The sequence below is a fragment of the Mesorhizobium sp. M0011 genome (genome assembly GCF_040324155.1).
Classification (GTDB): Bacteria; Pseudomonadota; Alphaproteobacteria; order Rhizobiales; family Rhizobiaceae; genus Mesorhizobium.
Window position 1 is genome coordinate 112936 of record NZ_JAMYVQ010000001.1, and the last position, 113932, is coordinate 226867.

A 113932-nucleotide genomic window follows, 5' to 3' on the forward strand; every position below is an offset into this window, starting at 1 on the left:
CGCCGGCGGCTACCGCAGGTATTCGCTGACCTCGACCAGATTGCCGTCTGGGTCACGGAAATAGACCGACATCATAGGACCTCTAGCCCCGACACGTTCGACCGGGCCGAGTTCCACCGCCACACCATTGGCCGCGAGGCGGGCACGGACCTCATCCAGTGGCCGGTCGGTGATCAGGCAGAAATCACCTGATCCTGATGTCGGCGACTTCGCCTTGGGCTCGAAAGTGCGGCCGACGTCATGCACATTGATCTTATGGGTACCGAAAGCCAGCGCCGTCGGCCGATCCGCCGCGTCGATGCGCTCAAAACCCAGCACGCGCTGGTAAAACTCACAGGTCGCTTCCAGCGAAGCGACCGTCAGCACGAAATGATCGATGCCGGCGATCATTTCCAATCTGTCTTCACGCATGTCGCTTTCCCCAAAACCGCCGCACACTGTTGGGCGAAAAAAATGCCCCGTCAGATGTTGCGGCTGCCGGGCTTGATCGCCGGGATGGCGGCAAGCTCCGGCGGCAGCCGGTCGACCGGATAGGCCGGGACCTCATACTCGGCAAGCGCGATGAGCGGCACACCGACATCGGTCTTGCCGGCCGAACGGTCGATGATGCAGGCCGCGGCCGCCACCTCGGCGCCAAGATCGCGCAGGCACTCGATGGTCTCGCGGATCGACAGGCCGGTGGTGACGATGTCCTCGACGATGACGACACGCGAACCCTTGGCGATCTCGAAGCGGCGCAGGCGGAACTCGCCGCCTTCCCGCTCGACCCAGATCGCCGGCACGCGGAGATGACGCGAGGTCTCATAGGCCGGGATCAGCCCTCCGATCGCCGGGCCTACGACATAGTCGATCTTGCCTGGCACGCCAGCGCGGATCTTCTCGGCCAACGCCTTGCACAGAAGCTCGGTCTTGTCGGCATGCATGAACACGCGCGCCTTCTGCAGGAAGACCGGACTGCGCAGGCCCGAGGTCAAAATGAAATGCCCTTCCAGAACAGCACCCGCCTCGCGGAAAATGCCCAGCACTTCATCGGTGTTCATGTCTGCCTCTTTTTGATTGACCATGACTTTGTCCGAAACCGGAGCATGGTCTAGCCATTGACGCGTCTTGCGTCGCTGACGCTCGAATTGTCCTTCAGCTGCGACAGCAGCCGGTTGAGGTGCTTGAGATCCCAGACTTCGAGATCGATCAGCATTTCGGTGAAGTCGGGAGCAGTGCGCACCATCGACAGCGTATGGATGTTCGCGTCGTTCGAGGCAATCACCTGCGCTATATCGGCGAGTGACCCCGGCGCGTTGATGGCGGTGACCGATACGCGCGCCGGAAAGCGTTCCTTGGTGCGCTCGTCGATGTCCCAGCGCACGTCGATCCAGCGTTCGGGCTGATCGTCGAACGCCTGCAGCGCCGGCGACTGGATCGGATAGATGGTGATGCCGGTGCCCGGCTGGACGATGCCGACGATGCGATCGCCAGGCACCGCCCCTTCCGGCGCGAAGCGCACCGGCAGATCGCCGCGCACGCCGCGGATCGGCACGGCGCCATCGCGTGGCTGGTCCTTGTCCTTGCGCGCGGCACGACCCGGAATCTGGAACAGCATGCCGGCGGCATTGCGGATCTTCGACCAGCCCTCCTCGCGCGGCTTGGGGACGGCCGTGGTGACGCGCTCATCCTTGTAGTCGGGGAATACCGCCTTCATGACGTCGGTGGAGGCGAGCTCGCCGCGCCCGACGGAGGCCAGCACATCCTCGATGTCCTTGCGCGCCAGCCTGTGCAGCACCTGCTTCAGGCTCTCCTTGGTGAAGGTCTTGCCGGCACGCTCGAAGGCGCGTTCCAGGATGCGGATGCCGAGACCCGAATATTGCTTGCGGATGGCATTCTTGGTGGCACGGCGGATGGCCGAGCGCGCCTTGCCGGTGACGACGACCGATTCCCACGCCGCCGGCGGAACCTGTGCCTTGGAGCGGATGATCTCGACCTCATCGCCGTTCTTCAGCTCCGTCATCAGCGGCATGATGCGGCCGTTGACCTTGGCACCGACGCAGGTGTCACCGACATCGGTGTGCACCGCGTAGGCGAAGTCGATCGGTGTCGCGCCGCGCGGCAGCGCAATCAGCATGCCTTTCGGGGTGAAGCAGAACACCTGGTCCTGAAACAGTTCCAGCTTGGTATTTTCGAGGAAATCCTCGGGATTGTCGCCTTCGGCAAGCTGCTCGATGGTGCGCCGCAGCCAGGCGTAGGCGTTGGTTTCCTTTGAAATCGCGTGGGCGGCGCCATTCGTCTTGCCGCCTGTGTCCTTGTAGATCGAATGCGCGGCGACGCCGTATTCGGCGATCTTGTTCATCTCTCGGGTGCGGATCTGCAGCTCGACACGCTGGCGCGACGGGCCGACGATGGTGGTGTGGATCGACCGATAATCGTTCTGCTTCGGCGTCGAGATGTAGTCCTTGAAGCGGCCCGGCACCATCGACCACGCGGTGTGGATGGCGCCAAGCGCGCGATAGCAATCCTCGACCGTGTCGACGACGACGCGGAAGCCGAAGATGTCGGACAGCTGCTCGAAGGACAGCGCCTTGGCCTCCATCTTGCGGAACACCGACCACGGCTTCTTCTGCCGGCTCTTCACGCCGGCGTTGATCGCATGCTTCTCGAACAGCGTGGACAGAGCCTTTTCAATGTCCGTCAGCACGCCCTTGTTGCGCTCGAAGATTTCGGCAAGCCGTGCGGTGACGGCGCGATAGGCTTCCGGATTGATGAAGCGGAAGGCGATCTCCTCCAGTTCCTCGCGCATGCCTTGCATGCCCATGCGCCCGGCCAGCGGCGCGTAGATATCCATCGTCTCCTCGGCGATGCGCAGGCGCTTGGCCTCCGGCATATGGTCGAGGGTGCGCATATTGTGCAAACGGTCGGCGAGCTTGACCAGCAGCACGCGGACATCTTCCGAAATCGCCAGCAGAAGCTTTCTCAGGTTTTCCGCCTGCTCGGCCTTCTTCGAGACGAGATCGAGCTTCTTCAGCTTGGTCAGGCCCTCGACCAGCTTGCCCATTTCGGGGCCGAACAGATCGTCGATCTCGGCCCGTGTGGCGGTCGTGTCCTCGATCGTGTCGTGCAGCAGGGCGACCGCGATCGTCGCCTCGTCCATATGCATCTCGGTGAGGATGGCGGCGACTTCGAGCGGGTGCGAGAAATACGGGTCGCCGGAAGCGCGCTTCTGGTGGCCATGCTTCTGCATGGCATAGACATAGGCCTTGTTGAGCAACGCCTCGTTGACGTCAGGCTTGTAGCGCTGGACGCGCTCGACAAGCTCATACTGACGCATCATGGGCGGGATCTCGCAGCGGTGAAATGAATCATGCGCCGCACGGCTGTACGGCGCATGTCATAGATAGCCACGAAACTGCCGATGCGGAAGTGCGGAAGATTGTTCCAGCGACCTTCGCAACCGTGGCTGGCTTAGTAGTCGTCGCTCTTTTCCGGCGGCACCAGGCCCTCGATGCCGGCCAGGAGGTCTTCCTCGGTCATCCGGTCGAAGGTGACGTTCTCCTCGGTGTCATCGGCGTCGGTGGCCGCAACGGCGGCGCCGGTCTGATCGGCAATCGCCTCGCCGTCGGCTTCGGGCTCGTCGACCTCGACATGCTTCTGCAGCGAATGGATCAGATCTTCCTTGAGGTCGTCGGGCGAAAGCGTCTCATCGGCGATCTCGCGCAGCGCCACGACCGGGTTCTTGTCGTTGTCACGCGGCACGGTGATCGGCGCGCCCTGGCTGATCTGGCGGGCGCGGTGGCCGGCCAAGAGCACCAGCTCGAAGCGGTTGTCGACCTTGTCGATGCAATCTTCAACGGTTACGCGGGCCATGGATTGCCCCTTTCATGCGATGGATTTGATGGAAAACAGGCGCGGTCCATAACCCGAACGCCGCCAAAATACAAGCATCATGGCAATGGCCGGGCTGCATGGCGCCCAAACCTTGGTTCAAACACCCGATTTGGCAAAACCTGTCTGTGGTTATGTGTTCGGTGTCCCGATCACAATTGCTTGCAGTACCGCACGCACCCTTGGATTGCCGCGAAACTGGCGCTATCTCGGATGGCATGGAGGTCAGCCGGTTTATTATGAGCCTGACCGAACGCTATCGCATTTCGTTTAGACGGCCGTTTATTTCGAGAAGGAATATTTTCCATGTTCGACCCTCGTGAAAAAATCGCCCTATTCATCGACGGCGCCAATCTTTACGCGACGTCACGTGCACTCGGCTTCGACATCGACTATCGCAAGCTCCTGTCGAGCTTTCAGAAGCGCGGCTATCTGTTGCGCGCCTATTATTACACGGCGCTGGTCGAGGATCAGGAATACTCCTCGATCCGTCCGTTGATCGACTGGCTCGACTATAATGGCTTCAAGGTGGTCACCAAGCCGGCCAAGGAGTTCACCGACTCGACCGGTCGCCGCAAGATCAAGGGCAATATGGACATCGAGCTTGCGGTCGATGCGCTGCAGCTCGCCGATGTCGTCGACCACTACGTCATCTTTTCCGGCGACGGCGACTTCCGCACGCTGGTCGAGGCGTTGCAGCGGCGCGGTCGCAAGGTGTCGATCGTCTCGACCATGGCCTCGCAGCCGCCGATGATCTCCGACGACCTGCGCCGCCAGGCCGACCATTTCATCGACCTGATGACATTGAAGAACGAGGTCGGCCGTGATCCCTCCGAGCGGTCGGTGCGGCGGCCCGAGCCGGCCGAAGTCGACGAGGACGATTACTGAGGCCAGTCGCCTTGACCGCCCTTTCCGCCTCCGAACCCGGCCGCGATTGCCCGCTCTGCCCGCGGCTGCATGACTTCATCGCCGAATGGCGGCAGCGCGAGCCGTCCTGGTTCAATGCGCCGGTGCCGACTTTTTTGCCGCCGGAGGGCGACGCCGGGGTTCAATTGCTGATCGTCGGGCTGGCGCCTGGCCTTCGCGGTGCCAATCGAACGGGCCGCCCGTTCACCGGCGACTATGCCGGCGACCTGCTCTACTCGACGATGATTTCGCACGGTTTTGCGCGCGGAGAGTTCAAGGCCCGGCCAGACGACGGATTGGAGTTGGTCGGCACCGCGATCACCAACGCGGTGCGCTGCGTGCCGCCGGAGAACAAGCCGGTGGGCGCCGAGATTGCCACCTGCCGGACATTCCTGGTGCCGACGATCGCGCGGTTCCCCAATTTGCGCGCCGTGCTGGCACTGGGATCGATCGCGCACCAGTCGACCGTGCGGGCACTGGGTGGGCGCGTCGCCGCCTACCCGTTCAAGCATGGCGGGCAGCTGCCGGCCGGTGGCGTCACGCTGTTTTCGAGCTATCACTGCTCACGCTACAACACCAATACCGGCGTGCTGACCGAGGCAATGTTCGTCAGCGTTTTCAGCCAGATAGCGGCGTTCTTGGGCAAGTAGGCACGATAAGCAATCAGCTTCTCCCCTTGACAATAGTCAACCATGGTTTACAGTTACCATGATGCAGGTTTCGAAACCGATACATTCAAACGCTGGCTCGAAGACCTCCGCGACGCGCAAGCAAAAGCCCGCATTGTTCGGCGCATCGACCGACTGACTGTAGGCAATCCGGGAGACGTCAAGCCCGTTGGCGAGGGCATAAGCGAAATGCGGATCGACGATGGTCCTGGCTATCGCATCTATTTCCTCCAAGCAGGCAACTTGTGCGTGCTGCTCCTTTGCGGTGGCGACAAAGGAACGCAAAGCAGAGACATCGCAGCCGCAAAAAAACTCGCCAAGGAATGGAAGGACAAGGCAATATGGCAATGAAAGTCACAGCCTTTGACGGGGCCGAATATCTCGACACTCCAGAGGCAATCGAAGCATATCTGGCAGCGACGTGCGAAGATGGCACCGCAGCGGAGATTGCTCATGCGCTTGGCGTCATTGCGCGTGCGCAGAACATGACGAGACTTGCCGAGAAAGCCGGTATGACGCGACAGGCTCTCTACAAGGCCCTGAGCGGCGAAGGGAATCCCGAATTCGCAACGATCATGAAAGTGGCCGAGGCGCTTGGTCTGAAACTGACCTTCGTGAGCGCGCAGGCAGGACGGAACGCTGCGTAACACGGATCAGCGCGCCGACATTTGGTTCTCCATCTCGCCAGCGGAATTCGTCTGATCAAGGTGCAGCGAACAGCTCGGCCAATTTCTTCGGCCCACCCTGCAGCACATTCAGGTCGACATCGCCGTTGATGCCGTCGACGCGACCCCTGTTGTGGTACTGCCAGTAGACCCAGTCGTCGCGATCCGGCTCCAGGAGCAATGAGCGGAGCCAGAGCGGACGGGCAGCAATGCGCCCTGCATACGCTTCCGCTGCGTCGTCGGTCAGATAGACCACCGCCGGCTTGCCGAACGCCGCCTCGACTGGAGCGAGGAACGCGGCCAGTTCGGCGTTCAATTGTTCGGGCGTCGGCCGCTGCGGGCAGTTGCCGCCGAATTCGATATCGACCACGGGTGGCAGCAGGGACTGATCGTGCGGCACCACCGAGATGAAATTCTTCGCCTGGTCCGCACCCGGCCGGCAAAAGGTGAAAAAGTGATAGGCACCGACGGCGAGACCGGCGGCCCGGGCCTCTTCCAAATTCCGTGCGAAAGCATCATCGACATGATCGCCGCCTTCGGTCGCCTTGATGACGGCAAAGGCGACATCGTCGGCGGCTACGCGCCGCCAATCGATCTGGCCCTGATGATGGGAGACGTCAATGCCCCTGACCGGATATTTATCGCGATCCGGCGAGAATGTGCGGAAGTAGAGATAGCCGCCTGCCGTGATGAGGCACACCGAGACCAGGCTCGCTAGACCGAAAAGAACAATCCGGTTCGTCAAGCGAATGGCCCCAGCCTACCCACGCTCTTTTAAGAGCCGGCCCTTCTCGCGCGACCAGTCGCGCTGCTTCTCGGATTCGCGCTTGTCGTGCAGTTTCTTGCCGCGGCCGACGGCGAGCAACAGCTTGGCGCGACCCTGGTCGTTGAAATAGATTTTCAGCGGCACCAGCGTCATGCCTTCGCGGTCGACACTCTGCGACAGTTTCGCCATCTCGCGCTTGTTGAGCAGCAGCTTGCGGCGCCGGCGCGGCTCATGGTTGAAGCGGTTGGCCTGCAGATATTCCGGCAGATAAGAGTTGATCAGCCAGATCTCGCCGCCTTCGACCGAGGCATAGCTGTCCTGGATGTTGGCTTGGCCCTGGCGCAGCGACTTGACCTCGGTGCCGGTCAGCACCAGACCGGCCTCGACCGTGTCGAGCACCTCATAGGAAAACCGCGCCTTGCGGTTTTCCGAAACGGTCTTGTTGTTGGGATCGGCTTTTCTGACTTGATTCATGATGCGGAGAGGTGGCGCCTCATCCCTAATTAATCAAGCCGGCGTGCTTCATCGCCGCATCGATCTTGTCGGCGGTCGACTGTTCGACCGTCATTAGCGGCGAACGCAGCACATTTTCGACCTTGCCCAGCTTCGACAGCGCATATTTCGCCCCGGAAACGCCAGGTTCGATAAAGATCGCCTTGTGCAGCGGCAGCAGACGATCTTGCAATTCCAGTGCCTTGGCGCTGTCGCCGGACAGCGTCGCCTCCTGAAATTCCGCGCACAGCCGCGGCGCGACATTCGAGGTCACCGAGATGCAGCCGACGCCGCCATGCGCGTTGAAACCAAGCGCCGAAGCATCCTCGCCCGAAAGCTGGATAAAATCCATGCCGCACGTGGCGCGCTGCTCGGAGACCCGTTCGACCTTGCCGGTGGCATCCTTGACGCCGACAATGTTCTTGAAGTCGTGCGCGAGCCGCCCCATCGTCTCCGGCATCATGTCGATGACCGAGCGCGGCGGGATGTTGTAGATGATGATCGGCAGCTTGGTCGCCCTGGCGACCGCCGCGAAGTGCTCGTACAGGCCGCGTTGTGTCGGCCTGTTGTAATAGGGCGTGACAACGAGTGCAGCGTCCGCACCGGCCTTCTCGGCATACTGCACGAGGCCGACCGCTTCCTCGGTGTTGTTGGAGCCGGCGCCGGCGACGACCGGAACGCGGCCCTTGGCCACCTCGATACACACCTTGACGACCTGGCGGTGCTCGTCATGCGACAGCGTCGGCGACTCGCCGGTGGTGCCGACCGGCACCAGGCCCGTCGTGCCCTCCGCGAGTTGCCATTCGACGAACGCGCGAAAGGCTTTCTCGTCGAAACGCCCGCTCTTTTCGAACGGCGTCACGAGCGCAGTAAGCGAGCCTCTCAGCATATCGTCCAACTCCTTGGGACTTGTTTGTTCATGCATGCCGTTGCCCCAAAACTGGTGTCCACTTTTGGGCGACATGCATCTTTAGTTCATGCATGCCGTTGCCCCAAAACCGGTGTCCACTTTTGGGCGACATGCATCGGTGTTTATCGTGCGCGCCTTCTAGCCGAAAGCGAAGCGGCGCACCATAGTCTCGACATGGTTGCGCGGCAAGCATTGCCATGGTGCCAGCAAACGCAATTCGAACGGCCTCGCTAACTCTTTGTTTACGAGCTCTTCACGACCTAAGTTTAGGCTTCGAGGCATCTTCGCCTGCTTGTGGAATGCCAGACAAGGAAAGACTTAAGAATCATGCCGGGCGGTCGGCCTCACATTCTCGCGCTGCTTGGCGCCACGCTCGCGCTGATGCCGGGCATGGCGATCAGTGGTAGCGTGGACGTACGGGTCACCTCAGCCATTCCGATGCCAGGCGCGGCAATTGCGCTGCCTGACCTGCAGGGCAGGACCCCACAGCCGCCCTTGCCCGACGTCGCCCCCTTGAAAAGCGGGCTGGATGCGTTGGCGGCGGGCGATAGTCCCCGCGCTCGTGGTGTGCGCGATGGCCTTCCCGCTCAGTCGCTCGACCAGCATATCCTTGCCTGGGCGATTGCGCTTTATGGCGGCGACAAGATTCCGAGCGGCGATATCACTGCTGCGGCCAAGATGCTGCCCAATTGGCCGGGCACCGTCGTCCTACGCAAAAACAGCGAACGCGCACTCTATCGCGAAAATCCCGCCCCCGACATCGTTATCAGGGCGTTCGATGGCAGCCAGCCGCAGACGTTCGAAGGCGTGATGGTTCTTGCCCGCGCCTATGTGGCGTCAGCCAATATCAAGGCGGCACGTTCGGTGCTGTCGCCCTTCTGGCGAACCGCGATCCTGGAGGCCAGGGACGAGGCGGCGCTGATCAAGGAATTCGGCAGCCTGATCCCGGCCACCGACCACCGCTTTCGCATGGAGCGCATGTTCTATGCCGACCGCGCGAATTCCGCCTTGCGCGTCGCCGGCCTGGCCGGTGCCCAGCAGCTCGCCGAGGCCTGGGCGGCGGCCGACAAAGGCGACAAGAATGCCGCCAAACTGCTGAAGGCCGTGCCGGCGGCGCAACGTTCGGCCGGCTACTTCTTCGCGCAGGCCGAATATCTGCGCAAGCAGGAGGATTTTGCCGGGGCCGCCGCCATTGTGATGCAGGCGCCGACCGATCGCGATGCTCTCGTCGATCCGGATGCCTGGTGGGTCGAGCGCCGGGTGCTGTCGCGCGAATTGGTCGACCAGGGCGATATGAAGGCCGCGTACAAGATCGTCGCCACACACGCCGCCGAAAGTGCCGCCAATGCGGCAGACGCCGAATTCCATGCTGGCTGGTACGCGCTGCGCGGCCTGAACGACCCAAAAACCGCGGCCAGTCATTTCGCTCGCATCGCGGACCTCGCCCAGGGGCCGATGACGCTGTCGCGCGCCTATTACTGGCTCGGCCGTGCCGCGGAAGTCGGCGGTCCGGGCAATGCCAAGGACTATTTTGCGCGCGCCGCTGCCTACGGCACGACATTCTACGGCCAGCTTGCCGCCGAACGCGTGGGCCGGCAGGCGCTGAACATCGTCTATCCCTCGCCAAGTGCAGCCGACCGGCAGAATTTTGCCGGCCGCGAGGCCGTCAGCGCCATCAAGCGGCTGCAGGAGGCGGGCTACGACCGCTATGCCGAGACGCTCTATCGTGACCTTGCCGGGCAGTTGACCAGTCCAGGCGAACTGGCGCTGCTCGCTGTCCTTGCCGAAAAGCAAGGCAACCATTTCATGGCACTGAAAATCGGCAAGATCGCCGGGGCACGCGGCATCGATGTCGGCGCATTGTCGCATCCGCTCGGCGTCATTCCCGATTCGGCTGACATTTCCGGCTCGGGCAAGGCGCTGGCCTATGCGATCGCCCGCCAGGAAAGCGAATTCAACATCGGCGCCGTGTCGAGCGCCGGCGCGCGCGGGCTGTTGCAGCTGATGCCGGGAACCGCAAGGCAACTGGCGAAGAAGGCCGGGCTGCAGTTTTCGCAAACACGGCTGACCACTGATGCCGGCTATAACGCGACGCTTGGTTCGGCCTTCCTCGGCGAACAGCTCGACCGCTTCAACGGCTCCTACGTGCTGACCTTCGCCGGCTACAATGCCGGCCCCAACCGGGCCAGCCAGTGGGTGGCCAGATATGGCGACCCGCGCGGCAAGGACATCGACGCGGTCGTCGACTGGATCGAGCGAATTCCCTACACGGAAACAAGAAGTTACGTTCAGCGCGTGATGGAGAATTACGAGGTCTACAAGATGCGTATTTCGGGCAAATACGACATCGTGGGAGATCTGGTGAACGGGCGGAGTTGAGGCTTTTCCTTCCCCCGTGGGAGAAGGAAAAAGAGCCTTTCATTTGACCATCTCTGCCCTCGCCTGTAGCTGTCCAGATCGGTACAGCGAGATTGAACATTCCGATGGCAAGCGGGCAAAGTTTCTCCGACTTCTTCTTCAGCGCACCGGATGAGCTGAAGCTTCATGCGCGCATCTACGGTGAGGCCAATACCGGATCCTGGCCGGTTGTCTGCCTGCCTGGCCTGACCCGCAATGCCAGGGATTTTCACGAGCTGGCGCTCTATCTGTCGACGGATGCGGCAACTCCGCGAAAGGTCATCGCCTTCGACTACCGTGGGCGCGGGCAGTCAGCCTATGATCCCGACGTCAAAAATTACAATGTCGGCGTGGAGGCTGGCGACATCCTGGCCGGGCTGAGGGCGCTGAACATCGGAGGAGAAGCGGCCTTCATCGGCACCTCGCGCGGCGGGCTGATCATCCATGTGCTCGGGATGATGCGGCCATCCATCCTGAAAGCCATTGTTTTCAACGACATCGGACCGGTGATCGAGACGGCCGGACTTGCCCATATCCAGTCTTATCTCGAGCGCGACCCGGCACCGAAAACCCGCACACAGGCGGCGGCCGCCCAGCGCAGCGTGCATGGCGAAGACTTCCCCGCCCTTGCCGGCGCCGATTGGGATCGGATGGTATGGGCTCTCTACCGCGAAACGGATGGTGGGCTGGTGCCGGATTTCGATCCGAAGCTGGTGGATACCGTAGCGAGCCTCGATCTGACGCAGAAGCTGCCTGATCTATGGCCTCAATTCGAGGCGTTGGCCGCCATCCCGTTGCTCGCCATACGTGGTGCCAATTCGAGATTGCTGTCCATGGACACGCTCAACCAGATGAGAGAGCGCCATTCCATGATGGAGACGATCACTGTCGAGGGCCAGGGCCATGCGCCATTCCTGGAGACCGGCAGCCTGCCGGGGGACATAGCCGCTTTTCTCGACCAAGCCGAGCGGAAGAATATCCCGAAGTAAATCCCATGACCAAACAAGGTCACGGGATAGCTACAATAGTATAGACAGGATTCCAGCCTACTTGGCTTTTGACTTTTTCCGGGCCGCTTTCGGCGACTCCTTTGCGGCGGCGGCTGCCTCATCCCTCTTTTTTCGCCCTGCCGTCGGCGACGAAGGCGTCGTCACGGGCGAAGAAAACATGGAGCCTTCAGCGCGATTGCCGCCCGGCTGAGTCGATCGAGGCGTTTCCAGCACGATGACACAGCCATCGAGATCGTTGGTGGCCAGATGCGCGTAGCGCATGGTCATCGACAACGTCTGATGGCCGAGCCACATCTGCACGCGCCGGATGTCGATGCCGCCCTGGACAAGACGCGAGGCGCAGGTATGGCGCAGTATGTGCGGCACCACCTGATCGTCGGCGCCGAGACCGACTTCGGCCTTCGCGTCGTTCCAGATGGCACGAAACTGTGCCTGGCTGAGCTTGGTGAACGGTCCTTTGGGCCGGCGACCCTCAGTGGGAGGCAGCTTGATGACCTCCTTGACCCGCTCGGTCATCGGGATGGTGCGGCTGCGGCCGGATTTGGTGATCCAGAAACTGACGCGATGCTCCTGGATATCGTTCCAGATCAGCCCAAGCGCCTCGCCGAGACGGCATCCGGTGTCGACCAGGAAGACGGAAAGCCTGTAGGCATCCTCGCTGCGGCTCTTGATGGCGGCGAACAGCCGCGCCTCTTCGTCCCTTTCGAGGAAGCGAATCCGACCCGCCCGCTCCTTCTGGCGGCGGAACTCGGGCAGGCTGTGGATATCTCCCATCTTGTGAGCCTTGCGCAGCAGTTTGCTCAGGGCAGCCATCTTTCGATTGATGGTTGCGTTGCTGTTGCCGCGCTGGCGCAAGGTGCCGATAAGGTTGTCCAGGGTACTTTGGTCAAAGGCGCTGAAACGCTCCCCAAGGAGAATCTCGTCTATTTCGCCGATGAACGAGCTGACATTATACTTATGCCGCCCATCATCCCATAATATGTCCCGATACGCTGAAAAAAGATCTCCGACCCGATGCGACTTTACTTCTCTAATCTTGTTGTAGGTATATCGAATCTTCGGACTTTGAGAAGAAAACATCGAAAAATGATCAGAGGACTCGCCCTCTTGAATCGCTTCGTTCGTCATCATTTGCCACACCCCCGAGTGGGATAGGTCAGCCCTACCCGCTTGGAAGCGTCCTTTCAAGAGATTTTAATCACGCAGTTGTGATTTCATCCGCCCATCAGCAGATCCCACGAAATCACCCCACGGATTTATTCAGCTACCGTTACCCCCATCCTTCCGTTTGCCTTGATCCAGTCACGAAACAAAACAGCCCGGGCGTTGTGCGCCCGGGCTGGATTTTATTTGTAAGGAACCAGCCCTTAGAACGAGCGCTGGAAGCGGAGCATGCCGCCAATGTTGCTCTTCTTGTCGGCATTGGTCCAGTTGGAGAAGTCGGCCTCATCGAAATTGCCTGCGTTGAGGTAGTCAACTTCGGCCGTCACGGTGAAGCCCGGGACAACGTCATAGGCGATATTCGCAGCGATGCCGAGATTCTTCCAGTCATCATACGAAATCTGGGCGTTGAACGAGGTCTTCTCGTTGAACTTGTAGGTGCCACCGCCCCAAACTGCCCAGTTGCCGCCCCACTGCTTGTAGAAGCCGCGACCGCCAGCCGCAAGGGTATAGGTCGGGTCGTTGAGGTTGTCGTCGGTACCATAGCCACCAATGATGAACAACGACAACTCATTGGAAACGTTCACATCCAAGCGAACTTTGCCAGCGACTTCTTCGTAGTTGCTGTCATACGCAACGACACCGGTGATCGCGCCCCAGCCCTGTGTCCACTTCACACCACCGACGACGTGCGGAACGTAGCTGTCGATCGTGCCCTTGCCGTAGAAGCCATCTGTGCCGCCGCCCGCGCCTTCTTCGAGCGAGAGAACGGCGGAGAAGCCGTTGCCCGCGTCGAAGTAGTACTGGACGACGTTGGTGTCGAAATCGCCGTAGGGAACCAGCGTATCCTGGATGACGTTGCCGGCGTAGCCGATGAACGTGTTGAAGGCCGATTCGTCCTTACCGACGCGCAGGCCACCGAGCTGAATCCAGGCGAAGTTCAGCGAGACGCCCGAGTTGCCAGCAGTATTGTCAGTGTCGGTGGCATTGGTGGCATAGTCGTTGCGGTTGCCGAAATTCCAGCGGGTCTCGGTGTAGGTCTTCAAGGTACCGAGCTCGGTCTCCTGGCCGGTCCAGGTCTTCAGCGTGAAGCGGGCCTTCTTGCGCCAGGTATCGTTCTCGGAGCCATCCTGCACGTCGAGGGTCCTCGCACCATCGAACGAGCCGACATCGCCACCGCTGATGTCGTAACGCACATAGCCGCCGATGCGCAGGCAGGTTTCGGTGCCGGGGATGTAGAAGTAGCCAGCGCCATAGACGTCGCAAATCTTGACGTATTCAGCGGGTTCCGGCTCGGCGACGACGACGGCGTCGGCGGCGCGCGCACCGGAAACTGCGATCAGGGCCGCAGCGGAGCCGAGGAGAAGGCTCTTGATGTTCATTTTCTGACCTCCAGTCAAAAGTTAAAAAACGGGTCTGGGTATTCTTTGCTGAAGGACAGCGTTCCCTGCCCCATCCCCACTACCGAAAAAGATGCGCACCGCGCCGCTCCTTCGAAATCGACATTACCCATGAGCCGGCGGCGTTCAACCACGATCGTACCGGCGAAAGGGCTGTTCGGATGCTATCCCCTGGCGTTGTTGCACAAATGACACGATTTGGCCTCACTCAGAAAGCTCTCGTTAACCATCAGGCCCGCCGCACCCCCTTGTTTGCCGCCGAATCCGGCGAAGGGCCGTCGGAATCATGGCAAGCTCCCGAGTCGCTAGCCAGGAAACAACCGCAGAACCGCCACATCCATGGAAGGTCGCGGTTCGGCGCCTTCTTATTTTTGCATATAATGATGCGGGCTTGTTGATTGTGCCGGCGCTTTTCTTTATCCACCGGCGCAACGGAGAGGTGGCCGAGTGGTCGAAGGCGCTCCCCTGCTAAGGGAGTAGAGGTCAAAAGCTTCTCGTGGGTTCGAATCCCATCCTCTCCGCCATCCTGCTTCGCTCTTCGAGCTTCGCAGGACAAGTCCAGACCTCTGCGCGAAGCAGGATGCCCTCCGAAGCCTCGGCGAAGGAGGGCTAAAACCCTAGCAAAACAAGGTTTTCTGCTTGCACTGTGCGCTTCGCAGGACAAGTCCAGACCTCTGTGCGATCCCAGCAAAAGCAGGGGTTGGCGGGCCGCCTTCCCCGAGCCAGGATACTCGCTTGGTTAAGGGGGTGGCTCGTGTGGTACGTATACCTGCTGGAAAGCAAGGCTACGGAAGGTGAGCGCTACATCGGCGTGACTTCAGACCTGAAGCGCCGACTTGCCGAACATAACGCCGGAAAATCCAGCCATACATCCAAGTTCATGCCATGGCGGATCGTCACCTATATCGCCTTCTCGAATCGAGCCAAGGCGACCTCGTTCGAACGTTATCTCAAATCCGGCTCCGGACACGCTTTCGCCAGCAAACGTCTTTGGTGATTGTTCGCGCGACGGCGGAAAATCCAGTATATTTTCGAAAAACCCTGGAGCCTCAATCACTTAACGCATAAAAGCGGTTTGCCGGTTCCGCTGTTTCGTTCGATTCTGACTGGAGGTCAGAAAATGAACATCAAGAGCCTTCTCCTCGGCTCCGCTGCGGCCCTGATCGCAGTTTCCGGTGCGCGCGCCGCCGACGCCGTCGTCGTCGTCGAGCCGGAACCCGCTGAATACGTCAAGATCTGCGACGTCTACGGCGCTGGCTACTTCTACATCCCCGGCACCGAAACCTGCCTGCGCATCGGCGGCTATGTCCGTTATGACATCGGCGCCGGCGACGTCGGCTCGTTCGATGGTGCTCGCAGCAACGACGTGCAGGACGGCAAGAACCAGGGAGCCTGGTACAAGAACACCCGCTTCACGCTCAAAACCTGGACCGGCCAGGAGACCGAGCTCGGTACCTTGAAGACCTACACCGAGACCCGCTTCAATTTCGGCAACAGCAACGGTGATCCCGACTTTGGCCCGAACGATGCGCACAACAAGGACGTATCGCTGAACTTCGCCTGGATCCAACTCGGCGGTCTGCGCGTCGGTAAAGACGAATCGGCCTTCGATACGTTCATCGGCTACGCCGGCAACGTCATCCAGGATACGCTGGTTCCCTACGGCGACTTCGACACCAACGTCGTCCAGTACTATTTCGACGCAGGCAATGGTTTCTCGGCCGTGCTCTCGCTCGAAGAAGGCTCGGGCGCTGGCTCTGTCGACGATCTCGGCAACGGCAAGTATGGCGTTGGCACGATCGACAGCTATGTTCCCCATGTCGTCGGCGGCGTGAAGTGGACCCAGGGCTGGGGCGCGATCACCGGTGTCGTTGCGTATGACAGCAACTACGAAGAAGTCGCTGGCAAGGTTCGCTTGGATGTGAACGTTTCCAACGAGTTGTCGTTGTTCATCATTGGTGGCTATGGCACCGACGATAACCTCAACGACCCGACCTACGATCAGCCCGCGGGCGGTCGAGGCTTCTACAAGCAGTGGGGCGGCAACTGGGCAGTTTGGGGCGGTGGCACCTACAAGTTCAACGAGAAGACCTCGTTCAACCTTCAGGCGTCTGCTGATGACTGGAAGAACGTCGGCGTCGCAGCGAACGTTGCCTATGACATCGTCCCCGGCTTCACCGTCACGGCCGAAGTTGACTATCTTCACGCCGGCAAGTTCGATGAGGGCAGCACGGATAACGTCGCCTGGACTCCGGCCGACAAGAAGAACAGCGTCGGCGGCCTCCTCCGCTTCCAGCGCTCGTTCTAACGGCCCGAGTCTGACTGAAATCTAACCCGGCGGGCAACCGCCGGGTTTTTCGTCTGTCGCGCCTTTTCAGATCTTGCAGGTGTCGACCTGCCCAATGGCTGGACTGCCCAGATTGCCGGAGCAGGCGACGCGGTGTCGACTGACGATGCTTGAATTTCCAGATTCAGATCAGATATGGGCCAGATCGCCCAGGGCATCGATCAAGGGCTGGATCTCGCTTTCGTAATTCTTCCACTGCTTGACGGAAGACTTATAGATCGGCTGGCGGACCTGCCAATTGCTATAGGTGTTTACGGAGCCGCCCCTGTCAAAAAAGCGCAAGCAGATATCGTTCCAAGGTAGTCCGAGATAATCTATGAGACAGCGCGACTGCTTTTCTTGATTTTCAATCAATGTCTCGTACCGGTTTTCGAAGATACGGCCCGGGAAAATCTTGTCCCAATGCCGCATCAGACGATCATACTCCCTGTAGTAAAGCCCCAGTGTCTCCAGATCGGCGCTGTAGCTATGCGCTTCATTGAATTGAAGGACAAAGCAAGAGATACAGTTATCAATGGCGTCGCGGCGACAATGAATGATGCGGGAGTTGGGGAAAAGGATGCCAATCAGGCCGACCAGCTCGAAATTGTGAGGCATCTTGTCGATAATTCGAAGCGCATCGGGGGCCCGCTCGCGCAGATAGGCAAGATGTTCCGCAGCAAGCGCCCTGGACAGCTGTGGAGTCATCGATGCGATCGCCTCACCTGGGCTTATTCCGGATCCATACCTAAGATCGAGTCCATTCGATGTGCGTCTAAGCTTTGTTAACTCGCCAGCGCCATGAACATAGGGGTGGCTGGCGCAGATCTGCTCAGTCAGTGTTGTGCCCGAGCGAGGCATCCCGACTACGAACACGGGCACCTCCGAGACATTGCCACAAGCAGCCCTTGAAGCCACCAAATCCGGTGTAAATGTTTCGATCAGGGCGTCGATCCAACGACGATAGGATTGAAGATCGAACCTGCTGCCGCCGGCTTGATTTCCTCTTCTGAAGTGTCTCATCGCCTCCTTGTAGCGACCGAGGTCGTTGAGCAACTTTCCGGCCGCGTGATGCAGCGCCGTCGCTCCCTTGGACCCGTGGTCGGGGTCTTGAAGCTCCGTCAGGATCGCAGCGAGTTCTGGTGGCTCTTCAGTGAATTTGTGCGTGCGTACAAGTGCGTTGTAGGCAGCAGGTATCGCGATGCGCCGATCTATTGCCTCTTTGAGATGAACCGCGGCTTCGTCCATACGGCCGAGGCTTGCCAGCGCACGAGGCAGCCCCAACCGGGCCATGGGATGATCTCGATCGACCCTGAGCGCCTTCTCAAAGAGCGGCAGCGCCATTTCCCCCTTATCAAACGAATTGTATGCATCGCCCAAGGCGCAAAGCGCTTCCACCAGATCCGGCTTCAACGTCAGTGCGTGCTGAATGTGTTTGATCGCCGGTGTAAACTCGCTGAGCCTCAAATAGGCTTGACCGAGGCTTAGGTGATAGTAGGGATTTAAAGGCTCCTGCGCGATCGCCCGAGCAAAATACCGTAGGACCTTTTCGTCATCGTACCCGATCCCCAGCGTTCCCAGTATATAAAGGGCCAGCGGATGTTCGGGCGTTCTCGCCAGGACGCGATGACAGAGTTCTTCCGCATCAGGCAGTCGATTCTCTTGCTGGAATTCGAGCGCCTGCCTCAACATCATGTCGTTGGCCTGAGCGCGAGACGGAGCTGCTTTTGCAGGCTTAGGATTCGGTTGCCCAATCTTCGGCGGTGCGCCCTTCGGCGCTGGTTGGGTATTAAGGTGCTTAGCCCAAGCTGGCGGCAATCGGTTGCTCATTCTATTCTGCTAACAAAATGGATCGGCGAAATCCAGTGCGGCATTGTTATCTTGTGCGGCATTGTCGGCTTGCACCGAACATGCCTCCACGCTAGCAAGAAGACCGTTTTGCAAGCGAGCTTCCACCATGCACCAGCGCCCTCCCCTCATGCCGCTCATCGCAGCGCTTCCCTCGACGGTGCCGTTTGTCGGCCCCGAAGCGCAGGAGCGCGAGAGTGGCCGCGCTTTTCGCGCCCGCGTTGGCGCCAATGAGAGCAGTTTTGGTCCCTCGCCGCGCGTCATCGCCCGCATGGCCGAGATCGCCGGCGACATGTGGATGTATTGCGATCCCGACAATCACGATCTGAAGGCGGCGGTGGCCGCGCATCACGGCGTAAAGGCCGAGAACGTCGTTGTCGGCGAAGGCATAGATGGCCTGCTCAGCCTGGTGGCACGCATGTATGTCGCGCCCGGCGATGCTGTGGTCACGTCGCTCGGCGCTTATCCGACTTTCAACTTCCACATTGCCGGTGTCGGCGGGCGGCTGGTGACAGTCCCTTACGAGAACGACAGAGAAAGCCTGGATGGCCTGCTGGCGGCGGTGCGCAAGGACAGGGCCCCGCTGGTCTATCTCTCCAACCCCGACAATCCGATGGGCAGCTGGTGGGAGGCGAGCGAGATCATCCGCTTCATCGAGGCGCTGCCGCAAACCACCATGCTGGTGCTCGACGAGGCCTATGGCGAACTCGGACCGGCCTCGGCGCTGCCGCCGATCGATACCTCCAGGCCAAACGTCATCCGCATGCGCACCTTCTCGAAGGCTTACGGGCTGGCGGGCATACGTTGCGGCTATGCGATCGCCGAGGCTCAGGTGATCCGCGACTTCGAGAAGATCCGCAACCATTATGGCGTCAGCCGCATGGCGCAGATCGCCGGCGTCGAGGCGCTCGCCGATCAGGACTATCTCAGAAGCGTGGTGGCGCGGGTCGCGGCCGGCCGCCGACGCATCGCCGGCATTGCCGAAGCGAACGGGTTGAAGCCACTGGCGTCGGCGACCAATTTCGTCACCATCGATTGCTGCGGCGATGGCGCCTTCGCGCTGAAAGTTCTGCAAGGCCTGCTGTCGCGCGACGTGTTCATCCGCAAACCGATGGTGCCACGGCTCGACCGCTGTATCCGCGTCAGCGTCGGTCTCGATCACGAACTCGATATTCTTGCCGAGGAGTTGCCTGGCGCGCTGGCAACGGCGCGGGGGAACTAGAATCGCGTCTGCAAGCAGCCCAGCAGCAAAAGCTGCCTACAAATCCATTTCCCAGGTCTGGCCGGTCAGATCCTTGCCGAAGCTGTGGTGGTGCTCCTGCGAGACCAGCGTGAAGCCGGCACGTTCGTAGATTGCACGCGCCGCAACGAGGATGTCGTTGGTCCACAGCACCAGCTTGGTGTAGCCGCAAGCTCGAGCCCGGTTCACGCATTCCGCGACCAGTCGTTTGCCGATGCCGAGGCCGCGCGCCGACGCCTCGACATGCAGCATTCTCAGCTTGGCCACCTTGTCGTCCTGATGAACAAGGAACACCGCGCCGACCGGCTGACCACCGCGCTCGGCGATCCAGCAGAAATCGCGGCCGGGCACGAAATTGCGAATGAAATCGGCGCCGATCTCGGCGAGCATGGCCTCGAACTCGATCGTCCAGCCATATTCCTCGGCATAGAGTTGGGCCTGGCGCTGCACGACCCAGCCGACATCGCCGACGCGATGCGGCCGCAACGTCACCTCGCTGCTTTCACGGGTGGGGTCGCCCAGCAATTCCCCCGCCTTGCGCAAGGCGCTGCGCAGTTCATGCAACCTGTCGTCGGGGACGCTTTCGATCAGCCGCGCCGTGTCCCGATCGGCCGCCGCTTGCAGTCTGGCAAGCGCTGCCTCGCCTCGTGAGGTCAGCGAGAGGACCCTTCGGCGCCGGTCAGCCGGGTCCGTTCTGGCCTCGGTCAGCCCCTGGCCCGCGAACTTGCGCAGGATCCGCGTCAGATAGGCGGCATCGACACGCAACTGTCTTGATATTTCGGAGGCCGCCGGGCCATTCTCCAGCCGAAAAGCCCCAGCCAGGAAACCTCGCTCGCCCGCGATTTCGGCGGAAGCCGGGTTGCTGCGGTGACCCAGTTCGAACAGCACGCGCGCCTCGGTCAAAGTGAATGCACTTTGTGTCAGCGTCTCGTCGAGAAGGCCGACGGTGCGCGTGTAGAAGCGATTGAAGCGCCTGACATCGGCCACCAATGCGTTGCGTTCGTCCAACATCCGCAGCCAACTCCCAATAAGGCAGCTCCATTTTTCAAAATTAATGGACTGAGTCAATGAAATTTAAAGCCAGAGGGCCCAGCTATTGCGTCGTGCGCGCAACTCTCATGTTGCATTCCCTGAGCCATGCACCAGATTTTAACGAGACAGGCTTGGAGAGATTCATGACTGGTCATCGCAGGAAAGTGCAGGCGCGCATCTACGGCAATGTGCAAGGCGTCGGCTTCAGAGCATGGGCCCGGGATGAGGCCGCAGGCCTTGGTCTTGCGGGCTGGGTTTGCAATGAAGCGGATGGGTCCGTAGCGACGCAAATTGCAGGCCTTGATGAAGCGGTCTCGACAATGATCAAGCGCCTCTGGGAAGGGCCGGCCGGAGCTTCGGTTTCCAAGGTCGACATCGAGGAGCTGGTGGCAGAAAACGCCTCTGTTGGGTTCAGGATCGTTGCATGAAGGTGAATTTGGATCGGGCGCCTTGAATTAATTGAACGTTCGTTTTATTATTGCTCCGCAGAGGAGCTGACATGGCACGCACCACGGGGTCCGATGGCGAAAAGACCGAAGCGACTATCCGTGAGGCAGCGGTCAACCTCATCGCGCGCCTTGGTTACGAGGCGATGTCGATGCGCCAGTTGGCCAGCGAAGTCGGCGTCCAGGCAGCTGCGCTCTACCGCTACTTTCCAACCAAGGAAGAGCTTCTGTTCACGCTGATGCGCGAGCACATGGAAGGTCTTACCGATGCGTGGGAAGCCGCCCGCCCCGTCAGCGCAGATCCCGCGCAACGGCTCTCGGCCTATGTGCGCAATCACATCGCCTTTCACATCGAGCGACGGCACGCCACGCATGTGTCGAACATGGAATTGCGCAGCCTGTCGCCCGAACGGCTGACGCAGATTCTGCGCATGCGCACAGCTTACGAGAAGGAACTGCGCGCCATCCTGCGCGATGGCGACGAGACGGGCGCCTTCAGCATCGACGACACCGGGCTGACGGCCATGGCGCTGATCCAGATGATGACCGGCGTCATCGTCTGGTTTCGGCCGGGCGAACGGCTGTCGATCGCTGAAGTAACGGCGACATATCTTTCAATGACAATGCGGCTCGTCGGCGCGAAGATCGACGCCTACAGCGCCGCGCGTCCCTTCGGACGCGCAAAGGACGCTGCAGCATTTTGATTTCGCGCATGATCCCTTTCCGAAAATCAAAGGCGATTTTCGGGGTCATGCGCAGGGAGGACAAGCATGTACACGAACACACTCAGCTTCGGGCATGACGAGGAGATCGAGGCGCTGCGCGACTTGGTGCGGCGCTTCGCCCAGGACCGGATCGCTCCGGTCGCCGCCGACATCGATCGCTCGAACGAATTTCCGGCGCATCTGTGGGGTGAACTCGGTGCGCTCGGCCTGCTTGGGATCACGGCCGATCCCGATTTCGGCGGCAGCGGCATGGGCTATCTCGCGCATGTGATCGCCGTCGAGGAAATCTCGCGCGCTTCGGCCTCCGTCGGCCTCTCCTACGGCGCTCACTCCAATCTCTGCGTCAACCAGATCAACCGCTGGGCGACGACGGCGCAGAAGGAAAAATTCCTGCCGCCACTGTGCTCGGGCGAGCGGGTCGGCGCGCTGGCGATGTCGGAATCCGGCGCCGGCTCGGACGTCGTCTCGCTCAAGCTGCGCGCCGAAAAGCGCAATGATCGCTATGTGCTGAACGGCACCAAGATGTGGATCACCAACGGGCCGGATGCCGAGACCCTGGTCGTCTATGCCAAGACCGATCCGGAGCAAAACTCGCGCGGCATCACCGCCTTCATCGTCGAGAAGGCGATGGCCGGGTTTTCCGTGGCGCAAAAGCTCGACAAGCTCGGCATGCGCGGCTCCAACACCGGCGAACTGGTGTTCAGGGATGTCGAGGTGCCCTTCGACAATGTGCTGCATGAGGAAGGGCGCGGCGTCGAGGTGCTGATGTCTGGCCTCGACTATGAGCGCACGGTGCTTGCCGGCGGCCCGATCGGCCTGATGGCGGCGTGCCTTGACGTGGCAATCCCCTATGTGCACGAGCGCAAGCAGTTCGGCCAGGCGATCGGCGAGTTCCAGCTGGTGCAAGGCAAGCTGGCCGACATGTACACGGTGATGAACGCCGCGCGCGCCTATGTCTATGCCGTTGCCGCCGCCTGCGACCGCGGCCAGACGACGCGCAAGGATGCCGCCGGCTGCGTGCTGTTTGCCGCCGAGAAGGCGACGCTGATGGCGCTCGACGCCATCCAGCTGCTTGGCGGCAACGGCTACATCAACGACTATCCGACCGGCCGCCTGCTGCGCGATGCCAAGCTCTATGAGATCGGCGCCGGCACCAGCGAAATCCGCCGCTGGCTGATCGGCCGCGAGATCATGGCGGAGGGGGTATAGCATGGCTACGCTGCAAACCCAGATATCCCCCTCCTCCGAAACCTTCCGTGCCAATGCCGAGCGCATGCGGGCGCTGGTCGCCGACATTGCGGAGAAGGCGGCCACCGTCGAGCGCGGCGGCTCGGAGGAAGCGCGCGAGCGGCATGTTTCGCGCGGCAAGCTCCTGCCGCGCGAGCGCCTCGCGCAATTGCTGGATGTCGGTTCACCCTTCCTCGAGATCGGCCAGTTCGCCGCTTGGTCGATGTATGGCGAGGAGATTTCGTCGGCCGGCATGATCGCCGGCGTCGGCCGCGTCGAGGGCACCGAGGTGATGGTCGTCGTCAACGACGCCACGGTGAAGGGCGGCACCTATTACCCGCTGACGGTGAAGAAGCATCTGCGGGCGCAGGAGATCGCGCTGCAGAACAATTTGCCTTGCATCTACCTCGTCGATAGCGGCGGTGCCAACCTGCCCAATCAGGACGAGGTGTTTCCCGACCGGGAGCATTTCGGCCGCATCTTCTACAACCAGGCCAACATGTCGGCAGCCGGCATTCCGCAGATCGCCTGCGTCATGGGTTCCTGCACGGCGGGCGGCGCCTATGTGCCGGCGATGTCCGACGAGACGATCATGGTGGGCAACCAGGCGACCATCTTCCTCGGCGGTCCGCCGCTGGTGAAAGCAGCGACCGGCGAGGATGTCAGCGCCGAGGATCTCGGCGGCGCCGATGTGCACACCAGGCTCTCCGGTGTTGCCGACCACTATGCGCTGGACGACGACCATGCGCTCGCCATCTGCCGCCGCATCGTCAAAAACCTGAATCGGAACAAGACTGTAAGCCTAAACTTACAGAGATCGATTCCGCCGCTTCATCCGGCGGATGAACTCTACGGCATCGTGCCGACCGACCCGCGCCAGCCCTATGACGCACGCGAGGTGATTGCGCGCATCGTCGACGGTTCCGAATTCGACGAGTTCAAGCAGAATTACGGCACCACGCTGATCACCGGCTTTGCCCATCTCCATGGCATGCCGGTCGGCATCATCGCCAACAACGGCGTGCTGTTTTCCGAAAGTGCTGTGAAGGGCGCGCACTTCATCGAACTGTGCTGCCAGCGCAAGATCCCATTGGTCTTCCTGCAAAACATCACCGGCTTCATGGTCGGTCGAAAATATGAAGCAGGCGGCATCGCCAAGGACGGCGCCAAGCTGGTGATGGCCGTTGCCACCGCCCGCGTGCCAAAGGTGACGATCATCATCGGCGGTTCGTTCGGCGCCGGCAATTACGGCATGTGCGGCCGCGCCTATTCGCCGCGCTTCCTGTGGATGTGGCCGAACGCCCGCATCTCGGTGATGGGCGGCGAGCAAGCAGCAACGGTGCTTGCCATGGTCAAGCGCGAAGGCATCGAGCGCAAGGGCGGGGAATGGAGCGCCGAGGAAGAGGCGAAATTCAAGAAGCCGATCCTGATGAAATACGAGCATGAGGGCCATCCGCTCTATTCGTCCGCACGCCTCTGGGACGACGGCATCATCGACCCTGCGAAGACCCGCGACGTGCTGGCGCTCAGCCTGTCCGCTGCGCTCAACGCCGAAATCGAGGACACGCGCTTCGGCGTGTTTCGGATGTGAGAATGGACGGTCAACTTCGACGGACAAACGGCGGAACTATACCAGCAGGCCGTTGCTGCCGTGCGAAAAGGCTGAACTGTATGGACCAACCGATTCATCAGCATAGGCGGCTTCGAATCTCAAACAGTGAACTGGCGGCGAGGCAAAATATTCGATACTGCTTATCCAGCATGGGGCAATGGGGACGGGCTGGAAATGAAACTGAAATATTGCCAGGGAACGGCTGCTTCGATACTTTCTGTATTTCTAATATTAACATCGACCGGCATCGGCTCGGCGGAATCGCTCGCGGGACGCAAGGGAGACGTGCGTTTTCCGCCGACCTTGGGTTCGGGCGAATGCAACGTTGCCTACAAGGGCTCCGTCGCGGCGAGCGGCCATTCGGCCTACGCCACAACCTTTTATTCGCGTGTCGTCGACCTCTACATTGTCTGCGGGACGAAGCTCAACGCGCCGTCCCAGAAGGCGGCGGAAGAGACGGCGCTGCGCAATTGCCAGGCCGGCTTGACACGGTGGAAGCTCAAGACCGCGAGTGGCGGCTGCGCAATTTCGTCATCGAAATAGATACTACCGACCGCAAGGTAGAGCACTCCCTTGGTAAGGGAGAGGTCTACGCCGAGGGCTGGAATGGCTCGCTGGACAGTACCCCCCTCTGTCCTGCCGGACATCTCCCCCGCATGGGGGGAGATCGACTGTCGCTATCGCTTTCGCCAAATTCCAACATTGAAAGTTCGCAGCGAGGGCAAAGCTGCCAATCTCCCTCCTTGCGGGGGCCGGCAGGACAGAGAGGGGTGTTCAAGCGCCCTGCTTCCCATGGACTCCGAGCCTTACATGCGGAGGCTCCATGTTTGCCAAGATCCTGATTGCCAATCGCGGCGAGATCGCCTGTCGTGTCATCCGCACGGCTCGGGAACTGGGTGTGCGCACTGTCGCCGTCTATTCGGATGCCGACGCGAGATCCCTGCATGTCGAGATGGCCGACGAGGCGGTGCATATCGGCCCCTCGCCCGTCGGCGAAAGCTATCTGCGCGGTGACAAGATCATCGCCGCGGCCTTGGCTACCGGCGCACAAGCCATTCATCCCGGCTACGGCTTCCTGTCGGAAAATCCCGATTTCGTCGACCAGGTGACGGCGGCGGGGCTCATTTTCATCGGCCCGTCGGCGGCCTCGATCCGTGCCATGGGGCTGAAGGACGCGGCCAAGCGTCTGATGGAAAAAGCCGGCGTTCCGGTCGTTCCGGGCTACCATGGCGAGGCGCAGGAGATCGTGCTACTTGCCTCCAAGGCACGCGAGATCGGCTATCCCGTGCTGATCAAGGCACGCGCTGGCGGCGGCGGCAAGGGTATGCGCCGGGTCGAGCATCCCGATGAGTTTTCCGAGGCGTTGTCCAGCGCGCGGCGCGAGGCGAAAGCTGCGTTCGGCGACGACCGTGTGCTGGTCGAAAAATATGTCGACAAGCCGCGCCATATCGAAGTGCAGGTGTTCGGCGACAATTTCGGCAACGCCGTGCACCTCTACGAGCGCGACTGCTCGGCGCAGCGCCGCCACCAGAAGGTGATCGAGGAATCGCCCGCGCCCGGCATGACCGAGGCTTTGCGCAAGGCGATGACGGATGCGGCGGTGAAGGCCGCCAAGGAGATCAATTATTCAGGCGCCGGCACCATCGAGTTCATCGTCGATGCCTCGCAGGGCCTGAAAGCCGACCGCTTCTGGTTCATGGAGATGAACACCCGCCTGCAGGTCGAACATCCGGTCACCGAAATGGTGACCGGCACCGATCTGGTCGAGTGGCAGTTGCGGGTCGCCAGCGGCGAAAAGCTGCCCAAGACGCAAAGCGAGATCGCGCTTACCGGCCATGCCTTCGAGGCGCGCATCTATGCCGAGGACGCGGCAAAAGGTTTTCTGCCGGCAACGGGCACGCTGCATCATCTGAGATTTCCAGACGCGGCCCCGCAAGGCGCCACGATGCGCATCGAGACCGGCGTGCGGGCGGGTGACGCCATCTCGCCGTACTACGATCCGATGATCGCCAAGCTGGTCGTCCACGCCACGGACCGCCAGGCGGCTCTGGAAGCGCTTGGCGCGGCGCTATCCCGGACCGAGATCGCCGGCTCGACCGTCAACACCGCCTTTCTTGCCGCTCTCGCCGCCGATCCGGATTTCGCCGCAGGCGACGTCGACACCAGCCTGATCGCCAGGTACCAGACGGCGCTGACCGAGGTCGCGCCGCCAAGCGGAGAAACCATAGCCGCGGCCGCAGTCGCGGCCTCCGGCGCCGGGGCAACGCCGCTATCCGACGACCCGTGGGCGGCGCTTGCCGGTTATGCCCATTTCCACAGCGTGGCGCGACGCACATGGCTGAAGTTCGGTGAAGACGATATCGCGGCGAAGGTTTCGGTGCGGCCGGATGGGCGCTTCCAGGTCGCGCTGGACAAGCCCTATGACGATACCAATTCGCATGATTTTCGCGCCGCGCCACGCCTCGCCCGCTGGCCAGGCCACATCACCGTGTTCGAAGGCGCCGTTGGCTACACCTTCGCCGTGCCGGACCCGTTGGCACGGGCCGATGAGGCGGCGGCAAGCACCGGCAGCCTGCGTGCGCCGATGCCGGGACTGGTCAAGCTGGTGCGCGTGGGAAAGGGCGATGCCGTGATCAAGGGCCAGCCGCTGCTGATCCTGGAGGCGATGAAGATGGAGCACACCATCTCCGCGCCGCATGACGGCGTGATCGCCGAGATCGCCACCGAGGGCGCGCAGGTGACCGACGGGACTGTGCTGGTGCGGTTCGTCGAGGAGCACAACGCCGCGACCACAGCAGTGAGCTGACGGTTCGGAAGGCCAACGACAGGGCAAACAAGAAAATGGCCGGGACGAACCCGGCCATTTCTCTATGCTATCCAGTCGCCAGGGCGGCGATTACTGCGCAATCGGCGCGTATTTGCCGTCATGCCACTGGTTGATGTCGTAGCTGGCATTCTTGAGGTCGCCCTTCTCGTCGAAGGTGACATCACCGACAACGGTGCTGATCGGCGTGCCGTTCTTCAACGCTTCGGCAACCTTGGCCGGGTCGTCGCTGCCGGCACGCTTGATGCCTTCGGCGAATGCCTGGATGGTGGCGTAAGAGAACAGCGTGAAGCCCTCCGGCACGAAACCGCCGGCCTTGATCTTCTCGACGGCAGCCTTGGCTTCCGGCTTTGCCTGCGGATCCGACGGGAAGACGAACATGGTGCCCTCGCCGGCCGGGCCGGCGACCTGCCAGAATTCCGGCGAGGCGATGGAGTCCGGCATGATCAGCTGGAACTTCAGGTTCTGTTCCGCCGACTGACGCAGGATCAGGCCAGCTTCAGGATGGTAGCCGCCGAAATAGACGACGTCGGCTTTCAAGTCCTTGAGCTTGGTGACGAGAGCCGAATAGTCCTTCTCGCCAGCGTTGATGCCGTCATAGTAGACCTCCTTGAGGCCGCCGGCATTCATCGTTGCCCTGACGGCGTCAGCCACGCCCTGTCCGTAGGCGCTCTTGTCGTGCAGGACGACGACATTCTTGCCGGCAAACTTCTTGGCGATCCATGGGCCGATGAAGGCGCCCTGCGCATCGTCACGCGTGTAAAGGCGCATGATCGTCGGCCAGCCGGCCTTGGCGGCCGCGTCGGTCAGCACCGGGTTGGAAGAAGCCGGGCTCATCATCAGCGCGCCGGCTTCGGCATAGACGGCCGAGGCCGGAATGCTCGAACCGGAGCAGGCATGGCCGTCGATGAACTTGACGCCATCGGCGACGACGCGGTTGGCAACCGACACGGCCTGCTTGGGATCGCACTGGTCGTCTTCGATATCGAGCTTGATCATCGACCCGTTGACGCCGCCAGCGGCGTTGATCGCGTCGGCAGCGGCCTGTGCGCCCTGCTTGAACTGATCGCCGATGGTGGCGAGCTGTCCGGTCATCGGGCCGATCACCGCAAAGGTGATGTCATCGGCGAATGCAACCAGCGTGCTCATCATCAGGCCGAATATGGCCGCGTTCAAAATACTCAATTTTTTCATGATGGTAGAACTCCTCCACTCACGCGCGGCCGCCCCGGCCCCGCTTCTTCCAGAGAGGCCGGACAATTTCATCCTTCATTCGGCCTGTCTAGGCGCATTGGCGCCGCTCGATTGGGCCTGCGAGACGTCATCCACGCAAAAAGCCACGCCAGCCTTGTTCCGGCTGGTCGTGGCTTTTTTGCCCGTCGAGCAATCTCCAGGCGCCCCCCGCCTAAAAATCCCGCTCAGCTTCCCTGTGTCGCGCACGACTGGGCCTTGCGGCCTGCCGCGTTCTCTTTCTTGACACCGTGACCGTCTTGCGCGGCCTTCGTTCCGCCGGGTCTGGCCGTCTGTGCGGTCTTGATCCCGGAGCTTCCCTGTCGTCGATAGCCTGTCTGCGATCGGCAGATTTCAGTGCATGGTCATCCATTCGCGGGCTTCGCGCAGCGCCGTGGCGATCTCGACCTTCGACATGGCGGCCGACATTTCCGAGCGCAGTTCGGCAGCGCGGGCCGAGCCCTTGATTGCGGCGATGTTGAACCATTTGTGGGCGGCAACGACATCGGTCTCGCAATCGCGGCCGGTCGCATACATCATGCCCAGTTCGAAAAGGATGTCGGCCTGGGCAGTTGCTCCCATGGCGCCGAAACCTGCTTCAAGCATTTCAAAACGTGCCATTTCAATCCCCTGTTTTCCGGCCCCTGTCAGGCTCCCGAGAGCTGCCTTCTTTCGTCTTGCCGGCTGCTCTTCCGATGCTTTCGAGAATGCCGTGCAGGCTTGAATCCGTCGTTAAATGGCGTGCTTAATTTGAGGAAAACAAAGCTAAAACAAGAGGTAAACGCCGAAAATCGTTAAGGATACAAACCCAGCAATTCAGCCTGCTTGCGTCAAATTTGACGAGAGTTTTCTCACGCGGAGGCAAGACTTCGCTAACCACGGCAGACAAAGGCGATGCGCCGAACGTTTCATTTCGTCGTCGAGGAGGCGCTTTCAGGCGGCTTCAAAATCCCAAAGTCTTCCGCTACGGCACCGCTTTTGTTTTGCCGGGAGCTGGATTAGCTTACGTTTGCGTAAGCGGCAGACCGGCGAGGCGGAGCATCCGGCCGGACATCCACAGGGAGGAAGACATGTTTCGAAAACTGAGCCTGGCCCTTGCGGCCACATTGATCGTGGCGGGTGCGGCATGGGCCGATCCGATCGAAGGCAATTGGAAGACGCAGGCCGGCGAAACCGCGGCCATCGCCGGCGGCGGCTCGTTTTCCATCACCCTCAGGTCCGGGAAATATGCCGGCAAGACCATCGGCTCGCTCAAGGCGACGGGCGACAACAAATATGCCGGCAACATCACCGATCCGGCAAACGACAGGACCTATTCGGGCAAGGCGACATTGTCGGGCAGCTCTCTCAAGATGAGCGGCTGCGTGCTGGGCGGACTGATCTGCAAGAGCCAGACCTGGCATAAGCTCTGATCGACCGCACCCTTACGACATGATGACGGGGCGTCGACGGGCCCCGTTTTCGTTTTGTCGACACATGCTGCGCCGGTGATGCTCGATACCCGCCGGCGGCTATCCAAACCGACGCCGGCGCCGTCGAAACCCCGTCAACCATCTTGAACCGCAGATGAACGCCGGCATCAGAGCCGGTTCAGTTGCATCAGGGCATTCTCCGGCGTGTTGAAGGAGACCGACCCAATGCTTGCTCGCCGCTTCACCATCGTCTGCCTGCTGGTGAGCCTGTTTGGAATGTTCTTCGCCATCCTCGTCGCCGAAGCGGGCCGTCCGGCCCGCGCCTGGGACGAAGCCAGTTCCGGAACCTGCCGCCTCGCCTGCCCCACCCATCTTCGCAACTGAACAAAGAACCAAGACCTCGAAAAGAAAAGCTGAAACACCATGAACCGCATCGCCGCCAACGCTCTCAAGACCATTCGGCTTCTGCCGCGGGCGGCGCTTATCCTGGCGGTTCTGGCCGCTCCGGTTCTGGCCGTGCCGATGATGCGCTCCGATGCCGGCTCGACGATCGACGCACCTGCCCTGAAGAAGTCCGGCGTCGGCTTTGTGCTCCTGGTCAGCCTGCAGCGCGGTTGAAGAAAAACGGCGCTTTGGCCGCCTTCGGTCGCGACACCCCTCCCAAGTGCCGATCCAAGTCTCTATATTGAGCCATGGAAAAGCGAATCTACCCACAAGCCATCGAATCTGTCGTCATGCCGGAGCCTTTTGGCCGGCAAAGCTTTGATAGCGCCGAAAAAGCCGTCAAGGCACTGCAGGCGCTTTACGACCGCAACACCAAATTCCTGCGCGACTCCTTCGCAGAGCTGGCGGCAGCAGGCGGCGACAATGGCAAGCGCTACCGGGCCTTCTATCCGGAGATCGGCGTCACCACCAACTCATTCACCCAGATCGACTCGCGCCAGGCCTATGGCCATATGCCGACGCCTGGGCATTTTTCCACCACCATCACCCAGCCGGGCCTGTTCGAAAGCTACCTCGTCGAGCAGTTGCGCCTGATCATGCGCAATCATGGGGTTGCGGTCACGGTGTCGGAATCGACCACGCCGATCCCGCTGCATTTCGCCTTCCTTGAAGGCACCCATGTCGACGGCGCGACGGCGGAGCGCATCAAGCGGCCGATCCGCGACCTGTTCGACGTGCCGGATCTCGACGGCACCGACGACCAGATCGCCAACGGCACCTTCGAAGTGGCCTTTGGCGAGCCGAGGCCGTTGGCGCCCTTCACTGCGCAGCGCATCGACTATTCGCTGCACCGGCTGTCGCACTATACGGCGACCACACCGCAGCAGTTCCAGAACTTCGTACTGTTCACCAATTATCAGTTCTACATCGACGAGTTCGTCGCCCGCGCCCGCGACCTGATGGCCAATGGCGGCGGCGGATACACGGAGTTCGTCGAGCCGGGCAATGTCATCACCAAGAGCGGGCAAAGCGCGCCCAGCGAAGGCGTTGCACCGCCGCGCCTGCCACAGATGCCGGCCTATCACCTGAAGAAGTCGGGACATGGCGGCATCACCATGGTGAATATCGGCGTCGGGCCTTCCAACGCCAAGACCATCACCGACCATATTGCGGTGCTGAGGCCGCATGCCTGGGTGATGCTCGGCCACTGTGCCGGCCTGCGCAACACCCAAGCGCTGGGCGACTATGTGCTGGCGCATGCCTATGTGCGCGAGGACCATGTGCTGGACGACGATCTTCCGGTCTGGGTGCCGATCCCGCCGCTGGCCGAGATCCAGGTGGCGTTGCAGGAAGCCGTCGCCGAAGTCACCGGCCTTACCGGCTACGACCTGAAGCGCATCATGCGCACGGGCACCGTCGCCACCATCGACAATCGCAACTGGGAACTGCGCGACCAGCGTGGCCCGGTCCAGCGTCTGTCGCAATCTCGCGCCATCGCACTCGACATGGAATCGGCGACGATTGCCGCCAATGGCTTCCGCTTCCGCGTTCCCTACGGCACGCTGCTGTGCGTTTCGGACAAACCGCTGCATGGCGAGTTGAAGCTGCCCGGCATGGCGACCGAATTCTACAAGCGCCAGGTGGCGCAGCACCTGACCATCGGCATCAGGGCGATGGAGAAGCTCGCGGAAATGCCGATGGAGCGGTTGCATTCGCGCAAGCTCAGAAGTTTTTCGGAAACGGCGTTCCAGTAGGCCGATACCACGCATCGCGTAGGCATTTCTCATCTTGATTGGGCCGCATTTCTGCCGATAAGCAGGCGGCATGGAGAGAGCGAGCTTCGGGACATTGCTGATTTCGGTTGCATTCCTGGCAATGCTGGCCTGTTCGATCGCGCTGGTGGCCGGGTTTTTCGGAACGCTGCATCCCGCCTTCGATTCCTTCTCGCATTTCCGCGTCCACCTTGCCGTGCTGATGGCGCTTTGCGCACTGCCGCTGCTGGCCACGACATTTCGCCTGCAGGCGGCCGTGGCACTGCTTTTTGCCGTGGCGGCCTTCGCCACCACTTCCGGGTCGCTGTCCTTCTCCCGCCTGTGGCCGGTTCAGGCCGCCTATGAAGCCAAGAACGAAGACCGCGCGATCTACAAGCTGCTGCAGATGAACCTGCGCTACGACAATCCGACGCCGAAGAAGGTGCTGTCGCTGATCGGCCGGACCAATCCCGACGTGATCACCCTGGACGAGGTATCGGCGATGTGGGCGACCGAGCTTGGCTATATCAGCAGCGCCTATCCATACCGGATCCTCTGTCCTTATCCCAACGGCATATTCGGCGTCGCGCTGCTCTCGCGGCGGCCCTTTGCCGCCGACACCGAGGCGCGTTGCGAAAGGCGCGGCGCCATGGCGACAGCGACCGTCGACTTCGGCGGCATCGACGTCGATGTCGCCGCGATCCATCTCAGTTGGCCGTGGCCACGCGAGCAGTACTGGCAGATCGGCGAGTTGACGGAGCCGCTTTCCGCGCTCGGCGAGACGGCCATCATGGCGGGCGACTGCAATGCCGCGCCGTGGAGTGCCGCCGTGCGGCGGGTCGCGGCGCTTGGCGGGCTGACCGTGATGCCGTCCGCCGGCCCGACCTGGATCCACATCAAGCTGCCGGACTTGCTGCGGCGCTTCGCCGGCCTGCCGATCGACCAGGTTTTCAGCAAGGGCGGCGTGACCATCCATTCCGCGACACGGCTGGAGGACACGGGCTCGGATCACCTCCCGGTCATGGTGGAGTTCTCACTCAGGCTGAACCAGCAAAAGCCGCTCGACGAACATGAAACCGCGACCGCGGCCATAAGCCAGACCGGCAAGACGCCAGGCTGAAGGATCAGGGCCTGACCAAAGCGATGACGAGATGCTGGACATGGCCGCCATCGCGATGCTCGCGCGCATCGAAAGCGAGCTGCTTGGCCTCATATGCGGCATTGGTGGCCTTGATACGTCGCTGTGCCTCGCGACGTGTCTTGTAGCAGAACCGGTCGTCGGCAATCCTGAGGCCGGAGATCGATCTTTCCGTGGCCCGCATCATCTCCCTGGCGATGCGGCCATGGGTTTCCTCATGGGCGCGGACGCCGGCGAAGAACCGCGTCCAGCGCTTCCGGAGCGTCGGAGTGGTGGCCGAGGCGACACGCGGAAACGTATAGAAGAGATTGAGCGTGCCGTTGGCACGCCGCAAGCGGCAAACGCCATTGTCCTGGCTGGTGTCAAGGTCCCAGTCCACTGCGTAGCCGGTCAGCGCGATGGCATGCGTCATGAAGCCGTGCTTCGGCCCCTTGCGGTCCATAGCCTGCATCAGCGCCAGCCCCGTGTTCCCGGTGATGTCGTAGGTCCGCGTCTTGACCACCACCCTGGTGCCGGCCGAGGCCGCCGAAGCCAAACCGAACAGCGCACCGATCGCCACAAGGCATGCCAGAACCGCCAAGCGCATTGGCCATCTCCTTATCGTCAAGGAATGGAACCATAAGCGTGCGGCAGTTTCAACAGTCCTAATGTTTCACATGCCACGGGAGACCCCGAGCCGTCGTCGGGGTCTTTGCACGCTGTGGCCGGCGCGGGCCTACATGCCCTGGTAGACCGGGCCTTCTCCGCCTTGCGGCGGCACCCAGTTGATGTTCTGGTTCGGGTCCTTGATGTCGCATGTCTTGCAGTGGACGCAGTTCTGCGCGTTGATGACGAAGCGCACATCCTTGGCCGTGGGATCGGCGGCGGCATTGCCATCCTTGTCGACCCACTCGTAAACCCCGGCCGGACAGTAGCGCGTCGAGGGGCCCGCAAAGACATCGTGCTCGGACCGCTTCTGCAGTTCCATGTCGCCGACAAGCAGGTGGACCGGCTCGTTTTCCTCGTGATTGGTGTTGGACAGGAACACCGAGGACAGCCTGTCGAAGGTCAGCACGCCATCGGGCTTCGGATAGGCGATCTTCTTGTGCTGGGCGGCAGGCTCGAGCGTCGCATAGTCGGCCTTGCCATGCTTCAGCGTGCCGAAGGGCGAGACACCGAACAGCGTGTTCAGCCACATGTCGAGGCCGCCGAGGCCGACCCCGACGATCGTGCCGAAGCGCGACCACAGCGGCTTGACGTTGCGCACCTTCTTCAAATCCTTGCCGATGTCGGTCGCGCGCCAGGCTTCCTCGTAGGAAGCGAGTTCGTCGTTGGCGCGCCCGGCACCGATCGCCTCTGCGACATGCTCGGCCGCCAGCATGCCGGACAGCACGGCATTGTGCGAGCCCTTGATGCGCGGCACGTTGACGAAGCCCGCCGCACATCCCATCAGCGCACCACCGGGAAAGGAGAGTTTCGGCACCGACTGCCAGCCGCCCTCGGTGATGGCGCGCGCGCCATAGCCGAGGCGCTTGGCGCCGTCGAAAGTCCCGCTGATCGCCGGATGGGTCTTGAAGCGCTGGAATTCCTCGAACGGCGACAGATAGGGGTTCTTGTAATTGAGGTGGAGGACGAAGCCGACCGCCACCTGATTGTCCTCGAGATGGTAGAGGAACGAGCCGCCGCCGGTCTTCAAGTCAAGCGGCCAGCCGAAGGAATGCTGGACCAGCCCCGGACGGTGGTTCTCCGGCTTGACCTGCCAGAGTTCCTTCAGGCCGATGCCGTATTTGCCCGGTTCGCGGCCATCGGAAAGCTTGTATCTGGCGATCAGTTGCTTGGCGAGCGAGCCGCGAGCGCCCTCCCCGATCAGCACATATTTGCCCATCAGCGCCATGCCGGGTGCGAAGCCCGGACCGTGCGTTCCGTCCTTCTCGATGCCCATGTCGCCGGTGACGACGCCGGTGACGGCGCCTTGCTCATTGTAGAGCAGGCCGGCAGCGGCAAAGCCCGGATAGATCTCGACGCCGAGCGCTTCGGCCTTGGTCGCCAGCCAGCGGCAGACATTGCCGAGCGAGACGATGTAGTTGCCGTGATTGTTCATCAGCGGCGGCATCAGCATGTTGGGCAGGCGAAACGAGCCGGCAGGGCCAAGGACCAGGAAATGGTCTGATGTGACCGGCGTCTTGAAGGGATGGCCGTCCTCATCGCGCCAGCCCGGCAAGAGCCTGTCGATGCCGATCGGATCGACAACGGCGCCGGAGAGAATATGGGCGCCGACCTCACCGCCCTTCTCCAGGACGACGACCGAAAGCTCGGGATTGACCTGCTTGAGGCGGATCGCGGCGGCGAGGCCCGCCGGTCCGGCGCCGACGATAACCACGTCGAATTCCATGCTTTCGCGTTCGATGTCGCTCATCAACCCCTCCGCACTGGCTTATCCCATTCGGGTATCTTGCTGGCTCCCGCGCTGCATAGCGCATCAATTGACGACAGGAAACCGGCGCATACGTGACAATGCCGTTTTGGCCAAAAAGTCGCGCATTGCGAGGCTGGAAGACTGCTTTTCGCCCGGCATTGCCTGCGAGGCGCGCGTTTTTAATTGTTCGACGGCTTGCTTATCGGCCATACTTCACGCCATGCGCATTCCTGGGCCAGCCGGCTTTTCATCGACGCGCTTTCTTTTCCCGCCCGGCCGGATCCGCCGGGCGCTCCTTTTGGCCCTTCTGATGCTGGCGCCGCATCACGCTGCCGCCGACGAAGTGAAGGTCTGGGCGGCAGGCGCCTACTCCTTCTCCGACGAGCTTGGCGGCTTCCGCATCACCGGCGCCTCGGGCATCGGAACGAAGGACGATCCGTTCGTCATCACCGAAGAGCTGAATTCGTCAACGCCGGTGACGCTGACGATCCGCACGACAAAGCCGATCCAGGCCTTCGGCAAGGCCGGCGAATTCGCAAACGGCATGATGTATATGCGCATCGATGTACTCAACAACAGCGGCCAGGCCTGGGTCGAATTCCAGTTCGAATTGCAGGAGATCCTGAATCGGCCGAGCGTGTTCGGCGACGGGCTTTCCTTCGACCAGCGCAACAAGACGCCGGACAATATTTTGTCGAGCAATTTCGCCGATTTCGATCGCGATTTCGAACCCTATGACCGGCTGCTGTTCAGGAATGGCAAGGTCGACCCGCTGAAAACCGCCAGGTTCGAATTCCTGATGACCGACTACACGCCGCGCTGGACTTTCTATCTGGTGCAGGATCCGCGCATACCAACGGGGTAGACGATAGGAATTTTTTCTTGACTCGGTGACCTCAGCTATGGTACATTTTTGCCTATGGTGCTGATTTGCGCCAGTGACCCGCCGGACAGGCGGGTTTTTCGTTTGATGCTCCGTCAGCCGACGCGCCGGCGAAAGGCTCCGAAGGAACCCGTTAACCCTGGTTCGTTGCCCTGGTAGAGAAGCTGCCAGTCTTGCAAATTGCCGTCACGCGGACGAATGTGAATCGATGACTGCCGCTTCCCCAACCAACAGACCTGATATCGCCGACCTGCTGGCCTTTTATGCCAGCGTTGGTGTCGATGAGGCGCTCGAAGAGCAGCCGGTGAACCGGTTCGCCGAAGTTGCGCCAAAGCCGATGGAGCGCGCGCCGAACGCAGCGCCTTCGGGTGACACCGCCGCACCGCTGCGCTCGACGACCATGTCCCGCGGCGAAGCCGGGGACAGAGCAAATGCACCACCCGTTGCGCGGTCGCCGTCTGCGACGACTGCGGTTCCCGACGAAGCGCAGGCAGCACTGGCCCGCCAATTGGCGACCACAGCAACAACGCTTGACGAGCTTCGCCAGCACATGGCGGCGTTCGACGGCTGCAATCTCAAGGCCACCGCCAAGAACCTGGTGTTCGCCGACGGCAACCCGGAAGCCGCCGTCATGCTGGTCGGCGAGGCACCCGGCCGCGACGAGGACATCGAGGGCCTGCCCTTCGTCGGCCGCTCGGGCCGGCTGCTCGACCGCATGCTGGCCGCGATCGGGCTCGACCGCACTTCAGTCTATATCGCCAATGTCATTCCCTGGCGGCCGCCGGGCAATCGCACGCCGACGCCGCACGAGACCGAGATCTGCCGGCCGTTCATCGAGCGACAGATCGAGCTGGTCAATCCCAAGGTGCTGATCAACCTTGGCGGCCCGTCAGCCAAGACCTTGCTCAACACCTCGGAAGGCATATTGCGGCTGCGCGGCAACTGGCGCGTCCACACGACGGCGTCCGGCATCGCCATCCCGGCCATGCCGACGCTGCATCCGGCCTATCTCCTGCGAACCCCGTCGCACAAGAAGCTGGCGTGGCGGGATTTTCTTGAAGTGAAGGCAAAGCTGCGAGAAGTTGGGTGATTGGCCAATCTCCCCCCTCGTGGGGGAGATGTCCGGCAGGACAGAGGGGGCGCGAAGGATCGCAAGCCTTTGCAATCTTCCCTTTGGTTTCGCCTGACGATGCAGTCGTCGCGGCCTGCCGAAACGCCGGCGGGACAGCGCCCCCCTCTGCCTGCCAGGCATCTCCCCCACGAGGGGGGATTGGCTGTCACCTCCGCTTTCGCCAATCTCGAACGTGGATGCTGTACCGATAACCTCCGAGGTAATTGAATTACGTCTGCTCTCGGACTAACCATGCCCTCATGACAACAGCCCAAACCTCCGCCGGCAGCCTCATTCGCGAGTGGCGCACCCGCCGCCGCATGTCGCAACTCGACCTCGCCATGGAGGCCGAGATATCGCAGCGGCATCTCTCCTTCGTCGAAAGCGGCCGCGCCGCGCCCTCACGCGACATGGTGCTGCATCTGGCCGAGCAATTGTCGATACCGCTGAGGCAGCGCAACCAGTTGCTGCTCGCCGCCGGCTTTGCGCCGAGCTTCGGCGAGCGCTCGCTGACCGACATCACGATGGCGCCGGCGATGGCGGCCGTCGAGATCGTCCTCAAAGGCCACGAGCCTTTCCCGGCACTCGCCGTCGACCGCCACTGGAACCTGGTTTCGGCCAATGCCGCCATTGCACCCTTCCTTGCCGATGTCAGCGAGGCTTCGCTGCTGACGCCGCCGGTCAACGTGCTTCGCCTCAGCCTGCATCCCGGCGGCATCGCACCGCGCATCGTCAATCTCGCGGAGTGGCGGACGAATCTCCTTGAGCGCCTGAAACACCAGAACGATGCCAGCGGCGACGAGGTGCTGATCGAACTCGAGCGTGAGCTAAGGACTTATCCGTCCGGCTTGAAAGGCAGCCGGCCGACACCGGTCGAGCCAAATGCCATCGTACACCCGCTCAGGCTGGCCTATGGCGATCAGGTGCTGTCATTCATCAGCACCATCACCGTGTTCGGCACGCCGCTCGACGTGACGCTGTCGGAACTGGCGATCGAATCGTTTTTCCCGGCCGATGAGCAGACGAGGACTGTGCTGGTGCGATTGGCGAAGGAACGGGCTGCGAAGGTGTCGTAGTCGGCAAGGCCGAGGGACAGCACCCCCCTCTGTCCTGCCGGACATCTCCCCCGCAAGGAGGGAGATTGGCAGCTCAACCGCTGGCTCTCGCTTTCAATGTTGGTGATTGGCGAAAGCCGATGTGACATCTGATCTCCCCCCTTGCGGGGGAGATGGCCGGCAGGCCAGAGGGGGGTGTAAAGGATCGCCAGCTTTTCAAGCTTCGTTTAAATAGTCACCCCTGCGGCGACGCCGCCTTGCGCGTGCGGGTCCGTTCCAGGCCAAGCTGGCGTTCGCGCCAGATGATGAAGATGCCGGCGGCGACGACGATCAGGCCGCCGACCAGCATATGGAGCGTGGCGACGTCGCCGAAGACGAGATAGCCGACGACGACGCCGAGGATCATCGAGGTGTATTCGAACGGCGCCACCACCGAGGCCTCGGCATGGCGATAGGCCGCCGTCATCAGGATCTGGCCGAGGCCGCCGCAGAAGCCGGCGGCAACAAGGAGAGCTGCCTGGAGCGGCGTCAGCGCCTGCCAGCCGAATGGCAGCGACAGCAGCGACATGACGCTTGCCGTCACCGAAAACCACAGCACGATGGTCGCCGTGCGCTCGCTTTGCACGAGATTGCGCACCAAGAGCATGGCGACGGCCGAGATCGCCGCCGCGACAAGAGCGGCCATGACGCCAAGCACTTCCTGATCGTCGAGCGCCTCGTCGGAACTCAGCAGCGTCAGTTCCGGCCATGAGATGATCAGCACGCCGACAAGACCGACCGCGACCGCACTCCAGCGATAGACACGGATGGCCTCGCCGAGGAAGATGGAGCTGAACACCACCACCAGCAGCGGCTGCGCGTAGTTCAGCGTGATCGCTTCCGGCAGCGGCAGTCGGGTCAACGCAAAAAAGCCGAGCCCCATGGCGCAGACGCCGACCAGGCCGCGGGCGATGTGGTTGAACGGACGCCTGGTGGTGAAGGCAGTGCCGAGTTCTTTCCTGAAAGCCAGGAAGGCGATGATCGGGAAGATGGCGAAAAAAGAGCGGAAGAAGACAATCTGGCCGGCCGGAATCGTGCCTGCGGCTTTGATACAGGTCTGCATGCCGACGAAGACCGCCACCGACACGATCTTGAGCATGATGCCGGTAAGCGTGTCGTGCCCGCCGGCATCATCGCTGGCTGTGGCCGGGGGGCTGCCGGGGCCTGCTGTCACGCTCCCGACGCTTCCCGGATCGCCGCCCAGATACGCGCCGGCGTTGCCGGCATGTCGATGTGCTTGACGCCGTAAGCGCGCCAGAGCGCGTCGGTCACCGCATTGAGTGCCGCCGGCGTCGAGCCGATGGTGCCGGCCTCGCCCGCGCCCTTGATGCCGAGTGCATTGGTGGTCGAAGGCACGTTGCGGGTCTCGAAATGGAAGAACGGGAAATTGTCGGCGCGCGGCATGGCGTAATCCATGAAGCTCGCCGTCAAAAGCTGTCCATCCTCGCCATAGATAGTGTCTTCGGTCAGTGCCTGGCCGATGCCTTGCACGACGCCGCCATGCACCTGGCCGGCGAGCAGGATCGGGTTCACGGTGACGCCGAAATCGTCGACGATGGTGTAGCGGACGATCTCGGTCGCGCCGGTGTCGGGATCGATCTCGATCTCGCAGATATGGGTGCCGTTGGGATAGGTGCATTCGTCCTGCACGAACTCGCCAAAGCCCTTGAGATCGTCCGGCGTCTTGGCGGCCTTGGCGATAGCGGAAAAATCGAGCGAGCGATCGGTGCCGACGATGCGGGCGACACCGTCGGACAATTCGATGTCGCCGGCAGAAGCCTCCAGTTCGTCGGCTGCGATGCGCTTGATCTTGTTGGCCAGATCCTCGCCCGCGCGGGAAGCCGATACACCTCCCAGCGGAATGGAGCGCGAGCCGCCGGTGCCGCCGCCGGCCTTCAGCTCATCGGTATCGCCCTGGCGGACATGAATCTTGTCGATGTGGAGATTGAGCTTTTCCGACAGGAACTGCGCATAGGCGGTGGCGTGTCCCTGCCCGTTGGTCTGGGTGCCGATCTTCAGCGTCACCGTGCCATCGCCATTGAGTTCAACGAAGGCCGGTTCGGAGCCCGGAAAGGCACAGGCCTCGATATAGGTCGCCATGCCGAGGCCGCGGATTTTTCCGCCGGCCTTCGATTGCGCCAGCCGCTCCGGAAACGCTTTCCATTCGGATTGCTCGATGGCGCGCTCCATATGGCCTTCGAATTCACCGGTGTCGTAGAGGCGGCCGGTTTGCGTCCGGTAGGGAAATTGCTCCGGCCGGATGAAGTTGCGGCGGCGGATCTCCTCGACAGGCAGGCCGAGATCGTGGGCGCAGGCATCGACCAGCTTTTCCAGCAGGAAGGCTGCTTCCGGTCGGCCGGCACCGCGATAGGCATCGACCGGGCAGGTGTTGGTGTAGAGGCCGGTCACCGAGACGTCGAGCGCCTGGATATCATAGACACCGGTCGACATGGTGACGCCGATATAGGGGATGAACGGACCGTATTGCGAGATATAGGCGCCGATGTTGGCGAGCAGGTCCACCTTCATGCCGAGAAAGCGGCCGTCCTTGTCCAGCGCCATTTCGGCCGTGACGAAATTGTCGCGCCCTTGCGCGTCGGTCAGGAAGTGTTCCGTGCGGTCGCCGGCCCATTTCACCGGGCGGCCAAGCCGCTTTGCCGCTTCCAGCACCAGCGGATATTCGCGGTAGACGAAGCTCTTCGGCCCGAAACCACCGCCGACATCAGGCGTGATGACGCGCAGCTGGTCTTTCTTGATCTTGAACACGCTGGCCAGGATATACTGCATGGAGTGCACGCCTTGCGACCCGGTGGTCAGCACGAAGCGCTTCTCCTCGACGTTCCATTCGCCGATCGCGGAGCGCGGCTCCATGTAGTTGCACACCAGCCGGTTGTTGACGAACTCGATGCGGGTGACATGGGCGGCCTTGGCGAAAGCCGCTTCGGTCTTTTTCTTGTCGCCCATGTGGTAGCTGAAGGCGCGGTTGGAACCAAGCTCCGGCCAGACCAGCGGCGTGCCTTCGGCAAGTGCATTTGCCGTCCCCGAGGCCGCGTCTTCGCCGTCATAGTCGACATCGATCAGTTCGGCGGCATCCTGCGCCAAGGCTCGGCTGTCGGCGACGACGAAGGCAACGGCATCGCCGACATAGTTGACGCGGTCGCGGCACAGGATCGGGATGTCGCGCGTCGGAGCCTTGGTGCCGTCCGGCTGTTCCTGCATGACGCCGGATTTCAGATCGCCGAGATGGGCAAGATCCTTGCCGGTCAGCACCAGATGGACGCCAGGTGCCGCCTTCGCCGCCTCGGTCGAACCGATGGTGAAGCTGGCCTTGGCGACCGGCGAGCGCAGGACATAGCCATGCAGGACGCCAGCCGGCTGGATGTCGTCGGTATAGCGGCCCTGGCCCTGGATGAAGGCGGCATCCTCGCGCCGCAGCACGGATGCGCCCATGCCGAATTTCGGTGTGACGACGGTCATGGATGCCTCGTGATGATGACAGGAGAAGGAACGCCTGAAATAGGCATTGCCTCAGTTTTGTCGAGGGGCGGTTTCGTGTAAAGAGCGCGGACTTCAAATTTCTTGGACCAGCGGACACAATCCGCCGCCAACGCAATCGACAGGAAAACCCACGGAATGCGCACGGACACCGGCCAAGTCTTCAAACTCGAAGACTATCGCCCCAACGACTACCTCATTCCGAAAACCGACCTTACCTTCCGCCTTTCGCCAGACGCAACGCGTGTCACCGCCGTGCTCACGATAGAGCGTCGTGACGACGTCTCCGTGTCGGCACCGCTGGTGCTCGACGGCGACGGGCTGACCCTCAAGCGCATAGAGATCGACGGCAACAAGGTAAAGCCGGCGGATCTGCTGGCGACGCCCGATCAACTGACCATCCTCAAGCCGCCGGCGGCGCGTCGCTTCCAGTTGCTCATAGAGACCGAGGTGGCGCCGGCCGGCAACGAAGCCCTGATGGGCCTCTACCGCTCGAGCCATGTCTACTGCACGCAATGCGAAGCCGAGGGCTTTCGCCGCATCACCTATTTCCTCGATCGTCCCGATATCCTGTCCGTCTACACGGTGCGCATAGAGGCAATACGTGACGAAGCGCCGCTGCTCCTGTCCAACGGCAACCCGGTCGACAGGGGCGACCTCGGCGACGGCTGGCACTATGCAGTGTGGCACGACCCTTTCCCCAAGCCGTCCTATTTGTTCGCGCTGGTGGCCGGCAATCTCGGCCAGCTTGCGGACAGTTTCGTCACGCTATCGGGCCGCACGATCGAACTCGGCATCTATGTCGAGCCCGGCAAGGAGAACCTGGCCGGCTACGCGATGGATGCCCTGAAGCGGTCGATGAAATGGGACGAGGAGGCGTTCGGCCGCGAATACGATCTCGACGTCTTCAACATCGTCGCCGTGTCCGACTTCAACATGGGCGCGATGGAGAACAAGGGCCTCAACATCTTCAACGACAAATATGTGCTGGCCGACCGGGAGACCGCGACGGACGCCGATTTCGCCAATATCGAGGCGATCATCGCGCATGAGTATTTCCACAATTGGACAGGCAACAGAATCACTTGCCGCGACTGGTTCCAGCTCTGCCTGAAGGAAGGCCTGACGGTTTTCCGCGACCACGAATTCTCCGCCGACCAGCGTTCGCGCGCGGTCAAGCGCATCGCCGAAGTGCGCACCTTGCGCGCCCACCAGTTTCCCGAGGACCAAGGTCCGCTGGCGCATCCGGTGCGGCCGCGCCGCTACCGCGAAATCAACAATTTCTACACCGCGACGGTCTACGAGAAGGGCTCCGAAGTGGTGCGCATGATCCGCACAATTCTCGGTGCCGACGTCTTTCGCGCCGGCATGGACCTCTATTTCGAGCGACACGACGGTGACGCGGCGACGATCGAGGATTTCATCAAGGTGTTCGAGGATGCGTCCGGCCGCGACCTGTCGCAGTTCGCGCTCTGGTATCATCAGGCAGGCACGCCGAACCTGACGATCAGTTCGACGCACAATCCGGCCGCGCAAGAATTCACGCTCGAAATCGAGCAGTCGGTGCCGCCGACACCCTCCGAAAGCCGCAAGCGGCTGATGCACATCCCGCTGGCTTTCGGCCTGATCGGCGCCGGCGGCAAGCCTGTGCCGTATAGCGGCGTCGAGGGCGCCAGCGTCGAGGACGGCGTCATCCATATCCGCAAGCGCCGCCACATGGTGCGGTTTTCAGGCGTCACCGAGCGCCCGGCCGTGTCGCTCAACCGCGGCTTTTCGGCGCCGGTGACATTGTCCGTCGAGCAGAAAGCCGACGACCAGTTCTTCCTCGCCCGCCATGACAGCGACGCCTTTTCGCGCTGGCAAGCCTTCAACACATTGCTGACCGATGCATTGATCTCAGCCTTCCGCGAGATCCTTGGCGGCAAGCAGCCGGCCTTTGCGCCGCGGCTGATCGAACTCGCCGGCAGCATTGCCGGTGACGAGGCGCTGGAGCCGGCCTATCGGGCGCTGGCGCTGGCACTGCCAGGCGAAGCCGACATTGCCCGCGACATCGGCAGGAACATCGACCCCGATGCCATCTATGCGGCTCGCGAGGCGCTGGCGCTGGCGATCGGCATTGCGAACCGGGACGTTTTTTCGGGCCTCTACCGCATCCTTGCCGACAAAGATGCGTTTAGCCCCGACGCGGCGAGCGCCGGACGACGCGCCTTGCGCAACACCTTGCTGGATTATCTGTCGATGCAGCCGGGCGGAGCGGCACTCGCCGCCGGGCATTTCCAGTCGGCGACCAACATGACCGACCGCGCGGCAGCACTTGCCGTGCTCGCGCATCGTCACCACGGTTCGCCCGAGGCGGTCGAGGCGCTGGCGGCTTTCGAGACGACCTATGGGTCAGACCCGCTGGTCATGGACAAATGGTTCCAGATCCAGGCCAGCGTTCCGGGGCCGCAAACCGTCGACACCGTGAAGGCCCTGACCAACCACCCGGCCTTCTCGATGGGCAATCCGAACCGGGTTCGCTCGCTGATCGGCACCTTCTCCAGCGCCAACCAGACCGGCTTCCATCGTGCTGACGGCGAAGGCTACTGGTTCTTTGCTCAAACCGTGCTCGAGGTCGAAAAACGCAACCCGCAAGTGGCGGCAAGGCTGGCGACGGCGCTCAGATCCTGGCGCTCGCTCGAATCTTTGCGGCAGGCCAAGGCCAGGGAAGCGCTGCTGTCGATCGCCGGCGCCGAAAACCTGTCGGCGGATTTGCGGGATATCGTCGAGCGCACGCTGGCGTAGGGGGAGCGATCTCCCCACGAGAGGGGAGATCGACCATTTGAGCATTATTTTAGTCTATTTTTAATCTTTTTTGGCCGGACCACTGGACAAGGCGAATCACCTTTGATTCTTTACTGACGATTCGGATGTGCGGCGTTTGCCGGATCACCAAGCAGCATAGGCAATTCGGGGAGTGCCATTTATGGCGAAGGCGGACGCGTGGGGCGCGCCCGGAGGGACGGTTTTTGCGCATCGCGAGACGCGCGGCGACGGTCTTGCCGGGAATACGCGGCTCATCGCCGAACCGGCCTACCGGCGGCTTCTGGCCGCCGAGCCGCTGCTGCGCCGATCGATACCCGTCCTCATCATCACCTTCCTGATCGTCATCGCGGCGCTGCGCGTGCTGTCGCTGATGAACGAGCGTGACGATGTCGAGCGCAATGCCAAGGCGATCCTGACGCTGGCGGCGGGCCAACTGGCCAGTTCGCTAGCCACCACCTCGGAAACGGTGCCCGGCGCCATACAGGATCTGCTGGAGACCACCAGCCGCCAGGGCGCGATGGGCCGCAGCCATGTGCTTGTCATCACCGACAGCGCTTTCAAGATCGTCGCGGTGACGCCGCGCTCCATGCCATGGCAGGGCCATTCGCTCGACGGCCTCGTCGAGGGCGGCCAGCCCTTGTTCATGTTCGGCGATCGTGCCGGCGTCATGGACGTCAACATCGACGGACGGGACTGGTACGCGGCGGTCAGCCTGGCGAATGGCGGCAAGGGCGCATCGGCGGCCCTGGTGCCACAGGACGCGGTTTTCGATGCCTGGCGCAAGACTGTTTCGCTGAACGTCACCCTGTTCGTGCTGACGGCCGGTGTGCTGATCGTCATCCTCTATGCCTATTTCGGCCAGGCAGCACGTGCGCAGGCGGCCGACCGCATCTACCTCGAAGCGCATCAGCGCATCGACATGGCGCTGGTTCGCGGCCGCTGCGGCCTGTGGGACTGGGACATGGTGCGCGGCAAGATGTACTGGTCGCGCTCGATGTACGATATGCTCGGCTACAAGCCCTGCGACACGATGCTGTCCTTCGGCGAGGTCGATCAGATCATCCATCCCGAGGACGGCGACCTGTTCGAGCTCGCCAACAGAATCGTCGCACGCGAGATCGACCACATCGACCAGGTGTTCCGCATGCGCCATGCCGACGGCCAATGGGTCTGGATGCGCGCACGGGCACAGGTCATCGATCCGGAAGCGCCGGAGATCCAGCTGATCGGCATTGCCGTCGACGTCACCGAACAGCGTCATCTGGCGCTGCGGTCCGAGGCTGCCGACCTTCGCCTCAGAACGGCGATCGAGAACATCAACGAATCCTTCGTGCTGTGGGATTCGACGCAGCGCCTGATCATGTGCAATTCCAAATACCAGCAGGACAACGGGCTCTCGGACCGCGACGTAATGCCGGGCACCGCGCGCGCGGCGCTGGAACAACGCATGCTGGCCTTTGCTTCCGAACGGCGGCTTGCCCACACCAGCGGCCTGCAGGGCGGCGCCACTTTCGAGCGGCAACTGGCCGATGGCCGATGGCTGCAGGTCAACGAACTGAAGACCAGGGACGGCGGCATCGTCTCGGTCGGCTCCGACATCACCCAGATCAAGCTGCACCAGGAGAAGCTGGTCGACAGCGAGCGCCGGCTGATGGCAACGATCCATGATCTCAGCCTCGCGCGGCGGGCCGAAGAGGAGCGTTCGCGCGAACTGGTCGACCTCAACCGCAAATATATGAAGGAAACCGAACGCGCCGAAGCTGCGAACCGGGCCAAATCCGAATTCCTGGCCAACATGTCGCATGAGTTGCGCACGCCGCTGAACGCCATCATCGGCTTCTCCGAACTGATGGAACAAGGGCTGTTCGGCCCGCTCGGATCGGAGCGCTACGAGGAATATGCCACCGACATCAACAGCAGCGGCAAATATCTGCTGGGCGTCATCAACGACATTCTCGACATGTCCAAGATCGAGGCCGGCCAGTTCTCTCTCGACCGGGAAGAGATCGACCTCGGCCCGCTGATCAGCGAAACCGTACGCGTCGTTTCGTTGCAGGCGGCGCAAAAGGCCATCACCGTGGAAACGCGCATTGCCGATGCGCTGACGCTGGTCGCCGATCGCCGTGCGATCAAGCAGATCGTCATCAACCTTTTGTCCAATGCGGTGAAGTTCACCGGCCAGGGCGGCCACATATCGGTCAGGGCCCGCAACACATCCGGCGCGCTGGTGCTGACGATCGAGGACAATGGCTGCGGCATCCCCAAGGATGCGCTGGGCAAGCTCGGGCGGCCCTTCGAACAGGTGCAGAACCAGTTCTCCAAGAGCCATGCCGGGTCCGGCCTTGGCCTTGCCATCTCACGTTCGCTGGCCGAGCTTCAGGGCGGCGCGCTGAAGATCCGGTCGAGCGAAGGTGTCGGCACGATCGTGTCGGTGCGCATTCCGGTGAAGAGGGCCGTGCCGGCGATCAAGGTTGCAGCGTGAATATTTTATCACCATCCCAGGCCTGATCCCACCTCATGGACGCGAGGTGAAACGCTTTGACAAAGTTATCTATTTATCCACCTTAGATAAGAAAGGTAGACTTTGTCATGCGAGTGACTTCAACAGAATTCCAGCAGAATGTCGGGCGTTTTCAGGACGCTGCCCAGCGTGCGCCGGTCGCAATCACAAAGAATGGCCGGACCCACACGGTACTCCTGTCGGCGGCGATGTTCGAGGTGTTGGTCAAGGGACGAGTCGCCCGTAACGCGGAAGAACTGGATGATGAGACGCTGAACGCCATCGCCGAAAGCGCCGTACCGAGCGAATATGCCGGGCTCGATGCGATGCTCAAAGACTGGACACCGTGAGCCTGCCCAAACCTATCCCGGGTCTGGTGATTTCCTATTCTTACCTCTGGGTGAGAGAACACGAAAGGGTGCCGAAGAAGGTCGCAAAAACCGACCATGCGCCATTGTCGCCGCGCGCCGGGTCGTGGAGGGCCGTGAAGTCATAACGGTCGTTCCGGTCACACACTCGCCACCGGCTGATCCTGCCGATGCAGTAGAAATACCTGCGCCACTCAAAGCCCATCTCGGCCTCGATGACACGCCGTCATGGATCGTCGTGACCGAAACCAATGACTTCCTCTGGCCGGGTCCCGATCTCAGGCCCATCGCGGGAAGCAAACCGTCCCGATTCGACTATGGTATGCTGCCGCCGCGCTTCTACGCCTATCTGCGGGAGAGAATTTTGCAGGCTCACGCACGCCGCGCGCTCCGGCAGATTCGGCGAACAGAGTAGCTGCATGAGACTGGAAACACGAAACGTCTTCAATTCCAAGGGACGATCGCTTCACGGTGATCCCGAACGAAACAAAAGATCAAAGTCCTTCCTGACCTTCTGCGACGTTTCCTTGAGGTGTGCTTCCAGCACACCGAAATCCGGCAAGTCGGTCACCGCCAGAAGCAGATCCGAAAGCCCCGGCGGAACGTCGTCGCGCTCAAAGGCTCCGGTGAGGCACAGCCGCGTCATCTGGGTCAGTGCAAGATAGAGCGCGTAGGCATCGCCAAGCTCCTGCCTTATCCCGGCATCGGCGAAGCCCGGTGCGAGGCGCGACAGGATCTCGGCGGTGCCGGTGGCGCGGCGCCCGGTCTCGACCTGCCCGGTGATGACGGCCACCTGGGCGATGAATTCCAGATCGATCAATCCTCCGGGAATAAGCTTGATGTCCCAGAGATCGCGCGGCGGCTTTTCCTTCTCGATCATAGCCCGCATGTCCGCAGCCTCGGCCATCACCTTGGCGGCGTCGCGCGGCTGTCCAAGCACCGTCGCCACTTCCGCTTCAACCTCGCCGCACAGGCTGGCGTCGCCGGCAATGGCGCGGGCGCGGGCCAGCGCCATGTGTTCCCAGGTCCAAGCTTCCTGGCGCTGGTATTTCTTGAAGGCATCGATATGGGTGGCCACCGGCCCCTTGTTGCCGGACGGCCGCAGGCGCAGGTCGAGTTCGTAGAGCACCCCCTCCGCCGTCGGCGCGGACACCGCCGCGATCAGCCTTTGCGTCATGCGGGTGTAGTAATGCGAAGGCGCCAGCGGCTTGTCGCCGTTGGACTCTTCGGCATCCGGCGCGTGGTCGTAGAGCAGGATCAGGTCGACATCCGATCCGGCAGTCAACTCGCGGCTGCCGAGCTTGCCCATGCCGAGCAGCGAAACCACGCCGCCGGCAATGATGCCGTGGCGTGCCGCGAATTCGGCCGTCACCGCCTTCAACGCAGCCTCGATGGTGAGATCCGCCAGATCGGAAAAGGCGCGGCCGGCCCGCGCCGGATCGATCGAGCCGGCGAGCAGCCGGACACCAATCAGGAATTTCTGCTCGGAGGCAAAAATGCGCAGCCGGTCGAGCACATCCTCGTAAAGTCGGTCGCCCTCGACGAAGGCGGAAAGCCGCGCCGACAGATAGGCGCGGTCCGGTAGTTCGGTGAGCAAGGCCGGGTCGAGCAAACCATCGAAGACATGCGGCCTGCGGGTGATGATCGCCGCCAGCCGGGGGGCGGCCCCCATGATCGTCGCCAGAAGCTTCAGCAGGGCAGGATTGGACTGCAGCAGGGAGAACAGCTGGATGCCAGCCGGCAGGCCGGCGAGAAACTCGTCGAAGCGCATCAGAGCTTCGTCGGCCCGGCGCGTCTGGCCGAAGGCGCGCAGCAGCGCCGGCGTCAGTTCCGTCAGCCGCTCGCGTGCCTCCGCCGACTGGGTGAGGCGATAGCGGCCGAAATGCCAGCCACGGATGACGCGGCAGATGTCGCTTGGCCGCTGAAAGCCGAGCCCGTGCAAGGTCTGCAGCGTATCGGGATCGTCGACATCGCCGGTGAAGACCAGGTTGCCGATGCCGGTCGATAGTTCGGGTGCTGTTTCGAACAGTGCCGCGTAGTGGCGTTCGACCTGCTGCAGCGAGGCACGGAACGCTTGGGAAAAGGCAGAAGCGTCGGCAAAGGCGAGCATGCGGGCGATGCGCTCCAGGCCTTCATCATCTTCCGGCAGTGTGTGCGTCTGCTCGTCGGCAACCATCTGCACGGCATGTTCGACGCGGCGCAGGAACCAGTACTGGCGGGCAAGCGCATCGCGCGCCTCGGTGGTGATCCAGCCGCGGGTCGCAAGCTCACCGAGCATCGGCACGGTCTCGCGGCCACGCAGTTCAGGGAAGCGTCCGCCGGCGATGAGCTGCTGGGTCTGGACGAAGAACTCGATCTCTCGAATGCCGCCGCGGCCAAGCTTGACGTTGTGGCCTTTGACCGCAATCTCGCCATGGCCCTTGTGGGCGTGGATCTGGCGCTTGATCGAATGGACGTCGGCAATCGCCGCGTAGTCCATGTATTTGCGCCAGATATAGGGCTGCAACTCCTTGAGGAAGGCCGCACCCGCGGCCAGATCGCCTGCCACCGGGCGTGCCTTGATCATCGCGGCGCGCTCCCAGTTCTGGCCGCGTGCCTCATAGTAGCGCAATGCCGCCTCGACCGGGATCGCCAGCGGTGTCGAACCGGGGTCTGGGCGCAGTCTCAGATCGGTGCGGAAGACATAACCGTGTTCGGTGCGGTCCTGCAGGATGCGCACCAGGCGGCGCGTCAGCCTCGAAAACAACTCGGTGGCGTCGAGCGGATCGACGACGGCGGGCGCTTCCGGATCGAAGAAAACCACCAGATCGATGTCGGAGGAAAAATTCAGCTCATGCGCGCCGAGCTTGCCCATGCCGAGCAGGATCCAGCCCGACTGTTTCGACGGATTGTCGACATCCGGCAGTTTGAGTTTGCCCTGGCCATGCGCGTCACGCAGCAGGAAGTCGACGGCCGCACGGGTGCAGGCGTCTGCAAGATCGCTCAATCGCCGGACCGTCAGCGCCGTTTCGGCCTCGCCGGCAAGATCGGCCAGCGCGATCAGGAAATGCGCCTCCGCCTTCCACTGGCGCAGCTCCATCATCAGGCCGGATTCCGAGACTGCTTCGGTTAGATGCACCTGGTCGATGGCGGCGCCGATCGCCTTCAGCCGAGCCTCGATCGTCTGCTCGAACAGCCCGTCCAGGATTTGCGGCCGGCGACGTGCGGTATCACGCAGGAACGGCGACAGATCGAAGACTGCGGCAAGGAAATCCTGGCCCTCCCCTTTGCCTGCCAGGAACTTGGCCAGCCGCGTCAGTCCTTCTTCGCGCGCGGCGGAAGCGATCTCGGCCAGTTCCAACCGCGCACGGTCCTTGTCGAGCGGAGCAAGCTTGGCAGCCGGCTTCAGCAGCCATCCAGTCTCCACCCGCTTCGCTGCAGTGCTCATCAGTGATCCTCCCGAGCCGGGAAACTCATGACCACGGATAGTCCAGGATTGCCAGGCAAGAGTTCAAGCCGGCCATTGTGGAACGTCATGACCGCCTTGGCGAGGCTGAGGCCAAGACCGGAACCCGGCTGCGAACGGCTCTTCTCCAGCCGCACGAAACGTTCCGTGGCGCGGGCGCGGTCGCCATCGTCGGGAATGCCGTGTCCATTGTCGGCAACGGACAGGCGAACGTCCGCACCGGCTCGCTCGAGCGTGACGCGCACCGCCGGCTGGGCATTGGCGCCTGTGGAATATTTGATGGCGTTGTCGACGATGTTCGACAGCGCCTGACCGATCAGTTCGCGGTTGCCGTTGACGGACACCGCCTCGCGCGCGTCTGCTTCCAGCGATACGCCTGCCTCTTCCGCCACCGGCTCGTAGAGTTCGACGACATCGCGCACGGCCTCCGCCAGATCGACGCGGTTGGTGTTCTCCGAGGAGTAGCCAGCCTCCAGCCGGGAAATCATCAGGATGGCGTTGAAGGTTTTTATCAACTGGTCTGACTCGGCAATGGTGCCTTCCAGCGCCTGCCGGTAGTCGGTAGGCTTTTGCTTGCCCGAAAGCGTCGCTTCGGCCCGATTGCGCAGCCGGGTCAGCGGCGTCTTCAGATCATGCGCGATGTTGTCGGAAACCTGCTTCAGGCCTTCGTTCAGCGCGGCGATCCTGGCCAGCATGGCATTGAGATTTTCGGAGAGCCGGTCGAACTCATCGCCAACCCCCGTCACGGGCAGCCTGCCCGACAGATCGCCGCCCATAATGCGGCGGCTGGCTTCCGACACGCTGTCGATGCGCTTCAGCGCGGCGCGGCCGACAAAAAACCAGATCAGCAATCCGCCCAGCCCCATCATGCCGAGCGCCAGCATCAGCGCACGGCGGATGACCGCACGAAACCGCTCCGGCTCGCCAAGGTCGCGGCCGACCAGCATGATCATCTGGTTCGGCAGCCGCAGCACCAGCGCAATGGCGTTGTGGCCCTTTTCGCCCTGCGCCTGCGCATCGTTCTGCTCGGATTGGGTGGTGGTACCCTGCTCGGCGGGAAGGTTGCGCAGGCGCTCGAGCTCTCCCTCGCCAAAGCGCTGATAAGAGAACGGACTGCTGGTCCAGCCTTCGTTCTCGAGAACGCCCGGCTCCAGGCTCTGCACATTGCCGGTCAGGATTTGGCCGTTGGCGTCGGCGATCAGGTAAAGGTTGGCGCCGGGCTGGCGCGAGCGCTGTTCCACCACGCGCACCAGGATCGGCAGGCCACCGCGCTGGTAGGCGCGGGCAAGGCCGAGCACTTCGTCATTGATGGTCTCCTGCGTCTGCGCGGTCAGCATTCGCGCCGACAGCGACGTCATGTAGAAGACGAGTGCCACCGCGCACAGCGCGAAGAGCAGGAAGTAGAGCGCCGAAAGCCGCGCTGCCGTCGTCTTCATGATGGCTGGCACGGAAAGAGCCATGCCGCAGCTAGCCGCTCTTCAGCATATAGCCGGCGCCGCGAACCGTATGCAGGATGGGCTTGTCGAAGCCCTTCTCGATCTTGCCGCGCAGGCGGGAGACATGGACGTCAATGACATTGGTCTGCGGATCGAAATGGTAGTCCCAGACATTTTCCAGCAGCATGGTGCGTGTCACCACCTGGCCGGCATGCCGCATCAGATATTCGAGCAAGCGGAATTCACGGGGCTGCAACGTTATCTCGCGTGACGCACGGCGGACCGAATGCGACAGCCTGTCGAGTTCGAGATCGCCGACGCGGTAGACGGTTTCGGCTTCCTTGGCGCTGGCGCGACGGTTCAGAACCTCAACGCGGGCGAGAAGCTCGGAGAAGGCATAGGGTTTCGTCAGGTAGTCGTCGCCGCCGGCGCGCAGCCCCGTGACCCTATCATCGACTTCGCCGAGCGCCGACAGGATCAGCACTGGCGTTGTGTTGCCCCTGGACCGGAGACCGGCAATGACCGACAGGCCGTCGCGACGCGGCATCATCCGGTCGATCACCATCACGTCGTAGTCGCCGGCGTCGGCGAGCGCAAAGCCGGTTTCGCCGTCACCGGCGACATGAGCGGTGTGACCGGCCTCGGCAAAGGCTTTCTGCAAGTAATCCGCAGCCTCGCGATCGTCTTCTATGACGAGAATCTTCATAGGGCTGTTATACGCGATTTCGCCGGAAGGTTGAGTGGCAGACATCTGCATTGTGGCCTTTGCCAAAGCGCACCGCGATCAAGATTGCCCGAAGCCGTGCGCGATAAAGCTGCTCGCCGCCGATGTCGTTTGCATCGGATCGCGGAAGCGCTTTTGAAAGTGTGCGGCAGCGGACGATGGGAAGCCCGCTGCCGCCGGGGGAAGGCGCGATGACTGACTAACGCGCGCTCCTCCATGCTTTCCCGCACGGCGGCTCGGGGTATTGAAACTGCCGCACTGGAAAAGTCCAACCTGCCGCCGGAACGCCCTCACCCACCTGGAAAGGCCGAGAGAACGCTCCGGGACCGACCTCAGCCTTTGGCGACGGGCAGCGCGACGAACCGATTGGTGTCGTCGCGGGTGATCTGCATCAGCACTGCCTTGCGGCCGGATTTGACTGCTTCGGTCATCGCCTTGGTGACGTCTTCGGTGCCGTTCACTTCGGTCGAATTGACTGACGTGATGACGTCGCCCGGCTGGATGCCGCGATCGGCGGCGTCGCTGTCGGGATCGACATCGGTCACCACCAGTCCCTTGCCGTTTTCAGAGTTGGTAACGGTCAGGCCGAAATCGGCCAGCGTGTCGGGCTTGGCCGGGGCGGCGGGCTGCTGCTGATCGACAGAGGCCTGCTTGTCGCTCGAAGGCAGTTTGCCGAGATCGACCTTGACCGTCTGGCTCTTGCCGTCGCGCCACACGGTGACGTCGACCGACTTGCCAGGCGAATAGGCGCCGATCAGCCGGGCCAGTTCCTTCGGCGAAGCGACATCCTTGCCGTCGACCTGGGTGATCACGTCACCGGCCGTGATGCCCGCCTTCTTGCCGGGACCATCGTCCTGGGCACTGGAAATTAGTGCGCCGTTGTTGGACTTCAGACCAAGCGACTCAGCGATGTCGGAGGTGACCGGCTGGATTTCGACACCGAGCCAGCCGCGCTGCACGGAACCGCTCTTCATCAGGTCCTGAACGACCTGCTTGGCGGTCGAAGCGGGAATGTCGAAGGCGATGCCGACGCTGCCGCCTGACGGCGAGAAGATCGCGGTGTTGATGCCGACGACCTGGCCGTTGAGGTTGAAGGTCGGACCGCCAGAATTGCCGCGGTTGACCGATGCGTCGATCTGGATGAAGTCGTCATAAGGGCCAGCGCCGATGTCACGGCCGCGGGCGGAGACGATGCCGGCGGTGACGGTTCCACCAAGGCCGAACGGATTGCCGACGGCCACCACCCAGTCGCCGACGCGAACCTTGGAGTCATCGGCGAAGTCGACATAGGTAAACTTGCCGACGCCGTCGACCTTAAGCACGGCGAGATCGGTGCGCGGGTCGGTGCCGATCAGCTTGGCGTCGAGCTCCTTGCCGTCATGCATCACCACGGTGAAGGCCGAGCCTTCCGAAACGACGTGGTTGTTGGTGACGAGATAGCCGTCATCCGAGATGAAGAAGCCCGATCCCTGGGCAACCGGCCGCGGCTGGTCGTTGTTGCGGTCGCGGTGGCTGAAGCGCCTGTTGCCGCCACCCTGGCCGTCCTGGTCACCAAAGCCACGGAATTCCTTGAAGAAGCGGCGCAGCTGTGGATTGTTGGGCAGGTTGTTCATGCCATCCTGGTCGTCGGACGGGTCGGAGCCATCATCGGCGGCCGGGCTGATCTTGGCCTTGACCTTGACGCTGACAACGGCGGGAGAAACGCGCTCGACGACATCGGCGAAGCCCGGCACCTGCGGCGCCTCGACGCGCACGGCATCGGCCAGAACAGGGCTGGTTCCGCTGGTCAGCGCGCCGACGCCGATCGCACCGGCCACCGCGACAGATGCGACGGCAGCCATGAGACGCTTGCGGGTGACGGAATATGAATTGGGGGCAATATTCATGGATTTCTTATCCTCTTTCAACGGACGCTGCTTGGTCGGCATCCTCAGGAAAGGAGAATTAGAGCGGCACACATTACAGCGCCATTTCCGACACATGAAACTTTGGTAATGTTTGGGAGTCAGGGGACGTACAATCCCCTTGGCTGCCATGTCCGATGTGCTATCTTGTACACAACTCAGCACAAGGCTTTCATAAATGACAGCAAGCACCACCATGACCATCCGGGTCTCTTCCGAAACCAAGCTGAAGCTGGAGCGGATCGCCACCGACACCCGGCGTAGCAAATCGTTCCTCGCCGCCGAGGCGGTCTCGGCCTACGTCGATCGCGAACTCGATATCATTGAAGGCATCAAACGCGGCATGGAAGATGCGGCGGCTGGCCGTGTCGTGCCTCACGACGATGCGATGGCGGAAATCGACGCAGTCATCGAATCGGCGGAAGCCAGGCGCTTGGGCAAGGCGTGAAGCGGTTCGTCGCCTGGTCGCGAGAAGCGCTGGACGATCTTAAGCAGCAAGTTGCCTTTATCGCTCAGGACAATCCTGCTGCCGCCCGACGCCTGGCGGATCGTATTCATGAAATGGGCCAGGGCCTTGGTGAGATGGCGACGGGCCGCCCAGGCCGAGTGACAGGCACATATGAGAAGCTCATCGACCGCCTGCCCTACATCATTGCCTATGAGTTGCGCCCAATCGCTGGCCGTCAGAGCGTCGTTATCCTGCGCGTCATTCACACGTCGCGAGACTGGCCCTCGGAGGAATGGCCAAGCTAATTGCCTAGTATCTTGTCCAGCGCCGCCTGTTCCTCAGTGGTCAACGCATTGGTCGCCAGCACGCGGCGCGACCGCGCGGTCAGCACGATGAAAACGCCTCCTATCAGCAACAGCAGGACGGGCGTGCCCCATAGCAACGCATTGCGCAGGTCGAAACGCGGCTTCAGCAGCACGAACTCGCCATAGCGCGAAACCACGTAGTCCATGACCTGCTGGTCGGTGTCGCCGGCGACGAGGCGCTGACGCACAAGGACGCGCAAGTCGCGGGCAAGGTCGGCATCGGATTCGTCGATCGACTGGTTCTGGCAGACCATGCAGCGCAAGCCTTCCGACAGCGCCCGCGCCCGCGCCTCCAGCGTTGGATCAGGCAGCACCTCGTCAGGCTTCACCGCCGAGGCCGTGCCGGCAAAGAACAGCGCCAGCAGCAGGATAATGGAGGTCAGAGAAAGCCGCGCGTTCATGGCAGGGTCGCGGATGGCACCGCGCTCGCCTGCTTGCGCCGTCGCGACGGCGCGCCGACGCGCAGGCGCCGGTCCATCAGTGACATCGCCGCGCCCGCCATCATCATCAGGCCGCCGCCCCAGATCAACGTCACCAGCGGCTTCCACCACAAACGCACGACGACGGAACCGTCATTGCCCTCGTCGCCGAGCGAGATGTAGAGCTGCGAGAAACCAATCGTCCTGATGCCCGATTCCGTCGTCGTCATCTGCCGCACCGGATAAAACCGTTTGGCGGAGCTGATTTCGCCAACAGGGCTGCCGCTGATGCCGATCAGTTCGAAGCGGCCGAGATCCTCGCTGTAATTCGGTGCCTGGGCCGGATAAAGCCCGACGAAACGCAGCGTACGGCCGGAGAGTTCGACGGTCTCACCGGCATGCATCGACAGGATCTTCTCGGTGCCGAAGCAAAGTGTGCCGACGATGCCGAGCGTGGTCAGGCCCAAGCCAAGGTGAGCGAAGGCGGTGCCGAAGACCGAGCGCGGCAGGCCGAGCAAGCGCCTGACCATGATCCCCGCTGCGACATTGCCGACCCCCGATTTGACGGCGAGGTCGGTGAGCGCGCCAAGGATCAGCCAGACGGCAAGGCCAACGCCCAGGGCTGCGAACACCGAGGCGCCGTCGATGAACAAAACGGTGACCAGCGTCGCCAGCAGCGCCGCTGCAAAGGCCACCATAAGGCGCTGCGCGACGGCGAAGACATCGCCACGCTTCCAGGCCAGCAAAGGCCCGAACGGAACCACGAGCAGCAGCGGCACCATCAGCGGTCCGAAGGTGAGATTGAAGAACGGCGCGCCGACCGAGATCTTGTCGGCTGAAAAGGCTTCGACGGCGAGCGGATAGAGTGTGCCCACGAGGACGGTCGCCGTCGCCGTCGTCAGGAACAGATTGTTGAGGACCAGCGCCCCTTCTCGGGAAATCGGTTGGAACAGGCCGCCGGTCGTCAGCCGGGAAGCGCGCAGCGCAAACAGCGCCAGCGAGCCGCCGATAAACAGCGTCAGTATGCACAGGATAAACACGCCGCGCGTCGGATCGGTGGCAAAGGCGTGCACCGAGGTCAGCACGCCTGAACGCACGAGGAAGGTGCCGAGCAGCGACAGCGAAAAGGTCAGGATGGCGAGCAGCAGCGTCCAGATCTTCAGCGCCGAGCGCTTTTCCATGACGATGGCCGAATGGAGCAGCGCGGTCCCCGCCAGCCACGGCATGAAGGAGGCGTTCTCGACCGGATCCCAGAACCAGAAACCGCCCCAACCGAGTTCGTAGTAGGCCCAGTACGATCCCATGGCGATGCCGCCGGTCAGGAACATCCAGGCGACCAGCGTCCACGGCCGCACCCAACGCGCCCAGGACGCGTCGATGCGGCCTTCGATGAGAGCGGCAACCGAGAAGGAAAAACAGATCGAGAAGCCGACATAGCCGAGATAGAGGAAAGGCGGGTGGATGGCGAGGCCGAGATCCTGCAGGATCGGGTTCAGATCGCGGCCTTCGATCGGCGCCGGATTGAGCCGGATGAACGGATTGGACGTCGCCAGGATGAACAGGAAGAAGGCGGCGCCGATGGCGCCTTGCACCGCAAGCACATTGGCGCGCAGCGTCGCCGGCAGGTTGGAGCCGAAAGCGGCGACGAGCGCGCCGAAGAAGGTCAGGATCAACACCCAAAGCAGCATCGAGCCTTCATGATTGCCCCAGGTTCCGGTGATCTTGTAGATCAACGGCTGCAAGGAATGCGAGTTTTCCCACACGCTTGCCACCGAGAAATCGGAGCTTGCATAGGCAGTCGCCAACGCTGCGAAGGACAGCGCCGTCAAGGCAAAGCCGGTCACTGCGACCGGACCGCCGACGGCCATGAGGCGCTGGTTGTTCAGGCGCGCGCCAAACAGCGGCACCACCGTCTGCACCAGCGAAAGCGCAAACGCCAGGACGAGGGCGAAATGTCCCGTTTCAACCATGCCCGTGATCCATTGTCGCTCTCCTGCCGGAGCTATTCACTCTTGTTCTCCTGCCAGACGCCCTTGGCCTTGAGGCCGTCCGCAACCTCCTTGGGCATGTAGCGCTCATCATGCTTGGCCAGCACGCTATCGGCAACAAAAACCCCGTCCGGGCCGAAAGTACCCTCGGTGATGACGCCCTGCTCTTCGCGGAAAAGGTCGGGCAGGATGCCGGTGTAGGTGACCTTGACCGATTTGTGCGTGTCGGTCACCGAAAAGCCGACCGTGGCCCCCTGTCCGCGCTGGATCGTGCCTTTTTCGACCAATCCACCCAACCGGATGCGCTGGCCAGGCTGGACGCTGGCGGTGGTGAGATCGGCCGGCATGTAGAAATAGGAGGCCTTCTGGCCAAGCGCGTAAAAAGTCAGCCCGGTCGCGGCACCCAGGAAGACCAGCCCGCCCGCGATCACCGACAATCGTTTCTGCTTGCGCGTCATGTCTTGTTCTACTCCGTCGCCGCAAGCCCAAGCGAAGCGGCAAAGGCAGTGAATTTCTTCGCCTGGTCACTGTCGGCTCCAAAGACAGCAATGGCGCGACCGAGCGCCTCACGCGCCTGATCGGCCTTGCCGAGCACGACATAGGAACGAACGAGCCGCATCCATCCTTCCGGGTCGCGCGGATTTTGCCGCAGTTTGTCGTCGAGGCCGGCGACCATCGTATTGATCATGGTCTCCCGGTCCTGCGGCGACATCGAGGATGCGGCGTCGACATCGCCGGCATCGGGACCATTGGTGGTGCCGCCGGAAGCGACGTCGGAGCCTCCGGATTTGGCGAGCGCCTGCTCGACGGCACCGCGCCATGGCGAGTCCGGCGGCAATCTGCCCAGCATCGCCTGCCATGCCGTGGTCGCTTCCTTGGCGCGACCCTCCTGCGCCAATGCCATGGCCAGGTAGAAGCTGGCCTTCGCATTGGCCGGATCGAGCTTCAGGGCTGCTTCGAAAGCATCCTGGGCATCGGCCGAGACAATGCCGCCTGCCGCGCTGGCGATCGCCTCGCCGAGACCGGCTTGGCGAACGGCGCTGTCGCCATCGAGCCGAATGGCGTTGCGATAGGCTCCTGCCGCGTCGGAAAAGCGCTGCATGCGCAGATAGACCGGTGCCAGCACGTCCCAGCCCCTGCCGTCAGTGGGATTGGCGGCCAGATGGGCTTCGGCCCGCGCCACCAGCTCGTCGACCGAACTGTCGGCGGGATTCTTGGCCAACCGCTCGCTGAGCGGTTGCGACGGCAGGTCAGGAGAGCCAAGCTTGACATAGAGCCCCCAACTGACCAGCGGCACCGCCAGCACGGCTACGGTTGCCACCAGCCTTGCCGTGATCGACGCTCGGCCAGGGTTTGCGCCGCCGGCGGTACCCGCATTGTCAAGGCGAAGGATGCGGCGAGCGATCTCGGCGCGGGCCTCGGCGGCTTCGGCCGGCTGGATCAAGCCACGCGCGGCGTCGCGGTCAAGCTCGGACAATTGGTCGCGATAGACTTCGAGATCGTGATCGCCGCTCGACGACGCGCCCTTGGCGCTGGCGGCCAGCGGCAGCAGCACCGCCAGGCTTGCACCCAGCGTGAGAATGGCGGCTATGACCCAGAACAGCATGGTTCTTCCAATACCGGCAGAGCTCTGCCGTGCCAACAGATGCATGCTGCGACGCTTTGACGACGCCAGCCGCCAATCATCGGCAGACGGTCGTCAGGTCAGCGGCGTCCAGCTGCCATCGGCGTTGCGGCAAGCGGTTCCACGCGCCGTGACCCCGGCACCGGCGGAAAACACCGTCTGCGTGTACTGGCGGCAGTCCTGCGAACCGACGCGGTAGGGCTGGGCCGGAACCACCTCGCCGTAGCGCGAAGCCTGAGCGCCCTTCCACGTCACCTTCTGGCCGCTGGTCGTATATTCTAGCGCCTTGTATTCAGCCTCGAGCGCGCTGCGCTTCTCGGTCTCGCTGAGACCGTTGCCGATCGCCCCGCCGATGAGGCCGCCGCCCATCGCCGAAATGATCGTCGTGGTCACCTTGCCGCTGGAAGGAGGTGTCGAGGCCGGTGTCGCGGACACAGTTGGACCCTTGCCGCTCAAGGTGGTGCAGCCGGAAACGGCCAGCAATGCGGAAACGAGAGCGACGCGAATCTTCATGCCAACAACCGATTTTCTTGAGTGGGAGCCTGCCATGGATGCGCCGGGGGCCGCGTCATCGGAGAAGTTGGCGTGGCCATAGTATTGATATTTGTCGGAAATTTGGCCGCTGGCCCACTGCAGGACCAATCGACATGCCGCCAATAACATCTCCCGTCCCTCTATGTCGATTGGCCCTAGTGAACATCACTGAAGGCTCCGCAATCGCACCACCGCCTTCAATCCGCCCATACCGGACCGTTCGAGCGCCAGAACGCCTCCATACTCGTTGACAAGGTCTGCGACAATGGCCAGCCCCAGACCTGTTCCGGGCTTTGTCTCGTCCAGACGCCGTCCTCGCTTCAGCGCCTCGCGCGCCTTGTCCTCCGGAATGCCCGGACCGTCATCCTCTATGCTGATCTCGAACATGCCGGCCGGGTCGTCCTTGCCGGTCAAGGGCACGACCGAAACCTGCACCGCGCTCTTTGCCCATTTCATCGCGTTTTCAAGGAGATTGCCCAACAGTTCCTCAAGGTCCTCGCGCTCGCCGGCGAAGACGATCTCGGTTGCCGGCAGCGACAGCGACAGATTTGTCTGCGGATTGAGCTTCTGCAGAACCCGCACCATGCGCTGCACCAGCGGCATCACCGGCGTGCGGTAGACGACGCTGTCGCGTTGTGCCGCGACGCGGGCGCGCTGGAGATAGTGTTCGACCTGCTTCTGCATGGAAGCGGCCTGTTCGGCGATCAGCTGCCCCTTGGCACCGCCGAGCGCGCGGCCCTCGTTGAGCAGCACCGCCAGCGGCGTCTTCAGCGAATGGGCGAGATTGCCGACCTGTGTTCGCGACCGTTCGACGATGCGCCTGTTGTTTTCGATCAAGGCATTGGTTTCGTTGGCAAGCGGTTCGATCTCGGCTGGGAACTGGCCGTCGAGCCTCTGCGCGGTGCCCTCGCGCACCATGGCAAGCGCGTTCCTGACCCGGCGCAACGGCTGCAGGCCAAGCAGGATGGCGATCGCGTTGATGGCGATCATGCCGACGCCGAACAGGGAGAGGTAAGTCAGCAGGCGACGCTGGAAGGTAGCGATTTCCTGTTCGAGTTCGCTTTGGTTGCCCATGACGCGGAAGCGCGCGGCGCGGTTCTTGGAATCGAGAACGAATTCGCTCTCGAACACTTCGAGCTGCTCACCATCGATGCCTTCGGTCGGATAGCTGCGCTGGAAGCTGGCGTTGAACGGCACATCGGCAACGCTCGGCGACGGGATGTTTTTCAACATCGAAGACGAATGAAGATCACCATGCACACCTTCCGAAGCGGGCTCCACCGACCAGTACCAGCCCGAATTCGGCTCCGAGAACCGAAGGTCGCCGAGGTCTGGCGCGCCAGTCAGCGCCCCGCTGTCGGAGATGCCGATCGAACCGATCAGGTTGAACAGATGCGCCGAAAGCAGGCTGTCGAAGCCGCGTTCGCTGGCCTGGCGGTAGAGCGTGGTTATCAACGTGAAGATGACAACGAGCGTCACGATCGCCCAGACCGTGGAAAAGGCGATGACGCGGAACGTCAGCGAACGCGGCCACAAACGAAGCGAAAGCGGCGCCCTTGCGGTTGGTTTGAGCGGTTCCGAGTTACGCCTCCGGCTCACGCATGCGGTAGCCCATGCCGCGCACGGTTTCGATCATGTCAATGCCCATCTTCTTGCGCAGCCGCCCGACAAACACCTCGATGGTGTTGGAATCGCGGTCGAAATCCTGATCGTAGAGATGCTCGACCAGTTCGGTCCGCGAGACGACCTCGCCCATATGGTGCATCAGATAGGCAAGCAGGCGGAACTCGTGCGACGTCAGTTTCAGCGGCACGCCGTCGACATCGGCCTTGGAGGCCTTGGTGTCGAGACGCAGCGGCCCGCAGGTCAGTTCGGACGAGGCATGGCCGGCAGCCCGCCGGATCAGGGCCCGCAGCCTGGCCAGCACCTCCTCGATGTGGAACGGCTTGGTGACGTAGTCATCGGCGCCGGCATCGATGCCGGAGACCTTGTCGCTCCAGCGGTCGCGCGCCGTCAGGATCAGCACCGGCATCTTGCGGCCGCCGCGCCGCCAGCGCTCGACCACGCTGATGCCGTCCATCTGCGGCAGGCCGATATCGAGCACGACGGCGTCGTAGGGCTCGGTGTCGCCAAGGAAATGGCCTTCCTCGCCGTCGAAGGCGCGGTCGACGACATAGCCGGCATCGACCAGCGCATCCGATATCTGCCGATTGAGATCCTTGTCATCTTCGACGACGAGTACACGCATGCGGAGTTCGATACCTGTTGAAGAGCTTTACCTGTTGAAGAGCTTTGTCAGATTGAAGACTGGGGCAGATATAGGCCGATTCCGGCGGCCTGGGAAACGTAGCCTAAGGTTGATTAGATCAGTTCAGCGGAACGACGATTTCGGAACGGCGCGGACGTTGTCCGTCCTTGCCCGGAACGAGCACGACGATGACACAGACCGGCTGGCCGCCGCGCGTCGACTGCGAGGCCTTGGCCAGCGTTCCGCCATTCTGTTCGGCCACCTGTTGGCCGATGGCGTAGCAATCGGACGCCGCCAGTACGATCGGACTGGCCAGGTCGGGCGGCGCGATGACCGGTATCGCTATCGCCTGCGACGCGAACAGTCCGGCAGCACAAAGCGCCAGTGTCGCGGTTCGGAAGTGGGAGCGAAGCGTTTTCATGACCGGCGTTGTAACGCATCGGTGCTGAACGTGAAATGAACGGTGAACGTCGCTGAAAACATGCTCGCCACACCCCTGCAACGCGAGACAATCAACCTGGAATTTCACCGCCTCGAACAGGTGAAATCCCGCGAAAGTCCAGTCTAGACTCGGTTTTGACCATATTGAAAGCGCATCAGGCATTTTCCTGCGTTATCGCGCGAAAACGCAGCAGCCCGTGATGCACGAGCAGATCCTCGTCATGGCGGGCTTCGGCAAATTCCAGCGACAGTCGTGTCTGGCCGCGAGGGCCGATCACCAATGCTGCGTCGGCAAGGCGCGCCTGGATGGCGGCCATGATGGCAAGCGTTTCCGCGTCGCCATGGGCTTTCGACCAGACATGCAGCGTAATCAACTGATCGTCGGTGTTCTCGGTGCCCGTATCCCAGTCGAAAGCGGAGGTATGGCCCCAGGTCACGTACGGAAAAGCGGCATTATCGGTTGGCCGTTCGAGCAGTCCGGCGCCGCCCAGCAAGGCCGACAGCGATGCATCGCTTTTCAGCCTGAGAAACAGTGCCTGCTGTAAATCGCCTGGCGCGGTCATCGTCTTTTCCTCCGGTTCCTGCGCTGCCGACTATTGCTTTTCGGAAGCCTGTCCGCGTTCTGCGTGTTCTGACAGATATAGCCATTCGACGCGCGGAGGCGATGGCGATTCGTCATCGTAATGATGCCGATGATCTCGAAAGGCGACTTTACCAACACCATCGTCCGCGGGCACCGCGCCGGGAGCATAGACACTCGATTCCTGGTCACATATTCTCGCTCTACAGGGTCGCATGACGCAATGTTCCTTGCCGTTTTTGATCCACGAAGCCATTTCGGAAGCTGATGATGCTCGATGCAGAAAACACCAGGGCTGCGTCTCGGTTGTTGGTAGGCCACTGGGACAAGGGCACCCGTCTCGACGCCATAGCTGAGGCGTTGCGCCCACAAACACGGCTCGAAGGTTACGCCATCCAGTCGCATGTCATGGATCGCTCGGTGGCCCCACTTTTCGGCTGGAGATTGCCGCGACCAGTCTGGCCGGACAAAGGCACATCAACGTCGACGGCCCGATGGCCGGACGTCTCCTGGCCGAGAAAGCGGTGGAGGTCGGCGGGACCGTTTCCCTGGCGACGAGCAAGATGCGCGTGGCCGAGATCGAATTCGCTTTCCGCTTCGGCCGCGAGCTGCCGCCTCGTCTGGCACCCTATGAAATCGCCGAGGTGATGGAAGCCGTGGCGACCTTGCATCCGGCGATCGAAATCCCGGACTCACGGTATGACGATTTCTGCGCCGTCGGGGCGCCGCAGCTCATTGCGGACAATGCCTGCGCCAATCTGTTTGTCATCGGCGAGGCGGCGGAAGACGACTGGCGGGACGCGGACCTTGCAAAGCACCCCGTGGTCGCCTCCGTTTCCGGAAGGTCGCAACATAGCGGATCGGGAGCAGCCGTGTTGGGCGATCCTCGCATCGCGCTCACCTGGCTCGTCAACGAGTTGTCGGGCCTGGGCATAGCGCTCCAACCGGGACAGGTGGTGATTACAGGTACCTGCGTGACGCCGATTGGGGTCGAGGCCGGCGACGAAGTCATTGGCGATTTGGGCAGGTTCGGCAGCGTCTCCGTGCGGTTTGTCTAATAGCCCCCACGCTGCCTGGCCACGAAACTGCGCACCGCCAGCACCAGAACGGTGATGATGATCAGGATCACCGAGAGCGCGGCGATCGCTGGGTCGATGTTGTCGCGCAGGCCCATCCACATCAGCCTGGGCAGCGTGATGGCGTTGACCGAGGTGATGAACAGGGTGACGCCGATTTCTTCCCAGGACAGCACGAAGGAGAGAAGCGCCGCGGTAATGATGCCGAACTTGATGTTGGGCATGATGATGCGGGTGGCGCGCTCCCACACAGTGGCGCCTAAGCCCCGCGCGGCAAGGTCGATGCGGCGGTCGAGCTGGCTGAGCGAGACCAGCATCAGCACCGTGGCGAAGGGCACGGTCATCACCGAATGCGCCATGGCGACGCCAAGCCAGGTGTCGTAGCCGAAGAACGCGCTGAACCCCGAGATCGAGGTCAGCAGGAAGTAGAGCGTGATCGCCGAGACCACCGGCGGCACCACCATCGGCAGCAGCACGAAGCCGACCAGGGCTGCGGTAAAGCGCGGCTGAAACATCCAGACGCCAAGGCTGAAGCACAGCGCGAGCACGGTGGAAAAGGCGCTGCTGACGACGCCGATGCGGATCGAGAGCAGGATCGATTGGAGCCAGCGTGGATCCTCGATCAGCGCCCGGTAGTGGCGCAGCGACAGTTCGCCCGACGGCATCGCCAGCATGCGGCTCGGCGTCAGCGACACCGGGATGACGGCGAGCAGCGGCATCAGCAGGAACAGCGCCACGAAGGCGGCGATGATCAGCGAGACGGGACCGGGGCGGTAGGTCGGCATCAGATCAACTGCTTCGGTCTGACATAGCGGAACAAAAGCGCCATCAGCGCGCCGACGAACAGCACCAGCACGACGCTGATCGCTGCACCCAGCCCCCAGTCCGGGCTCTGGAAGATCCTGAGATAGATCAGCTCGGCGATCATGACGCTGCGGCCGCCACCGAGGATCGCCGGCGTGACGAAGAAGCCGAGCGAGAAGACGAACACGATCATCGCCGCGCCGATGATGCCGGAGCGCGTCATCGGCACGAACACCGTCCAGAAGGTGCGCATGCGGCTGGAGCCGAGGCCGCGCGCGGCCAGGAGCACGCGGTCGTCGAGGCTGCGCATGGCCGACGCCAGCGGGAAGACGGCGAAAGGAATGAGGAAGTGCGTTATGCCGACGATGACGCCGAATTCGTTGCGCACCAGCGCCAGCGGCTCGGAAATGAAGCCGATCGCCTGCAGCCAGGTGTTGATCAGGCCGCGATTGGAGAGCAGCGCCACCCAGCCGAAAGCACGGGTCAGCACGGAAATCCAGAAGGGGACGAGAATGCAGAACTCGGCGATCAGGCGCTGTGCCGGGGTTCCACGCACCCAGACGACGGTGATGGCGTAGGCAGCGGCCACCGAAACGACAGTGACGACCGCCGCGATGCGCAGCGTGCGGATGAACACCGACTGCACAAGATCGTCGGTGAGCAGCGCCTCATACTGGCCGAGGCCGGGCGTCGGCAGTGTAAAGCTCCATTTGACGACGCCGAGGAACGGCCAGGCATAGGCCAGGACAAGAAACAGGAGCAGCGGCGCCATCAACAGCGCCGCGCCCATCCTGTCGGAGAGATAGGATCTCATTTCGACCCGATTACCCCGCCCCTGATCAGGCCGAGATGATCTTGGTGTATTCGTCGAGCGCCGGCCCGTAATTCTTGGCGTACCAGTCCATGTCGAGCGCGATCTGCTTCTTCATGTTCTCGGGATCGACCGGATTGATGCGCTTCTTGTCGGCGGGGATCAGCGCGTCGGCAGCCGGGTTTGCAGGACCTTGGCCGAGCTTGTCGAACATGACCAGCTGCTTTTCAGGGTCCTGGGCACTGGCGATGAACTTCATCGCAGCGTCCTTGCCGCCGGGGTTGCCCTTGAGCACGGCCAGCGCGCCGGGCGAGATCAGGCCCTGGTCCCAGATGAACTTGATCTTGCCGCCCGAATCCTGCTCGATCAGCGAGGCACGGGTCGACCAGACGATCGCCATCGAGGCCTCGCCATTGAGCAGCACGCTCTGGCTTTCGGCGCCGCCGCCCCAATAGGCAACGACGTTTTCCTTGAAGGCGGCGATCTTGTCATGGGCGCGCTTGAGGTCGAGCGGGTAGAGCGAGGCAGGCGCGATGCCGTCGGCCAGCAGGGCTGCTTCCCAGCTCGACACGCCCCATTTGTAGAGCGAGCGCTTGCCGGGGAATTTCTTCACGTCGAAGAAGTCGGCCATGCCGGTCGGCGCGTCCTTGCCGTACTTCTCGGAATCATAGGCGATGACATAGGAGAAGAAATAGGTCGAGGCGGCGTATTCCCAACCAAAGCCGGGCCGCATCTTCTTCTTGTCGACGATGTTGTAATCGATCGGCTCGAGAGCCCCTTGGGCGCCGAGCGTGATGGCCGAGAACGGGTCTACGTCGACGAGATCCCAGGTCGGCGCGCCGCTCTTGAACTGCGCGGCGATGGCGCCTTCGGTCGGACCCGAACCGTCCATCTTGACGGTGATGCCGGTGTCCTTGGTGAAAGCCTGGCCATAGGCGGCATCGTAGGCGGTGATGGCATCGCCACCCCAGTTGACCAGCACAAGTTCCTTAGCCTGCGCAAAGGCACCTGTCGAGCGCAGCAGCATCGGCGTGCCGGCCAGCACGAGTGCCGCCAACTGTGTGAATTGCCGGCGCGAGATCTCGCCGCGACCTGCCCTGGCGGACAGGCTCTCGATGGCTTGTTTCTTGGTGTCATGTGTCATGTCAGTTCCCCTTTTTTGTTGTTGATAGTGCCGGAAAACGGTGCTGCGATATCTCGCCACACCGTTCGTCATTGCCCTCCATGCGGAAGGAGGAAACCCTTTTCCGCCGGCCAGGTGAGCCAGACGGAGTTGCCCTTGCTCAAGGCCGCGGCAGCCACCTCGTTCGGCACCGAGACCGTGACCTTGGCGCCTTGCCGCGTTGTCAGGTCGAGCCGCGTTGCAGCACCTAGGTAGGTGGAGTTGGTGGCGGTAGCGGCGATCCCATTCTCACCATCTGCCGCCTCGCCCGATATCGACATGTATTCGGGCCGGATCGCCAGGATGGCATCGCCGCGCACGAGTTCGGCCTTGCAGCCCATGCTGACCGCGCGGTCTTCGCACAGGCCAGTCGAGCCATTGCCGGCGGGCTTGACGCCCTTTAGCGGCAGCATGTTGATCTCGCCGAGGAATTCGGCGACGAAGCGGTTGTCCGGCCGGTCGTAGACCTCGTCGGGCGCTCCGACCTGCAGCAGTTTGCCGTGGTTGAAGATGGCAACGCGCGACGACAGCGCCAGCGCCTCGCTCTGGTCGTGGGTAACGAAGACGAAGGTGGTTCCGGTCTCCTGATGCAGCCGCTTCATCTCGGCTTGCATCTGGCCGCGCAGGCCCTTGTCGAGTGCGGAAAACGGCTCATCGAGCAACAGCACGCCCGGCTCGAACACCAGCGCTCGCGCCAGCGCCACGCGCTGCTGCTGGCCGCCCGACAGCTGCGCCGGCAGTTTCTTCTCGTGGCCCTTGAGGCCGACGCGCTCGATCATCTCGCCGACACGGCGCTTGATGTCGGCGGCCGATTTCTTGCGCACCTTGAGTGGGAAGGCGATGTTGGCTTCTACGCTCATATGCGGGAACAGCGCGTAGCCCTGGAACACCATGCCGGCGGCGCGTTGCTCTGCCGGCCGGTCGGTGATGTCGACGCCGTCGCTGAACAGCTTGCCCTCGGTCGGCTGAACGAAGCCGGCAAGGATCATCAGGAAGGTGGTCTTGCCCGAACCGGACGGCCCGAGCAGGGTCAGGAACTCGCCACGGCCGATATCGAGCGACAGATTGTCCAGCGCACGGAACGAGCCGAAGCTCTTGCCGATCCCGATTGCCTTGATCTCTGCGGCACGGCCGGGTTGCTGCATACTGCCCTTTCCCTAACGCTTGTCGAAATCGTAGGCAGGGTGCCGGCTCACCGCAACCGAATAGTTTTCGCGTGATCGGCAAATTCCATTCATCTATGGCGAGATGTCGCCAACTGCCCTCAATACGGCAGAATGCGGTTCTCCTGGAGTTTCGACCGCAGCCATCCCGTGAACGCTTCCAGAACCGGATGCGAAGCCTTGGCATGTTCGGAGACCAGGAAATAGGAGCGCGGCGACTTGATCGCTATATCGAACGGCCTGACCAACCGGCCCTCGCTCAGCGCCCGCCGGCTGGTCAGTTCGTCGCCCATGGCGATGCCCTGGCCGGCAATCGCCGCCGAGAAGACGAGGTTCATGTCCGAAAAGAAGATGCCGCCCTCAATGTCGGGGTTTTCCACCTTGGACAGCGCCAGCCAGCGCGCCCAATCCTCGGTGTCATCGAGATGCAGCAGGTTGGCGCGCAGCACGTCCGACGGCCGGGAAAAGCCGCCGATCTTGTTGAGCAGCGTCGGGCTGCAGAGCGGCGTGAACGAGATTTCGCAGAGCGGTTCGACCGCCCGGTTCGGCCAATTGCCGACACCGAACGCAATGAAGGCATCGGCGTCGGCGTTGCTGACATCGTCGAGCCGGCGCGGCGTCAGGATGCGCAGCGCCACGTCGGGATACATCTGCCGGAACTCGCCGATATGGGTGCACAGGAACAGCGAGGCGAAGCCGGGCGTGCAACTGACGGCGAACGAGCCGCCGACGCCGGTGCCGGCATTACGCGTCACCGCGTCCCCAAGAACGGTGAGCGCCTTGCGCACGTCGCTGGCGTAGCGCTGGCCGCGCGGCGTCAGCGCCACACCCTTGCCGATGCGTTCGAGCAGGTCGAAGCCGAGGTCGCGCTCCAGCAGGCGAAGCTGATGGCTAACAGCGCTGCGGGTCAGGTGCAACTCGTCGGCGGCGCGCCAGACGCTGCCGTGCCGGGCGAAGCTGTCGAGCGCGCGCAGCGCTTGTGTCGATGGTATACGCAAGGAGCCTCAGGTGAACCGAATTTGCACGAACCGGGAAAACATATCACTTTTTAGCGAACCGCTTCACTGCTTTCTTCTCATGCCATGGAGAAACCGGTGGCCACCTCGGCGCAAGCAACCGCCCTTGCCTGTCTCGACGGCATCCAGCCGTTGTTGTCCGCGTGGACACGCACCATCTTCGATTACGGCGAGACCGCGTGGCGGGAGTATCAATCAGCCGCCTGGTATGTCGAGCGACTGAAACTCGAAGGTTTTTCCGTCGAAGAAGGTTCGGGCGGCATGCCGACCGCCTTCTGCGCGCATTGGACCAACGGCCCCGGCCCGACCATCGGCATGTACGCCGAATACGACGCGGTGCCGGGCAATTGCCAGGATGCCGCTACGGTCGAGCGTCCGCGCCGGGGACTTGGCAACCAGGCCGGCGGCCATACCGACCCGCATTCCGGCCTCGGGATTTCGAGCCTCGGCGGGCTGCTGGCGACCAAGGCAGCGATGCAGCGCCACGGCATATCAGGCACGCTGCGCTTCACCGGCGAGCCGGCGGAAAAGGTGCGTGGGTCAAAGCCGATCCATGCCGCCAAGGGCTATTATGACGGCCTTGCCGGCATGATCTCCTTTCATCCGTTCTACATGCTGCCGCTCTGCAACACGGCGCGCTGGGACACGCATTGCGGCGCGGCCTACGCGATGATCTACCGCTTCATCTGCGACCAACCGGAGCGCTGGGCCCTGGCTGCGGGTGCCGCACCCATTCCGCAAGCACATTCGGCGGCGCGCGCGCCCGGCGCCAACGACGCATTGATGATGATGTACATGGCCTCCAAGGCTCTGCGCGATTCCATGCTGCCTCACCAGGGCGGCTGGTCGATCAGCGAGGCGATCCTGACGGCGGGGCAAGCGACCGCCGACAATTTGCCGGCGGGGCTGGCCGAGATCCAGTACATGATCCGCGTGCCGACGCTTGCCATGGCCGAGCAGGTCACCGCGGTGCTCGACCGCAATGCCGAGGCGGCGGCAGCGATGAGTGGTTGCCGCATCGAGCGGCATTGGGTGTCGAAGTCACGACCGGGACTTGCCAATCATGCAATGGCCGAGATCGCCTATGAAGCACTGTCGACCGTGGGGCCGCCGCGCTGGGACGAGGACGCCAAGGCAGTCGCGCGCGAAATACAGGTCAATGCCGGGCGCATGGCGAGCGACGAGCCGTTCATCGAAGAGCTGGAGCGCCTGATCGAGCCGCAGGCAGCGGAAGCGATCCTGCGCCGCGACCTGCCGCCTTCGCAGGTCAACTCGACCTCCGACGATTACACCGACATGAGCTGGCATACGCCGACGGCGCGCTTCTATGTCGCCCGCCCGGCGCTGCGTTCGGAAACCGGCTATCCCTATCCGTCATGGGCAATGAGTGCATTGGGCGGTATTCCCGCCACCATCGACCCGATGGTGGCTTGCGCCTCCCGCACGATTGCGCTCGCCGCCCTTCGCCTGCTGGAAGACCAGACCGCCCGCGATGCGGCGATGAATGAATTCGTCGCCCGCACCGGTGGCGGAATCGGCGGCTCGAACTGGATCGCGCCGCTCTGCGATTACGAACCGCCGATCCATTTCCGTTGGCCGGAATATGTCACCACCCCGCGCGGACGGGACTGGTGGATACCGAGCATTCCCCAAGCCAAATGACCGCTGATCTGATCATAAGGAGCACCCCATGACCGTTCATGACCGCATTGTCGCCGAGCCGTTTTCGCTGCAGCGCCGCAACCCCGCCGGCGGCACCAAGCCGCTGACCGCCTGGGGCTTCGCCAACGAGACCGACGTGCTGACCGACGTCCTGCTCGGTTCGCCCAATTTCCTGCGCCATCTGTCGACCAGCTCGCTGTCGCGAAAGCATCTGCGCGAGGCACCCTGCAACGTCCAGATCGCCCAGGCGCAGCACAAGGACCTGGTCGCCGCCTACGAGCATTTCGGCGTCAACATCCACTGGCACGAGCCGACGCCTGAGCTGCCGATGCAGGTCTATTCCCGCGATTCCAGCGTCATGACGCCCTACGGCGCCTTCATCACCGCCATGGCCAACTGGTGGCGGCGCGGCGAGAATTATGCCGCAATCCGCACCTACGAAAAGCTCGGCATCCCGATCTACGACATGGTCACGGCTGGTACGTTCGAGGGCGGCGACTTCAACGTCATCGAGGATGGCGTCGTGCTGATCGGCTGCGGCGGCGCCCGCACGCAGGAGGAAGGCGCGCGCCAAGTACAAGCCTGGTTCGACAAGGAGGGCTGGGAAACCCGCATCGCCTTCATCGACGAATACTACGTCCATATCGACCTGATGGTGGTGCCGATCGCCGAAAAGCTGACCGCCGTCTGCCTCGCCTGCACCGAACCCGGCATTGTCGACTGGTTGAAGGGCAAGGGCCACGAGATCATCGACGTGCCGTTCCAGGATACGATGGCCCTCGGCTGCAACTTCATGTCGCTGGGCAAGGACCGGGTGATCGCGCCGACCTCCAGCCAGGCGCTGATCGGTCAGCTCAAGGCGCGCGGCTTCGAGGTCGCGGCCGTCGACATGAGCGAGATCTCGAAGACCGGCGGCGGCATCCACTGCATGGCGCAGGCGCTGAAGCGCGAACCGGCCTGAGGAGTGGGATAGCGCTACGCTGCTTCGCTCACATTCGTCAGCATGATCGGCATCCGGGCGGCCGAGGGTGCAAGGTCGCGCGCGCAAAACGGCTGAGATCGCCGGCTGGCGGCACCGTGTGCCCCGCTTGCGAGTCGCAACGCTGCCCGATGCGAAACTTGCGCGATAGCTAATATAAGCACACAGTAAAAACGTCTTTTGGGAGAGGACAGCTCATCTGCAAATCGGGAGGAAAGCATGAACACCATGAGCCTCACCACGCTTGAACGCGGCAAAACGACAGTCGACGCCGCAGCCCTGGAAGCGTTTTCGGCACAATTGCGCGGCAAAATGCTGAGCGAAGGCGATGCCGCGTATGACGAAGCACGGACCGTCTGGAATGCCACGGTCGACCGACGGCCCGGGCTGATCGTGTGCTGCGTCGGAGCTTCCGATGTCATCAGTGCCGTGAATTTCGCCAGGGAGAACAGGCTTCTCGTCTCGGTGCGCGGCGGCGGCCACAACATTGCCGGAAGTGCGGTCTGCGATGGTGGCCTGATGATTGATCTGTCATTGATGAAATCGGTGCGGGTCGATGTCGCTGCGCGGCGGGCATGGGTCGGGCCTGGCGCGACGCTTGCCGATGTCGACAAGGAAACGCAGGCCTTCGGGCTGGTGGTACCGACCGGCATCAACTCGACCACCGGCATATCCGGCCTGACGCTGGGTGGCGGCTTCGGCTGGATCACCCGCAAATTCGGCCTGACCATCGACAATCTTGCCTCCGTCGATGTGGTCACCGCCGATGGCAAACTGCTCCGGGCCAGCCAGACTGAAAATCCCGATTTGTTCTGGGCGCTGCGCGGCGGCGGCGGCAATTTCGGCGTCGTCACGGCATTCGAGTTCCATCTCCATGAGTTTGGACCGCAAGTGCTGGCAGGGCTTGTCGTCCATCCCTTCGCCGATGCCGAAAAGGTGCTGCGGGAGTATAGCAAGGCGCTCGAAACCGCTCCTGACGAGTTGACCTGCTGGGTAGTCATGCGGCAGGCGCCGCCGCTGCCCTTCCTGCCCGCGGAATGGCATGGCAAGGAGGTTCTGGTGCTGGCCATGTGCTATTGCGGCGACATCGAGGCAGGTGAAAAGGCGACGCAAAAGCTTCGAGCCATCGGCACGCCGATTGCCGATGTCGTGGGCCCCAGCCCGTTCACCGGCTGGCAGCAGGCATTCGACCCACTGCTCACGCCCGGCGCCCGCAACTACTGGAAGAGCCATGACTTCACCGAGTTTTCCGAGGAGGCGGCTGCGGTCGTCAGGGGGGCAATAGCCAAGCTGCCGGGACCCGAATGCGAGATATTTATCGGCCATGTCGGCGGCGCGGCAGGTCGCGTCAAGGCGGATGCAACGGCGTTCCCACAGCGCAGTTCGCATTTCGTCATGAACGTTCACGCCCGCTGGCGCGAACCCACGATGGACAAGGCTTGCACCGACTGGGCTCGTTCAATCTACGAGGCGGCCAAACCTTATGCCGCCGGCACCGCCTACGTGAACTTCATGCCGGAGGACGAGGTCGACCGGGTCGAAGCGGTCTATGGTGGCAACCATCGACGGCTTGTGGAAATCAAGCAGCGCTACGACCCGCTGAACCTGTTCCGCATGAACCAGAATTTGCGTACGAAAGAAAGCTTGCGAGCCGCATGAGGCGCGCCGTGCTGCAGTGATAAAAAGCTCACGCCTCCGCTGGAGGCGCGGGCACATGCTGTAGGCGCCGGGCTGTATTCTCGGGCCGGCCCGTCAGCAACAAACCCAATACTGTGTCTTCGCCGCCCTTGTGAGTGCTGGAAAAATGGAGGAATAGTCTCCCGGAATGCATCGCCCTGAAATTGCCGGTTTGCGGTTCTCAGGTCGTGCAATTGCTAGCCGGATTCCGAATGGCCAGTCCCGAACCGCGCAAAAGAAGAGGTCCGATCGCCGCCCGGCTACTGGCGCTCGATGCGTGGATCGATTCGTCGCTCTACGAGATCGGCTTCAAGGCGCGCCAGTTCTGGGAATCGGCGACGATCTTCTCGCGGCGCTTCCGCGTCAACGGCTGGCGCCGTGGCATCATCGAACTGCTGAGCGAAGGTTTCACGCTCGGCGCCGTCGGCATCGTGGTGATGCTGGCGCTGGCCATTCCGGCTTTCCAGGACACGGCCGGCGACTGGCGCGCCCAGGGTGACTTCGCCGTCACCTTCCTCGACCGCTATGGCAACGAGATCGGCCAGCGCGGCATCATCCAGCGCGATTCCGTGCCGGTCGACGAGATGCCCGATCACGTCATCAAGGCGGTGCTTGCCACCGAGGACCGTCGCTTCTTCGATCACTACGGCATCGATGTGCTCGGCCTTTCGCGCGCCATCTTCGAGAATGTGCGGGCGAACTCCGTCGTCCAGGGCGGCTCGAGCATCACCCAGCAGCTGGCCAAGAACCTGTTCCTCACCAATGAGCGCACGCTGGAGCGCAAGATCAAGGAAGCCTTCCTGTCGCTGTGGCTCGAGGCCAATCTGTCGAAGAAGGAGATCCTGCAGCTCTATCTCGACCGCGCCTATATGGGCGGCGGCACGTTCGGCATCGAGGCGGCCGCCGACTTCTATTTCGGCAAGAGCGTCAAGGACCTGAACCTCGCCGAAGCGGCGATGCTGGCCGGTCTGTTCAAGGCGCCGACCAAATACGCCCCCCACATCAACCTGCCGGCGGCGCGTGCGCGCGCCAATGTGGTGTTGTCCAACCTTGTCGATGCCGGCTTCATGACCGAGGGCCAGGTTTTGCAGGCAAGGTTGCATCCGGCCGACGTCGTCGATCGAGGCGAACAGAAGAGCCCAGATTATTACCTCGACTGGGCATTCGACGAGGTCAAGAAGATCGCCAAGCCCGGCCAGCACTCGCTCGTCGCCCACACGACCTTCGACGCCAACATCCAGAAGGCGGCGGAAGAATCGGTGGAATTCCACCTGCGCCAGTTCGGCAAGGAGTACAACGTCACCGAGGGCGCGGTCGTGGTCATCGAGACCAACGGCGCCGTGCGCGCCATCGTCGGCGGCCGCGACTACGGCGCCAGCCAGTTCAACCGCGCCACCAAGGCGCTGCGCCAGACCGGCTCGTCATTCAAGCCCTATGTCTACGCAACGGCGATGGAACACGGCTTCACTCCCAACTCCATTATTTCCGGCGGCCCGATCAGTTGGGGCAGCTGGTCACCGCACAATTACAACGGCGGGTCGGCGGGCAACGTCACCTTGATCATGGCAATGGCCAAATCGATCAACACCGTGCCGGTGCGGCTGGCCAAGGATCATCTCGGCATCGGCCCGATCAAGGCCATGGCCGAGGCGATGGGTGTGGAATCGCCGATCGAAGCACACAAGACGATGGTTCTCGGCACCTCGGGCATGACCGTGATGGACCAGGCGACGGGCTACAGCGTGTTCGCCGACAATGGCTTCGTCGGCTCCCGGCACGGCGTCAGCCAGCTCGTCACCCGCACCGGCGAGGTGGTCTATGATTTCGCCAAGGATGCGCCGCCGCCGCACCGGGTGCTGTCGGAGCAGGCACTGAAATCGATGAACACCATGCTGGCGGCAGTGCCGGTGATGGGCACCGCGCGGCGGGCTCAACTTCCCAACATCGTCGTCGCCGGCAAGACGGGCACGACGCAATCCTACCGCGACGCCTGGTTTGTCGGCTTCACCGGCAACTACACGGCGGCGGTGTGGATGGGCAATGACGACTTCACGCCGACCAAGAACATGACCGGCGGCTCGCTGCCGGCGATGGTGTGGCAGCGACTGATGGTCTACGCGCACCAGAATATCGACCTCAAGCCGATCCCCGGCATCGACAAACCTTTCGTCGACGAGGAGATCGCGGCCAAGGCCGAGGAAGCGCTGAAGAAGAGCGACGAACAGGCGGCGGCCAATGCGGCGGCCGAGCGGCCGCCGGTGCTGTCCAGCCGCACGACCCAGACGCTGCGGGACATGACCACGCTGTTCCAGTCGGCCCCCGTCCTCAGTACGCCTCAACCGCCGGAGACGCTGTCGGCGCTGTGATCTTTCCGACTGGGCAGGTCTTTCGACTGGTCCGGGGCGGCAAATCCATCGGCCCGCTTGCCACAAGGCCCCGCGCCGCGATATCCCCGAGCGGCAACTCTTCGTGTTCCCGGCCCCTCATGCTCAAAACTGCCTTCCTGACGCTGCTTTCGCTTGCCATAGCCATCGTCGGCGGTGGCAGCAGCGTCTGGTATGCGCTGAAAGTCCAGGATGGTGTCGGCGCCATCCGGATCGGCCAATGGACGGCCTTTCCCGATATCGGCACGCCGGCCGCCGATCCCTATTCCAAGGCCCGTGTGGCGCGCGAGGGCGTACTTGCGCTCGGCCGCGCCGAAGGGCTGTCCTTCGTCGCCGAGCGCGACACGGGCGGCGCCGAGCTCAAGCGCGAATGCACCTACACAATCGAGGGTGGTTTTCCGACGGCACGGTTCTGGACGCTTTATGCCGCCGACCAGTCGCTCGGCGTGGTCGAAACCGGCAAACCCCGGCTGGCGGCGCTGCAATCCTATGGGGTGGTGCGCCAGCCCGACAATTCGGTGATCATTTCCGCCGGCCATCACCCGATGCCGGGCAACTGGCTGCTGACAGACGGCTCCGGCAGGATGTATTTCGTGCTGACCTTCTACGACACGCCGATCGCCAGCAGCACCGGCCTGTCGGACGTCTCGCTGCCGCAAATCGTCAAGGTCGGCTGCAATGCGTAGTTTTTACGCTGCGATGCGCGGACTTCTGCATGCCGTCCTGCTCGGCCTGCTCGGCGCCGGCATCGTGCACATCGCCGTGCTGCTGCTGGTGCCCGAGTTTTCCGAACGCGATGCCTGGTCGCGGCTGTCCATGGCGTCGGACCTATACAAGATGACGCGGCTCGATGCCGAGGCCGGTGGCGCGCCCGTGGTGAAATCCGTCGACCCGCTGTTTTACGCGACGGCCTGCCGGTTCGATCTGGGCGAAGGCATGGTCCGCGTCAAGGCACCTGGACATGTCCCGTTCTGGTCGGTCTCGGTCTATGACCGCAGCGGCCACAACATCTATTCCTTCAACGACCACACAGCGACCGGCGGCGTTCTGGATGCCGTCGTGCTGACGCCGGCGCAAATGATCGACGTGCGCAAGGACCTTCCCGAGGATCTTCAGGGGGCGATCTTCGTCGAAGCGCCGATCGAGGAAGGCATCTTCGTCATCCGCGCCTTCGTGCCCGACAGCAGCTGGAAGCCGATCGTGTCGCACTCCTTCGAACAGAGTTCCTGCGAGTTGCAGGACTTCTAGTGATGCGGGACCGGCTTCGTCCCTGGCGAGCCCGGCTTGTCGGGATCGACCGGCCGCACTTCGCCGGCACACGGCCGCTCGTAGCGGATGCCGGGAAAGATGATCACCGCCGCCGGCATTTCGACGGTTTGCTTTACTCTGGTGTTTGGTGCCGTACGCGGCACGAAAGACAGTACCATGCCCATGGTTCGCGCATTCCTCTCGGTTTCCCCGGAGCACAACGCAACGCCTCCAAATGTCATTAAGGCCGGCAGAGGGTTAACGGAACGCTAACGGATCGCCGCTAACTTGATCTTTGTTCTTGGCGCTCGCGAAACCGGCACAGTCCCGGTCGAGCGCGGCCAAGCTTGTGTCGAGTACGGGCGTATCCTTCGTGTCATCTTCGGACTTCAGGCAAATTGCGGTGCGAAAAAACTCGGGAAAGGCCGAAAGGCTGTTCCGCGCCGCGGTGTCGGCGTTCTGCTCGCTCACCCGCCCTTCACGTCGCGAAATCGGTCAACTCGAAGACCTGACACTGCCGCTGTTCAATGACGTGTCCGTCGAATCTCGCCGTTACGTGGCAGCCGCCCTTTCCGAATGCGAATACGCCCCCGCCGCCCTGGTGCGCCGCCTTTGCGAGGAACCGGTCGACATTGCCGCGCCGCTGCTCATCCGCTCACGCGCCGTCAGCGACATCGATCTCATCGCCCTGATCGGGCGACATGGCCTGCCGCATGCGCGTGCCATCGCGCGCCGCAAGAGCTTGAACCCGACCATTGCTGATCTGATCAGGGCCCTCGAGAGGCCAACCCTGGTGCGTGCGCCGGACCCGGATGCGAACGCCGCTGCAGCAGACAAGATCGCGCCAGCGAGCGCGGAAAGCGCCTCCGGCGAGCCCGCCCGAGAACAGGCACTCGGCATCGCGGCCGAGAATGCACGGCGCAGGCTGCGCTCGATGATGCGCACCGGCGACGAGGCGGCAGCGACGAACGCCGATCCTTTCAAGGGCGCCGACACCTATGTGAAATTGCGCGAGACAGCTCTGACGGGAAACGCCGCGTTCTTCCAAACCGCGCTCGCCGATGCACTCGATATCGATTTCGAGATCGCGCGATCGCTCACCGCCAACCAGAATTATGCCTCGCTGCTTGCCGCCTTACGCTCGCTCGACCTCAGCGAAGACAGGGCCTTCCTGATCACGGTTGCCGTCTATCCCAGCCAGTTCCCGCATCCGCAGGCTATCCGGACTTTCCTCGACCGTTACCGGCTGCTGCATCGCGAAGCGGCCCAGGACAAGATGCGGTCGTGGCGGGCGGAAACCCTTTCAAGGGCGGTTCGCGGCGCAGCACCTGCCAACAGCGATACAGGCACCGCTTCGAACAGCGACGATGCGGCTGATACCTCCGGCCTCAGGGCGTCTTCACGGAAATAAGCTCCTCGACGGGCACGGTGCCGGCCTCGATCTCGACCACCCAGATATCGGGATCGAACTTTTTCTCCCTTTCCAGCTTGGCGTCGAGCACCGCGGCATCCTCGCCGGCTCCGAGCAGAGTGAAAAACCGGTCGTCGGGCTTGGCCGAATCATAGCTTGTCTGCGGCGCCGGCCCGAACAGGGCAACCTCACCCAGCCTGCCCCGCGCCAGCACGAACACAGCGCCGGCCTCGGTCGCGCCGCGCTTGACCACGGCGGCAAATCCACCGGCGCTGAAAACCCGGCGCAACAGGGCCGAGACCCACAGATCCGATGTGACACGCATGAGAAAACTCCGCGAATGCATGTCGCCCAAAAGGTGGGTTCCGGTTTTGGAACAACGGCATGCATGAGAACAAGGCAGGCGGGTTCTCTAAAGTAGTTTGCCGTTTCAAGGAAACGGCAAACTACTTTAGCCCTTGTTTGACGCGATTCCGGACGGAAAACCGTTTCACACTTTTCCTGGAATTGCTTTGTCGATATTTCCGCCGCTGGGCGAGCCGTCGTTTCAGCCGTCAGTTGGTCAGGCCGATCTCGCGCATCTTGACGTAGACGATCTCATCGGGCTCGCCGGTCTGCGGCAGCCCGAACAGCGACTGGAATTCCTTGATCGCTGCCTTGGTGCGCGCGCCGACGACACCATCCAGCTGCATGTCGTCATTGCCGAACGCCTTGAGCCCGGCCTGGATCTTGACGATGCGGGCATCGGGCGCTTGCGTCGCGGCATTCGCCTGTCCGGAATTTGTCTGTCCCGAACCTGTCTGCAAAGACACCGGAACGGCGGCCGGCGTATCCGGACGCGGCTGCGGCCTGGGTACCACGGAAGCGGTTTTCGGCGTCGCGCCCAGTTGATCGAGCAGAAGCGCGTCGATCTCGCCGGACGTGTTGAGCCCAACCTTCTGCTGATAGTCCTGGATAGCCTTGCGGGTGTTGGGTCCGGAAATGCCGTCGACCGTTCCCGAATAGAAATCGAGATCCTTCAATATGCCTTGCACCTGCTCGACAACCGGATCGCCCTTGATCGGTGCCGGCGCGCCGGATGGCCGCACGATGTTGAACGTCGTTTCCGGCTCGTCGGGCGCCGCGTGCGGAAAACCCGCAATGCTGCGGGTCGCGAAGAATGCGCCGGCATGCGGGAAAGGCTGGTACCACAAGGCATTTGCGGAGACGTAGAACAGCGTCACCAGGAATGCCGTCGAGCCGCCCACCAGGACAGGGTTGCGCGAGATCATGCCGCCGACGGCGACAGCGCCGTCCTGAAAGGCGTTGCTGCGGCGCTTGACCGCCTTAGCCTGTTTTGCGGAGCGAGCCATTTCTGTCCCCTTTCGCCATCGCTACAGGCATGGTCAGCACGCCGGCCTTCTCCGCCTGATGTCCCTTCGGTCCGTTCACCGGCAGGCTGATGGTCACCGTGGTGCCCTCGCCCGGCATGCTTTCGATGGACATCGTGCCTTCGTGGAGCGCCACCAGACCCTTGACAAGTGAAAGGCCAAGACCAGTCCCCTCGAAACAGCGGGTATAGTCGTTCTGGATCTGCATGAAGGGCTTGCCGAGATTGGCGAAATCCTCCTCGGCGATGCCGATGCCGGTGTCCCTGACCCAGAAATGCAGGCGCGAACCGATCCGCTTGGCACCGACGACGACGTCGCCGCCGTCGGGGGTGAACTTGATCGCGTTGGAGACCAGGTTGATGAGCATCTGCTGCACGGCGCGCTGATCGGCATTGATGTCGCCGGCGTCCGGCGCGATCTGCGCCCGCAGATCGATGTTCTTGGCCTGCGCCTGCAGTTGCATCATCGACTGGCACATGTCGACCGCTTCCGCGAACCGGAACGGCTCGGGTTCGGTCGCGTAAACGCCCGATTCAATCCTGGACACGTCGAGTATCGAGGTTACGACGGCGAGCAGATGCTGGCCCGAATCCCGTACCAAGCCGACATATTCCTTCTGGCGCGGATCCTTGAAGGCGCCGAACATCTCGTGCAGCAGCATATCCGAGAAGCCGATGATGGCATTCAACGGCGTGCGCAGTTCGTGGCTGACCACCGCCAGGAAGCGCCCCTTCGCCACCTCGGCGGATGCGGCCGCCTCATTGGCCGCCGCGAGATCCTCGCGCAACCGGCTGATCTCGTCATTCTCGCGCAGGACGAGCGTAAAGACGCCACCCTGTTCCTCACCACGCACCAGATCAAGCGAGAACGGCCGGTAATTGTCGGCCGTCAGGCTATTGCCGTTCTGAGGCAGCCGGATGCGCAATTCGAGCCGGCGCGACAGCGCACCGTCGCGCATGTCGGCCATCGCGCTGAGATAGGAAACGCGATCCGACAGATGGACGCGATCGAAGAGGCCGTTTCCGGACAGCAGTTCGGGCGGCAGTTTCAAAAGCGTGCGGGCCTTTGGCGACGCGTCCAGTACCTCGCCATGACGGGCAACGCGCAAGACCACCGCATCGATGATGTCTTCGAGCCGGTCGGCAGTGTCGACCACAGCCGCGTCGGCGGTGTTTTGAAACGCCGATGCACGCGGCATCAGTGTCAGCGCCCACACCAACGGCACCAGCCAGTGCCACGCCGCGATCTGCGCTCCTGCGAAAGGAAATACGGTTCCAGCCAAAGGCTGAGCCAGGATGGCGACAGCGGCCGACACGGCTCCCCACAGTGCTGCACGTCGCGAGCCGCCGATCCACCAGGCTTCGAAAGGCAGCGCCAAGACAAGCATGGCGACAGGCGAACCCAACCCGCCCGCGGCGGCAATGAGACTGCCGAGCGAAATGCCGGCCAGCACCAGGGCGACCCGACTCGCCATCGCCATCTTGCCGTTCGCCGCCACCAGCAAGGCGACGAACCAGCACAGGCCAAAGGCGGCGAAGATGGCGGCCATGGTGACGGCAACGCCCATGCCTGAAGTGACCAGCGTGACCGCGGCGCCGGCGGCAAAGAAAGGAGCGGCGAGCATGACGCCGATGAAACGGCGCTGGCGCTCGCGGTCGCTCCGCCCAAGGATGGACGGATGGACCATACGTTCGCAACCGGCAGAAATCGCGCCAGGCAATTCAACGTATCTGGCCTTGATTGAACTCAACTCAACGCACTCGCACTTGTCGTGGACAACTCTGCTTTGCAGATGGTTCTGGTTGGCTTTGAAACTCGCATCCAGCGTTTAAGGAATGGATAAGGCAGGGCCGACCAAGGCCCTGGCCTGCGGCAAATATCGGGATGCCGGCCGCCGAAAGCACGGGCAAATGCAGCCATAGTAAACGGAGAGTTATCCGGCGACGGCACCTATCGGAAAGACGCACACGGCACTCGGACTTCCACATTCCAAGAAAAATACAGGAAAATCATGGGGATATATGGTTATTTGTTGTTAAGGAAAATCACTGGCAATTGAGACAAAACGATTGCAGAACGCTTCGTCTCGAATTTGCCTAAAATTTGAGGAAAATTCTCTCTTTGCCTGCAAGCCGTCCTTTGCGCCTGTGTGCCAAGATCCTGCCTACAAAAGAGGTCATGCCATATGGATGCATGATCCGGTCACGACGAGAGGGCAAGGGCATGGTCTTCCTCATAAGAATGGCTTTCTGGTTTTCGCTGGTGCTGCTGGCGCTGCCGCTGACTGTCGGCCCCGATGAATCGGGCCGCGAAAGCGTCGGGCCGATCCAGGCCTTGTTTGCGGCACGCGAAGCGGTTGGCGATATCGCCGGCATTTGCGAACGCAAGCCCGATGTCTGCGAGACCGGCAAGTCGGCAATGCACACCATCACCGCCCGCGCCAAGGAGACCGCCAAGATCGCGGCAGCGATAATGGACGACAAGTCCGCCGCCAGCCCCGACACATCCACGATGACCGGCAGCCTGCCCGAAGAAATCGTCTTGCCCGAGACCGTCAACCTGCCGCCTCAGAATTAAGCCGTTTCGACGGCGCACCGCGGGCTGTCTGCCCTCTCGACGCCCGCGGTGTCCTTGTTTTTTCCGTGACGCGGCGCCGCCGCGTGACTATATCCGGGCCATGACCACCACGATCCAGACGATCCGCGACGATTTTTCGTTCCTCGAGGAATGGGAAGACCGCTATCGCTATGTCATCGAACTCGGCGAGGCGCTGCCGCCATTTCCCGACGAGCAGCGCAGCGCCGCCAACAAGGTGCCGGGATGCGTGAGCCAGGTCTGGCTGACCACCGAACGCGGAGCCGGGACCGACCCGATCGTCACCTTCACCGGCGATTCGGACGCTCACATCGTGCGTGGACTGGTTGCGATCATGCTGGCGCTGTTTTCCGGCAGGACCGCCAGCGAAATCCAGCAGACCGATGCGGAAGCGACATTGAAAGAACTCGGCCTCGACGAACATCTGTCGCCGCAGCGCGCCAACGGCCTTCGCTCGATGGTCAAGCGCATCAAGCGCGACGCCGAGGCAGCGCTCAAGCAGACCGCCTGACACCTCCATACCCGATCCGCGCGTCGCGGCGCGCAAAAATCAAACGGCGCCCGAAGGCGCCGTTGATGTCGATCCGATCTGGCTTATTTTAACGCAATTCCCAAGGGAAAGCTCTATGCGCTGGAATTGCTCTGGCAGCGATTACCGCGCTTTGCGCTTGCGGCCGAGGCCCATCTTCTTGGCAAGCTGTGACCGGGCAGCCGCATAGTTGGGTGCAACCATCGGATAGGTCGGGTCAAGGTTCCACTTTTCGCGATACTGATCCGGGGTCAGGTCATAGTGGGTCATCAAATGACGCTTCAGCGACTTGAACTTCTTGCCGTCTTCAAGGCAGACGATGTAGTCGTCATGAACCGACCGCTTCGGGTTGACCGCCGGCTTCTGCTTGTCGGCAGGCGGCTGTTCGGCGGTTCCGCCCACACGCCCGAGCGCAGCATGGACATCGGATATCAGGTTCGGCAATTCGCCGACCGGCACGGGATTGTTGCTGACATAGGCGGCCACCACATCGGCGGTCAATTCGATCAGCGCATCGCTGTTTCTGGAAGGTGTTTCGACAATATCCATGGTCTTCGGGCCCCAACAAGAGTTACATCGATCTGCGCCCTTTTTTACAAGCAGGGCATCGCACGAATTTTGTGCAGGTAGAGTTTCTACGATTCGTGTCGCGGGCACATCAATGAGCGCGCAGACCAAGTAAGTCAATTCGGCCCTTACGCTATATTGAACGATATTGATCAATTATTCCACGATCAGCTTCAATCTTTCGTGCATTGTGTAATTTATCGATATTTCGCGCTCCCGCCGGCGGCGGCTGACGTAACGTCAGATCGCCGTTACATTCGTGGCAACTCACGACACGGGTTTTAATGTTTGATCTTGCTTGGCTATCGCCCGAGCAATATTGGTTGTTCACATTTATCCACAAAACCGTAGGTTGCCGTGGTCATATGCAAGCAATCATGCATGCCTGTCATCCAACCAATCGGCTGATTGCTGCCGCGTCAATCAATGCGGGGTGATGTATTTGCCATAGGCCCAGCCGGTGATGAAATTGCCGTTCTGGGCCGGATCATGCCAGACTTCGCACCAGCGATAGCGAATCTTCTGTTCCTGCTTCCATGCCGGCTGGTTGGCGATGTCGAGCAGGTTTATTCCGCCGGTGCATCGCCCGGTCATCTGCAGAACGGTCCCGTTCGGATATCCCGCCTGCTTCTGGGATGTGCCCGAAGGGTATTTGCGTAGATTGAGCGTATCGCCGAACGGCACATTGGCCACTTGCCAAGCCGCGAATACGGTCGCATGAGACTGGCCGGCAAAGGCCAGAGTTAGTGAAGCAACGGCGAAAGCCGCAGCAGTCCGAGACCAAATAGTCATCATCTCTCCATCTCTCCTCCCGGCTCATCTCCTGGAGCCGACACAACCCATACGCTGTGGCTCTTGAACCTGCCCTGAGCGGCGTGTTCATTCGCCGTTCAAGATATTTCTCCATTTGAGATGGTCCATTCAAGATACTGGCCTATTCAAGATACTGGCCTATTCAAGATACTGGCCCATTCAAGATACTGCAAAGCGAGACGCAATGACCAAGACATCCATATTTCCGATCGTCAGCCCGCCTACGCCCGAGAAGCGGCCGGTTTCCGACACGCATCACGGCATCACGCGAACCGACGACTATGCCTGGCTGCGGGCCGGCAACTGGCAGGAGATGTTCCGCGACCCGTCATTGCTCGATGCGGGAATCCGCGCAGAACTCGAGGCGGAGAACGCGTACCAGTCAAAGCTGATGGCCGACACGGTCGAACTGCAGAAGCAGCTTTTCAAGGAGATGAAGGGCCGTATCAAGGAAGACGATTCTTCCGTGCCGATGAAGGACGGACCCTATGCCTATGGGTCGTCCTTCAAGCTTGGTGGCGAGCAGCCGCGCTATTTCCGCATGCCGCGAGACGGCGGTGCCGAGCATATCCTGCTCGATGGCGACGCGGAGGCCGCGGGCAAGGCCTATTTCCGTCTCGGCGGCGTCGACCATTCGGCCGACCACGCAAGGCTGCTTTGGGCATTCGACGACAAGGGCTCCGAATTCTACACGCTTCGCGTGCGTGACCTTGCCGACGGCAGGGAGCTTGAGGACCAGATCCCCGACACCGGCGGCTCAGGTGTCTGGAACGCTGGCAATGACGGCTTCTTCTATACACGTCTCGATCCCAACCACCGCCCGTCCAAGGTGCTGTTCCATGCGCTTGGCGACAGCCCGCAAAGCGACCGGCTGATCTATGAGGAAACCGATCCCGGCTTCTTCATGAATGTCGACGGCACCCGCAACAACGAGTGGATCATGATCGGCATCAACGATCACGAGACCTCGGAATACCGCCTGATGCGCGCCGACGATCCGTTTGCCGAGCCGAAACTGGTGTCGCCGCGCGAGATTGGCCTTCAGTACGAGTTGGAAGAAGGCGGCGATATCTTCTTCATCCTGACCAATGCCGACGGCGCCAAGGACTTCAAGATCATGACGGCACCGGCGGGCGATCCCGTGCGCGCCAACTGGCAGGAACTGGTGCCGCATGAGCCCGGTCGGCTGATCCTGTCGGTGATCGGCTTCAGGGACCACATGGTCCGGCTCGAACGCAAGGAAGGCCTGCCGCGCATCGTCGTGCGCGACCGGATCAGCGGCGAGGAGCATCTTCTGTCCCTCGACGAGGAGGCCTTCTCGCTCGGACTGTCGGGTTCTTATGAGTACGACACCGAGATCATGCGCTTTTCCTACTCGTCGATGACGACGCCGGCGCAGGTGTTCGACTACAATATGCGCACCCGCGAGCGGGTGCTGCTGAAGACCCAGGAAGTGCCGTCCGGCCATGATGCGGACCACTATGTCACGCGGCGCCTGATGGCGCCGGCCAGCGACGGCGAACTGGTGCCGATCTCGCTTTTGCATCATCGCGGCACGCCGCTGGATGGATCCGCACCTTGCCTGCTTTATGGCTACGGCTCCTATGGCATCACCGTGCCGGCCGCCTTCAACACCAACTGGTTCTCGCTGGTCGACCGTGGCTTCGTCTTCGCCATCGCTCACGTTCGCGGCGGCAAGGACAAGGGCTATGGCTGGTACGATGAGGGCAAGCGGGAGAACAAGATGAACACGTTCACCGATTTCATCGCCGTCGCGCGCCATCTGGTCACGGAGCGTTACACGGCGCATGACCGTATCGTCGCGCAGGGCGGTTCGGCCGGCGGCATGCTGATGGGTGCCGTCGCCAACATGGCGCCGGATTGTTTTGGCGGCATTGTCGCCGAGGTTCCCTTCGTCGATGTGCTCACCACCATGCTCGATGCGACCCTGCCGCTGACGCCGCCGGAATGGCCCGAATGGGGCAATCCGATCGCGTCCGCCGACGACTACCGGACCATTGCCGCCTACTCGCCCTATGACAATGTCGCTGATCACGACTATCCGCCGATCCTGGCGCTGGCCGGTCTCACCGATCCGCGCGTCACCTACTGGGAACCGGCCAAATGGGTGGCCCGCCTGCGTGATCGCAAGAGCGGGGACAATCCGGTTCTGTTCAAGATCAACATGGATTCGGGCCATGCCGGCGCTTCCGGCCGGTTTTCGCGGCTGGAAGAGATCGCCTACACCTATTCCTTCGCGCTGAAAGTGATGGGCAAGGCGCAGCTTACGGGAGCCACCAACAAATGATCGACCTCACCACCCTGATCGCTTACATCGCGGTCGTTTTCGGCTTCGTCTTCATTCCAGGCCCCGCCACCCTGCTGACGATCGCCCGGGCAACGAGTTCCGGAACCAAGGTCGGCATCGCGACGGGCGCCGGGATCGCTGCCGGCGATGTCTTTCACACCGTCATGGCGATGATCGGCATATCGGCGGTCATCGCCGCGTCGGCGACGCTGTTCATCGTCATAAAGTACATCGGCGCGGCCTACCTGATCTATCTCGGCATTCGCGCGATCATGGAGAAAACACCGGCCAATCCGGCTGCCGGCGCGCTTGCGATCTCTGCCGGCAAGGCGTTTCGACAGGCTGTCCTGACCGAAGTGCTCAACCCCAAAACCGCTCTGTTCTTCCTCGCCTTCCTGCCTCAGTTCGTGCGGCCTGAAAACGGAACGGTGATGCTTCAGATGGCCGCGTTGGGGGTCATCTTCGTCGTACTGGGCCTTTTCAGCACGGTCGTCTTTGCCGTGAGCGCTGGCCGGCTCGGCACGCTCCTGCGCCGAAATCCGTCAGTGTTACGATGGCAGGGCAAAGTTGTCGGCGGCATCTACTGCGCTTTGGGCGTCCGTCTGGCGCTGCAGCAACGCTGACTCCAGACGATGATCGACGCGCCCTTTCCGGAGGGCTGGGTGATCAGGGACTTTTTGAAGTTCCCGTTGCTCATTTTCACTCGCAATTGCGGTGACCGCGCGCTACCCAGTGCGCGGCTTTTCCCGGCCTGACAGCCTCCAATCGCGTAAAGGTCCATTATGCTGCTCGTCGACGTCTATCTCGACAAATCGCCTATCCAGGGAATCGGCGTCTTTGCCAAGAACCACATTCCTCGCGGCACTCTGATCTGGAAGCTGGACCCAAGGTTCGATCGGCTCATCGAGGTCGAGACTTATGAGCGCGTGGCCGGCCCGGTGAAGAGCTATCTCGATCGCTACTCCTATCCCGACCGCCGCGATCCGAACTACATCGTCTTCGAAGCCGACGACGCGCGCTATATGAACCATGCCGACGAGCCGAACTGCGACGTCTCCTCACCCGAGGAGAGCTTTGCGCTGCGCGACATCGCGCCTGGCGAAGAGCTGACCTGCAACTACAACCATTTCTTCGAAACGGGCTTCGATTTTCTCGGCGACCGCCACCTGTTATCCGCAGACCCGGTCTAGTTCGCCGTCTTCTTGCGGGCCGGATAGCCGTTTGGATGCGCCGGGATCGCCTTCAGATAGGCGGCGATGGCCGCACGGTCCTGCGGCGTCAGTTCGGCCATGTTCCGCTGGACGTCGACCATGGCGCCGCCGACCGAATCGAAATCGGGCGTGAAGCCGGTTTCGAGATAGTTGGCGATATCTGCCTCCGACCATTCGGCGAGACCGCCCTCGCCTGATGTGATGTTCGGCACGACGCCACTGCCTTCCGCGGCCACGGCGCCCGCCAGCCATTCGTTCTTCTTCGTGCCGCCCGCAAGATCGCGCGGCGTGTGGCATTCGCCGCAATGGCCTGGCCCTTCGACCAGGTAGCGGCCTGATATCACCGGATCAGGCGTGCCTTCGGGGAAGGCAACAACCGGCTGGTCGCTGAGGTAGAGCAATTTCCACAGGCCGATGCCGCGGCGGATATCGAAGGGGAAATCGAGCGAATTGCCCGGCGCCTTGCCGGCGACGGCCGGCAACGTCTTCAAGAAAGCATAGAGATCGCCAATGTCGGCCGGATTCATGCGCGCGTAGGATGCATAGGGAAACGCCGGATAAAAATGCTCACCAGAAGGCGACACGCCCTTCAGCATGGCATTGGCGAGGTCCTCGACAGACCATGCGCCGATACCGTCCTTGGAATCTTGCGAAATGTTGGGCGGCACGAAGGTTCCGAAGGGCGTCTTGAGTTCGAGGCCCCCAACGAGCTGAAGCCGCGTGTCGCCCTGTGAGCCCGGCTTTGCATGGCAGGATGTGCAACCGCCGGCATAAAAGATGCGCTTGCCCTTGGCAGCGTCGCCAGGACCGAGCTTGGCCAGAGTTTCCCTGTCGAGCCTCACCGGCGCCGACAGGACCCACCCGGCAACCGCGCCGACGCCGCCCAGAATGACGACGGCGCCGACAAGTTTTTTCAGCCACGCCATGGCTGGTGATCAGCCCTTCTTGATTCTGTAGCCTTGATGGCAGGTGCCGCAATCGGAGCCGATAGCGCCGACTTGCGCCTTCAGCGCGTCGGCATCGGCGGGAGCCGCAGCGACCGCAGCCTTGACGTCGGCGAGATATTTGTCCTCCGCTGCCTTGAAGCCAGCCATGTCTTCCCAGATCTTCGGCGAGGCCGTGGTGTCGCCGGTGTCGCTGCCGGCCGGGAACAGCGCATCGGCATCGAATTTGTCGGCATTCGCCTGCAGCGCCTGAAGTTGCGTCAACACAGCCGCCGCATCAAAGGGTTCCTCGCCCTTGACCACTTTCGACAGGCCGCCGACGATCTTTCCGCGTTCCTTCATCAGTGCCTGCCGATCGAGGATCGGGTCGGCAAAAGCCGCCGAGGCCGCGAGTGCGAGCATAGAGATGGCGATAACAAGCTTTCTCATTCAATTGGCTCCATGATGAAGGCATTTCGGGACAGGACGTTAACGGATGCATCAGGGGGAAAATTCCCTTCCCCCTGATGATTTTTGCCAGACCTTTGTTGTTACGGGAATCTCGACGCAGAAAAAGAAAAGCCCCGCTCGATGAACTGCCCCCCGAAAGTTGGGCATCAACCTTCGGGGGAGCAGTTCATCGCGCGGGGCTTCTCTACGATCGATCAGGACATCAAACGCGCTGTGTTCAAGCGGACTCGAACGACGCGGTTTGAGTCTTTGTTTTCGTGCATGTCGTTATCCCAAAACCGCTGCGCACTTTTGGGCGACATGCATCAGGCCTTTTCGTACAATTCGAGGACATGGTCCCAGTTGATCAGGCTGTCGACGAACGCCTCGAGATATTTCGGCCGGGCGTTACGATAGTCGATGTAATAGGAATGCTCCCAGACATCGACGCCGAGGATCGGCGACGCGCCATGGACGAGCGGGTTTTCGCCGTTCGGCGTCTTCGAGATCGCCAGCTTGCCATCCTTGACCGAGACCCAGGCCCAGCCGGAACCGAACTGAGTCGTGCCGGCGGCAATGAAGTCGGCCTTGAACTTGTCATAGCCACCAAGATCGCTATCGACTGCCTTCTGCAAGGCGCCCGGCAGCTTGTTGCCGCCGCCGCCTTTCTTCATCCACTTCCAGAAATGGATATGGTTGTAGTGCTGGGCGGCATTGTTGAAGAGGCCGGCATTCTTGCCGAACGACTGCTTGACCACCTCTTCGACCGACAGATCACCCAAGCCGGCCTCGGCGGCGAGCTTGTTTCCGTTATCGACATACGCCTTGTGGTGCTTGTCGTGGTGATATTCCAGCGTCTCTTTCGACATGTAAGGCTGCAAGGCCTCATAGTCGTAAGGCAGAGCGGGCAATTCAAAGGCCATGGATAGTACTCCCTCGTGGAAAAATCCGGTGTCGATACCGGAGTAAGATAGGTCTGGAATGGGTTGGGACAACTCCGGATGAAGCGTCGGTCGCCTTTTTATCCGCTCAAGCAGCGGAAGTCGAATGCGCCCAATCCCAATAGAGTTCGCGCGCCTTTTTGGCCACCGGCCCGGGTTGCAGATTGCGATCCTCGATACGCGTGACCGGCACGACCTTGGAATGGTTCCCGGTCGAAAAAATCTCGTCCGCTTCGAGGAAATCTCGCACCGACAACGTCTTTTCGGTGGTCTTGAAGCCGTATTCGCCGAGCAGCGTTATCGTGCGCGAGCGGGTGATGCCGGACAGGAAGGTGCCGTTCGGCGCAGGCGTAAAGACGTGACCGTCCTTGACCAGGAAGATGTTCGAGGTTCCGGTCTCGGCGACGTTGCCCAGCATGTCGAGCACCATTGCGTTGTCGAAGCCGCGCATCTTGGCTTCGAGAATGGCCCGACCGTTGTTGGGGTAAAGGCAGCCGGCCTTGGCGTTGGTCGGCATGGTTTCGATGGTCGGACGCCGGAACGGCGACACGGTCACCGAAAAGCCAGTCGCCGGAATCATCGGTGATTCATAGAGGCAAAGGCAGAAGCGGGTCGAGGCGGGATCGGCCGGCACGCCCATATAGCCGCCATGCTCGGCCCAGTACATCGGCCTGATATAGACCGCCGTCTTGCCGTCGAACTTCTTCAACCCATCCCATGTCAGCCCGACGATCTTGTCGGCGCTCATGTTCGGCTTCAGGCCGAGCGCGATCGCCGAGGAATTCACCCTGGCGGCATGGAGGTCGAGATCCGGCGCCACGCCTTCGAACCAGCGGCCGCCGTCGAACACGCTGGTGCCGAGCCACATGGCATGGCTGCGCGGCCCCAGAATGGCGACGTTGCCCTCGTGCCAATCACCATCGACGAAAGTCCATGTCGCGGATTGCGCCGCAGCCGCCAGTGTCATCGTGTCGTCCCGCCTCAATCGGTCTCGTGTGACGGCCATTGGAAGATGCTTTGGCGGGCGCCGTCAACCGGCATCATGGAGTTTTGTTGAGGCCAGTGCCGGGGCGCAATGCAATCAACGCTTGCACCTTGTCGCACCTGCCCTCAAAACTGTTGTCATGCAATACGCCGCCTATGTCTTCGACGCCTATGGCACGCTGTTCGACGTGCATGCCGCCGTGCGCCGTCATGCAGACCGGATCGGGCCGGACGGCCAATTGTTGTCCGAGATCTGGCGCGCCAAGCAGCTCGAATATTCCTGGGTGCGCACGCTGATGGGCGCCTATGCCGATTTCTGGCAACTGACCGAACAGGCGCTCGATTTCGCCTTGCGCAAGGTTCCCTCGGCCGACCCCGGTCTCAAGGCGATATTGCTGGATGCCTACTGGCGGCTGGATTGCTATCCGGAAGTGCCGGCCGTGCTCAAGGCGCTCAAGGCTTCGGGAGCGAGGCTGGCGATTCTGTCAAACGGTTCGCCCGAAATGCTGCAGGCAGCGGTCAAATCCGCCGCGCTCGACCAGGTTCTGGATGACATCTATTCCGTCGACAGGGTGCGGCGCTTCAAGACCGATCCGGCTGTCTACGATATGGTCGCCACCGGCTGGCGCCTCTACCCCGGCGCGGTTTCCTTCCAGTCCTCCAACCGCTGGGACATTGCAGGCGCCACCAAATTCGGTTTTCGCACGGTGTGGATCAACCGCTCCAACCAGCCCGAAGAATATCCGGACTTCCCACCGGCCCTTATCCTGCCATCGCTCGAAGCCCTTGTGCCCGGCAGCTAGGAGACCTGTGTCTCTGGCGCCACAGTAGCGGCTCGGTCACAGCTTCGCCTTTGTTTGCCCACGTTCGGGCCAGAATCGGAACCGCCTATCGCCCCAGGTGTTGTCAGGCACCCCGCGGAACTGTCGGCGAATTCACGCTTTGTTGCGATTTGAGACTTAAAGAAGGCAACCATGTCCATAACCGAAATCGAATCTTTTCGCCTGAGCCGTCGCGGCTTTCTCAACGCCGCAGCCCTGGGCGCCGCTTCGATCGCGGTTTCCGCATGCGCCACTACCGGGCCGGGCCCGGTCGAGCCGCCGCCGCCAGCCTATGTCGAACCGCCCCTGACCGATTATGTGGCGATGTACGCGGCAGTCAGCGACGGCGGCTTCGATTTGCCGGCCATCCCCATCGACAAGATCGATCCGCAGTTCCTGCGTCAGATCGTTCCCGACCCGACGGGACAGAAGCCGGGAACAATAGTCGTCGATACCACCGGCCACTTCCTTTATCTGGTTCGTCCAGGCGGTCAGGCGATACGCTACGGCGTCGGCCTTGGCCGCGCCGGCTTCGAATGGTCCGGCGACGCCGTCGTTCAGTGGAAGCAGAAATGGCCAAAGTGGACGCCGCCGGACGAAATGATAGCCCGCCAGCCGGAATTGAAGCCCTACAGCGCCGACAATGGCGGCATGCCCGGCGGCCTCAAGAACCCGCTCGGCGCACGCGCGCTCTATCTGTTCCAGGGCAATGTCGACACGCTCTATCGTCTGCACGGCTCGCCTGAATGGCGGTCGATCGGCAAGTCGGTATCGTCAGGCTGCGTGCGTCTGATGAACCAGGACATTATCGACCTCTATGATCGCGTGCCCTCGAAGACGCCGGTCGTCGTGACCAGCGACGCCAGCCAACCCATGGTGGCGACGGCCAACCGACAGGCGATCCCGATCGACGCCGGCGTGCCGGACGGTTCGGTGCTGCTTGGACCGGTCAAGGCGATTACCAATTCGATCTTCTGAGCAGGCGAAGGGGCGGCGGTTACGACGCTCCTTCACCGGATTGTCTCTCTGAAACGGAACCGATTCTGCATCGGCGGAGACCGGTCTGTCGCGTGGCGGCCCACTGCGATATTCTGTGGTGATGAAACTCAGCCAGAGCATACGGTTCTGCACGTCCGAGGACGGTACCCGCATCGCTGTCGCATCATGCGGGGAAGGCAAGGTGATCGTTCGGGCGGCGCACTGGCTGAGCCATGTCGATTATGATCTCGAAAGCCCGGTTTGGCGGCCATGGCTCCAGGCCCTTTCGGCCCACAACCAGTTTGTGCGCTACGATCCACGCGGTTGCGGTCTGTCGGATCGCCATGTCGCCGACCTCTCGATCGAAGCGTGGCACGCAGACCTGGACGCCGTGACGGCGACCATCGAGCAGCCAAGTTTCGTTCTGCTCGGTCTTTCGCAAGGCGGCGCTCTCAGCATCGCCTATGCGCTGCGGCATCCTGAGCGGGTGTCGCATCTGGTGCTGCTGAATGCCTACGGCCAGGGTGCGAGAGTTCGAGCGCAGACCGAGGCCGAGCGGTTGGAAGCCGAAACACTCGTCAATTTCGTGCGCATTGGCTGGGGACGCGAAAATCCTGCGTTCTGCCAGTTCTTCACCAACCTTTTCATTCCCAACGGGACACAAGAACAGCACCGCTGGTGGGGCTATCTTGAGCGCGTGACGGCAAGCGCCGACGTAGCCGCCCGCCTGCTCTGGCAGATGCAGGGGATCGACGTCCTCGACCTCGCGGTGAAACTCCGCGTCCCGACGTTGATCGCGCACAGCCGCGGGGACATGCGCGTGCCGTTCGATGAAGGCTGCAAGCTTGCCGCAGCGATCCCTGGAGCGCGCTTCCTGCCGCTTGAAAGCAAGAATCATGTTCTCCTGCCGACCGAGCCAGCCTGGAAGGTGTTCCAGGATGAACTCGATGCCTTCCTCGGACATGAGCGGCCCAGGCAGCCGCGCGCAATCCGAGAGGCCGGCCTGACACCTGCCGAGGCGGCGCTTCTGGATCTGGTCAAACAGGGGCTGGACAACCGCGCGATCGCGCAGCGCTTGAGCAAGAGCGTGAAGACCGTGCGCAATCAACTGTCGATGATTTTCAGCAAGCTCGGCGTCCACAGCCGATCCCAGGCAATCGTGATGACGCTGTCCGACAGAGAGCGAGCGCCCCAGCCCGATTGAGTTCCTCGCAGACCACAAATAAGGGACTTCTGTCCCTATTTGCATTCGCTTTCACTTCCCCCACGGGACTGCTGCATCATGCCCATCATCAGAGGGGGTCTCATCCTCGGAATCGGCGGAGCGACAAGCCGTCGTCCGAAGATCAGGAGGAACCCGACATGACGCAACTCAATGAAACCAGGCTCAATGAATTGGTAGGCCGCGTTCTGGGCGACCTTGGTGGTGCGGTCAGCGTGCCGTTGGTTCGGATCGGAGATGCGCTGGGTCTCTACAAAACGCTCAAGGAAATCGGCCCTACGAAGGCCGACGAACTTGCCGATGCTGCAGGATGCGCGCGTCGCTACGTTCGCGAATGGCTGTCGGCGCAGGCGGCGTCCGGCTACGTGCACTATGAACATGGACGGTTTTCGCTGACGCCCGAGCAGTCATTCGTATTTGCCGAACCCGACAGCCCGGTCCATCTGATTGGCGGGTTCGATACCGCGGCTGCTATGGTCGAGAACCAGCCAAAAGTGGAATCGGCTTTCAGGACCGGGCGAGGCGTTGCCTGGGGCGATCAGGCAGGGTGTCTGTTCTGCGCCGTGTCACGTCTGTTTCGGCCGGGTTATGTCAATGCCCTGGTGAAGGACTGGCTGCCGGCGCTTGACGGAGTCGTCGCCAAGTTGAAGGCAGGGGCATCGGTGGCCGACGTTGGATGTGGGCACGGTCTGTCAACGATCCTGATGGCGCAGGCGTTCCCCGCCTCCCGCTTCATAGGTTACGACTTCCATCCGGCCTCGATTGCCGCCGCGACCGCGCATGCCCGGTCGTATGGACTGACGAACCTGAATTTCGAGGTCGGCCGGGCCCAGGATTTTGGCGGGCGCGACTTCGATCTGATCACTTGCTTCGACTGCCTGCACGATATGGGCGACCCAAAGGCCGCGGCGGTGCATATTTGCAAATCGCTAAAAGAGGGCGGCACCTGGATGATCGTCGAACCCATGGCGGGAGATACTCTGGAGGAAAATATCAATCCGGTCGGACGGCTGTACTACTCGGCCTCGACGATGATCTGCGTTCCCACATCACTGGCACAGGAGACGGGCCTCGCGCTCGGAGCTCAAGCAGGAGAGAACCGGCTGACGGAAGTGATCCGGTCGGGTGGGTTCTCTCGTGTCCGGCGGGCTGCCCAGACCCCACTCAACATGGTGCTCGAAGCGACCTGACGCAGAAAAGGTCGGTTTGGCCCCTACTCGAACCGGCCAACCAACGTCTGTCCGCCAAACCGGCTGTCCCAATGCCGCCTATCCAATGCGGCTTCAAGCCACGGGCATTTCGCCAAAGCGGATGCCCCTGCCTCAGATCCGAAGCTCACCGCCCCCTGGAAAGACTCCCCAATATCCCGCGCACGATTGCCCGGCCGACCGACGAGCCGACCGAGCGCACCACCGACTTGATCGCCGCCTCGGCCACCGTCTGGCGGTTGGACGGGCGCGGTGCAGATGTGCGCCTGCCACCCGATTGCGGCGCGGGATCGTCATTGCCGAAGCCCGGAATGGTCCAGCGCGAGCCGCCGCTGCCGGCCTGCTGGGCCTGCTCTTCGGCATCCTGCGCGTCCTTGGCCTTTTTTTGCAGCATTTCGAAAGCCGATTCGCGGTCGACGGCCTGATCGTACTGGCCGGCGACCGGGCTTTCCTGGATCAGCTTTTGCCGCTCAGCGGCAGTTATGGGTCCAAGCCGCGAGGATGGCGGGCGGATAAGCGTCCGCTGCACCATGGACGGAACACCCTTGGCCTCCAGCGTCGAGACCAGCGCTTCGCCTGTGGCAAGCTGGGTAATGGCGGTCATGCAGTCAAAATCGGGATTTGGCCGAAACGTCTCGGCTGCCGTCCGGACTGCCTGCTGCTCACGCGGCGTATAGGCGCGCAGCGCGTGCTGGACGCGATTGCCGAGCTGGGCCAGGACTTTTTCAGGGATATCCAAAGGGTTCTGCGTGACGAAATAGACGCCGACACCTTTCGAGCGGATCAGTCGGACCACTTGTTCGACGCGATCGATCAGCACCTTGGGTGCTTCGTCGAACAGAAGATGCGCCTCGTCGAAAAAGAACACCAGCTTGGCTTGTCGGGGTCGCCGACTTCCGGCAGCACCTCGAACAGTTCCGACATCAGCCATAGCAGGAAGGTCGCGTAGAGCCGCGGATTCATCATCAGCTTGTCGGCGGCAAGCACGCTGATGGCCCCGCGTCCGTCGCGGGTGGTGCGCATGATATCGGCGATACGCAGTGCCGGTTCGCCGAAGAAGTTCGCCGCGCCCTGCTGCTCCAGGACCAGCAGCGTGCGCTGGATAGCCCCGACCGATGGCTTCGTCACATTGCCGTAGCGTGAGCCGATCTCGTCGGCGCGCTCGGCGATGTTGGCCAAGAGCGCCTGCAGATCCTTCATGTCGAGCAGCAGCAGGCCTTCCTCGTCAGCCAGGCGGAAGGCGATGTTCATGATGCCTTCCTGCGCCTCGGTCAGGTTCATCAGGCGCGATAGCAACAACGGCCCCATTTCCGAGACCGTGGCGCGGATCGGATGACCCTGTTCGCCGAACAAGTCCCAGAAGATGACGGGGAATTCCTGGAAGTCATAAGGATCGAGCTTGACCTGTTCGGCCCGCTTGACGAGGAAATCCTGTGCCGTGCCCATCATCGCGATGCCCGACAGATCCCCCTTGATGTCGGCGCAGAACACAGGCACGCCGGCGTTGGAAAATCCTTCGGCCAGGATCTGCAAGGTGACTGTCTTGCCGGTACCGGTGGCGCCCGTCACCAGGCCATGACGATTCCCATATTGCAGCAACAGCTGCTCGGCACGCTGATAGCTGTCGTCGGGCTTGCGGCTGGCGCCGATGAAAATACTGCTGTCGTCAGCCATATGCACGGTCTCCGCAAACTGATGTGTCTAAAGCCAGTGGCCTTGCCGCAGGTATAGTGAGGCCATTGCACAGCGACAATGCCATTCGTCCAAATCCGGGCCATTCGTCCAAATCCGGGCCATTCGTCCAAATCGGCCCCATTCGTTCAAATCGGGTTTTTGGAGCTTGCGGATTTTGCCGCTGTTTGGCAATCGTCGTCCACGCGGACCGACCTATATCTGATGGATCGAATCCGGTCTCTGAAAGCGCATTGCATTGCGATATCGGACCGGGGACCGTAGACTGAACCACTCCCGGCCGGTGCGGCCGCATGAAACGAGGAGGACGGATGGGCGCCGGAGCCTTGATCCAGGACGTGGAACCCGAAAACATCGAGCGCCAGCGATGGCTCGCCTTGGCGGAAAAGGCTTTGGCAGGCGCTTCTTTCGAGGAAAGGCTGGTCTCGCACAGCGACGACAACATCCGTATCGAACCGCTCTACGATCGCAGCACCGCGGCGGAACCGACCGTGCGCGCAAACCCGAAATCGCCATGGATCGTCAGCCAGCGAGTCGACGATCCCGACACCAACCGCGCCAGAAGCCAAGCGCTGGAGGATGTGGCACAGGGTGCCACGGGATTGTCGCTGGTCTTCGAGGGGGCGCCGAACGCGTTCGGATACGGCTTGCCGAGAACGGCGGAGGCGTTGGAGGCGGTGCTGGACGGCATACCGCTCAACCGCATCCAGGTTCGCATCGACGCCCATCCCTGGAGCCGCGCCGTGGCCGACTGGCTGGTCGCTTTCCTGAGCAAGCGGCGGTCGGACCCGGCAAAACTCAACCTCTCCTTCGGCATCGATCCAGCGGCGATCTTCGCGGGAACCGGTCGGCTGCGCATGTCGATCGAGGCGCTGCAGGCCTCCATGCCGCAGTCGCTGGCGCATTTCTTCGCGATGGGCGTTCCGGGCGTGCTGCTGGAAGCTGACGGGCGCGTGTTCCACAATGCCGGCGCCACGGAAGCGCAGGAGCTTGGCATCATGCTGGCTTCGGCTGTCTCCTACCTCAGAATGTTCGAGACGGCGCGGCAGCCGCTTGTCTATGCCGCACCTCATATCGGTTTTGCACTCAGCGTCGACCAGGACCAGTTGCTGTCGATAGCCAAGATGCGGGCGCTGCGCAGGCTCTGGGCGCGGGTGCAGGAGGCTTGTTCGATCCCGACATCCACGGCCAGTATCCATGCCGAGACGTCGTTTCGCATGATGACGGCGATGGACCCGGAGACCAACATCCTGCGCACCACCATTGCATGCTTTGCTGCGGCGTGCGGCGGCGCCGATTCGATCTCCATCCTGCCGCACACGATCGCGCATGGTCTGCCGGCGGGTTTTGCCCGTCGTGTTGCCCGCAACACGCAGCTGATCATGGCCAATGAAAGCCATATCGATCATGTCGCCGATCCCGCCTATGGTTCCGGCGCTGTGGAGGCGCTGACCATGGAATTGTGCGAGCTGGCCTGGGCGGAATTGCAGACGATCGAAGCCGAGGGCGGTGTCCTGTCCAGCCTTCAGGACGGACACATCCAGAAGCGCGTCCACGCAGCGGCGGAGCAGCGCAATGCAGCCTACCGCACAGGTGAACGGGCCATCATCGGCACCACGCTCTATCCATCAAAAGACGAACGCCCGGTCGAGACGCTGGCGGCGGAACGGCGACCGGCCTTCACCGAAGGCGTTGCCGTCTGCGAGCCGCTGTTTCCAGTCCGCATCGACCAATCGATCGGAGCCGGCTCTTGATCCCGGACTTCGGCCAGATCGGCTGGATCCCGCCACGCCGCACGCCTGTCGAGGTCAAAGGCCAGCGGACCACGCCGGAAGGGCTCATTGCCAAGCATCTGTACAATCAAAGCGATCTCAAGGGGCTGCCGCATCTCGACACCTATCCCGGCCTGCCGCCCTTCGTGCGCGGCCCCTACCCGACCATGTATGTCCAGCAGCCCTGGACGATCCGGCAATATGCCGGTTTCTCGACGGCCGAAGATTCCAACGCTTTTTACCGACGCAACCTTGCCGCCGGCCAGAAGGGGCTGTCGGTCGCCTTCGATCTCGCCACGCATCGCGGCTATGACAGCGATCATCCGCGCGTTGCCGGCGATGTCGGCATGGCGGGCGTCGCCATCGATTCCATCCTCGACATGCGGCAGCTCTTCGACGGCATTCCGCTCGACGAGATGACGGTATCGATGACGATGAACGGCGCGGTGCTGCCGATCATGGCGCTTTACATCGTCGCTGCGGAAGAACAAGGCGTTGCGCAGAAGGATCTCGCCGGGACCATTCAGAACGACATTTTGAAGGAATTCATGGTCCGCAACACCTACATCTATCCGCCGAAACCTTCGATGCGGATCGTGTCGGACATCTTCTCATACACATCGAAGAACATGCCGAAGTTCAATTCGATATCGATCTCCGGCTATCACATCCAGGAGGCCGGCGCGACGGCCGACCTTGAGCTCGCCTACACGATCGCCGATGGCATCGAGTATGCCCGCGCCGGCGTCGCGGCGGGCCTCGACATCGACCGCTTTGCGCCTCGCCTGTCCTTCTTCTGGGCCATCGGCATGAATTTCTTCATGGAAGTCGCCAAGCTGCGGGCTGCGCGCCTGTTGTGGGCGACCCTGATGCAGAAGAATTTTTCGCCCAAGGACGAGCGCTCGCTGTCGCTGCGCACCCATTGCCAGACTTCTGGCTGGTCGCTGACGGCGCAGGATCCCTACAACAACATCATCCGCACCATGATCGAGGCGATGGCTGCAACGCAGGGCCATACCCAGTCGCTGCACACCAATTCCTTCGACGAGGCGATGGCGCTGCCGACCGACCATTCGGCGCGCATCGCCCGCAACACCCAGCTCATCCTGCAAAAGGAATCCGGCACCACGCGCATCATCGACCCGTGGGGCGGTTCGGCCTATCTCGAACGGCTGACGCATGATCTGGCGGCGCGCGCCCTTGCCCATATCGAGGAGGTCGAGGCGCTCGGCGGCATGGCCGCTGCGACCGAACAGGGCATACCCAAGCTGCGCATCGAGGAAGCCGCCGCACGCACGCAGGCGCGCATCGATTCCGGCGAGCAGATGCTGGTCGGCGTCAATGCCCATCGGCCCGAGACCGACATCGAGGTCGACGTGCTGAAGATCGACAATGCCGAAGTCAGGGCGCGGCAATTGTCGAAGCTGCAACGGCTGAAGGGCACGCGCGACGTCGCCGCAGTCGAAAGCGCGCTCGATGAGCTGACCCGTGCCGCGCAAGGCAATGAAAACCTGCTGGAATTCGCCATCCGAGCCGCGCGCGCCAATGCCACGGTCGGCGAGATTTCATTCGCGTTGGAAAGGGCGTTTGGGCGCCACGTCGCCACGGTACAGACCATTTCCGGGGTCTATCGCAAGGCGCTTGGCGATCATCCCGTGGTCGAGGGTCTGCAGGACAAGCTTGACGCCTTCGAGAAGAAGACCGGCGGCAAGCCGCGCATCCTGGTCGCCAAGATGGGTCAGGACGGCCACGACCGTGGCCAGAAGGTCATCGCCACGGCCTTCGCCGATCTCGGCTTCGACGTCACCGTCGGCGCGATGTTTCAGACACCCGATGAGATCGCCAGGCTGGCGGTCGCACAGGACGTCCACATCGTCGGCGCCTCGTCGCTGGCGGCGGGACATCTGACGCTGATCCCCGAACTACGTGACGCGCTGAAAAAGCTCGGCCGCGGCGACATGCTGATCGTCGCCGGCGGCGTCATCCCGCCGCAAGACTATGACGCGGTGCGGCAGGCGGGAGCTGCCGAGATCTTCCCGCCGGGCACGGTCATACCGGAAGCAGCGGATCGTTTGTTGGACCGGCTGCTGGCTTGACATTCAACGCTTGTCGTTATAATCACTGTTGCAACAGCATATAGAGTGTCTCCTCCTGCACGGCTAGTGGACTTGAGCGTTAACTCAAGTCCACTAGCCGTGCAGGAGGAGACTGAAGGAGGTCACAAATGAACATTACCGTACGCAAAATCGGCAATTCCGAAGGCGTGATTTTGCCCCGGGAAATGCTTGACCGGCTAAATGTTCGAGCAGGAGATACGCTTGTTGCCGCCGAGAACGCAGGCGAGCTTCGGCTTCGTCGGCTTGCGAGCGATCCTGAAGAATTTGAAAACAAAATGAAGGTAGCTCGCGAACGGATGAAAAAATATGAAGTTGCTTATCGCGCACTAGCGAAGTGAGTCAGCATCATTCGCGAGAATTTGTCGAGGCGCTTGACACTGAGCAATTGCGCCTTCACGGTGGCGCGCCGGGCATCCGCGATGAGGGTATGCTGGAATCGGCGCTCCACCGGCCGCAACAGAGAGAGAGCTATGGAGAGCCCGATCTCTGCGAATTAGCATCGGCGTATCTCTTCGGTATCGCCAAGAACCATCCCTTCGTTGACGGCAACAAACGCACTGCTTTTGCCGCAGCAGACTTGTTTCTCTACTTCAACGGGTTGAGCATTGAAGCCGATCCTGCGGATATCATCCAGTTGGTTATGATGGTTGCCGCCAGCGAGATCGATGAAGCCGGTGCAGCCGCTTTCTTCCGCGACCATGTCGTCAAGCTTGAAGACTAGCCATCGGAAAGCTTGACGATTTCCCATTCCTTGCCGTTGACGCTGGCCAAGTCGCCGACCTTCTTGCCGAACAGGGCGACAGCCATCGGTGACACATGGGAAATCGTGCCCTTGGCCGGATCGGCCTCGTCCTCGCCGACGATCTTCCAGTGCACCTTCCTGCCGTCATTGCTCTCGATCGTGACGCCCATGCCGAAGCGCACAAGGTTACTGCCCGGCTCCGGTACGGAGAGTTCGGCGCTTTCACGCCGGGCGGTCCAATAGCGCAGGTCGCGCGACACGACCGCGATGCGCTCGCGGTCGGCTTTGCGTTCGGCCTTCGCCAAGATATCGCGCAGATCGGCGAGATTGTCCTCAATCTGCGTCAGGCCGCGTTCTGTCACCAGATTGCGATGGTGGCTGACTGGCCGTTCACCGACGCCGGCGATGGCATTTTCGCTGTCTTCCTCGCGCGTGAAAGCTCTGCTCATTTCCTGAACTTAGGCCCGCAGAAGCTGCTCGACAAGCCATTGTCGCGCGCTCGGCAGGAGAGACAGAACGGCTGGCACGATTCCTGCGACAGCAGGCTTGAACGCTGGGATTCTGTGCCGATGTTGAACAGACGAACGCTGCTGACCGGGACCGCCGGCTTTGCCGTCATGGGGCTTGCGCTTGGCAAGGCGGTGGCCGCAAACCTGACTGGCATCGAGAAAGCCTCGATGCGCGGCTCGATCAATGCCACCGACCTCGGCGTGCAGCCCGGCACATCAGACGATCAGAGCAAGGCCTTCGCCAAACTCCTGCGTGACGCAAACAGCCGCGACATGCCGATATTCCTGCCGCCCGGCACCTATGTCGTCTCCAATCTTTCGCTGCCCGGCCGCGTGCGGCTTTCCGGCGTGCCGGGCGCGACGCGCATCGTTTACGGTGGTGACGGCCACCTGTTCATGGCCGAACAGGCCGACCATATCGAACTTAGCGGTCTGGTCTTCGATGGTTCGAACCGCACGATGGGCGATTACACGCAAGGGCTGCTCGATCTGCGCCGCATCGCGCACCTCGCCATCGACAATTGCCAGATCACCGGCAGCGGCAAGAACGGGCTGGCGCTGGAACACGCGATCGGCCGGGTCGAGCGCAGCGAGATATCGGGCGCCGCCGATGCCGGCATTTACTCGGTCGAGGCTGGCGGGCTGTCTATCACGGGCAACACCGTCTCCGATTGCGCCAATGGCGGCATCCTCGTGCACCGCTGGCAGGCGGCGGAAGACGGCACCATGGTCATCGGCAACCGCGTCCAACGAATCCAGGCACGCGGCGGCGGAACCGGGCAGAACGGCAACGGCATCAATGCCTTTCGCGCCGGCAATGTCGTCATCTCGGGCAACATCGTCTCGGACTGCGCCTTCTCGGCGATCCGCGCCAACAGCGCCAGCAACCTGCAGATATCGGGCAACACCTGCTCGCGCTCGGGCGAAACGGCGGTCTATTCCGAATTCTCGTTCGAAGGCGCCATCATCAGCAACAACATCGTCGACGGTGCCGCCAACGGCATCTCGATCGTCAATTTCAACGAAGGCGGCCGCATGGACGTCTGCTCGGGCAACATTGTGCGCAATCTGTCGACCAGCGGCCCCTACCCTGCCGACGCGCCAGGGTTTGGCGTTGGCATCGGCGTCGAAGCCGACACAACCGTTTCCAACAACGTCATCGAGAACACGCCGCTCTATGGCATGCAGATCGGCTGGGGCCCGTACCTGCGCAATGTCGTCGCCACCGGCAACATCATCCGCAAGGCCGGAACCGGCATCGTCGTATCCGTGGTCGAGGGCGCCGGTACGGCCATCATTTCAGACAATGTCATCGACGGCGCCCTGAACGGAGCGGTTGTCGGGCAGCGCTGGGCCGAGCCGGCGACAGGCGATCTCGCCTCGTCAAACGATAGCGGCTATGCGCATCTGACCGTCGAGCGCAATCACGTCAGTTGAGGGCCGCTGTCGGCCTCAGCGCCCCGACCTTGGCACCGTTGCGGTTTTCGATGGGCGTGTTTGCCAATTCGCTCAGCTTGAACGCCAAGGCCTCGTCGGCGCGCAAAAGTTTGGCAAGGACGGCGGCAGCCATGGCTTCGCCGGCGCGGCCGGCGCCATCGTCGCATTTGAGCGCGATGCCGAGACCGAGCTCCGGAATTGCGGCACAATGGACGCCCTCGGCGCCGCCTTTGGTGAAAATCCGCCCTGGTGCGGCCTGCATCAGCGCGACGTCTTCGCGGCCGCTGCCGGCAACGAAGAAGGGCTCGGCCATGCAGGCGAAAAGCAGCCGCTTTGCAGCCTTGGCTCGCTCTGGGCCAAAACCTGATGTCGTGGCCATGCGGGCAAAGCCGAGCGCGAAGCTCCTGAGCGGCACCGCATAGGTTGGGATCGAACAGCCATCAATGGCTCGCTGGTCCTCACCATGGACAGCGCCCGTCACCGATTGCATGGCGTCGCGCACCATCTCCTGCAGGCCATGTCCCGGCTTGACATAGCCGCGATGCGCAATGCCGGCGTGGACGCAGGTGCAGAGGAAGCCGGAATGCTTGCCGGAACAATTGTTGTGCAATGCGTTCGGCGAGCCGCCGGCGCGGGCGAGCGCAATCTCGGCGTCATGATTGGACGGCCAATGCGTGCCGCATTCGAGCGCCGATCCGTCCAGCCCGGCCTTGGCCAGCATGGATCGCGCAAGGTCGACATGGGCCGGCTCGCCCGAGTGGGAGGCGCAGGCGAGCGCCAGTTCGCGGTTGCCGAAGCCATAGGCATCCGCCGCCCCGCTTTCGACCAATGGCAGTGCCTGGATCGCTTTGACGGCGGAGCGCGGAAACACCGGCTTGGCCGTGTCGCCGATCTCCCAGACGGGCTTGCCGTCGCCATCGAAGACCGCGACTGAGCCGCGATGCGCGCTCTCGACGATCGCGCCGCGCAACACTTCGATCAGAACCGGATTTGTCATGAACCCTCCCGTAAATGCGGGCGGTTTATCTGATCCGGTCGAGAATGGAAACGTAGTTGGCCACCGCCGCACCGCCCATGTTGAAGATGCCGCCAAGTTTTGCGCCCGGCACCTGGATGCCGCCGGCTTCACCGACAAGCTGCATGGCGGTCAAGACATGCATCGACACGCCCGTGGCGCCAATCGGATGGCCCTTGGCCTTCAACCCGCCGGAGGGATTGACCGGCAGGCGACCATCCCTAGCCGTTGTGCCGTCCAGCGCCAGCTTGGCCCCCTCTCCCGGCTTGGCAAGGCCCATCGCCTCGTACTCGATCAGTTCGGCAATGGTGAAGCAGTCATGCGTTTCGACGAAGGACAGATCGTCGAGCGTCACGCCGGCCGATTTCAACGCCCGGGTCCAGGCCTGTTCGCAGCCTTCGAAGGTCAGGATGTCGCGCTTCGACATCGGCAGGAAATCCTGCACATGCTCGTTGGCGCGGAAGGCAACGGCACGGCGCATCTTCAGCGCCGTGGCGGTGTCGGCAAGGATAAGGGCGGCGGCGCCGTCGGAGACCAGCGAGCAGTCGGTGCGCTTCAGAGGACCGGCGACGAAGGGGTTCTTCTCGCTCTCCTGGCGGCAGAACTCATAGCCGAAATCCTTGCGCATCTGCGCATAGGGATTGTCGACGCCGTTCTTGTGGTTCTTGGCGGCAATCATGGCCAGCGCATCCGACTGGTCGCCGTAGCGCTGAAAATAGGCCTGCGCGATCTTGCCGAAGACGCCAGCGAAACCCGCCGGTGTCTCGCCGTCCTCGGGCAGATAGGACGCCTTGAGCAGGTTTTTGCCGATCTCCGGCCCCGGCGTTGTCGTCATCTGCTCCGCGCCGACCACCAGCACGATGCGAGCGGCATTGGCGTCGATGGCACGGATGCCCTGGCGGACCGCCGCCGATCCGGTGGCGCAAGCGTTTTCGACGCGCGTCGCCGGCTTGAAGCGCAGCCGGTCGTCGGCCTGAAGCACCAGGCTGGCGGTGAAATCCTGCGCCGAAAAGCCGGCATTGAAGTGGCCGAGCACGATCTCGTCGACCTCGTCCGGACCAATGCCGGCATGGTCGAGCGCGTCCGTAGCGACCTTGACGATGAGGTTTTCGAGCGTTTCGCCCTCAAGCTTGCCGAAGCGCGAATGCGCCCAGCCAACGATGCATGCGGTCATGGCGGTCTCCATCCTTGGCGCCAGCCTAGCATGTGGGCCACGGCGCATTTCGCCTCTATTGTTCAAATCTAAACAATCCTGCTCGCCTCGTGAAGGGCTGGAACCAGACAATCGCTTGGTACAGGCGACGCCAGTGCTGATTTTTTTGTTGATTGACCCGTCAATAAAAAATAATCCTTCTCGAAAGGGATCATTGCAAGATGCCGAAAATCGGAATGGAACCGCTGCGCCGCAAGGCGCTTATCGACGCGACGATCTCGGCGATCGGCGAGCGCGGCTCGCTCGACGTGACCATGTCCGAAATCGCCGGGCGCGCAGGGGTTTCGTCGGCCCTTGCCCATCACTATTTCGGCGCCAAGGACGAGCTGCTGCTGGCAACGATGCGCCACATCCTGGCCGAACTGACCGCCGACACGTTGCGCGCCCTTGGTTCGGCCAACACCGCGCGCGAGCGCGTCTCGGCGGTGGTCGCCGTCAATTTCTCCGACATCCAGTTCCAGCCGGAAACCATCGCCGCCTGGCTCGCCTTCTATGTCGAGGCGCAGAAATCATCGGCGTTGCGCCGACTGCTCAGGGTCTATGCGCGGCGACTGCATTCGAACCTGATGAGCGGGCTTGTCGGCATCTTGCCCAGAGCCGAAGCCGACCGCGCCGCCGAAGCGACAGCGGCGATGATCGACGGGCTCTACATCAGGCGGGCGCTGAAGGACGGCGTGCCTGATGCCGCGACCGCGATCGCGCTGGTCGAGGACTATCTCGAAACCAAACTTGGCGAGCGGCGCAAACAGTGACAATTAAGCGATCCAATTTCCTGATCGTCATGGTCGATCAGCTCAACGGAACCCTGTTTCCGGACGGGCCGGCGGAGTTTCTGCACGTACCGCACCTGAGGGCGTTGGCCGCACGTTCGGCGCGCTTTGCCAACAACTACACGGCGTCGCCGCTCTGCGCGCCGGGCCGTGCCTCGTTCATGAGCGGGCAATTGCCGTCGCGCACCGGCGTCTATGACAATGCCGCCGAATTCGCCTCATCGATCCCGACCTTCGCCCATCATCTGCGCTCTGCCGGCTACTACACCTGCCTGTCGGGCAAGATGCATTTCGTCGGGCCGGATCAGCTGCACGGTTTCGAGGAGCGGCTGACCACCGACATCTACCCGGCCGATTTCGGCTGGACGCCGGACTACCGCAAGCCCGGCGAGCGTATCGACTGGTGGTATCACAATCTGGGCTCGGTGACGGGCGCCGGCGTCGCCGAGATCACCAACCAGATGGAGTATGACGACGAGGTCGTGTTCCTGGCCACACAGAAGCTCTATCAGCTTTCGCGCGAACAGGATGATGCGAACCATCGGCCCTGGTGCCTCACCGTATCGCTGTCGCACCCGCACGATCCCTATGTCGCGCGCAAGCAGTATTGGGATCTTTACGAGCACTGCCAGGCGCTGGACCCGGAAACCGGGTTCATCGCGCATGACGAGCAGGATGCGCACTCCCGGCGGCTATACCACGCCAGCGACTATCCTTCTTTCGAGATCACGCCGGAACAGGTGCGTCGTTCGCGGCAGGGCTATTTCGCCAACATCTCCTATGTCGACGACAAGCTGGGCGAGATCCTGAACGTTCTCGAGCGCACCCGCATGGCCGACGACACAATCGTCCTGTTCTGCTCGGACCACGGCGACATGCTCGGCGAGCGCGGCCTGTGGTTCAAGATGAGCTTCTTCGAGGGCTCGGCGCGGGTGCCGCTGATGATTGCCGGCAAGGGCGTGCCAGCCGGGCTGATCGAGGCGCCGGTTTCCAATCTCGACGTGGCGCCGACGCTTTGCGACCTCGCCGGCGTCGACATCGCTGCGATCGCACCATGGACGGACGGCCAGTCGCTGCTGCCGCTCACCGAGGGCATTGAGCGCACCGCGCCGGTGTTGATGGAGTATGCGGCCGAAGGGTCCAATGCGCCTTTGGTGGCGCTCCGCGACGGCAGATACAAATTCGTCCATTGCGAACTCGACCCGCCACAACTGTTCGATCTCGAAGCCGACCCGCTCGAGCGAAACAATCTGGCCGACGATCCGGCCAATGCGGGCCTGGTGGCGGCATTCATGGACAAGGTCCAGGCGCGCTGGGACATGGCCGGCTTCGACGCCGCTGTCCGCGAAAGCCAGGCGCGCCGCTGGGTCGTCTATCCGGCGCTGCGCAACGGCGCCTATTACCCCTGGGATTTCCAACCCCTGCAAAAAGCGTCCGAGCGCTACATGCGCAATCACATGAACCTCGACAATCTCGAAGAGAGCAAAAGGTATCCGCGAGGCGAATGATGTCAGACCTTCTCGTTCCCTCCCTCGACCACCTCAAGCAGGCCTATGCCGTTACATCCAGGGCGACACAGATCACGCCGCTGCTGGAATCGGCGGCACTGGCCCGAGAGACGGGGGCGGCCCGCGTCTTCATCAAGCCGGAATCGCTGCAATGGGCCGGCTCATTCAAGGTGCGCGGCGCCTATTGGCGGCTGGAACAGCTTTCGCCCGACGAGGCCAGGAAAGGCGTCGTCGCCTACTCCTCCGGCAATTTCGCTCAAGGGCTGGCGGCCGCCGGCCAGGCGCTCGGCATTCCCGTCACCATCGTCATGCCGATCGACGCACCGGCCGCCAAGCGTGACGCCACGGAGGGCTATGGCGCCCGCGTCGTGCTGACCGACCATGGCGAGCGCGCGCGCGAGGAAGTCGCGGCCGCCAAGGCGCGCGAGATCGCCGAGACCGAAGGCTTGGCCCTGCTGCATCCGTTCGACGATCCGGAAATCGTCGCCGGCCAGGCGGGCGCCGGCCTCGAAGCGCTCCACCAACTCGAAGCCAAAGGTGCTAGCGCTGGTCTTTTGTTCTGTTCGGTCGGTGGCGGCGGGTTGATCGGCGGCGTTTCGCTCGCCTTCCACTATCTGTCGCCCGCCACTGAGATCATCGGCGTCGAACCGGAAGGTTTCAACGGCATGGGCTCGTCGCTGGCGCATGGCGCCATCGAGACGATGCCAATCGGGCCGAAATCGATCTGCGACGGACTGATGTCGCGACGGCCAGGCGACGCGCCGTTTGCCGCGGTGAAGACGGCAGGTGTTCGCGGCATCACCGTCGACGACGCGTCTGTCCGCCGGGCGATGCGGATCGCCTTCGAACGCATGAAGCTGGTGCTCGAACCGTCGGGGGCGGCGTCACTCGCCGCACTGCTCGGCGGCAAGGTGGATGTGAAGGACAAGATCGTCCTTGTTGTGGCTACCGGCGGCAATGTCTCGCTCGCCGACTTTATGGCGCATATGAACCATGCTTGAAGCAGATTTCGTCATCATCGGCTCCGGCTCGTCCGGCTCGGCCATGGCCTATCGCCTGTCGGAGGACGGCAAGCATTCGGTCATCGTCATCGAATTCGGCGGTACCGATATCGGGCCGCTGATCCAGATGCCGTCGGCACTGTCGATCCCGCTCAACATGAGCCTCTACGACTGGGGCTTTGCCAGCGAGCCGGAGCCGCATCTCGGCGGCCGCGTGCTGGCGACGCCGCGCGGCAAGGTCATCGGCGGCTCGTCTTCGATCAACGGCATGGTCTATGTGCGCGGCCATGCCCGCGACTTCGACCATTGGGCCGAAGAGGGTGCGGCCGGCTGGAGCTTCGCCGACGTGCTCCCCTATTTCAAGCGCATGGAGGACTCGGATGGCGGCGAGGATGGCTGGCGCGGTCACGGCGGGCCGCTGCATGTGCAGCGCGGCTCGCGTAAAAATCCGCTCTACGGCGCCTTCGTCGAGGCTGGCCGCCAGGCCGGGTTCGAGCTGACCGACGACTATAACGGCTCCAAGCAGGAAGGTTTTGGGCCGATGGAGCAGACCATCAGTGGCGGTCGCCGCTGGTCGGCGGCATCGGCCTATCTGAAACCGGCGCTGAAGCGCAAAAATGTGAGTCTGGTCAAGGGCTTTGCGCGGCGGGTGATCATCGAGAATCAACGCGCCATCGGCGTCGAGATCGAAGCTCTCAAACAGATTCAGGTCGTTAAGGCGCGACGTGAGGTGATCGTTGCCGCATCATCGATCAACTCGCCCAAGATCCTGATGCTGTCCGGCATCGGCCCGGCCGAGCATTTGCGCGAAAACGGCATTGCCGTGGTGGCCGACAGACCCGGCGTCGGCCGCAATTTGCAGGACCATATGGAGCTCTACATCCAGCAGGAATCATTGCTGCCGATCACGCTCAATTCGGTGCTGAATCCGTTCTCGAAAGCGCTCATCGGCGCGCAGTGGCTGTTCCTCAAGACCGGGCTTGGCGCCACCAACCATTTCGAAGCGGCGGCCTTCGTGCGCTCGCGCGCCGGCGTCGACTACCCCGATATCCAGTACCATTTCATCCCTGCGGCTGTCCGTTATGACGGCAAGGCGGCGGCCAAGTCGCACGGCTTCCAGGCGCATGTCGGGCCGATGCGCTCGAAGTCGCGCGGCTCGGTGACGCTGCGCTCGCCGGACCCGAAATTGAAGCCGGTGATCCACTTCAACTACATGTCGCATCCTGACGACTGGGCGGAGTTCCGCCACTGCATCCGGCTGACGCGCGAGATCTTCGGCCAGTCGGCGTTCGACCCCTATCGGGGCAAGGAAATATCGCCTGGCAGCCACGTGCAGTCGGACGACGATCTCGACATCTTCATCAGGGATCACGCAGAGAGCGCCTACCATCCTTGCGGCACCTGCAAGATGGGCCGCGCCGACGACATGATGAGTGTCGTCGATCCGGAGTGCCGGGTCATCGGCGTCGAAGGATTGCGGGTCGCCGATTCCTCGATCTTCCCGCGCGTCACCAACGGCAATCTCAATGGGCCCTCGATCATGACCGGCGAAAAGGCTTCCGACCACATCCTTGGCCGCACGCCGCTGGCGCCGTCCAACCAGGAACCATGGATCAATCCGCGCTGGCAGGTCGCGGATCGATAGGGCATTGTCGAACGGACTTGGTAGCGAATACATCTGGAGAAAACCATGCGCGCCCAGCCCACGGCATCGCACTATGTCAATGGACGCTACATCGAGGACGAAGGCGGCGCGCCGCTGCCGGTCATCTATCCGGCAACCGGTGAGACCATCGCCATGCTACGTTCGGCGACGCCGAACGTGCTGGAGCTCGCCGTCGAGGCAGCGCGGGCGGCGCAGCCCGCTTGGGCGCGGCTGAAACCGGTCGAGCGCGGGCGCATCCTGCGCCGCGCCGCCGACATATTGCGCGCGCGAAATGCCGACCTTGCCCGCATCGAGACGCTCGATACCGGCAAGGCGATCCAGGAAACGCTGGTGGCGGACGCGCCTTCGGCGGCGGACTGCCTTGAATATTTCGGCGGTGCGGTTGCCGCCTACAATGGCGAGTCGGTCGATCTCGGCGGACCCTTCGCCTACACAAGACGCGAGGCGCTCGGTGTCTGCGTTGGCATCGGCGCCTGGAACTACCCGATCCAGATCGCCGGCTGGAAATCGGCGCCGGCGCTCGCCATGGGCAACGCCATGGTGTTCAAGCCTTCGGAAAACACACCGCTGTCGGCGCTGGCGCTGGCCGAAATCTACAGCGAGGCCGGGCTGCCTGACGGGCTGTTCAATGTGGTGCAGGGCTATGGCGATGTCGGCGCCGGGCTTGTCGGCCACGATGTCGTCGCCAAGGTCTCGGTGACCGGTTCGGTGCCGACCGGCCGCAAGGTGCTGTCGCTGGCCGGCTCGAAAATGAAGCACGCGACGATGGAGCTTGGCGGCAAGTCGCCGCTGATCGTCTTCGACGATGCCGACATCGAGAACGCCATTGGCGGCGCCATGCTCGGCAATTTCTATTCGACCGGACAGATCTGCTCCAACGGCACGCGCGTCTTCGTGCAGAGCGGCATCCACGACCGCTTCGTCGAGCGCCTTGTCGAGCGAACCAAAAAAATCCGCATCGGCGACCCGCTCGACCCCGAAACCCAGATGGGCCCGTTGGTCTCCAGGGCGCAGCACGACAAGGTGGTCGGCTATATCGAAATCGGCAAGCAGGACGGAGCTGTTCTCGCCTGCGGCGGCAACGTGCCTTCGTTGCAAGGTTTTCAGGGCGGTTTCTTCGTCGAGCCGACGGTGTTCACCGGCGTCACCGATGGCATGCGCATCGCCCGTGAAGAAATTTTCGGACCAGTGATGAGCGTGCTGAAATTCGATGGCGAGGACGAGGTGATCGACCGCGCCAACGACACCGAGTTCGGCCTCGCTGCCGGCGTCTTCACGCGCGACCTGCCGCGCGCCCACCGCGTCATCGCCGAGTTGCAGGCCGGCACCTGCTGGATCAACGCCTACAATCTGACGCCGGTGGAAATCCCGTTCGGCGGCTTCAAACAGTCAGGCATCGGACGTGAGAATTCGCTGGCAGCGCTGGCTCTCTATTCGCAGCTGAAGTCGGTGTATGTCGAGACTGGGGATGTAGCGAGCCCGTATTGAGAGGCCGGCCTCTCAATACGGGCTCATCCCTTCTCCACCGTCCCATCAAGATACTGCGTCAGCGCGCAGACCAGATGATAGAAGATGCTGGCAGGAACGTCCGATGCCAGCGAGCGGCCGCGCTCGTCGATGCGATCGATCCACAGGCCGAGCGGCGCCGGGTCGATGTGCCAGCGGAACAGCCGGCCGACGCGCGCTTCGATTTCCGGCTTGAGATCGGGGCCGCCAGAGCCATCCAGCGCGATCGCCGCCTTCACGGCTTCGGCCTGCGGCCAACTGCGGGATATCAGGTCGAGCGGCAGGCCTTGCCTGGAGACGGCGCCATAGGCAAGCCCGGTGGCGCGGTTGAGGCCATTGGCAGTGGCCGACGCGTAAAGTTTTC

At 62.3% G+C, this 113932-nt stretch carries 104 protein-coding genes, 1 tRNA gene and 2 pseudogenes (1 of these 107 cut by a window edge); 56 read left to right on the forward strand and 51 right to left on the reverse strand.

Annotated elements, in window-relative coordinates; genetic code table 11:
- Positions 1 to 9: 9 nt before the first annotated feature.
- The 4 genes from NKK51_RS00575 to rpoZ form a co-directional block, all read right to left on the reverse strand.
- Entirely contained in the window at positions 10 to 411 is a 402-nt protein-coding gene (locus NKK51_RS00575; RefSeq protein WP_128303035.1) for a VOC family protein, read from the reverse strand.
- Between the two features lie 50 nt (positions 412 to 461).
- Positions 462 to 1040 carry an orotate phosphoribosyltransferase gene (gene pyrE, locus NKK51_RS00580; protein ID WP_128303034.1) on the reverse strand — a complete coding sequence of 193 codons (579 nt, stop codon included), beginning with the start codon at positions 1038 to 1040 and terminating at the stop codon, positions 462 to 464.
- Positions 1041 to 1090: 50 nt separating this feature from the next.
- A complete protein-coding gene (locus NKK51_RS00585; RefSeq protein ID WP_352441270.1) occupies positions 1091 to 3319 on the reverse strand; it encodes a RelA/SpoT family protein in 2229 nt (742 codons plus the stop codon).
- Between the two features lie 131 nt (positions 3320 to 3450).
- Entirely contained in the window at positions 3451 to 3852 is a 402-nt protein-coding gene (gene rpoZ, locus NKK51_RS00590; protein ID WP_023812863.1) for a DNA-directed RNA polymerase subunit omega, read from the reverse strand.
- Positions 3853 to 4176: 324 nt separating this feature from the next.
- Here rpoZ and NKK51_RS00595 point away from each other — a divergent pair, with 324 nt between their 5' ends.
- The 4 genes from NKK51_RS00595 to NKK51_RS00610 are packed head-to-tail and all read left to right on the forward strand — an operon-like array spanning position 4177 to position 6091.
- Positions 4177 to 4758 (forward strand): LabA-like NYN domain-containing protein, encoded by a 582-nt coding sequence (locus NKK51_RS00595; protein WP_023812862.1) that lies wholly within the window; start codon positions 4177 to 4179, stop codon positions 4756 to 4758.
- A gap of 11 nt (positions 4759 to 4769) precedes the next feature.
- Positions 4770 to 5426, forward strand: a complete 657-nt coding sequence (locus tag NKK51_RS00600) for a uracil-DNA glycosylase (protein WP_352550617.1) — start codon at positions 4770 to 4772, stop codon at positions 5424 to 5426.
- Between the two features lie 42 nt (positions 5427 to 5468).
- Positions 5469 to 5795 (forward strand): type II toxin-antitoxin system RelE/ParE family toxin, encoded by a 327-nt coding sequence (locus tag NKK51_RS00605; RefSeq protein ID WP_352441272.1) that lies wholly within the window; start codon positions 5469 to 5471, stop codon positions 5793 to 5795.
- Positions 5786 to 6091 (forward strand): addiction module antidote protein, encoded by a 306-nt coding sequence (locus NKK51_RS00610; RefSeq protein WP_023812859.1) that lies wholly within the window; start codon positions 5786 to 5788, stop codon positions 6089 to 6091. The genes NKK51_RS00605 and NKK51_RS00610 overlap by 10 nt, the downstream gene beginning before the upstream one ends.
- 55 nt (positions 6092 to 6146) lie before the next feature.
- Here NKK51_RS00610 and NKK51_RS00615 read toward each other — a convergent pair whose 3' ends face one another.
- From NKK51_RS00615 to dapA, 3 genes are read right to left on the reverse strand one after another with little or no spacing between them, the layout of a single operon-like run.
- Positions 6147 to 6854, reverse strand: a complete 708-nt coding sequence (locus NKK51_RS00615; RefSeq protein ID WP_352550618.1) for a glycoside hydrolase family 25 protein — start codon at positions 6852 to 6854, stop codon at positions 6147 to 6149.
- A gap of 15 nt (positions 6855 to 6869) precedes the next feature.
- Positions 6870 to 7349, reverse strand: coding sequence for an SsrA-binding protein SmpB (gene smpB, locus NKK51_RS00620; protein WP_013532594.1), 480 nt, complete (start codon positions 7347 to 7349; stop codon positions 6870 to 6872).
- Between the two features lie 25 nt (positions 7350 to 7374).
- Entirely contained in the window at positions 7375 to 8256 is an 882-nt protein-coding gene (dapA, locus tag NKK51_RS00625; protein WP_352441273.1) for a 4-hydroxy-tetrahydrodipicolinate synthase, read from the reverse strand.
- A gap of 348 nt (positions 8257 to 8604) precedes the next feature.
- Between dapA and NKK51_RS00630 the strand changes: the two genes are divergently transcribed.
- Both NKK51_RS00630 and NKK51_RS00635 read left to right on the forward strand, forming a co-directional pair.
- The gene (locus NKK51_RS00630) at positions 8605 to 10656 is read left to right on the forward strand and encodes a lytic transglycosylase domain-containing protein (protein WP_352550620.1); all 2052 of its coding nucleotides are present in this window, start codon (positions 8605 to 8607) and stop codon (positions 10654 to 10656) included.
- A 104-nt stretch (positions 10657 to 10760) separates the two neighbouring features.
- A complete protein-coding gene (locus tag NKK51_RS00635; protein ID WP_352550621.1) occupies positions 10761 to 11663 on the forward strand; it encodes an alpha/beta fold hydrolase in 903 nt (300 codons plus the stop codon).
- 57 nt (positions 11664 to 11720) lie between these two features.
- On the opposite strand, the gene NKK51_RS00640 is transcribed toward NKK51_RS00635, so the two are convergent.
- Both NKK51_RS00640 and NKK51_RS00645 read right to left on the reverse strand, forming a co-directional pair.
- Entirely contained in the window at positions 11721 to 12815 is a 1095-nt protein-coding gene (locus NKK51_RS00640; protein ID WP_352550623.1) for a tyrosine-type recombinase/integrase, read from the reverse strand.
- A 236-nt stretch (positions 12816 to 13051) separates the two neighbouring features.
- A complete protein-coding gene (locus tag NKK51_RS00645; protein WP_352550625.1) occupies positions 13052 to 14227 on the reverse strand; it encodes a porin in 1176 nt (391 codons plus the stop codon).
- 451 nt (positions 14228 to 14678) lie between these two features.
- On the opposite strand from NKK51_RS00645, the gene NKK51_RS00650 reads away from it, so the two are divergent.
- From NKK51_RS00650 to NKK51_RS00660, 3 genes are all read left to right on the forward strand, one after another.
- Positions 14679 to 14769: transfer RNA gene (locus NKK51_RS00650), tRNA-Ser, on the forward strand.
- Between the two features lie 230 nt (positions 14770 to 14999).
- Positions 15000 to 15242, forward strand: a complete 243-nt coding sequence (locus tag NKK51_RS00655; RefSeq protein WP_023812851.1) for a GIY-YIG nuclease family protein — start codon at positions 15000 to 15002, stop codon at positions 15240 to 15242.
- A gap of 123 nt (positions 15243 to 15365) precedes the next feature.
- Entirely contained in the window at positions 15366 to 16553 is a 1188-nt protein-coding gene (locus NKK51_RS00660; protein ID WP_352550627.1) for a porin, read from the forward strand.
- A gap of 168 nt (positions 16554 to 16721) precedes the next feature.
- Here NKK51_RS00660 and NKK51_RS00665 read toward each other — a convergent pair whose 3' ends face one another.
- Positions 16722 to 18401 carry a tetratricopeptide repeat-containing sulfotransferase family protein gene (locus NKK51_RS00665; RefSeq protein WP_128303024.1) on the reverse strand — a complete coding sequence of 560 codons (1680 nt, stop codon included), beginning with the start codon at positions 18399 to 18401 and terminating at the stop codon, positions 16722 to 16724.
- Between the two features lie 127 nt (positions 18402 to 18528).
- Here NKK51_RS00665 and NKK51_RS00670 point away from each other — a divergent pair, with 127 nt between their 5' ends.
- Positions 18529 to 19641: a pyridoxal phosphate-dependent aminotransferase gene (locus NKK51_RS00670; RefSeq protein WP_023812848.1), complete on the forward strand. Its 1113-nt coding sequence runs from the start codon at positions 18529 to 18531 to the stop codon at positions 19639 to 19641.
- 36 nt (positions 19642 to 19677) lie between these two features.
- Here the strand turns inward: NKK51_RS00670 and NKK51_RS00675 are convergent, their stop codons facing one another.
- Positions 19678 to 20670, reverse strand: a complete 993-nt coding sequence (locus NKK51_RS00675) for a bifunctional helix-turn-helix transcriptional regulator/GNAT family N-acetyltransferase (protein WP_023812847.1) — start codon at positions 20668 to 20670, stop codon at positions 19678 to 19680.
- 164 nt (positions 20671 to 20834) lie between these two features.
- Between NKK51_RS00675 and NKK51_RS00680 the strand changes: the two genes are divergently transcribed.
- From NKK51_RS00680 to NKK51_RS00705, 6 genes are all read left to right on the forward strand, one after another.
- A complete protein-coding gene (locus tag NKK51_RS00680) occupies positions 20835 to 21119 on the forward strand; it encodes an acylphosphatase (protein WP_352550628.1) in 285 nt (94 codons plus the stop codon).
- A gap of 71 nt (positions 21120 to 21190) precedes the next feature.
- On the forward strand, positions 21191 to 21841 hold the full coding sequence (locus NKK51_RS00685; protein WP_023812845.1) for a TetR/AcrR family transcriptional regulator: 651 nt from the start codon (positions 21191 to 21193) through the stop codon (positions 21839 to 21841).
- Positions 21842 to 21907: 66 nt separating this feature from the next.
- Positions 21908 to 23071, forward strand: coding sequence for an isovaleryl-CoA dehydrogenase (locus NKK51_RS00690; protein ID WP_023812844.1), 1164 nt, complete (start codon positions 21908 to 21910; stop codon positions 23069 to 23071).
- A gap of 1 nt (position 23072) precedes the next feature.
- On the forward strand, positions 23073 to 24680 hold the full coding sequence (locus tag NKK51_RS00695; protein ID WP_352550629.1) for a carboxyl transferase domain-containing protein: 1608 nt from the start codon (positions 23073 to 23075) through the stop codon (positions 24678 to 24680).
- A 195-nt stretch (positions 24681 to 24875) separates the two neighbouring features.
- Positions 24876 to 25244 (forward strand): hypothetical protein, encoded by a 369-nt coding sequence (locus tag NKK51_RS00700; protein WP_352550968.1) that lies wholly within the window; start codon positions 24876 to 24878, stop codon positions 25242 to 25244.
- A 280-nt stretch (positions 25245 to 25524) separates the two neighbouring features.
- Positions 25525 to 27507 carry an acetyl/propionyl/methylcrotonyl-CoA carboxylase subunit alpha gene (locus NKK51_RS00705; protein ID WP_352550631.1) on the forward strand — a complete coding sequence of 661 codons (1983 nt, stop codon included), beginning with the start codon at positions 25525 to 25527 and terminating at the stop codon, positions 27505 to 27507.
- A gap of 90 nt (positions 27508 to 27597) precedes the next feature.
- On the opposite strand, the gene NKK51_RS00710 is transcribed toward NKK51_RS00705, so the two are convergent.
- Entirely contained in the window at positions 27598 to 28719 is a 1122-nt protein-coding gene (locus tag NKK51_RS00710; RefSeq protein ID WP_352550633.1) for an ABC transporter substrate-binding protein, read from the reverse strand.
- Positions 28720 to 29109: 390 nt separating this feature from the next.
- A complete protein-coding gene (locus tag NKK51_RS00715; RefSeq protein ID WP_352550635.1) occupies positions 29110 to 29376 on the reverse strand; it encodes an SEL1-like repeat protein in 267 nt (88 codons plus the stop codon).
- 449 nt (positions 29377 to 29825) lie between these two features.
- On the opposite strand from NKK51_RS00715, the gene NKK51_RS00720 reads away from it, so the two are divergent.
- The 5 genes from NKK51_RS00720 (at position 29826) to NKK51_RS00740 (ending at position 33482) form a co-directional block, all read left to right on the forward strand.
- Entirely contained in the window at positions 29826 to 30167 is a 342-nt protein-coding gene (locus tag NKK51_RS00720) for a DUF2147 domain-containing protein (protein ID WP_352550637.1), read from the forward strand.
- A gap of 225 nt (positions 30168 to 30392) precedes the next feature.
- The gene (locus NKK51_RS00725) at positions 30393 to 30551 is read left to right on the forward strand and encodes a hypothetical protein (RefSeq protein ID WP_164892865.1); all 159 of its coding nucleotides are present in this window, start codon (positions 30393 to 30395) and stop codon (positions 30549 to 30551) included.
- A gap of 39 nt (positions 30552 to 30590) precedes the next feature.
- The gene (locus NKK51_RS00730) at positions 30591 to 30785 is read left to right on the forward strand and encodes a hypothetical protein (protein WP_128303015.1); all 195 of its coding nucleotides are present in this window, start codon (positions 30591 to 30593) and stop codon (positions 30783 to 30785) included.
- 116 nt (positions 30786 to 30901) lie between these two features.
- Positions 30902 to 32365: an AMP nucleosidase gene (locus tag NKK51_RS00735; protein WP_245486076.1), complete on the forward strand. Its 1464-nt coding sequence runs from the start codon at positions 30902 to 30904 to the stop codon at positions 32363 to 32365.
- 70 nt (positions 32366 to 32435) lie between these two features.
- Positions 32436 to 33482: an endonuclease/exonuclease/phosphatase family protein gene (locus NKK51_RS00740; RefSeq protein ID WP_352550640.1), complete on the forward strand. Its 1047-nt coding sequence runs from the start codon at positions 32436 to 32438 to the stop codon at positions 33480 to 33482.
- 4 nt (positions 33483 to 33486) lie between these two features.
- Here NKK51_RS00740 and NKK51_RS00745 read toward each other — a convergent pair whose 3' ends face one another.
- From NKK51_RS00745 to NKK51_RS00755, 3 genes are all read right to left on the reverse strand, one after another.
- A complete protein-coding gene (locus tag NKK51_RS00745; RefSeq protein ID WP_023812834.1) occupies positions 33487 to 34086 on the reverse strand; it encodes a DUF922 domain-containing protein in 600 nt (199 codons plus the stop codon).
- A gap of 129 nt (positions 34087 to 34215) precedes the next feature.
- Positions 34216 to 35895, reverse strand: coding sequence for an electron transfer flavoprotein-ubiquinone oxidoreductase (locus NKK51_RS00750; RefSeq protein WP_352441285.1), 1680 nt, complete (start codon positions 35893 to 35895; stop codon positions 34216 to 34218).
- Between the two features lie 63 nt (positions 35896 to 35958).
- Complete coding sequence (locus tag NKK51_RS00755; protein WP_155930595.1) at positions 35959 to 36105, reverse strand: hypothetical protein; 147 nt, start codon at positions 36103 to 36105, stop codon at positions 35959 to 35961.
- A gap of 10 nt (positions 36106 to 36115) precedes the next feature.
- Here NKK51_RS00755 and NKK51_RS00760 point away from each other — a divergent pair, with 10 nt between their 5' ends.
- The 3 genes from NKK51_RS00760 to NKK51_RS00770 all read left to right on the forward strand — a co-directional run bounded on the left by NKK51_RS00760 (position 36116) and on the right by NKK51_RS00770 (position 38965).
- Entirely contained in the window at positions 36116 to 36760 is a 645-nt protein-coding gene (locus NKK51_RS00760; RefSeq protein WP_352550641.1) for a hypothetical protein, read from the forward strand.
- A 226-nt stretch (positions 36761 to 36986) separates the two neighbouring features.
- Entirely contained in the window at positions 36987 to 37868 is an 882-nt protein-coding gene (locus NKK51_RS00765) for a uracil-DNA glycosylase (RefSeq protein WP_352550643.1), read from the forward strand.
- A gap of 281 nt (positions 37869 to 38149) precedes the next feature.
- On the forward strand, positions 38150 to 38965 hold the full coding sequence (locus NKK51_RS00770; RefSeq protein WP_352550644.1) for a helix-turn-helix domain-containing protein: 816 nt from the start codon (positions 38150 to 38152) through the stop codon (positions 38963 to 38965).
- Positions 38966 to 39179: 214 nt separating this feature from the next.
- On the opposite strand, the gene NKK51_RS00775 is transcribed toward NKK51_RS00770, so the two are convergent.
- On the reverse strand, positions 39180 to 40157 hold the full coding sequence (locus NKK51_RS00775) for a DMT family transporter (RefSeq protein WP_352550646.1): 978 nt from the start codon (positions 40155 to 40157) through the stop codon (positions 39180 to 39182).
- Positions 40154 to 42460, reverse strand: a complete 2307-nt coding sequence (locus NKK51_RS00780) for a xanthine dehydrogenase family protein molybdopterin-binding subunit (RefSeq protein ID WP_352550648.1) — start codon at positions 42458 to 42460, stop codon at positions 40154 to 40156. Before NKK51_RS00780 ends, NKK51_RS00775 begins: the two co-directional genes overlap by 4 nt.
- 156 nt (positions 42461 to 42616) lie before the next feature.
- Here NKK51_RS00780 and pepN point away from each other — a divergent pair, with 156 nt between their 5' ends.
- From pepN to NKK51_RS00795, 3 genes are all read left to right on the forward strand, one after another.
- The gene (gene pepN, locus NKK51_RS00785; RefSeq protein WP_352550649.1) at positions 42617 to 45262 is read left to right on the forward strand and encodes an aminopeptidase N; all 2646 of its coding nucleotides are present in this window, start codon (positions 42617 to 42619) and stop codon (positions 45260 to 45262) included.
- Between the two features lie 181 nt (positions 45263 to 45443).
- Complete coding sequence (locus NKK51_RS00790) at positions 45444 to 47765, forward strand: PAS domain-containing sensor histidine kinase (RefSeq protein ID WP_352550650.1); 2322 nt, start codon at positions 45444 to 45446, stop codon at positions 47763 to 47765.
- A 107-nt stretch (positions 47766 to 47872) separates the two neighbouring features.
- Positions 47873 to 48133 (forward strand): type II toxin-antitoxin system prevent-host-death family antitoxin, encoded by a 261-nt coding sequence (locus NKK51_RS00795; RefSeq protein ID WP_023812822.1) that lies wholly within the window; start codon positions 47873 to 47875, stop codon positions 48131 to 48133.
- 484 nt (positions 48134 to 48617) lie between these two features.
- Here NKK51_RS00795 and NKK51_RS00800 read toward each other — a convergent pair whose 3' ends face one another.
- From NKK51_RS00800 to NKK51_RS00815, 4 genes are all read right to left on the reverse strand, one after another.
- Positions 48618 to 51578 carry a bifunctional [glutamine synthetase] adenylyltransferase/[glutamine synthetase]-adenylyl-L-tyrosine phosphorylase gene (locus NKK51_RS00800; RefSeq protein ID WP_352550651.1) on the reverse strand — a complete coding sequence of 987 codons (2961 nt, stop codon included), beginning with the start codon at positions 51576 to 51578 and terminating at the stop codon, positions 48618 to 48620.
- A complete protein-coding gene (locus tag NKK51_RS00805; RefSeq protein ID WP_023812819.1) occupies positions 51578 to 53056 on the reverse strand; it encodes a sensor histidine kinase in 1479 nt (492 codons plus the stop codon). Before NKK51_RS00805 ends, NKK51_RS00800 begins: the two co-directional genes overlap by 1 nt.
- A gap of 7 nt (positions 53057 to 53063) precedes the next feature.
- On the reverse strand, positions 53064 to 53738 hold the full coding sequence (locus tag NKK51_RS00810) for a response regulator transcription factor (RefSeq protein ID WP_023812818.1): 675 nt from the start codon (positions 53736 to 53738) through the stop codon (positions 53064 to 53066).
- Between the two features lie 350 nt (positions 53739 to 54088).
- Positions 54089 to 55642 (reverse strand): Do family serine endopeptidase, encoded by a 1554-nt coding sequence (locus NKK51_RS00815; RefSeq protein ID WP_352550653.1) that lies wholly within the window; start codon positions 55640 to 55642, stop codon positions 54089 to 54091.
- Between the two features lie 196 nt (positions 55643 to 55838).
- On the opposite strand from NKK51_RS00815, the gene NKK51_RS00820 reads away from it, so the two are divergent.
- Both NKK51_RS00820 and NKK51_RS00825 read left to right on the forward strand, forming a co-directional pair.
- Complete coding sequence (locus NKK51_RS00820; RefSeq protein WP_352550655.1) at positions 55839 to 56108, forward strand: CopG family ribbon-helix-helix protein; 270 nt, start codon at positions 55839 to 55841, stop codon at positions 56106 to 56108.
- Complete coding sequence (locus tag NKK51_RS00825) at positions 56105 to 56413, forward strand: type II toxin-antitoxin system RelE/ParE family toxin (RefSeq protein ID WP_128303003.1); 309 nt, start codon at positions 56105 to 56107, stop codon at positions 56411 to 56413. Before NKK51_RS00820 ends, NKK51_RS00825 begins: the two co-directional genes overlap by 4 nt.
- Here the strand turns inward: NKK51_RS00825 and NKK51_RS00830 are convergent.
- The 9 genes from NKK51_RS00830 to NKK51_RS00870 form a co-directional block, all read right to left on the reverse strand.
- Positions 56410 to 56874 (reverse strand): cytochrome c-type biogenesis protein, encoded by a 465-nt coding sequence (locus tag NKK51_RS00830; RefSeq protein WP_128303002.1) that lies wholly within the window; start codon positions 56872 to 56874, stop codon positions 56410 to 56412. The two genes, NKK51_RS00825 and NKK51_RS00830, sit on opposite strands and share 4 nt — an antisense overlap.
- Positions 56871 to 58862: a heme lyase CcmF/NrfE family subunit gene (locus tag NKK51_RS00835; protein WP_352550657.1), complete on the reverse strand. Its 1992-nt coding sequence runs from the start codon at positions 58860 to 58862 to the stop codon at positions 56871 to 56873. The genes NKK51_RS00830 and NKK51_RS00835 overlap by 4 nt, the downstream gene beginning before the upstream one ends.
- 32 nt (positions 58863 to 58894) lie before the next feature.
- Positions 58895 to 59338 carry a cytochrome c maturation protein CcmE gene (gene ccmE / locus NKK51_RS00840; protein ID WP_127292579.1) on the reverse strand — a complete coding sequence of 148 codons (444 nt, stop codon included), beginning with the start codon at positions 59336 to 59338 and terminating at the stop codon, positions 58895 to 58897.
- Positions 59339 to 59346: 8 nt separating this feature from the next.
- Positions 59347 to 60486 carry a c-type cytochrome biogenesis protein CcmI gene (ccmI, locus tag NKK51_RS00845; RefSeq protein ID WP_352550659.1) on the reverse strand — a complete coding sequence of 380 codons (1140 nt, stop codon included), beginning with the start codon at positions 60484 to 60486 and terminating at the stop codon, positions 59347 to 59349.
- Between the two features lie 93 nt (positions 60487 to 60579).
- The gene (locus tag NKK51_RS00850; RefSeq protein ID WP_352550661.1) at positions 60580 to 61017 is read right to left on the reverse strand and encodes an RT0821/Lpp0805 family surface protein; all 438 of its coding nucleotides are present in this window, start codon (positions 61015 to 61017) and stop codon (positions 60580 to 60582) included.
- A gap of 186 nt (positions 61018 to 61203) precedes the next feature.
- Positions 61204 to 62637: an ATP-binding protein gene (locus NKK51_RS00855; RefSeq protein WP_352550663.1), complete on the reverse strand. Its 1434-nt coding sequence runs from the start codon at positions 62635 to 62637 to the stop codon at positions 61204 to 61206.
- On the reverse strand, positions 62621 to 63286 hold the full coding sequence (locus tag NKK51_RS00860; protein ID WP_023812809.1) for a response regulator transcription factor: 666 nt from the start codon (positions 63284 to 63286) through the stop codon (positions 62621 to 62623). The genes NKK51_RS00855 and NKK51_RS00860 overlap by 17 nt, the downstream gene beginning before the upstream one ends.
- 118 nt (positions 63287 to 63404) lie before the next feature.
- Positions 63405 to 63707, reverse strand: a complete 303-nt coding sequence (locus tag NKK51_RS00865) for a hypothetical protein (protein WP_023812808.1) — start codon at positions 63705 to 63707, stop codon at positions 63405 to 63407.
- Positions 63708 to 63882: 175 nt separating this feature from the next.
- On the reverse strand, positions 63883 to 64290 hold the full coding sequence (locus NKK51_RS00870; protein WP_023812807.1) for a DUF3168 domain-containing protein: 408 nt from the start codon (positions 64288 to 64290) through the stop codon (positions 63883 to 63885).
- Positions 64291 to 64577: 287 nt separating this feature from the next.
- On the opposite strand from NKK51_RS00870, the pseudogene NKK51_RS00875 reads away from it, so the two are divergent.
- A pseudogene (locus tag NKK51_RS00875) lies at positions 64578 to 65365 on the forward strand (2-keto-4-pentenoate hydratase).
- Here the strand turns inward: NKK51_RS00875 and NKK51_RS00880 are convergent.
- The 5 genes from NKK51_RS00880 to NKK51_RS00900 all read right to left on the reverse strand — a co-directional run bounded on the left by NKK51_RS00880 (position 65362) and on the right by NKK51_RS00900 (position 70321).
- Positions 65362 to 66168, reverse strand: a complete 807-nt coding sequence (locus tag NKK51_RS00880; protein ID WP_352550665.1) for an ABC transporter permease — start codon at positions 66166 to 66168, stop codon at positions 65362 to 65364. The pseudogene NKK51_RS00875 and the gene NKK51_RS00880 sit on opposite strands and share 4 nt — an antisense overlap.
- Positions 66168 to 67001 (reverse strand): ABC transporter permease, encoded by an 834-nt coding sequence (locus NKK51_RS00885; protein ID WP_352550667.1) that lies wholly within the window; start codon positions 66999 to 67001, stop codon positions 66168 to 66170. The genes NKK51_RS00880 and NKK51_RS00885 overlap by 1 nt, the downstream gene beginning before the upstream one ends.
- Positions 67002 to 67026: 25 nt before the next feature.
- A complete protein-coding gene (locus tag NKK51_RS00890; RefSeq protein WP_023812803.1) occupies positions 67027 to 68142 on the reverse strand; it encodes an ABC transporter substrate-binding protein in 1116 nt (371 codons plus the stop codon).
- A gap of 68 nt (positions 68143 to 68210) precedes the next feature.
- The gene (locus NKK51_RS00895; RefSeq protein ID WP_352550669.1) at positions 68211 to 69305 is read right to left on the reverse strand and encodes an ABC transporter ATP-binding protein; all 1095 of its coding nucleotides are present in this window, start codon (positions 69303 to 69305) and stop codon (positions 68211 to 68213) included.
- 119 nt (positions 69306 to 69424) lie between these two features.
- The gene (locus tag NKK51_RS00900; protein ID WP_352550670.1) at positions 69425 to 70321 is read right to left on the reverse strand and encodes a LysR substrate-binding domain-containing protein; all 897 of its coding nucleotides are present in this window, start codon (positions 70319 to 70321) and stop codon (positions 69425 to 69427) included.
- Between the two features lie 84 nt (positions 70322 to 70405).
- Between NKK51_RS00900 and NKK51_RS00905 the strand changes: the two genes are divergently transcribed.
- The 6 genes from NKK51_RS00905 to NKK51_RS00930 all read left to right on the forward strand — a co-directional run bounded on the left by NKK51_RS00905 (position 70406) and on the right by NKK51_RS00930 (position 78289).
- Complete coding sequence (locus NKK51_RS00905; protein WP_352550671.1) at positions 70406 to 72001, forward strand: zinc-binding metallopeptidase family protein; 1596 nt, start codon at positions 70406 to 70408, stop codon at positions 71999 to 72001.
- Positions 72002 to 72029: 28 nt separating this feature from the next.
- Positions 72030 to 72962 carry a dimethylarginine dimethylaminohydrolase family protein gene (locus NKK51_RS00910; RefSeq protein WP_027035801.1) on the forward strand — a complete coding sequence of 311 codons (933 nt, stop codon included), beginning with the start codon at positions 72030 to 72032 and terminating at the stop codon, positions 72960 to 72962.
- Positions 72963 to 73199: 237 nt separating this feature from the next.
- Positions 73200 to 74639, forward strand: coding sequence for an FAD-binding oxidoreductase (locus NKK51_RS00915; protein WP_352550673.1), 1440 nt, complete (start codon positions 73200 to 73202; stop codon positions 74637 to 74639).
- Between the two features lie 230 nt (positions 74640 to 74869).
- A complete protein-coding gene (locus NKK51_RS00920; RefSeq protein WP_023812797.1) occupies positions 74870 to 77023 on the forward strand; it encodes a transglycosylase domain-containing protein in 2154 nt (717 codons plus the stop codon).
- Between the two features lie 119 nt (positions 77024 to 77142).
- Entirely contained in the window at positions 77143 to 77727 is a 585-nt protein-coding gene (locus NKK51_RS00925) for a DUF1214 domain-containing protein (RefSeq protein WP_352550675.1), read from the forward strand.
- Positions 77720 to 78289 (forward strand): DUF1254 domain-containing protein, encoded by a 570-nt coding sequence (locus NKK51_RS00930; protein ID WP_352550677.1) that lies wholly within the window; start codon positions 77720 to 77722, stop codon positions 78287 to 78289. Before NKK51_RS00925 ends, NKK51_RS00930 begins: the two co-directional genes overlap by 8 nt.
- Here NKK51_RS00930 and NKK51_RS00935 read toward each other — a convergent pair.
- Positions 78286 to 78474: a hypothetical protein gene (locus NKK51_RS00935; protein WP_128302987.1), complete on the reverse strand. Its 189-nt coding sequence runs from the start codon at positions 78472 to 78474 to the stop codon at positions 78286 to 78288. The two genes, NKK51_RS00930 and NKK51_RS00935, sit on opposite strands and share 4 nt — an antisense overlap.
- A gap of 188 nt (positions 78475 to 78662) precedes the next feature.
- Here NKK51_RS00935 and NKK51_RS00940 point away from each other — a divergent pair, with 188 nt between their 5' ends.
- The gene (locus NKK51_RS00940; RefSeq protein ID WP_352550679.1) at positions 78663 to 79700 is read left to right on the forward strand and encodes a hypothetical protein; all 1038 of its coding nucleotides are present in this window, start codon (positions 78663 to 78665) and stop codon (positions 79698 to 79700) included.
- Here NKK51_RS00940 and NKK51_RS00945 read toward each other — a convergent pair.
- From NKK51_RS00945 to NKK51_RS00955, 3 genes are all read right to left on the reverse strand, one after another.
- Positions 79678 to 80025 (reverse strand): DUF1491 family protein, encoded by a 348-nt coding sequence (locus tag NKK51_RS00945; protein ID WP_352550681.1) that lies wholly within the window; start codon positions 80023 to 80025, stop codon positions 79678 to 79680. The genes NKK51_RS00940 and NKK51_RS00945 overlap by 23 nt on opposite strands.
- A 229-nt stretch (positions 80026 to 80254) precedes the next feature.
- Positions 80255 to 81052, reverse strand: coding sequence for a peptidoglycan-binding domain-containing protein (locus tag NKK51_RS00950; RefSeq protein WP_023812791.1), 798 nt, complete (start codon positions 81050 to 81052; stop codon positions 80255 to 80257).
- Positions 81027 to 82757 (reverse strand): sensor histidine kinase, encoded by a 1731-nt coding sequence (locus NKK51_RS00955; RefSeq protein ID WP_352550683.1) that lies wholly within the window; start codon positions 82755 to 82757, stop codon positions 81027 to 81029. The genes NKK51_RS00950 and NKK51_RS00955 overlap by 26 nt, the downstream gene beginning before the upstream one ends.
- A gap of 536 nt (positions 82758 to 83293) precedes the next feature.
- Between NKK51_RS00955 and NKK51_RS00960 the strand changes: the two genes are divergently transcribed.
- Positions 83294 to 83647, forward strand: coding sequence for a DUF5330 domain-containing protein (locus tag NKK51_RS00960; RefSeq protein WP_023812789.1), 354 nt, complete (start codon positions 83294 to 83296; stop codon positions 83645 to 83647).
- A gap of 100 nt (positions 83648 to 83747) precedes the next feature.
- Positions 83748 to 84176, forward strand: a complete 429-nt coding sequence (locus NKK51_RS00965) for a SufE family protein (RefSeq protein ID WP_352550684.1) — start codon at positions 83748 to 83750, stop codon at positions 84174 to 84176.
- Positions 84177 to 84317: 141 nt separating this feature from the next.
- Here the strand turns inward: NKK51_RS00965 and NKK51_RS00970 are convergent, their stop codons facing one another.
- Both NKK51_RS00970 and NKK51_RS00975 read right to left on the reverse strand, forming a co-directional pair.
- Entirely contained in the window at positions 84318 to 84743 is a 426-nt protein-coding gene (locus NKK51_RS00970) for a Ros/MucR family transcriptional regulator (protein WP_013532660.1), read from the reverse strand.
- Between the two features lie 441 nt (positions 84744 to 85184).
- Positions 85185 to 85556, reverse strand: a complete 372-nt coding sequence (locus tag NKK51_RS00975) for an SH3 domain-containing protein (RefSeq protein WP_502902435.1) — start codon at positions 85554 to 85556, stop codon at positions 85185 to 85187.
- 202 nt (positions 85557 to 85758) lie between these two features.
- Between NKK51_RS00975 and NKK51_RS00980 the strand changes: the two genes are divergently transcribed.
- The 3 genes from NKK51_RS00980 (at position 85759) to NKK51_RS00990 (ending at position 89072) form a co-directional block, all read left to right on the forward strand.
- Positions 85759 to 87882, forward strand: a complete 2124-nt coding sequence (locus NKK51_RS00980; protein ID WP_352550685.1) for a S9 family peptidase — start codon at positions 85759 to 85761, stop codon at positions 87880 to 87882.
- Positions 87879 to 88505, forward strand: a complete 627-nt coding sequence (locus tag NKK51_RS00985) for a LysE family translocator (protein ID WP_023812785.1) — start codon at positions 87879 to 87881, stop codon at positions 88503 to 88505. Before NKK51_RS00980 ends, NKK51_RS00985 begins: the two co-directional genes overlap by 4 nt.
- Before the next feature lie 159 nt (positions 88506 to 88664).
- Positions 88665 to 89072 carry an SET domain-containing protein gene (locus NKK51_RS00990; RefSeq protein ID WP_023812784.1) on the forward strand — a complete coding sequence of 136 codons (408 nt, stop codon included), beginning with the start codon at positions 88665 to 88667 and terminating at the stop codon, positions 89070 to 89072.
- Here the strand turns inward: NKK51_RS00990 and NKK51_RS00995 are convergent.
- From NKK51_RS00995 to NKK51_RS01010, 4 genes are all read right to left on the reverse strand, one after another.
- Positions 89069 to 90019, reverse strand: a complete 951-nt coding sequence (locus NKK51_RS00995) for a cytochrome c (RefSeq protein WP_352550687.1) — start codon at positions 90017 to 90019, stop codon at positions 89069 to 89071. The two genes, NKK51_RS00990 and NKK51_RS00995, sit on opposite strands and share 4 nt — an antisense overlap.
- A 9-nt stretch (positions 90020 to 90028) precedes the next feature.
- Complete coding sequence (locus tag NKK51_RS01000; protein ID WP_023812782.1) at positions 90029 to 90466, reverse strand: c-type cytochrome; 438 nt, start codon at positions 90464 to 90466, stop codon at positions 90029 to 90031.
- A 326-nt stretch (positions 90467 to 90792) separates the two neighbouring features.
- Positions 90793 to 91389, reverse strand: coding sequence for a superoxide dismutase (locus NKK51_RS01005; RefSeq protein ID WP_023812781.1), 597 nt, complete (start codon positions 91387 to 91389; stop codon positions 90793 to 90795).
- A 106-nt stretch (positions 91390 to 91495) separates the two neighbouring features.
- Positions 91496 to 92374 (reverse strand): branched-chain amino acid aminotransferase, encoded by an 879-nt coding sequence (locus NKK51_RS01010; RefSeq protein ID WP_127269956.1) that lies wholly within the window; start codon positions 92372 to 92374, stop codon positions 91496 to 91498.
- A gap of 157 nt (positions 92375 to 92531) precedes the next feature.
- On the opposite strand from NKK51_RS01010, the gene NKK51_RS01015 reads away from it, so the two are divergent.
- From NKK51_RS01015 to NKK51_RS01030, 4 genes are all read left to right on the forward strand, one after another.
- Positions 92532 to 93194 carry a haloacid dehalogenase type II gene (locus NKK51_RS01015; protein WP_128302979.1) on the forward strand — a complete coding sequence of 221 codons (663 nt, stop codon included), beginning with the start codon at positions 92532 to 92534 and terminating at the stop codon, positions 93192 to 93194.
- Positions 93195 to 93365: 171 nt separating this feature from the next.
- Positions 93366 to 94190, forward strand: coding sequence for a L,D-transpeptidase (locus NKK51_RS01020; RefSeq protein WP_352550689.1), 825 nt, complete (start codon positions 93366 to 93368; stop codon positions 94188 to 94190).
- Between the two features lie 121 nt (positions 94191 to 94311).
- On the forward strand, positions 94312 to 95394 hold the full coding sequence (locus NKK51_RS01025; protein WP_352550691.1) for an alpha/beta fold hydrolase: 1083 nt from the start codon (positions 94312 to 94314) through the stop codon (positions 95392 to 95394).
- A gap of 158 nt (positions 95395 to 95552) precedes the next feature.
- Positions 95553 to 96602 (forward strand): class I SAM-dependent methyltransferase, encoded by a 1050-nt coding sequence (locus NKK51_RS01030; protein ID WP_352550693.1) that lies wholly within the window; start codon positions 95553 to 95555, stop codon positions 96600 to 96602.
- A gap of 145 nt (positions 96603 to 96747) precedes the next feature.
- Here the strand turns inward: NKK51_RS01030 and NKK51_RS01035 are convergent.
- Positions 96748 to 98294 (reverse strand): annotated as a pseudogene (locus NKK51_RS01035) (helicase HerA-like C-terminal domain-containing protein).
- A 329-nt stretch (positions 98295 to 98623) separates the two neighbouring features.
- Here NKK51_RS01035 and NKK51_RS01040 point away from each other — a divergent pair.
- From NKK51_RS01040 to NKK51_RS01055, 4 genes are all read left to right on the forward strand, one after another.
- Entirely contained in the window at positions 98624 to 100066 is a 1443-nt protein-coding gene (locus NKK51_RS01040) for a methylmalonyl-CoA mutase subunit beta (RefSeq protein WP_128302977.1), read from the forward strand.
- On the forward strand, positions 100063 to 102180 hold the full coding sequence (gene scpA / locus NKK51_RS01045; RefSeq protein WP_352550695.1) for a methylmalonyl-CoA mutase: 2118 nt from the start codon (positions 100063 to 100065) through the stop codon (positions 102178 to 102180). The genes NKK51_RS01040 and scpA overlap by 4 nt, the downstream gene beginning before the upstream one ends.
- 128 nt (positions 102181 to 102308) lie before the next feature.
- Entirely contained in the window at positions 102309 to 102539 is a 231-nt protein-coding gene (locus NKK51_RS01050; RefSeq protein ID WP_081734931.1) for an AbrB/MazE/SpoVT family DNA-binding domain-containing protein, read from the forward strand.
- On the forward strand, positions 102536 to 102922 hold the full coding sequence (locus NKK51_RS01055; RefSeq protein WP_352550697.1) for a type II toxin-antitoxin system death-on-curing family toxin: 387 nt from the start codon (positions 102536 to 102538) through the stop codon (positions 102920 to 102922). Before NKK51_RS01050 ends, NKK51_RS01055 begins: the two co-directional genes overlap by 4 nt.
- On the opposite strand, the gene greA is transcribed toward NKK51_RS01055, so the two are convergent.
- Complete coding sequence (gene greA, locus NKK51_RS01060; protein ID WP_023812770.1) at positions 102919 to 103392, reverse strand: transcription elongation factor GreA; 474 nt, start codon at positions 103390 to 103392, stop codon at positions 102919 to 102921. The two genes, NKK51_RS01055 and greA, sit on opposite strands and share 4 nt — an antisense overlap.
- A 120-nt stretch (positions 103393 to 103512) precedes the next feature.
- Here greA and NKK51_RS01065 point away from each other — a divergent pair, with 120 nt between their 5' ends.
- Positions 103513 to 104889, forward strand: coding sequence for a TIGR03808 family TAT-translocated repetitive protein (locus NKK51_RS01065; protein WP_352550699.1), 1377 nt, complete (start codon positions 103513 to 103515; stop codon positions 104887 to 104889).
- On the opposite strand, the gene NKK51_RS01070 is transcribed toward NKK51_RS01065, so the two are convergent.
- Together NKK51_RS01070 and NKK51_RS01075 are read right to left on the reverse strand one after the other, a co-directional pair.
- Entirely contained in the window at positions 104882 to 105886 is a 1005-nt protein-coding gene (locus tag NKK51_RS01070; RefSeq protein ID WP_023812768.1) for an asparaginase, read from the reverse strand. The genes NKK51_RS01065 and NKK51_RS01070 overlap by 8 nt on opposite strands.
- A 25-nt stretch (positions 105887 to 105911) precedes the next feature.
- Positions 105912 to 107078, reverse strand: a complete 1167-nt coding sequence (locus NKK51_RS01075) for an acetyl-CoA acetyltransferase (RefSeq protein WP_127397353.1) — start codon at positions 107076 to 107078, stop codon at positions 105912 to 105914.
- Between the two features lie 200 nt (positions 107079 to 107278).
- On the opposite strand from NKK51_RS01075, the gene betI reads away from it, so the two are divergent.
- The 5 genes from betI to betB are packed head-to-tail and all read left to right on the forward strand — an operon-like array spanning position 107279 to position 113550.
- Positions 107279 to 107869 (forward strand): choline-binding transcriptional repressor BetI, encoded by a 591-nt coding sequence (betI, locus tag NKK51_RS01080; RefSeq protein ID WP_023812766.1) that lies wholly within the window; start codon positions 107279 to 107281, stop codon positions 107867 to 107869.
- Positions 107866 to 109395: a choline-sulfatase gene (gene betC, locus NKK51_RS01085; RefSeq protein ID WP_352550701.1), complete on the forward strand. Its 1530-nt coding sequence runs from the start codon at positions 107866 to 107868 to the stop codon at positions 109393 to 109395. Before betI ends, betC begins: the two co-directional genes overlap by 4 nt.
- Positions 109395 to 110396, forward strand: coding sequence for a threonine/serine dehydratase family protein (locus NKK51_RS01090; protein WP_352550703.1), 1002 nt, complete (start codon positions 109395 to 109397; stop codon positions 110394 to 110396). Before betC ends, NKK51_RS01090 begins: the two co-directional genes overlap by 1 nt.
- Positions 110389 to 112041, forward strand: coding sequence for a choline dehydrogenase (gene betA / locus NKK51_RS01095; protein WP_352550705.1), 1653 nt, complete (start codon positions 110389 to 110391; stop codon positions 112039 to 112041). Before NKK51_RS01090 ends, betA begins: the two co-directional genes overlap by 8 nt.
- A gap of 45 nt (positions 112042 to 112086) precedes the next feature.
- Positions 112087 to 113550, forward strand: coding sequence for a betaine-aldehyde dehydrogenase (gene betB / locus NKK51_RS01100; protein WP_352550707.1), 1464 nt, complete (start codon positions 112087 to 112089; stop codon positions 113548 to 113550).
- A 23-nt stretch (positions 113551 to 113573) separates the two neighbouring features.
- Here betB and NKK51_RS01105 read toward each other — a convergent pair whose 3' ends face one another.
- A protein-coding gene (locus NKK51_RS01105) for a mannose-1-phosphate guanylyltransferase/mannose-6-phosphate isomerase (protein WP_352550709.1) crosses the window boundary here: on the reverse strand, positions 113574 to 113932 show its final stretch. The gene runs 1879 nt beyond the window's last position; only the last 359 of its 2238 coding nucleotides appear in the window; the start codon falls outside the window, past its right edge; its stop codon occupies positions 113574 to 113576.

Bases quoted from the DNA above. Each gene is read 5' to 3' on its own strand.
- NKK51_RS00575 (WP_128303035.1), bottom strand. From the start codon at position 411: ATGCGTGAAGACAGATTGGAAATGATCGCCGGCATCGATCATTTCGTG.
- pyrE (WP_128303034.1), bottom strand. From the start codon at position 1,040: ATGAACACCGATGAAGTGCTGGGCATTTTCCGCGAGGCGGGTGCTGTT.
- NKK51_RS00585 (WP_352441270.1), bottom strand. From the start codon at position 3,319: ATGATGCGTCAGTATGAGCTTGTCGAGCGCGTCCAGCGCTACAAGCCT.
- rpoZ (WP_023812863.1), bottom strand. From the start codon at position 3,852: ATGGCCCGCGTAACCGTTGAAGATTGCATCGACAAGGTCGACAACCGC.
- NKK51_RS00595 (WP_023812862.1), top strand. From the start codon at position 4,177: ATGTTCGACCCTCGTGAAAAAATCGCCCTATTCATCGACGGCGCCAAT.
- NKK51_RS00605 (WP_352441272.1), top strand. From the start codon at position 5,469: ATGGTTTACAGTTACCATGATGCAGGTTTCGAAACCGATACATTCAAA.
- NKK51_RS00610 (WP_023812859.1), top strand. From the start codon at position 5,786: ATGGCAATGAAAGTCACAGCCTTTGACGGGGCCGAATATCTCGACACT.
- smpB (WP_013532594.1), bottom strand. From the start codon at position 7,349: ATGAATCAAGTCAGAAAAGCCGATCCCAACAACAAGACCGTTTCGGAA.
- dapA (WP_352441273.1), bottom strand. From the start codon at position 8,256: ATGCTGAGAGGCTCGCTTACTGCGCTCGTGACGCCGTTCGAAAAGAGC.
- NKK51_RS00630 (WP_352550620.1), top strand. From the start codon at position 8,605: ATGCCGGGCGGTCGGCCTCACATTCTCGCGCTGCTTGGCGCCACGCTC.
- NKK51_RS00635 (WP_352550621.1), top strand. From the start codon at position 10,761: ATGGCAAGCGGGCAAAGTTTCTCCGACTTCTTCTTCAGCGCACCGGAT.
- NKK51_RS00640 (WP_352550623.1), bottom strand. From the start codon at position 12,815: ATGATGACGAACGAAGCGATTCAAGAGGGCGAGTCCTCTGATCATTTT.
- NKK51_RS00645 (WP_352550625.1), bottom strand. From the start codon at position 14,227: ATGAACATCAAGAGCCTTCTCCTCGGCTCCGCTGCGGCCCTGATCGCA.
- NKK51_RS00660 (WP_352550627.1), top strand. From the start codon at position 15,366: ATGAACATCAAGAGCCTTCTCCTCGGCTCCGCTGCGGCCCTGATCGCA.
- NKK51_RS00665 (WP_128303024.1), bottom strand. From the start codon at position 18,401: ATGAGCAACCGATTGCCGCCAGCTTGGGCTAAGCACCTTAATACCCAA.
- NKK51_RS00670 (WP_023812848.1), top strand. From the start codon at position 18,529: ATGCACCAGCGCCCTCCCCTCATGCCGCTCATCGCAGCGCTTCCCTCG.
- NKK51_RS00675 (WP_023812847.1), bottom strand. From the start codon at position 20,670: ATGTTGGACGAACGCAACGCATTGGTGGCCGATGTCAGGCGCTTCAAT.
- NKK51_RS00680 (WP_352550628.1), top strand. From the start codon at position 20,835: ATGACTGGTCATCGCAGGAAAGTGCAGGCGCGCATCTACGGCAATGTG.
- NKK51_RS00685 (WP_023812845.1), top strand. From the start codon at position 21,191: ATGGCACGCACCACGGGGTCCGATGGCGAAAAGACCGAAGCGACTATC.
- NKK51_RS00690 (WP_023812844.1), top strand. From the start codon at position 21,908: ATGTACACGAACACACTCAGCTTCGGGCATGACGAGGAGATCGAGGCG.
- NKK51_RS00695 (WP_352550629.1), top strand. From the start codon at position 23,073: ATGGCTACGCTGCAAACCCAGATATCCCCCTCCTCCGAAACCTTCCGT.
- NKK51_RS00700 (WP_352550968.1), top strand. From the start codon at position 24,876: ATGAAACTGAAATATTGCCAGGGAACGGCTGCTTCGATACTTTCTGTA.
- NKK51_RS00705 (WP_352550631.1), top strand. From the start codon at position 25,525: ATGTTTGCCAAGATCCTGATTGCCAATCGCGGCGAGATCGCCTGTCGT.
- NKK51_RS00710 (WP_352550633.1), bottom strand. From the start codon at position 28,719: ATGAAAAAATTGAGTATTTTGAACGCGGCCATATTCGGCCTGATGATG.
- NKK51_RS00715 (WP_352550635.1), bottom strand. From the start codon at position 29,376: ATGGCACGTTTTGAAATGCTTGAAGCAGGTTTCGGCGCCATGGGAGCA.
- NKK51_RS00720 (WP_352550637.1), top strand. From the start codon at position 29,826: ATGTTTCGAAAACTGAGCCTGGCCCTTGCGGCCACATTGATCGTGGCG.
- NKK51_RS00725 (WP_164892865.1), top strand. From the start codon at position 30,393: ATGCTTGCTCGCCGCTTCACCATCGTCTGCCTGCTGGTGAGCCTGTTT.
- NKK51_RS00730 (WP_128303015.1), top strand. From the start codon at position 30,591: ATGAACCGCATCGCCGCCAACGCTCTCAAGACCATTCGGCTTCTGCCG.
- NKK51_RS00735 (WP_245486076.1), top strand. From the start codon at position 30,902: ATGCCGGAGCCTTTTGGCCGGCAAAGCTTTGATAGCGCCGAAAAAGCC.
- NKK51_RS00740 (WP_352550640.1), top strand. From the start codon at position 32,436: ATGGAGAGAGCGAGCTTCGGGACATTGCTGATTTCGGTTGCATTCCTG.
- NKK51_RS00745 (WP_023812834.1), bottom strand. From the start codon at position 34,086: ATGCGCTTGGCGGTTCTGGCATGCCTTGTGGCGATCGGTGCGCTGTTC.
- NKK51_RS00750 (WP_352441285.1), bottom strand. From the start codon at position 35,895: ATGAGCGACATCGAACGCGAAAGCATGGAATTCGACGTGGTTATCGTC.
- NKK51_RS00755 (WP_155930595.1), bottom strand. From the start codon at position 36,105: ATGGCCGATAAGCAAGCCGTCGAACAATTAAAAACGCGCGCCTCGCAG.
- NKK51_RS00760 (WP_352550641.1), top strand. From the start codon at position 36,116: ATGCGCATTCCTGGGCCAGCCGGCTTTTCATCGACGCGCTTTCTTTTC.
- NKK51_RS00765 (WP_352550643.1), top strand. From the start codon at position 36,987: ATGACTGCCGCTTCCCCAACCAACAGACCTGATATCGCCGACCTGCTG.
- NKK51_RS00770 (WP_352550644.1), top strand. From the start codon at position 38,150: ATGACAACAGCCCAAACCTCCGCCGGCAGCCTCATTCGCGAGTGGCGC.
- NKK51_RS00780 (WP_352550648.1), bottom strand. From the start codon at position 42,460: ATGACCGTCGTCACACCGAAATTCGGCATGGGCGCATCCGTGCTGCGG.
- pepN (WP_352550649.1), top strand. From the start codon at position 42,617: ATGCGCACGGACACCGGCCAAGTCTTCAAACTCGAAGACTATCGCCCC.
- NKK51_RS00790 (WP_352550650.1), top strand. From the start codon at position 45,444: ATGGCGAAGGCGGACGCGTGGGGCGCGCCCGGAGGGACGGTTTTTGCG.
- NKK51_RS00795 (WP_023812822.1), top strand. From the start codon at position 47,873: ATGCGAGTGACTTCAACAGAATTCCAGCAGAATGTCGGGCGTTTTCAG.
- NKK51_RS00800 (WP_352550651.1), bottom strand. From the start codon at position 51,578: ATGAGCACTGCAGCGAAGCGGGTGGAGACTGGATGGCTGCTGAAGCCG.
- NKK51_RS00805 (WP_023812819.1), bottom strand. From the start codon at position 53,056: ATGGCTCTTTCCGTGCCAGCCATCATGAAGACGACGGCAGCGCGGCTT.
- NKK51_RS00810 (WP_023812818.1), bottom strand. From the start codon at position 53,738: ATGAAGATTCTCGTCATAGAAGACGATCGCGAGGCTGCGGATTACTTG.
- NKK51_RS00815 (WP_352550653.1), bottom strand. From the start codon at position 55,642: ATGAATATTGCCCCCAATTCATATTCCGTCACCCGCAAGCGTCTCATG.
- NKK51_RS00820 (WP_352550655.1), top strand. From the start codon at position 55,839: ATGACAGCAAGCACCACCATGACCATCCGGGTCTCTTCCGAAACCAAG.
- NKK51_RS00830 (WP_128303002.1), bottom strand. From the start codon at position 56,874: ATGAACGCGCGGCTTTCTCTGACCTCCATTATCCTGCTGCTGGCGCTG.
- NKK51_RS00835 (WP_352550657.1), bottom strand. From the start codon at position 58,862: ATGGTTGAAACGGGACATTTCGCCCTCGTCCTGGCGTTTGCGCTTTCG.
- ccmE (WP_127292579.1), bottom strand. From the start codon at position 59,338: ATGACGCGCAAGCAGAAACGATTGTCGGTGATCGCGGGCGGGCTGGTC.
- ccmI (WP_352550659.1), bottom strand. From the start codon at position 60,486: ATGCTGTTCTGGGTCATAGCCGCCATTCTCACGCTGGGTGCAAGCCTG.
- NKK51_RS00850 (WP_352550661.1), bottom strand. From the start codon at position 61,017: ATGAAGATTCGCGTCGCTCTCGTTTCCGCATTGCTGGCCGTTTCCGGC.
- NKK51_RS00860 (WP_023812809.1), bottom strand. From the start codon at position 63,286: ATGCGTGTACTCGTCGTCGAAGATGACAAGGATCTCAATCGGCAGATA.
- NKK51_RS00865 (WP_023812808.1), bottom strand. From the start codon at position 63,707: ATGAAAACGCTTCGCTCCCACTTCCGAACCGCGACACTGGCGCTTTGT.
- NKK51_RS00870 (WP_023812807.1), bottom strand. From the start codon at position 64,290: ATGACCGCGCCAGGCGATTTACAGCAGGCACTGTTTCTCAGGCTGAAA.
- NKK51_RS00880 (WP_352550665.1), bottom strand. From the start codon at position 66,168: ATGCCGACCTACCGCCCCGGTCCCGTCTCGCTGATCATCGCCGCCTTC.
- NKK51_RS00885 (WP_352550667.1), bottom strand. From the start codon at position 67,001: ATGAGATCCTATCTCTCCGACAGGATGGGCGCGGCGCTGTTGATGGCG.
- NKK51_RS00890 (WP_023812803.1), bottom strand. From the start codon at position 68,142: ATGACACATGACACCAAGAAACAAGCCATCGAGAGCCTGTCCGCCAGG.
- NKK51_RS00895 (WP_352550669.1), bottom strand. From the start codon at position 69,305: ATGCAGCAACCCGGCCGTGCCGCAGAGATCAAGGCAATCGGGATCGGC.
- NKK51_RS00905 (WP_352550671.1), top strand. From the start codon at position 70,406: ATGGAGAAACCGGTGGCCACCTCGGCGCAAGCAACCGCCCTTGCCTGT.
- NKK51_RS00910 (WP_027035801.1), top strand. From the start codon at position 72,030: ATGACCGTTCATGACCGCATTGTCGCCGAGCCGTTTTCGCTGCAGCGC.
- NKK51_RS00915 (WP_352550673.1), top strand. From the start codon at position 73,200: ATGAACACCATGAGCCTCACCACGCTTGAACGCGGCAAAACGACAGTC.
- NKK51_RS00920 (WP_023812797.1), top strand. From the start codon at position 74,870: ATGGCCAGTCCCGAACCGCGCAAAAGAAGAGGTCCGATCGCCGCCCGG.
- NKK51_RS00925 (WP_352550675.1), top strand. From the start codon at position 77,143: ATGCTCAAAACTGCCTTCCTGACGCTGCTTTCGCTTGCCATAGCCATC.
- NKK51_RS00930 (WP_352550677.1), top strand. From the start codon at position 77,720: ATGCGTAGTTTTTACGCTGCGATGCGCGGACTTCTGCATGCCGTCCTG.
- NKK51_RS00935 (WP_128302987.1), bottom strand. From the start codon at position 78,474: ATGGGCATGGTACTGTCTTTCGTGCCGCGTACGGCACCAAACACCAGA.
- NKK51_RS00945 (WP_352550681.1), bottom strand. From the start codon at position 80,025: ATGCGTGTCACATCGGATCTGTGGGTCTCGGCCCTGTTGCGCCGGGTT.
- NKK51_RS00950 (WP_023812791.1), bottom strand. From the start codon at position 81,052: ATGGCTCGCTCCGCAAAACAGGCTAAGGCGGTCAAGCGCCGCAGCAAC.
- NKK51_RS00955 (WP_352550683.1), bottom strand. From the start codon at position 82,757: ATGGTCCATCCGTCCATCCTTGGGCGGAGCGACCGCGAGCGCCAGCGC.
- NKK51_RS00960 (WP_023812789.1), top strand. From the start codon at position 83,294: ATGGTCTTCCTCATAAGAATGGCTTTCTGGTTTTCGCTGGTGCTGCTG.
- NKK51_RS00965 (WP_352550684.1), top strand. From the start codon at position 83,748: ATGACCACCACGATCCAGACGATCCGCGACGATTTTTCGTTCCTCGAG.
- NKK51_RS00970 (WP_013532660.1), bottom strand. From the start codon at position 84,743: ATGGATATTGTCGAAACACCTTCCAGAAACAGCGATGCGCTGATCGAA.
- NKK51_RS00975 (WP_502902435.1), bottom strand. From the start codon at position 85,556: ATGATGACTATTTGGTCTCGGACTGCTGCGGCTTTCGCCGTTGCTTCA.
- NKK51_RS00980 (WP_352550685.1), top strand. From the start codon at position 85,759: ATGACCAAGACATCCATATTTCCGATCGTCAGCCCGCCTACGCCCGAG.
- NKK51_RS00985 (WP_023812785.1), top strand. From the start codon at position 87,879: ATGATCGACCTCACCACCCTGATCGCTTACATCGCGGTCGTTTTCGGC.
- NKK51_RS00990 (WP_023812784.1), top strand. From the start codon at position 88,665: ATGCTGCTCGTCGACGTCTATCTCGACAAATCGCCTATCCAGGGAATC.
- NKK51_RS00995 (WP_352550687.1), bottom strand. From the start codon at position 90,019: ATGGCGTGGCTGAAAAAACTTGTCGGCGCCGTCGTCATTCTGGGCGGC.
- NKK51_RS01000 (WP_023812782.1), bottom strand. From the start codon at position 90,466: ATGAGAAAGCTTGTTATCGCCATCTCTATGCTCGCACTCGCGGCCTCG.
- NKK51_RS01005 (WP_023812781.1), bottom strand. From the start codon at position 91,389: ATGGCCTTTGAATTGCCCGCTCTGCCTTACGACTATGAGGCCTTGCAG.
- NKK51_RS01010 (WP_127269956.1), bottom strand. From the start codon at position 92,374: ATGACACTGGCGGCTGCGGCGCAATCCGCGACATGGACTTTCGTCGAT.
- NKK51_RS01015 (WP_128302979.1), top strand. From the start codon at position 92,532: ATGCAATACGCCGCCTATGTCTTCGACGCCTATGGCACGCTGTTCGAC.
- NKK51_RS01020 (WP_352550689.1), top strand. From the start codon at position 93,366: ATGTCCATAACCGAAATCGAATCTTTTCGCCTGAGCCGTCGCGGCTTT.
- NKK51_RS01025 (WP_352550691.1), top strand. From the start codon at position 94,312: ATGAAACTCAGCCAGAGCATACGGTTCTGCACGTCCGAGGACGGTACC.
- NKK51_RS01030 (WP_352550693.1), top strand. From the start codon at position 95,553: ATGACGCAACTCAATGAAACCAGGCTCAATGAATTGGTAGGCCGCGTT.
- NKK51_RS01040 (WP_128302977.1), top strand. From the start codon at position 98,624: ATGGGCGCCGGAGCCTTGATCCAGGACGTGGAACCCGAAAACATCGAG.
- NKK51_RS01050 (WP_081734931.1), top strand. From the start codon at position 102,309: ATGAACATTACCGTACGCAAAATCGGCAATTCCGAAGGCGTGATTTTG.
- greA (WP_023812770.1), bottom strand. From the start codon at position 103,392: ATGAGCAGAGCTTTCACGCGCGAGGAAGACAGCGAAAATGCCATCGCC.
- NKK51_RS01065 (WP_352550699.1), top strand. From the start codon at position 103,513: ATGTTGAACAGACGAACGCTGCTGACCGGGACCGCCGGCTTTGCCGTC.
- NKK51_RS01070 (WP_023812768.1), bottom strand. From the start codon at position 105,886: ATGACAAATCCGGTTCTGATCGAAGTGTTGCGCGGCGCGATCGTCGAG.
- NKK51_RS01075 (WP_127397353.1), bottom strand. From the start codon at position 107,078: ATGACCGCATGCATCGTTGGCTGGGCGCATTCGCGCTTCGGCAAGCTT.
- betI (WP_023812766.1), top strand. From the start codon at position 107,279: ATGCCGAAAATCGGAATGGAACCGCTGCGCCGCAAGGCGCTTATCGAC.
- NKK51_RS01090 (WP_352550703.1), top strand. From the start codon at position 109,395: ATGTCAGACCTTCTCGTTCCCTCCCTCGACCACCTCAAGCAGGCCTAT.
- betA (WP_352550705.1), top strand. From the start codon at position 110,389: ATGCTTGAAGCAGATTTCGTCATCATCGGCTCCGGCTCGTCCGGCTCG.
- betB (WP_352550707.1), top strand. From the start codon at position 112,087: ATGCGCGCCCAGCCCACGGCATCGCACTATGTCAATGGACGCTACATC.